Source organism: Mesorhizobium sp. WSM4850 (assembly GCF_055811735.1).
In genome coordinates, this window is record NZ_JBVVPV010000012.1 from 56421 (window position 1) to 144211 (window position 87791).

At 62.6% G+C, this 87791-nt stretch carries 92 protein-coding genes and 3 pseudogenes (1 of these 95 only partly in view); 42 read left to right on the top strand and 53 right to left on the bottom strand.

Annotation, left to right across the window (positions count from 1 at the left end; translation table 11 throughout):
• Together AC0L2Z_RS14370 and AC0L2Z_RS14375 are read right to left on the bottom strand one after the other, a co-directional pair.
• A protein-coding gene (locus tag AC0L2Z_RS14370; protein WP_287176508.1) for an arginase family protein crosses the window boundary here: on the bottom strand, window positions 1-594 show its 5' portion. It extends 318 nt beyond the left edge of the window; the window shows 594 of its 912 coding nt (coding positions 1-594); it begins with the start codon at window positions 592-594; the stop codon falls past the left edge of the window.
• A gap of 111 nt (window positions 595-705) precedes the next feature.
• Window positions 706-1128 (bottom strand): VOC family protein, encoded by a 423-nt coding sequence (locus AC0L2Z_RS14375; RefSeq protein ID WP_473628429.1) that lies wholly within the window; start codon window positions 1126-1128, stop codon window positions 706-708.
• Between the two features lie 67 nt (window positions 1129-1195).
• Between AC0L2Z_RS14375 and AC0L2Z_RS14380 the strand changes: the two genes are divergently transcribed.
• Complete coding sequence (locus AC0L2Z_RS14380; protein ID WP_473628430.1) at window positions 1196-1813, top strand: TetR/AcrR family transcriptional regulator; 618 nt, start codon at window positions 1196-1198, stop codon at window positions 1811-1813.
• Here the strand turns inward: AC0L2Z_RS14380 and AC0L2Z_RS14385 are convergent.
• Complete coding sequence (locus AC0L2Z_RS14385) at window positions 1755-2702, bottom strand: LysR family transcriptional regulator (protein ID WP_128170293.1); 948 nt, start codon at window positions 2700-2702, stop codon at window positions 1755-1757. The two genes, AC0L2Z_RS14380 and AC0L2Z_RS14385, sit on opposite strands and share 59 nt — an antisense overlap.
• A gap of 108 nt (window positions 2703-2810) precedes the next feature.
• Between AC0L2Z_RS14385 and AC0L2Z_RS14390 the strand changes: the two genes are divergently transcribed.
• Window positions 2811-3449 (top strand): FMN-dependent NADH-azoreductase, encoded by a 639-nt coding sequence (locus tag AC0L2Z_RS14390; RefSeq protein WP_473628431.1) that lies wholly within the window; start codon window positions 2811-2813, stop codon window positions 3447-3449.
• Window positions 3450-3542: 93 nt separating this feature from the next.
• Here the strand turns inward: AC0L2Z_RS14390 and AC0L2Z_RS14395 are convergent, their stop codons facing one another.
• From AC0L2Z_RS14395 to AC0L2Z_RS14430, 8 genes and pseudogenes are all read right to left on the bottom strand, one after another.
• On the bottom strand, window positions 3543-3833 hold the full coding sequence (locus tag AC0L2Z_RS14395; RefSeq protein ID WP_023799746.1) for an HlyU family transcriptional regulator: 291 nt from the start codon (window positions 3831-3833) through the stop codon (window positions 3543-3545).
• A gap of 106 nt (window positions 3834-3939) precedes the next feature.
• Window positions 3940-4611: a PadR family transcriptional regulator gene (locus tag AC0L2Z_RS14400; RefSeq protein WP_473628432.1), complete on the bottom strand. Its 672-nt coding sequence runs from the start codon at window positions 4609-4611 to the stop codon at window positions 3940-3942.
• A gap of 135 nt (window positions 4612-4746) precedes the next feature.
• A complete protein-coding gene (locus tag AC0L2Z_RS14405; RefSeq protein ID WP_473628434.1) occupies window positions 4747-5127 on the bottom strand; it encodes a thiol-disulfide oxidoreductase DCC family protein in 381 nt (126 codons plus the stop codon).
• Between the two features lie 168 nt (window positions 5128-5295).
• Window positions 5296-5589 carry a GYD domain-containing protein gene (locus AC0L2Z_RS14410; protein WP_023799749.1) on the bottom strand — a complete coding sequence of 98 codons (294 nt, stop codon included), beginning with the start codon at window positions 5587-5589 and terminating at the stop codon, window positions 5296-5298.
• 571 nt (window positions 5590-6160) lie between these two features.
• Window positions 6161-6313, bottom strand: a pseudogene (locus tag AC0L2Z_RS14415) (transposase); the annotation flags it as partial.
• Between the two features lie 248 nt (window positions 6314-6561).
• The gene (rpoD, locus tag AC0L2Z_RS14420; RefSeq protein ID WP_023799750.1) at window positions 6562-8583 is read right to left on the bottom strand and encodes an RNA polymerase sigma factor RpoD; all 2022 of its coding nucleotides are present in this window, start codon (window positions 8581-8583) and stop codon (window positions 6562-6564) included.
• A 385-nt stretch (window positions 8584-8968) separates the two neighbouring features.
• On the bottom strand, window positions 8969-10945 hold the full coding sequence (dnaG, locus tag AC0L2Z_RS14425) for a DNA primase (RefSeq protein ID WP_473628500.1): 1977 nt from the start codon (window positions 10943-10945) through the stop codon (window positions 8969-8971).
• A gap of 155 nt (window positions 10946-11100) precedes the next feature.
• Window positions 11101-11430 carry an RcnB family protein gene (locus AC0L2Z_RS14430; protein ID WP_473614405.1) on the bottom strand — a complete coding sequence of 110 codons (330 nt, stop codon included), beginning with the start codon at window positions 11428-11430 and terminating at the stop codon, window positions 11101-11103.
• A gap of 420 nt (window positions 11431-11850) precedes the next feature.
• On the opposite strand from AC0L2Z_RS14430, the gene AC0L2Z_RS14435 reads away from it, so the two are divergent.
• From AC0L2Z_RS14435 to AC0L2Z_RS14445, 3 genes are all read left to right on the top strand, one after another.
• Complete coding sequence (locus tag AC0L2Z_RS14435; RefSeq protein WP_287230915.1) at window positions 11851-13515, top strand: Na/Pi cotransporter family protein; 1665 nt, start codon at window positions 11851-11853, stop codon at window positions 13513-13515.
• 209 nt (window positions 13516-13724) lie between these two features.
• A complete protein-coding gene (locus tag AC0L2Z_RS14440) occupies window positions 13725-13913 on the top strand; it encodes a DUF2061 domain-containing protein (RefSeq protein ID WP_473628436.1) in 189 nt (62 codons plus the stop codon).
• A 150-nt stretch (window positions 13914-14063) separates the two neighbouring features.
• Window positions 14064-15245: an MFS transporter gene (locus AC0L2Z_RS14445; RefSeq protein WP_287230913.1), complete on the top strand. Its 1182-nt coding sequence runs from the start codon at window positions 14064-14066 to the stop codon at window positions 15243-15245.
• Between the two features lie 10 nt (window positions 15246-15255).
• Here the strand turns inward: AC0L2Z_RS14445 and AC0L2Z_RS14450 are convergent, their stop codons facing one another.
• On the bottom strand, window positions 15256-15813 hold the full coding sequence (locus tag AC0L2Z_RS14450; protein ID WP_287230912.1) for a GNAT family N-acetyltransferase: 558 nt from the start codon (window positions 15811-15813) through the stop codon (window positions 15256-15258).
• A 109-nt stretch (window positions 15814-15922) separates the two neighbouring features.
• Between AC0L2Z_RS14450 and AC0L2Z_RS14455 the strand changes: the two genes are divergently transcribed.
• Window positions 15923-16426, top strand: coding sequence for a DUF1801 domain-containing protein (locus AC0L2Z_RS14455; protein WP_473628438.1), 504 nt, complete (start codon window positions 15923-15925; stop codon window positions 16424-16426).
• Between the two features lie 13 nt (window positions 16427-16439).
• On the opposite strand, the gene AC0L2Z_RS14460 is transcribed toward AC0L2Z_RS14455, so the two are convergent.
• Window positions 16440-17330: an arginase family protein gene (locus AC0L2Z_RS14460; protein WP_473532775.1), complete on the bottom strand. Its 891-nt coding sequence runs from the start codon at window positions 17328-17330 to the stop codon at window positions 16440-16442.
• A 173-nt stretch (window positions 17331-17503) separates the two neighbouring features.
• On the opposite strand from AC0L2Z_RS14460, the gene AC0L2Z_RS14465 reads away from it, so the two are divergent.
• Window positions 17504-17968 carry a DUF1801 domain-containing protein gene (locus tag AC0L2Z_RS14465; protein ID WP_031255178.1) on the top strand — a complete coding sequence of 155 codons (465 nt, stop codon included), beginning with the start codon at window positions 17504-17506 and terminating at the stop codon, window positions 17966-17968.
• Between the two features lie 81 nt (window positions 17969-18049).
• Here AC0L2Z_RS14465 and AC0L2Z_RS14470 read toward each other — a convergent pair whose 3' ends face one another.
• Window positions 18050-18499, bottom strand: a complete 450-nt coding sequence (locus AC0L2Z_RS14470) for a GatB/YqeY domain-containing protein (RefSeq protein ID WP_031255180.1) — start codon at window positions 18497-18499, stop codon at window positions 18050-18052.
• A gap of 277 nt (window positions 18500-18776) precedes the next feature.
• On the opposite strand from AC0L2Z_RS14470, the gene carA reads away from it, so the two are divergent.
• Window positions 18777-19994, top strand: a complete 1218-nt coding sequence (carA, locus tag AC0L2Z_RS14475; RefSeq protein ID WP_128171088.1) for a glutamine-hydrolyzing carbamoyl-phosphate synthase small subunit — start codon at window positions 18777-18779, stop codon at window positions 19992-19994.
• 1 nt (window position 19995) lies between these two features.
• On the opposite strand, the gene AC0L2Z_RS14480 is transcribed toward carA, so the two are convergent.
• The 4 genes and pseudogenes from AC0L2Z_RS14480 to AC0L2Z_RS14495 all read right to left on the bottom strand — a co-directional run.
• Complete coding sequence (locus AC0L2Z_RS14480) at window positions 19996-21249, bottom strand: TCR/Tet family MFS transporter (protein ID WP_473628440.1); 1254 nt, start codon at window positions 21247-21249, stop codon at window positions 19996-19998.
• 179 nt (window positions 21250-21428) lie between these two features.
• Entirely contained in the window at window positions 21429-22361 is a 933-nt protein-coding gene (gene ypfJ, locus AC0L2Z_RS14485; protein WP_023799764.1) for a KPN_02809 family neutral zinc metallopeptidase, read from the bottom strand.
• Window positions 22362-22565: 204 nt separating this feature from the next.
• Window positions 22566-22754: a hypothetical protein gene (locus AC0L2Z_RS14490; RefSeq protein WP_023799765.1), complete on the bottom strand. Its 189-nt coding sequence runs from the start codon at window positions 22752-22754 to the stop codon at window positions 22566-22568.
• 81 nt (window positions 22755-22835) lie between these two features.
• Window positions 22836-22972 (bottom strand): annotated as a pseudogene (locus tag AC0L2Z_RS14495) (manganese-binding transcriptional regulator MntR); the annotation flags it as partial.
• Between the two features lie 93 nt (window positions 22973-23065).
• On the opposite strand from AC0L2Z_RS14495, the gene AC0L2Z_RS14500 reads away from it, so the two are divergent.
• Window positions 23066-23899 carry a protein-L-isoaspartate O-methyltransferase family protein gene (locus AC0L2Z_RS14500; RefSeq protein WP_473628502.1) on the top strand — a complete coding sequence of 278 codons (834 nt, stop codon included), beginning with the start codon at window positions 23066-23068 and terminating at the stop codon, window positions 23897-23899.
• 146 nt (window positions 23900-24045) lie between these two features.
• Window positions 24046-24699 carry a dihydrofolate reductase family protein gene (locus AC0L2Z_RS14505; protein WP_128247801.1) on the top strand — a complete coding sequence of 218 codons (654 nt, stop codon included), beginning with the start codon at window positions 24046-24048 and terminating at the stop codon, window positions 24697-24699.
• Window positions 24700-24814: 115 nt separating this feature from the next.
• On the opposite strand, the gene AC0L2Z_RS14510 is transcribed toward AC0L2Z_RS14505, so the two are convergent.
• Window positions 24815-25993, bottom strand: a complete 1179-nt coding sequence (locus tag AC0L2Z_RS14510) for an MFS transporter (RefSeq protein WP_473628442.1) — start codon at window positions 25991-25993, stop codon at window positions 24815-24817.
• A 192-nt stretch (window positions 25994-26185) separates the two neighbouring features.
• Here AC0L2Z_RS14510 and AC0L2Z_RS14515 point away from each other — a divergent pair, with 192 nt between their 5' ends.
• The 4 genes from AC0L2Z_RS14515 (at window position 26186) to carB (ending at window position 32546) form a co-directional block, all read left to right on the top strand.
• Window positions 26186-26542 carry an ArsR/SmtB family transcription factor gene (locus AC0L2Z_RS14515; protein WP_027151146.1) on the top strand — a complete coding sequence of 119 codons (357 nt, stop codon included), beginning with the start codon at window positions 26186-26188 and terminating at the stop codon, window positions 26540-26542.
• Window positions 26543-26822: 280 nt separating this feature from the next.
• Window positions 26823-27581, top strand: a complete 759-nt coding sequence (locus AC0L2Z_RS14520) for a metallophosphoesterase family protein (RefSeq protein ID WP_473628443.1) — start codon at window positions 26823-26825, stop codon at window positions 27579-27581.
• A gap of 211 nt (window positions 27582-27792) precedes the next feature.
• Window positions 27793-28749, top strand: a complete 957-nt coding sequence (locus tag AC0L2Z_RS14525) for an SH3 domain-containing protein (protein ID WP_473628444.1) — start codon at window positions 27793-27795, stop codon at window positions 28747-28749.
• A 299-nt stretch (window positions 28750-29048) separates the two neighbouring features.
• Window positions 29049-32546, top strand: coding sequence for a carbamoyl-phosphate synthase large subunit (gene carB, locus AC0L2Z_RS14530; RefSeq protein ID WP_473628445.1), 3498 nt, complete (start codon window positions 29049-29051; stop codon window positions 32544-32546).
• Window positions 32547-32628: 82 nt separating this feature from the next.
• On the opposite strand, the gene AC0L2Z_RS14535 is transcribed toward carB, so the two are convergent.
• The 4 genes from AC0L2Z_RS14535 to AC0L2Z_RS14550 all read right to left on the bottom strand — a co-directional run bounded on the left by AC0L2Z_RS14535 (window position 32629) and on the right by AC0L2Z_RS14550 (window position 35112).
• Window positions 32629-33165 (bottom strand): hypothetical protein, encoded by a 537-nt coding sequence (locus AC0L2Z_RS14535; RefSeq protein ID WP_473628446.1) that lies wholly within the window; start codon window positions 33163-33165, stop codon window positions 32629-32631.
• A 5-nt stretch (window positions 33166-33170) separates the two neighbouring features.
• Window positions 33171-33590 (bottom strand): hypothetical protein, encoded by a 420-nt coding sequence (locus AC0L2Z_RS14540; protein ID WP_473628447.1) that lies wholly within the window; start codon window positions 33588-33590, stop codon window positions 33171-33173.
• A 667-nt stretch (window positions 33591-34257) separates the two neighbouring features.
• Window positions 34258-34722: a DUF6644 family protein gene (locus AC0L2Z_RS14545; protein WP_473628448.1), complete on the bottom strand. Its 465-nt coding sequence runs from the start codon at window positions 34720-34722 to the stop codon at window positions 34258-34260.
• Window positions 34723-35112 (bottom strand): DUF6152 family protein, encoded by a 390-nt coding sequence (locus AC0L2Z_RS14550; RefSeq protein ID WP_023799775.1) that lies wholly within the window; start codon window positions 35110-35112, stop codon window positions 34723-34725.
• 372 nt (window positions 35113-35484) lie between these two features.
• Here AC0L2Z_RS14550 and AC0L2Z_RS14555 point away from each other — a divergent pair, with 372 nt between their 5' ends.
• Window positions 35485-35805 (top strand): DUF1476 domain-containing protein, encoded by a 321-nt coding sequence (locus tag AC0L2Z_RS14555; protein ID WP_128176348.1) that lies wholly within the window; start codon window positions 35485-35487, stop codon window positions 35803-35805.
• A 126-nt stretch (window positions 35806-35931) separates the two neighbouring features.
• Here AC0L2Z_RS14555 and AC0L2Z_RS14560 read toward each other — a convergent pair whose 3' ends face one another.
• From AC0L2Z_RS14560 to AC0L2Z_RS14580, 5 genes are all read right to left on the bottom strand, one after another.
• Window positions 35932-36483, bottom strand: coding sequence for a DUF4142 domain-containing protein (locus tag AC0L2Z_RS14560; protein ID WP_473628449.1), 552 nt, complete (start codon window positions 36481-36483; stop codon window positions 35932-35934).
• 271 nt (window positions 36484-36754) lie between these two features.
• A complete protein-coding gene (locus AC0L2Z_RS14565) occupies window positions 36755-37498 on the bottom strand; it encodes a DUF899 family protein (RefSeq protein WP_473628451.1) in 744 nt (247 codons plus the stop codon).
• 154 nt (window positions 37499-37652) lie between these two features.
• Window positions 37653-38084, bottom strand: coding sequence for a lysozyme inhibitor LprI family protein (locus tag AC0L2Z_RS14570; protein ID WP_473628452.1), 432 nt, complete (start codon window positions 38082-38084; stop codon window positions 37653-37655).
• 159 nt (window positions 38085-38243) lie between these two features.
• Window positions 38244-38732: a GNAT family N-acetyltransferase gene (locus AC0L2Z_RS14575; RefSeq protein ID WP_287185738.1), complete on the bottom strand. Its 489-nt coding sequence runs from the start codon at window positions 38730-38732 to the stop codon at window positions 38244-38246.
• 5 nt (window positions 38733-38737) lie between these two features.
• Entirely contained in the window at window positions 38738-39601 is an 864-nt protein-coding gene (locus AC0L2Z_RS14580) for a transglycosylase SLT domain-containing protein (protein WP_473628454.1), read from the bottom strand.
• Window positions 39602-39780: 179 nt separating this feature from the next.
• Here AC0L2Z_RS14580 and AC0L2Z_RS14585 point away from each other — a divergent pair, with 179 nt between their 5' ends.
• Window positions 39781-40350, top strand: a complete 570-nt coding sequence (locus AC0L2Z_RS14585) for a methylated-DNA--[protein]-cysteine S-methyltransferase (protein ID WP_473628455.1) — start codon at window positions 39781-39783, stop codon at window positions 40348-40350.
• 11 nt (window positions 40351-40361) lie between these two features.
• Here AC0L2Z_RS14585 and AC0L2Z_RS14590 read toward each other — a convergent pair whose 3' ends face one another.
• Window positions 40362-40688, bottom strand: a complete 327-nt coding sequence (locus AC0L2Z_RS14590; RefSeq protein WP_473628456.1) for a hypothetical protein — start codon at window positions 40686-40688, stop codon at window positions 40362-40364.
• A 330-nt stretch (window positions 40689-41018) separates the two neighbouring features.
• Here AC0L2Z_RS14590 and AC0L2Z_RS14595 point away from each other — a divergent pair, with 330 nt between their 5' ends.
• The 3 genes from AC0L2Z_RS14595 to AC0L2Z_RS14605 all read left to right on the top strand — a co-directional run bounded on the left by AC0L2Z_RS14595 (window position 41019) and on the right by AC0L2Z_RS14605 (window position 41943).
• On the top strand, window positions 41019-41231 hold the full coding sequence (locus tag AC0L2Z_RS14595) for a cold-shock protein (RefSeq protein WP_023678332.1): 213 nt from the start codon (window positions 41019-41021) through the stop codon (window positions 41229-41231).
• A 260-nt stretch (window positions 41232-41491) separates the two neighbouring features.
• Window positions 41492-41692, top strand: a complete 201-nt coding sequence (locus AC0L2Z_RS14600; RefSeq protein ID WP_023799785.1) for a hypothetical protein — start codon at window positions 41492-41494, stop codon at window positions 41690-41692.
• Window positions 41689-41943, top strand: a complete 255-nt coding sequence (locus AC0L2Z_RS14605; protein WP_023799786.1) for a type II toxin-antitoxin system RelE family toxin — start codon at window positions 41689-41691, stop codon at window positions 41941-41943. The genes AC0L2Z_RS14600 and AC0L2Z_RS14605 overlap by 4 nt, the downstream gene beginning before the upstream one ends.
• 14 nt (window positions 41944-41957) lie before the next feature.
• Here AC0L2Z_RS14605 and AC0L2Z_RS14610 read toward each other — a convergent pair whose 3' ends face one another.
• From AC0L2Z_RS14610 to AC0L2Z_RS14620, 3 genes are all read right to left on the bottom strand, one after another.
• Window positions 41958-42569, bottom strand: coding sequence for a glutathione S-transferase family protein (locus AC0L2Z_RS14610; protein ID WP_473628458.1), 612 nt, complete (start codon window positions 42567-42569; stop codon window positions 41958-41960).
• A 114-nt stretch (window positions 42570-42683) separates the two neighbouring features.
• The gene (locus AC0L2Z_RS14615; protein ID WP_023799788.1) at window positions 42684-43538 is read right to left on the bottom strand and encodes an EAL domain-containing protein; all 855 of its coding nucleotides are present in this window, start codon (window positions 43536-43538) and stop codon (window positions 42684-42686) included.
• Window positions 43535-44449 (bottom strand): EAL domain-containing protein, encoded by a 915-nt coding sequence (locus AC0L2Z_RS14620; RefSeq protein WP_473628459.1) that lies wholly within the window; start codon window positions 44447-44449, stop codon window positions 43535-43537. The genes AC0L2Z_RS14615 and AC0L2Z_RS14620 overlap by 4 nt, the downstream gene beginning before the upstream one ends.
• A gap of 205 nt (window positions 44450-44654) precedes the next feature.
• Between AC0L2Z_RS14620 and AC0L2Z_RS14625 the strand changes: the two genes are divergently transcribed.
• The gene (locus tag AC0L2Z_RS14625; protein WP_023799790.1) at window positions 44655-45857 is read left to right on the top strand and encodes a pyridoxal phosphate-dependent aminotransferase; all 1203 of its coding nucleotides are present in this window, start codon (window positions 44655-44657) and stop codon (window positions 45855-45857) included.
• A 62-nt stretch (window positions 45858-45919) separates the two neighbouring features.
• Here the strand turns inward: AC0L2Z_RS14625 and AC0L2Z_RS14630 are convergent, their stop codons facing one another.
• Window positions 45920-47443: an MFS transporter gene (locus tag AC0L2Z_RS14630; RefSeq protein ID WP_473628460.1), complete on the bottom strand. Its 1524-nt coding sequence runs from the start codon at window positions 47441-47443 to the stop codon at window positions 45920-45922.
• Window positions 47444-47513: 70 nt separating this feature from the next.
• On the bottom strand, window positions 47514-47921 hold the full coding sequence (locus AC0L2Z_RS14635; protein WP_027151128.1) for a (R)-mandelonitrile lyase: 408 nt from the start codon (window positions 47919-47921) through the stop codon (window positions 47514-47516).
• A 343-nt stretch (window positions 47922-48264) separates the two neighbouring features.
• On the opposite strand from AC0L2Z_RS14635, the gene AC0L2Z_RS14640 reads away from it, so the two are divergent.
• Together AC0L2Z_RS14640 and AC0L2Z_RS14645 are read left to right on the top strand one after the other, a co-directional pair.
• Window positions 48265-50316 (top strand): elongation factor G, encoded by a 2052-nt coding sequence (locus AC0L2Z_RS14640; protein WP_473628461.1) that lies wholly within the window; start codon window positions 48265-48267, stop codon window positions 50314-50316.
• Window positions 50317-51058: 742 nt separating this feature from the next.
• Window positions 51059-51577 (top strand): methyltransferase family protein, encoded by a 519-nt coding sequence (locus AC0L2Z_RS14645; protein WP_473628463.1) that lies wholly within the window; start codon window positions 51059-51061, stop codon window positions 51575-51577.
• Between the two features lie 24 nt (window positions 51578-51601).
• Here the strand turns inward: AC0L2Z_RS14645 and AC0L2Z_RS14650 are convergent, their stop codons facing one another.
• Entirely contained in the window at window positions 51602-52498 is an 897-nt protein-coding gene (locus AC0L2Z_RS14650) for a LysR family transcriptional regulator (RefSeq protein WP_023799796.1), read from the bottom strand.
• A gap of 72 nt (window positions 52499-52570) precedes the next feature.
• A complete protein-coding gene (trxB, locus tag AC0L2Z_RS14655; protein ID WP_473628465.1) occupies window positions 52571-53545 on the bottom strand; it encodes a thioredoxin-disulfide reductase in 975 nt (324 codons plus the stop codon).
• Window positions 53546-53802: 257 nt separating this feature from the next.
• Here trxB and AC0L2Z_RS14660 point away from each other — a divergent pair, with 257 nt between their 5' ends.
• Window positions 53803-54288: an Lrp/AsnC family transcriptional regulator gene (locus tag AC0L2Z_RS14660; protein ID WP_077379873.1), complete on the top strand. Its 486-nt coding sequence runs from the start codon at window positions 53803-53805 to the stop codon at window positions 54286-54288.
• Here AC0L2Z_RS14660 and AC0L2Z_RS14665 read toward each other — a convergent pair.
• From AC0L2Z_RS14665 to AC0L2Z_RS14680, 4 genes and pseudogenes are all read right to left on the bottom strand, one after another.
• Entirely contained in the window at window positions 54285-54950 is a 666-nt protein-coding gene (locus AC0L2Z_RS14665; protein ID WP_473628467.1) for a D-glycero-alpha-D-manno-heptose-1,7-bisphosphate 7-phosphatase, read from the bottom strand. The two genes, AC0L2Z_RS14660 and AC0L2Z_RS14665, sit on opposite strands and share 4 nt — an antisense overlap.
• Entirely contained in the window at window positions 54943-55515 is a 573-nt protein-coding gene (locus AC0L2Z_RS14670; RefSeq protein WP_473628469.1) for a D-sedoheptulose-7-phosphate isomerase, read from the bottom strand. The genes AC0L2Z_RS14665 and AC0L2Z_RS14670 overlap by 8 nt, the downstream gene beginning before the upstream one ends.
• A gap of 7 nt (window positions 55516-55522) precedes the next feature.
• The gene (rfaE1, locus tag AC0L2Z_RS14675; RefSeq protein ID WP_473628470.1) at window positions 55523-57013 is read right to left on the bottom strand and encodes a D-glycero-beta-D-manno-heptose-7-phosphate kinase; all 1491 of its coding nucleotides are present in this window, start codon (window positions 57011-57013) and stop codon (window positions 55523-55525) included.
• 151 nt (window positions 57014-57164) lie between these two features.
• Window positions 57165-57251, bottom strand: a pseudogene (locus AC0L2Z_RS14680) (LysE family translocator); the annotation flags it as partial.
• Window positions 57252-57347: 96 nt separating this feature from the next.
• Here AC0L2Z_RS14680 and rfaD point away from each other — a divergent pair.
• From rfaD to waaC, 3 genes are read left to right on the top strand one after another with little or no spacing between them, the layout of a single operon-like run.
• Entirely contained in the window at window positions 57348-58298 is a 951-nt protein-coding gene (gene rfaD / locus AC0L2Z_RS14685) for an ADP-glyceromanno-heptose 6-epimerase (RefSeq protein ID WP_473628471.1), read from the top strand.
• Window positions 58271-59278, top strand: coding sequence for a lipopolysaccharide heptosyltransferase II (waaF, locus tag AC0L2Z_RS14690; protein ID WP_473628473.1), 1008 nt, complete (start codon window positions 58271-58273; stop codon window positions 59276-59278). The genes rfaD and waaF overlap by 28 nt, the downstream gene beginning before the upstream one ends.
• Entirely contained in the window at window positions 59275-60264 is a 990-nt protein-coding gene (gene waaC / locus AC0L2Z_RS14695; RefSeq protein ID WP_473628474.1) for a lipopolysaccharide heptosyltransferase I, read from the top strand. The genes waaF and waaC overlap by 4 nt, the downstream gene beginning before the upstream one ends.
• 208 nt (window positions 60265-60472) lie before the next feature.
• Here waaC and greA read toward each other — a convergent pair whose 3' ends face one another.
• Together greA and AC0L2Z_RS14705 are read right to left on the bottom strand one after the other, a co-directional pair.
• Window positions 60473-60946, bottom strand: a complete 474-nt coding sequence (greA, locus tag AC0L2Z_RS14700) for a transcription elongation factor GreA (protein WP_023799806.1) — start codon at window positions 60944-60946, stop codon at window positions 60473-60475.
• 284 nt (window positions 60947-61230) lie between these two features.
• Entirely contained in the window at window positions 61231-61770 is a 540-nt protein-coding gene (locus tag AC0L2Z_RS14705) for a tetratricopeptide repeat protein (protein ID WP_091594986.1), read from the bottom strand.
• Window positions 61771-61967: 197 nt separating this feature from the next.
• Between AC0L2Z_RS14705 and AC0L2Z_RS14710 the strand changes: the two genes are divergently transcribed.
• The 6 genes from AC0L2Z_RS14710 to AC0L2Z_RS14735 all read left to right on the top strand — a co-directional run bounded on the left by AC0L2Z_RS14710 (window position 61968) and on the right by AC0L2Z_RS14735 (window position 67757).
• Window positions 61968-62393 carry a DUF3775 domain-containing protein gene (locus AC0L2Z_RS14710; RefSeq protein WP_473628476.1) on the top strand — a complete coding sequence of 142 codons (426 nt, stop codon included), beginning with the start codon at window positions 61968-61970 and terminating at the stop codon, window positions 62391-62393.
• A gap of 75 nt (window positions 62394-62468) precedes the next feature.
• Entirely contained in the window at window positions 62469-63452 is a 984-nt protein-coding gene (locus AC0L2Z_RS14715; protein WP_473628477.1) for an extensin-like domain-containing protein, read from the top strand.
• A gap of 192 nt (window positions 63453-63644) precedes the next feature.
• The gene (locus tag AC0L2Z_RS14720) at window positions 63645-64460 is read left to right on the top strand and encodes an extensin-like domain-containing protein (RefSeq protein ID WP_473628479.1); all 816 of its coding nucleotides are present in this window, start codon (window positions 63645-63647) and stop codon (window positions 64458-64460) included.
• An 89-nt stretch (window positions 64461-64549) separates the two neighbouring features.
• Window positions 64550-65257, top strand: a complete 708-nt coding sequence (locus AC0L2Z_RS14725) for an LssY C-terminal domain-containing protein (RefSeq protein ID WP_128169589.1) — start codon at window positions 64550-64552, stop codon at window positions 65255-65257.
• Between the two features lie 155 nt (window positions 65258-65412).
• Window positions 65413-66723 (top strand): hemolysin family protein, encoded by a 1311-nt coding sequence (locus AC0L2Z_RS14730; protein ID WP_473495489.1) that lies wholly within the window; start codon window positions 65413-65415, stop codon window positions 66721-66723.
• A 98-nt stretch (window positions 66724-66821) separates the two neighbouring features.
• Window positions 66822-67757 (top strand): methyltransferase, encoded by a 936-nt coding sequence (locus AC0L2Z_RS14735; RefSeq protein ID WP_473628480.1) that lies wholly within the window; start codon window positions 66822-66824, stop codon window positions 67755-67757.
• On the opposite strand, the gene AC0L2Z_RS14740 is transcribed toward AC0L2Z_RS14735, so the two are convergent.
• The 3 genes from AC0L2Z_RS14740 to AC0L2Z_RS14750 form a co-directional block, all read right to left on the bottom strand.
• Window positions 67747-68637, bottom strand: coding sequence for an alpha/beta fold hydrolase (locus tag AC0L2Z_RS14740; protein WP_473628482.1), 891 nt, complete (start codon window positions 68635-68637; stop codon window positions 67747-67749). The genes AC0L2Z_RS14735 and AC0L2Z_RS14740 overlap by 11 nt on opposite strands.
• Window positions 68634-69542, bottom strand: a complete 909-nt coding sequence (locus AC0L2Z_RS14745; protein WP_473628484.1) for an alpha/beta fold hydrolase — start codon at window positions 69540-69542, stop codon at window positions 68634-68636. Before AC0L2Z_RS14745 ends, AC0L2Z_RS14740 begins: the two co-directional genes overlap by 4 nt.
• A 140-nt stretch (window positions 69543-69682) precedes the next feature.
• Complete coding sequence (locus AC0L2Z_RS14750; protein WP_473628485.1) at window positions 69683-70555, bottom strand: NmrA family NAD(P)-binding protein; 873 nt, start codon at window positions 70553-70555, stop codon at window positions 69683-69685.
• A gap of 83 nt (window positions 70556-70638) precedes the next feature.
• On the opposite strand from AC0L2Z_RS14750, the gene AC0L2Z_RS14755 reads away from it, so the two are divergent.
• Window positions 70639-71571, top strand: a complete 933-nt coding sequence (locus AC0L2Z_RS14755; RefSeq protein ID WP_473628503.1) for a LysR family transcriptional regulator — start codon at window positions 70639-70641, stop codon at window positions 71569-71571.
• 117 nt (window positions 71572-71688) lie between these two features.
• Here the strand turns inward: AC0L2Z_RS14755 and AC0L2Z_RS14760 are convergent, their stop codons facing one another.
• The 4 genes from AC0L2Z_RS14760 to AC0L2Z_RS14775 form a co-directional block, all read right to left on the bottom strand.
• Window positions 71689-72066, bottom strand: a complete 378-nt coding sequence (locus tag AC0L2Z_RS14760; RefSeq protein ID WP_473508358.1) for a VOC family protein — start codon at window positions 72064-72066, stop codon at window positions 71689-71691.
• 258 nt (window positions 72067-72324) lie between these two features.
• Entirely contained in the window at window positions 72325-72471 is a 147-nt protein-coding gene (locus AC0L2Z_RS14765) for a hypothetical protein (protein WP_473628487.1), read from the bottom strand.
• 125 nt (window positions 72472-72596) lie between these two features.
• Complete coding sequence (locus tag AC0L2Z_RS14770; protein ID WP_473587291.1) at window positions 72597-73412, bottom strand: oxidoreductase; 816 nt, start codon at window positions 73410-73412, stop codon at window positions 72597-72599.
• 194 nt (window positions 73413-73606) lie between these two features.
• Entirely contained in the window at window positions 73607-74029 is a 423-nt protein-coding gene (locus AC0L2Z_RS14775; RefSeq protein ID WP_128176280.1) for a RidA family protein, read from the bottom strand.
• A 131-nt stretch (window positions 74030-74160) separates the two neighbouring features.
• On the opposite strand from AC0L2Z_RS14775, the gene AC0L2Z_RS14780 reads away from it, so the two are divergent.
• From AC0L2Z_RS14780 to AC0L2Z_RS14800, 5 genes are all read left to right on the top strand, one after another.
• Window positions 74161-75063, top strand: coding sequence for a LysR family transcriptional regulator (locus AC0L2Z_RS14780; RefSeq protein ID WP_473628489.1), 903 nt, complete (start codon window positions 74161-74163; stop codon window positions 75061-75063).
• Between the two features lie 569 nt (window positions 75064-75632).
• Complete coding sequence (locus AC0L2Z_RS14785; RefSeq protein ID WP_287260269.1) at window positions 75633-76625, top strand: AraC family transcriptional regulator; 993 nt, start codon at window positions 75633-75635, stop codon at window positions 76623-76625.
• A gap of 288 nt (window positions 76626-76913) precedes the next feature.
• Complete coding sequence (locus AC0L2Z_RS14790) at window positions 76914-77279, top strand: putative quinol monooxygenase (RefSeq protein ID WP_023799825.1); 366 nt, start codon at window positions 76914-76916, stop codon at window positions 77277-77279.
• Entirely contained in the window at window positions 77276-78019 is a 744-nt protein-coding gene (locus AC0L2Z_RS14795; protein WP_473628490.1) for an SDR family oxidoreductase, read from the top strand. The genes AC0L2Z_RS14790 and AC0L2Z_RS14795 overlap by 4 nt, the downstream gene beginning before the upstream one ends.
• A gap of 121 nt (window positions 78020-78140) precedes the next feature.
• Window positions 78141-78797: a DUF1579 family protein gene (locus AC0L2Z_RS14800; RefSeq protein WP_473615745.1), complete on the top strand. Its 657-nt coding sequence runs from the start codon at window positions 78141-78143 to the stop codon at window positions 78795-78797.
• A gap of 193 nt (window positions 78798-78990) precedes the next feature.
• Here the strand turns inward: AC0L2Z_RS14800 and AC0L2Z_RS14805 are convergent, their stop codons facing one another.
• Together AC0L2Z_RS14805 and AC0L2Z_RS14810 are read right to left on the bottom strand one after the other, a co-directional pair.
• On the bottom strand, window positions 78991-79503 hold the full coding sequence (locus AC0L2Z_RS14805) for an OmpA family protein (protein WP_027155108.1): 513 nt from the start codon (window positions 79501-79503) through the stop codon (window positions 78991-78993).
• Between the two features lie 10 nt (window positions 79504-79513).
• The gene (locus AC0L2Z_RS14810; RefSeq protein WP_473628492.1) at window positions 79514-80173 is read right to left on the bottom strand and encodes a L,D-transpeptidase; all 660 of its coding nucleotides are present in this window, start codon (window positions 80171-80173) and stop codon (window positions 79514-79516) included.
• A 195-nt stretch (window positions 80174-80368) separates the two neighbouring features.
• Here AC0L2Z_RS14810 and AC0L2Z_RS14815 point away from each other — a divergent pair, with 195 nt between their 5' ends.
• Both AC0L2Z_RS14815 and AC0L2Z_RS14820 read left to right on the top strand, forming a co-directional pair.
• Window positions 80369-80788, top strand: coding sequence for a helix-turn-helix domain-containing protein (locus AC0L2Z_RS14815; protein ID WP_473628494.1), 420 nt, complete (start codon window positions 80369-80371; stop codon window positions 80786-80788).
• Between the two features lie 96 nt (window positions 80789-80884).
• The gene (locus AC0L2Z_RS14820) at window positions 80885-81526 is read left to right on the top strand and encodes a hypothetical protein (RefSeq protein WP_473628496.1); all 642 of its coding nucleotides are present in this window, start codon (window positions 80885-80887) and stop codon (window positions 81524-81526) included.
• 197 nt (window positions 81527-81723) lie between these two features.
• On the opposite strand, the gene AC0L2Z_RS14825 is transcribed toward AC0L2Z_RS14820, so the two are convergent.
• Both AC0L2Z_RS14825 and AC0L2Z_RS14830 read right to left on the bottom strand, forming a co-directional pair.
• On the bottom strand, window positions 81724-82113 hold the full coding sequence (locus AC0L2Z_RS14825; protein WP_473628504.1) for a carboxymuconolactone decarboxylase family protein: 390 nt from the start codon (window positions 82111-82113) through the stop codon (window positions 81724-81726).
• Window positions 82114-83444: 1331 nt separating this feature from the next.
• Complete coding sequence (locus AC0L2Z_RS14830) at window positions 83445-84680, bottom strand: SAM-dependent methyltransferase (RefSeq protein ID WP_128176361.1); 1236 nt, start codon at window positions 84678-84680, stop codon at window positions 83445-83447.
• 882 nt (window positions 84681-85562) lie between these two features.
• Between AC0L2Z_RS14830 and AC0L2Z_RS14835 the strand changes: the two genes are divergently transcribed.
• Together AC0L2Z_RS14835 and AC0L2Z_RS14840 are read left to right on the top strand one after the other, a co-directional pair.
• Window positions 85563-87287 carry a hypothetical protein gene (locus AC0L2Z_RS14835; protein WP_473628497.1) on the top strand — a complete coding sequence of 575 codons (1725 nt, stop codon included), beginning with the start codon at window positions 85563-85565 and terminating at the stop codon, window positions 87285-87287.
• Window positions 87284-87568 (top strand): hypothetical protein, encoded by a 285-nt coding sequence (locus AC0L2Z_RS14840; RefSeq protein ID WP_128247240.1) that lies wholly within the window; start codon window positions 87284-87286, stop codon window positions 87566-87568. Before AC0L2Z_RS14835 ends, AC0L2Z_RS14840 begins: the two co-directional genes overlap by 4 nt.
• The last annotated feature ends 223 nt before the right edge of the window (window positions 87569-87791 follow it).

Below are 87791 nucleotides of genomic sequence, written 5' to 3' on the forward strand. Positions count from 1 at the left end.
CAGCGTCATCGCGGTCGAAGTGATGTCGGGCCAGGCGAAGTCGGGGTTGCGGTTCTCGCGTTCGCCGATCTGAACCACCTGTTCGTCCGCAACAAGTGGGCTCGCGATCTCAGGCCAGTCGGTCAGCAACGGCTCACCACGTCCGGTGGCGAGCGCAAGGTCCATGCCGGCGGCCGAGCCGAGCGAAGCATCGACGTCGTAGTTGCCCGGATGGCGGAAATCGCTATGGCCATCGACATGGACCAGTGCCAGCGGACCGGATCGCCGTGCACCAGCCAGCGCGCCAAGCAGGACCGCGCAGTCGCCGCCGACGACCAGCGGGAACTCGCCTCGTCTCAGCGCGCCGGCAACCACTTCGGCGAGTCCGAGATTGAAGCTGCGTATCGCATTGCCGTTGCGCAGCCGGGTGCCCGGCTGCGGCTCCGTGTTATAGGCGGGCCGATCAAGATCAACCACTTTGAGGGGCGAAAGCGTCTCGATCAGGCCGGCTTCGGTCAACGCCTGCGGCGCACGCCACGTGCCCGGAATATGACCTGGCCTCAGCGGACGCAGGCCAAGGTTGGAGGGTGCGCGGACAAGGCAGATTTCACGCATGGAATGGGCCCAGGCTGATGAGCTCAGCATAGACCGCAAAGACATGACCGGCCACGCGGCTGAAGGCTTCAGCTGATATCTACAGACAATTCCTGCCAGCCCCTGTCTCGCTCAGCCCGCCGCGCCTTCGACAAACTGCTCCAGAAACTCGGCGCTCGGCGGGATCGGCTTGATCACGTCGATCAGCACGCCATTGGGGTCTTTGGTGATGAAATGACGCTGGCCGAAGGCTTCGTCGCGGAGCGTTCGCAGGATCGGCAGGCCGGCGGCGATGACCCGCTCATAGATAGCATCCGGGTTCTTGACCTCGAAATTGATCAGCAGGCCGGAGGTCCGGCCGCGCCCTTCCTCAGGAATGGTTTCATGATCGCCGTGGACGATGCCGAGATTGACGCGGCGATCCTCGGTTGATTGCAGATGCACGTACCAGTCGCTCTCGAACAGCGGCTTGAAGCCGAAGTGCGCGACATAGAAAGGCTTCGTGCCGGCAACGTCGCCGGTCATCAGCACCGGGTAATAGCTTGTCGTCTTCATCTTTCCTTCTCCCGTCAAATAACATACAGTCTGCATGCAAATACGCATTAACATACAGGCTGAATGTATGCAACAAAGAACCGCGCGCCGCTCCAACCGCGATCGCACCGAAGCGACGCGCGCCGACCTGATCGCCGCGGCGCGAAAACTGTTCACCGAGAAGTCCTATGCGGAGACCGGCACGCCAGAGATCGTGGCTGCGGCCGGCGTCACGCGCGGCGCGCTCTATCATCACTTTGCCGACAAGCAGGCGCTGTTCGCCGCAGTGGTCGAGCAGGAGGCGGCGGCTGTGGCGGAAGAGATCGAGCGCGCCTCGCCGCCCTCGCTGTTTGCCCGCGATGCGCTGATCGCCGGCTCGGATGCCTATCTTGCCGCCATGCGCGCACCCGGCCGCACCCGGCTGCTGCTGCTCGACGGGCCGGCCGTGCTCGGCCGCGCCGCCATGGACGAGATCGACAACAGCCACGGCAACCGCTCGTTGCGCGAAGGCCTGGTTGCCGCGATGCGCTCGCAGTCCATGATGAGATTGCCGGTGGAAGCGCTGACCGCGCTGCTTGCCGCCGCCTTCGACCGCGCGGCGCTCGCCATCGAAGCAGGCGCTTCGACCGAGGACTACCGTGCCGTTCTCATGGCGCTGATTGATGGTCTGTCGCCCCAGGCCCCTGGTTCGGCTCGAACTCGTTGAAACAGCCAAGCTGGCGCTTGAACTGGTCGATCAGCCAGGCCGCAGCCGGCTTCGGGCTGCGGTCGGCGCGGTGCATGGCATAAAGCGGCGCGCGGACTTCGCGATACGGCTCCAGATCGAGTTCCACCAGCCGGCCGTTGGCCACATCGTCAGCAATCAACCATCGCGGCAGTCCGCCCCAGCCCAACCCTTCGCGCATCAGCGCATGCTTGGTTCGCATATCCGTAAGTCGCCAGGTGCGGTAGGCATAGACGCCGTAGTCGCGCCCTTTGGTGCGCTCGGACTGGTCGCTGACGACAAGTTGGATGTGTTCGCGCACCTCCTCCAGCGGCACCGGCTTGGGAAGCAGCGCCAGCGGATGGCTTGGCGCGGCCGCCGGCACCATCGACATGAAGCCAATGCGCACAAGATGCGCGTCGACCTCGCCCAGCAGGCCGCCAATACCGAGATCGGCATGTCCATTGACGACATGATCGGGGATCAGCCCGAGCGTGCCGATATGCAGGCGCAGCATCACGGTTGGAAATTGCGCCTCGAACGCCTTCAACACGCGCACCAGCACGGTGGAAGGCAGCGTCGCATCGACCGACAGCGCGACTTCAGCCTCCAGGCCCTGCTTGTGGCTGTCGACGCGAGAGCGGATGCGCTGCAATACGCCGACCATGCGCCGCGCATCTTCCAGCGTCGCCCGGCCGACATCGGTCAGATGCGGCTCGCGCGTGCCCTCGCGCTCGAACAGTTTCAGCCCAAGCTGCGCCTCGAGATTGGCGATGGCGTAGCTGATGACCGACTGCGCTCGGTTGAGCTTGCGGCCGGCGGCGGAGAAGCTGCCGGTGTCGGCGACGGTGACAAGGATCTGAAGCTGATCGAGCGTCGGGTTTGGCTGCATCGTTCTATCCACTATTTGGATGGAACATACATAAAATATACCGGTTTTTCAAATGGGTCAGCTCGCCCATATAGGTCGGGACAGTTCAGCCAACCCTGGAGACCCGCCATGTCCATCCTTCTCGTCACATCCAGTCCGCGCGGCAATGCCTCGCATTCGACCCGCATCGCCACTCAACTTGCGGAAAAGCTGCTCGCCGCCGATCCTTCGGCCAAGCTGGTCGCACGCGATCTCGTGGCAAACCCGCTGCCGCACATCGATCCGGACTATTCGACCGGCATCTATACGCCCGCCGAGGCCCGCACCCAGCGCCAGGCCGAGGTCGTCGGCGTTTCCGACGGCGTGCTCGATGAACTGTTTGCGGCCGACACCATCATCCTCGCCACCGGATTCATCAATTTCGGCATCTCGTCGACGCTGAAATCCTGGGTCGACCACGTCTCCCGCACCGGCAAGACTTTCTCTTATGGCGAGAATGGCCCGAAGGGCCTCGTCACCGGCAAGAAGGTCTACATCGTCCTCGCCTCGGGCGGCATCTATTCGGAAGGCGCTGCCGTGCAGATGGACCACGCCATCCCTTACCTGCGCAGCGTGCTTGGCTTCATCGGCATGACCGACGTCGAAGTCATCCGCATCGAAGGCGTCGGCATGGGGCCGGATGCGGTCACTGCCGCTCTGGCCAAGGCATCAGCCAAGGTGGATGCCTTGGTGACATCGACAGTAAGCAAACAGGCTGCGGCGGCGTAGGCCGCCAGCCGTCGGCAACTTGAAATCAAAGGCAGGCGCCTGACAGGGCGCTTGCCTTGTTCGTTTCAAGATGCGCCGGAGACCGATCGGGTCTCACCCGAACATCTTCTCGCCCTGTTCGTCGACCAGCTGAATGCCCTTTTTGATCGAGATGTCGACAGCGTCGTCGAGCCCGGCAAAACGATCGGCGCGGATGAATTTGTGCTCCTTCATCACGCCGTCGATCTCCTTGGAAACCACGCCGCAGGTCTGGTATTGGCCTTCCGCCTTGTACGGCGTGGCGCTGATCAAAAATCCCTTGTGCTCGATCTGCTTTGCCGGTGCAGCACTCTTTGGCTCGCCCGCGTCGCCGCCGCCGCCGAAAAGACGTTTCAGAAAAGACATGAGCGCGCCCTCCAACGGCAATCATTCTGTATCACATAGCGTGGTGCAGGATGATTTCACTAGCGGTCCTTAGGCAAACGGGCAAGGCCCGCATCCGGCCTGGAAGTCAGTCGCGCGACAGCGCTTCGAGGGCTTCGGCCGCCCCTTTCAATATCGCGATCGCCTCGGCCTGTTTTTCAGCGGGCGCGTCGACAATGTCGCCGAGGGCTGCGCGTAGCCGGTGGCGCACGGCGCGGAATTCGTCGCGCTTTTCCGAACCGCCGCGGCCGCGACGTCCGCTATCCTCGCCATCGTCGTTCCAGCCGAACCAGTCACGCGCCTTTGCCATCTTGCGGCCGAAACGCTCGAGATGATCGAGCACCTGCTCGATCATCTCGCGATTGTCATTGAGATGCGCCTGCCCTGCCTCGGTAATCGAAAACACCTTCTTGTTGCCTTCCGCCGACGAGACGGCATAGCCGGCCTCTTCCAGGAAGGTTAGCGTAGGATAGACCACGCCGGGGCTCGGGCTGTAGACGCCGCTGGTGCGTTCCTCCAGCGCCTTGATGATGTCATAGCCGTGGCGCGGCGCCTCGGCCAGCAGCGACAGCGTGATCAGCTTGAGATCGCCGTCGGCCAGCATACGCCCGGCGCGGAACATGTCGCCCGGCCCGCCGCGCCCGCCGCCCCTCATGCCGTGGCCGAATGGGCCGAAGCCGCCGCCACGACCGCCGAACTTGCCGGCCATATGCACGAAAACGCGCTCGGCATGCTCGCCGAAATGATGATGTCCGTGCATTGTCTGCTCCTTGAGTTATGTCTTACGATATATCTCAATTATGCGAATGAGGCCGTTGAGTCAAGATATATCTTACGATGTATCTGAGAACGGTGCCACCAGATTGAGTTCGTCACCGAGCTTGGCTAATATCGGTTACCAGCGGCCCTTGCGCCGGTTCCAGGCATAGAGAAGATCGGCGAAGCGATCATAGGCATAGCGCGTCAGCGGCAGCACGGCGCGATTGCCGAACAGCGCTGCCAGCCAGCCCTCGCCCGGCGTTCTCAGCCAGACGGCAATTGCGACGTCGGCGCCGACCAGCAGCCTGCCGTCCGCATCGGTTGCGTGCAGCCGGCGGCGGATGTCCTCCAGCGACACGCCGTATCCGGCCAGCGCCGCCGGTTCGGTATTGATGTCGCGAAACGCGATCCGCCCGGCCTTGATCGCCTCGACCAGCCGCCGCTTCTGCCTGACGATGCCGGCATCGCAAACCGGACAACGGGTATTGTACCAGACGGTCAGCAGATGCTTGGGCATGTGTCTCGATACGCGCGTTGAAGTGCTGCGCTGACTATCCGGGAAACACCTTCGCCCCGCAACATTTCGGGCAAGCCACTTCGGCCAGCCACCTTCGAGCCAGATTGGCCGGGCGCCGTCAAGCGGCGCCTGACCGGCAGCTTGCGCGGGTCTATAGCCGCGCACGCCTCAGCCGAGCGAGGCGATGATCTCGCGATACGCCAATTCCGGGAAGGCCTTGAGCGTCCGCGTCCTCACATTACCGCCTGTCGCCAGCATCAGCGAGAATCGAGCGAGCACCGCATCGTCGGGCGCTTCGACGACCGCCACCATATCGCATTCGCCCATGGTGAGATAAAACGCCTTGAACGAGCCGCCCATGTCTCCCAGCAGCTTCTTGGCGGCATCGAGCCGCTTCGGCGACTCGCGCACATTTCTGGCGCCCTGCTCGGTCCAGTTGATCAGCACGATATAGGTTGTCATGCACACCTCCCTCCGGAGGCCTCGGAGCGCGGCGTCACCGCCGGGGCGGGCATCCGGGTTTGTCGCCCAGAAAAAGCATCCGACACGCGATTATCCTCCCACAGCCGGTATGCTGCAAGAACAACCGCACCGTCCGGCGAGACAATCCCTGATCGGGTAGGAGGGAGCCTTGCGGCATCCCCCCTCCCACACCACCGTGCGTACGGTTCCGTACACGGCGGTTCGTGTCGCGCTCGGCTTGAGGTCCTCAATGCCCGCCGCCCTATTGGCGCCCAGCCTTATCTTGCGGGTTCCTCCCGCTACTTCCGGCTCAGGCCCTCTCGCGAGGTACCTGCCCAAGGCGCTCGGAAATGAAGTCCGACCTCCATCGACACGTTCAGCCCTTCACCGGTTGGTCCGGCTACTACGGCCTCTGCTGACTCCTGCCGACCCTTCCCGGCGCCTCTCGGCGGCGGTAGCACAGTTGTGTGCGTCAAGTTCTGCAAAATGGCGTGGCATTCAGCGGTGACGTTGGCGTGTCCGCCGCGCAGCCCCCGTGTTTAGCGGAGCGGCGGACATGGCGGGCCGCGTCTCAGGCGGCCAGTGCCCTCAAGTTCTCCTTCTTGTGCTCGCGCAGGTGATCCATGTTGAGGTAGCGGGTCGCCTCGAGCCAGTTCTCGTGGATCTCCACCGCCAGTGCCCGAACCAGCCGCAGACAGCTCTGCGGGTTGGGGAAGATGCGGACGCCTCATATGCGCTTCCTGTTCGTCAGGCCGGCACTTTGCTTGCAGCTTCCTTCAGACCCCGCCTCGCGACGACGCCCTTGCTGTTCGGCTAGCGGTTCCCATCACCAGGGTCCGCAGAGGACTTTCACCTCCAAGTCATCGACCGGATACCACCCCGGCCAAACGGTGCTTGCGCACCACGCGCCATGCCTGGCGCACAACAAAAAGGGCGCCGCAGCGCCCTTAAATTGTTATTCGTTGCCCGGCATCAGCTGTCGAGGAAGCTCCGCAGCTTGCGCGAGCGGCTCGGGTGCTTGAGCTTGCGCAGCGCCTTGGCTTCGATCTGGCGGATGCGCTCACGGGTGACCGAGAACTGCTGGCCGACTTCCTCCAGCGTGTGATCGGTGTTCATGCCGATGCCGAAGCGCATTCTGAGCACGCGCTCTTCACGCGGGGTGAGCGAAGCAAGCACCCGCGTCGTCGTCTCGCGCAGATTGGCCTGGATCGCCGCGTCGATCGGCAGGATCGCCATCTTGTCCTCGATGAAATCGCCGAGATGCGAATCCTCCTCGTCGCCGACCGGCGTTTCGAGCGAGATCGGTTCCTTGGCGATCTTCAGCACCTTGCGCACTTTTTCCAGCGGCATGGCGAGCTTTTCCGCCAGTTCCTCCGGCGTCGGCTCGCGGCCGATCTCGTGCAGCATCTGGCGCGAGGTGCGCACGATCTTGTTGATCGTCTCGATCATATGCACCGGAATGCGGATGGTGCGCGCCTGGTCGGCGATCGAGCGGGTGATCGCTTGCCGGATCCACCACGTCGCATAGGTCGAGAACTTGTAGCCGCGGCGATATTCGAATTTGTCGACCGCCTTCATCAGGCCGATATTGCCTTCCTGGATCAGATCGAGGAACTGCAGGCCGCGATTGGTGTATTTCTTGGCGATGGAAATGACGAGGCGCAGATTGGCCTCGACCATTTCCTTCTTGGCGATCGCGGCTTCGCGCTCGCCCTTCTGCACCTGGTTGACGATCCTGCGGAATTCCAGGATCGAGATCGCCGTTTCGGTGGCGAGGTTCTGGATCTCGGCGCGCAGGTCGCGGATCGCGTCCTTCTCGTTCTTGGTGAATTCCTTCCAGCCGCGCGAGGTCAGATTGCCGATCGAGCGCGTCCAGTTGGGATCGAGCTCCGAGCCCTGATACTCCTTCAGGAATTCCTCGCGGCGCACGCCATAGCTTTCGGCCAGCCGCAACAGCTTGCCTTCGTTCTGCACCAGGCGCTTGTTGATGTCGTAGAGTTGCTCGACCAATGCCTCGATGCGCGCCGTGTTCAGGGATAGCGACTTCACCGCCTTGATCAGCTGGTCCTTCAGCTCCTTCAGCCGGCGGTCCTGGCTGGGCGACAGCGTGCCGGCGGCAGCCAGCCGATTCTCGACCTGCTGGTCCTGCAGCTTGCGCAACTTCTTGTAGGTGTCGGCGATGACGTCGAGCGTCTCCATCACCTGCGGGCGCAGCTCCGCTTCCATCGCCGCCAGCGACAGGCTGGCTTCGTCCTCGTCTTCCTCGTCGTCATCAGTCAGACCGCGCGTGTCGCCGCCGACATTGGTGATGTCGTCCTCGTCCTCGCGCGAACGGCGCGGCTTGTCGTCGGTCTTGGCTTCCTCGATCCGCTCGACCACCGGCGCCTGCTTGGCCTCCGGTCCGGCATAGGTCGCTTCGAGGTCGATAATCTCGCGCAAGAGGATCTTCGATTCGTTGAGCTCGTCACGCCAGATGATGATGGCCTGGAAGGTCAGCGGGCTTTCGCACAGGCCCGCGATCATCGTCTCGCGGCCAGCCTCGATGCGCTTGGCAATCGCGATTTCGCCCTCGCGCGACAGAAGCTCGACCGAGCCCATCTCGCGCAGATACATGCGAACCGGATCGTCGGTACGATCGGTCGGCTCTTTCTTGGTGGTCGTCGCGGCAACGGCGGTGCCGGTCTGCTCGGCCAGTTCGTTGGCGTCTTCCTCGGCGTCGGCAGCCGCATCGGCGGCTTCGGGCTCCTCGCCCTGCTCGTCGTCCTCGACCACGTTGATGCCCATGTCGGAGAGCATGGCCATCGTGTCCTCGATCTGCTCGGAGGTGACTTCCTCCGAGGGCAGCACCGAATTCAGTTCGTCCATGGTGACATAGCCGCGCTTCTTGGCGGCCTTGATCATCTTCTTGACAGCATCGTCGGAAAGGTCGAGCAGAGGGCCATCGGTGGCGCCTTCACGTTCGGTCTCGACCTCTTCCTTTTCTTTTGTCGCCATTCTTTATTTTCTCCAAGCGGCCAGGTATCTAGCCGCATAAGTATCAAGCCGCGTAAGCTGCCGTACCGGTTTATCAGATGCGCTCGCGCTAGAACGCGTTTCCCCGGGCCAGTAACTGCATCTCTCGTTAAGTCCAGATTAACCCTGGTATCTGTGGCAGGCTGACTGCCTGTCCAGTGACCGGTACCTCACATCGCTGCATTTCCGTCGACGCCGGCGCGGGTTAACGTTTCGAATCGTCCTGATTCCGTCATTCTGCCAGAAGGTCAAGCGCCTCTCGCATGATTCGCATGAAAAAAGCGAATCAATTACCCGACTTAAAGCGCCGCGGCTGATTCGACGCGCAAGCACGGTTCTGCACTTTCACTCTTTCGTAAGCTTCGACCTACACCCGCCCGGCCCTGCCCGAAGACACGCCGAACCCTTCGATCAGCGCCTCCGTTGCCTGCACATCACGAAATTGCGCCTGGATCTCGACGAGATGCCGGTAATTTTCGTCCGTGGGATCGCTGGCGAGCGCCGCTTCTGCCTGTTTCAGCTCCTTATGTAATGTGCGCGCGCTGCGCTGCAAGTGGAGCGCCTGGCTGAAGGCGTCGCGGGCATCGTCAAGTCCGGCTGTTTCCAGCGCCGGCCATTGCCGCGCCCGTTTGATCAGCGCCACCACGCGCGCCCAGATCTCGCCGCAGCCGGCACGTTCGATCGTCGCGATCACCGCGTTGCGGTCGTTGGCCATGTTATGCGCCATCGCATCGAGGATCGCCGCGTGCAATCGCTTCAGATCGGTGTTGGCGAGGTCGAGGAACTCGACATGCGCGAAATTCTCGTCGATCAGCGCCGGATGATTGACAAGAGCTGCGATGATCGTCGCCTCGCGCACCGACATCCCCTCGCTGCCGCGCTTGACCAGCGCCGAGCGGCCAAGGCTTTCGGTGATCGCGGTGCGTCCACCGGCATTGCCGCCGCGTGCGAACTGCCCGCCAGCAGCTGAGCCCTTGCCCTGAAAGCGCCCGCCGGACCGCCCGTCTTGGCGCCCCCCTTGATAGGTTTGGCGCGCGCCGCGCTGGGCGCCGAAAAAGCTTAGCACTCGCTCGCGCATTTCCTGTTGGTAGTGATAGCGCAAGCTCTCGTCGCGGATGCGGCTGGTCAGTTCGCGCAGCGTTTTTTCCAGTTCCGCCCGTCGTTCCGGCGTGTCGAAGATGCCGCCGGCCGTTTCGCGCATCCACAAAAGGTCGGCGAGCGGCCGCGCCTCGGAAAGCACGGCGCCAAACGCGTCCGGCCCTTCGGCCTTGACCAGATCGTCGGGGTCCTTGCCTTCGGGCAGAAGCGCAAAACGCACCGAGCGGCCTGCCTGGACCGCCGGCAGCGCCATGTCGGCGGCACGCCATGCCGCCTTCAGTCCGGCCTGGTCGCCATCGAAGCACAGCACCGGCTCGCCGGCCATCCGCCACAGCAGTTCAAGCTGGTTTTCGGTCAGCGCGGTGCCGAGCGGCGCCACGACATTTTCGAAACCGGCCTGCGCCAGCGCGATCACGTCCATATAGCCCTCGACGGCAATCACCGTGCCGCCCTTGGCCAGCGCCCCCTTTCCCAGCGCTTGGCGGGCTCGGGCGAAATTATAGAGCACGTTGCCCTTGTGGAAGAGCTCGGTGTCGGGCGAATTCATGTATTTAGCGAGCGCATCGGCTGCCAGCGCCCGCCCGCCAAAGGCGATTATCTTGCCTCTGGAGTCCGGGATCGGGAACATGATGCGGTCGCGGAACCAATCGTAGGAAACCGGAACGTCGTCGCCATGGCGCACCAGCCCGCATGCCTCGATATCGGCCTTGGGCACGCCCTTGGCGGCAAGATGCTCCTTCAGCTCATTGCGACTGTCGGGCGCATAGCCGAGCCGGAACGACTGCTGCGTCGCCGGCGTCAGCCCGCGGTCGCGCAGATAGGCGCGGGCTTTTGCGCCTTCCGGTCCCTGCAGCCGCTCCTGGAAGAAGGCGGTCGCCATTTCCATGACTTCGGTCAGGCTGGCGCGTTCCTTTTCGCGCCGTTCCTCCTGGGCATCGCGCAACGGCATCGGCACCCCGGCCATGTCGGCGATCTTCTCGACCGCTTCGGGAAAGCTCATTCCGTCGAGTTCGGTGAGGAATTTGAAGTGGTCGCCCGAAACCGAGCAGCCGAAGCAATGATAGCGTCCCTTCTTGTCCTCGCAGTGAAAGGACGGGCTCTTCTCGCCATGGAAGGGACAGCACGCCCAATAATCGCCGCGCGGCGCGTTGGTCTTCTTCCTGTCCCACGCCACGCGCTGGCCGATCACCGAGGAAATCGGCACGCGGTCGCGTATCTCGTCGAGGAAGGCAGGTGGAAAGCGCATCGGGAACGGCTCGTTTGCCTCCATATAATCACGCCGGCGAAACCCGACGACTCCTAATGCGAACCATACCCGGTTTTCACAGGGCAAAAAGAAGGCGGCCGTTGCAAGCCGCCTTCCTTCCTATCCGGCATTGTGCCGGTCGACGTTTTTGACGGTCAGTGCGCGGCAATCGCGCCGAAGATGATGCCGGAGACGACGCTGACCAAGAGATAGTCGTTGCCGACGCGGATCCATTCCTGGCCACGGCCCGGGCGACGCAGGCCATAGTGGCGATAGTCGCGGACCGGCTGGTGGCGCCTCCAACTCGAATATCTCTGGCCGTTGCGCCAATGGTTCCTCTTGACGACGACTTTCTTCTTCACCACGACGCGCGTCTTGACGTGCCTGTCCGGCTTCTTCCAGTCGACCTGGCTGTAGGTCGACTGCGGTGCATTCGGCGCGTTCAGCGGCGCTGCCTGGCCCTGCAGGGACGTCGCAGCCAGCATCGATACGGCGACTGCGGAAAGAATGATACGTTCATGACGGGGTACTCCTTGGTTGTCGATGCCCAAGCAATAGAGCCCGAAAAATGAACCGAAACTGAACACACGGATTACATTTTTGTAATGATTTCAGATATTTATAATAGTAATTCAACACTCAGCTCAAACCTGATCTGAAGCGGTCGTCGGCACTTGAGCGCGCGACCATCAAGAAGCCGGCCGGCGATGCAACCATTTTGCGATCCATCCATTTCCGACACGCCCTGTCGCGCAACAGCCGGCCGAATTGGGCAAAATTTATTATCCGGCTAAAAGTAATCGGAGTAGTATCGACCTTTGCAATGTCCTTGATTCGCCCCCTCTTTTGCGCCTTTGCCATCACGGCTCCCATATTGCTGGTGGCTGTCGGAATGCGAGCCTGACATGAGCGGTTCGGTCGTTTTGCTGCATCTTGCCGGCGCGGTGGCGCTGATGCTGTTTGCCACCCGCTTGGTGAAGACAGGTGTCGAGCGCGCCTATGGCGATGTGCTGCGCCACAAGCTGCGCGCCACCATGCGCAATCCTTTCATGGCGGTTCTGGCCGGCTGCGGCCTGGCGATCGCCCTGCAAAGCTCCACCGCCGTCACCTTGCTGGTCGGGTCCTTCGCCGGCGCCGGCATCGTCAGCGGTATATCGGGCCAGCTTGCCGTGCGCGGCGCCGAGATCGGCTCGGCGCTGGTGGTCAAGCTGCTCACCTTCGACCTGTCGCTGCTGGTGCCGGTCTGTCTTGTCGCCGGCACCGTCATGTTCATGGCCACCGAGCGGCGCGACTGGCGCCAGTTCGGCCGCATCCTGGTCGGCATCGGCCTGCTGGTGTTGTCGCTGGAAATGATCGGCCAGGCCTCGGAGCCGCTGCGCCAGAGCACCCTGATGCCGGTCGTCGTCGATTACTTCTCCGGCGATCCGGTCACCGCCTATCTGCTGGCGGCGCTGGTCACCTGGCTGTTCCATTCCTCGATCGCCGCGGTCCTTTTGATGGTGACGCTCGCCGGCCGCGGCTTCATCCCGCCCGAACTCGGCATCGTGCTGGTGCTCGGCGTCAATCTGGGTTCGTCGATCATCGCGCCGCTACTCACCCGCAATGCGGAGCCGGGCGTGCGTGTCGTACCGATCGGCAATCTCCTGATGCGCGGCATGGGCTCGCTGGCCATGCTGATCCTGTTCCTGTGGTTGAAACCGTCGGTCGCCTTTCTCGGCGCCACCGTGCCCGACCAGATCGTCAACGCCCATATCCTCTTCAACATCCTGATCCTGGTTGCCGGCCTGCCGCTGGCCGGCCTCGTCTACCGCGTTTCGGAAAAGATCGTGGCGCTCGGCACCAAACCGGCGCCGGCAGAAGCGCTCGACGTCGTCGAGTTGTCCGCGCTCAACGACAGCGCCCTCGATGTGCCGAGCCAGGCGCTGGCCAACGCCACCCGTGAGGTGGTGCGGGTCTGCGAGACGGTCGAGATCATGCTGAAGCGCATCATCGAGCTCTATGAAAGCGCCGACGCCGACAAGATCAAGGCGCTGGCCGCGCTCGACGACCGCGTCGACAAGAAACATGCGTCGATAAAGCTCTATCTGGCCAAGGTCACCAGGAACCCGCTGACCGAGGACGAGGCGCTGCGTTGCCAGGAGTTGATCGGCGCCTGCGTCAAGCTCGAACAGGTCGGCGACATCATCGTGCGCAACATGCTGGTGCATGTCAGGAAGAAGCTTGAGCGCGGGCTGGAGTTCACGCCCGAGGGTTGGCGCGAGCTTAGCGGCTTCCACGCTTCGGTGCTCGCCAACGCGCGGCTTGCCTTCAACGTGCTGGTCTCGCGCGATCCGGAGACCGCCCGCCAGCTGGTGCTGGAAAAGGATCGGCTGCGCGATCGCGAGAAGGAGACCAGCGCCAGCCATTTCGTGCGGCTGCGCGACGGCACCGCCAAGAGCGTCGAGACCAGTTCCATCCATCTCGACACCATCCGCGACCTGAAGCAGATCAATTCGCTCCTTGCCTCGATAGCCTACCCCGTGCTCGAGGAACGCGGCCTGCTCACCGGCTCGCGGCTGAAGGCCGGATAGATTGGGCCCAGCGCGGGAATTGCCTGGAGCCGGCGCGCGAAAATTAGTCTTTGCTAACCCTTCCGTCTGTCGGCTAGAGCATTTTTCAGCCAACCGTCTTCGCTTGGCGTCGGACAACACGCGTCAAGCAAAGACCTGGAGCGCGGTTTTGGTTCCACCAGAACGCAAGGCGCTCTAAGGATCGCTTAAAATCCGCCGGGAGAAAGTCTATGGATACCCATTCGCGCAGTTTCGCCAAGGCGCTTTCCTGGCGCGTCACCGGCACGGTCGACACGATAATCATTTCGCTCATCGTGACGGGCAGCATCAAGCTCGCTGCGGCCATCGGCGTGACCGAGGTCATCACCAAATCGCTGCTCTACTATTTTCACGAGCGGGCGTGGTTGAAAATCCCCTAAAGAAGGAAGACGACGACCGTCTAGCCTTGTGCGGCCGGAGCTTGGCTGAACCGATGAAGAAAACCTAAAGCGGCGTCGAGAATTTCTGGATTGCCCGCCGCTCTCGTCCGTGATTTGAGCCATCTCGTTCAAGGATCGCCTTCCCGCGCCATGCTTCCCCTCATCGCCCTGTTCATCGCTGCGTTCGCATTCGGCACTACCGAGTTCGTCATCGCCGGCGTGCTGCCGCAGGTGGCGGACGGCCTTGGCGTCTCCATCCCAACCGCCGGCTATCTCGTCTCCGGCTACGCCGGCGGCATCGCGATCGGCGGACCGCTGTTGACGCTCGCCACCAAGACGCTTTCCCGCAAGGCGTTGCTGCTTGGCCTTGCCGCAGCCTTCACCATCGGCCAGGCCGCCTGCGCCCTTGCGCCCGACTTCGCCTCCATGTTGCTGTTGCGGATTGCAGTGGCCGTGGCGCACGGCGCCTACTTCGGCGTCGCGATGGTGGTTGCGGTCGGCCTGGTCCGCCAGGATCAGCGTGGAATGGCCGTGGCGCTCATTCTGTCGGGCCTCACGGTCTCCAATGTCATCGGCGTGCCGGCCGGCACGGCGATCGGCAATATTTGGGGGTGGCGCGCGACGTTCTGGGTGATGTGCGCGCTTGGTGTGGTTTCCATCGCCGCCATGGCCGCCCTCCTGCCGCGCCGGACGGGATCGTCGCGCCGGCCCGTCAGTTTCGGCAGCGAGGTCCGCGTGCTCGCACGCCAGCAGGTTTGGACGTCGCTAATCCTCATGCTGATGCTGATGATCGGCCAGTTCGGCCTGTTCACCTACATCACGCCGACGCTGCTTGAAGTCACCGGCCTCGGCGAGGGCCTGGTGCCCTGGGTGCTGTTGCTCAACGGTGTCGGCGCGACGATCGGCGTCTTTCTTGGCGGGCGGCTCGCCGACTGGAAACTGATGCCGTCGCTCATCACCATGCTTTTCATGCAGGCGGTGACACTTGCCGTCGTTTACACCGCCAGCCCGTACCCGGTGCCGATGGTCGTTGCGATCACTATCTGGGGTGGTCTCAGCTTTGCCATCGGCACCCCGATCCAGACCCGTATCCTGACCTGGACGGCGGACGCCTCCAATCTCGCCTCATCGCTTATCCCGGCCGGCTTCAATGTCGGCATCGCGCTGGCCGCCTCGCTCGGCGCCGCCATGCTCAATGCCGGTTATGGCTATCGCAGCCTGCCGGTGGTTGGCGCCATGGCCATGCTGGTCGCCGTGGCGGTCGCGCTCGCCTCACATATCTGGGAGTGGCGCCGAAACACGATGCCGCCGCTGCCGGCCGCTGCCGAATAGTCGGCAGGCGCTACAGGTCGATGCGATAGCGCAGGCTTTCGGCGCCGCCATAGGCAGCGTCCTCGAAGAATCGCCCGACGAGCCGTCCGCCATTGGCCAGGACCACCTTCTGCGAGGCGAGATTACCCGGCTTGGCGGTGATCTCGACGAAGGGCAGGCCGAGCGCCCTCGCCTCGCCGAGCATCAGCCTCACTGCCTCTGTCGCATGGCCGCGCCGCCGCTTCCATGGCACTACGGCATAGCCGATGTGGCCGAGCACATGTGGCGGCAGCTCGGCGGTGCCGCGCTGCCAGCGAAGGCCGATCGAGCCGGCGACTTCGCCGTCCCAGATCCAGCGCCGGAATCCCGGCAGGCGCGGCACGTTCGTCCCATCAAGCAAGGTGATCGGACCACCCTTGGCATCGGGGTCGTCGAGATCGGCGAGGAAGGCCGTTGGATTCTTTTCGATGGCCGCAAGCTGCTCGCGCGTCGCCTCCATTAGCCGCACATTGTCCGGCGACCAGCCGCGCTCAAGGGCGGCCTTGTACGACGGCAGATGTTCAAGCGCCGGTTTGACGAGTTCAACCATGACGTACGATCGCTCCGCTGCCGCCCTCGGATTCTGAAGTTGATCTTCAGGGGCGGCTTTCTAAAATCAAATGTCATCGATTGGGTCCACCTACTTTGGAGTGAACACAATGGCCGACCACAGGTCCGAGAAGTCGGCGAAGGCCGCCGCCGAGCGGGGCGCGGCAACCAAACCGCGCAAGGCGACGCCGAAGCCGCAGTCCGCGAAGGAAGCGAAGCCGGCACTCCTCGCAGGCGGCAACCCCCAGATCGCGAAGGCCGAAGGTGACGCCCCGGTGCAGGCCTACATCGCGGCCATGCCGGGCTGGAAAAGCGATGTCGGGCGCCGCCTCGACGCAATCATCGTGCGCACCGTCCCCGGCGTGCACAAGGCCGTCAAATGGAACTCGCCGTTTTACGGCATCGAAGGCCAGGGCTGGTTCCTGTCGTTTCATGTCTTCACCCGCTACGTCAAAGTGACCTTCTTCCGGGGCACGTCACTGCGTCCTGTTCCTCCCGGCGAGTCCAGGCACAAGGACGTGCGCTACCTCGACATTTATGAGGACCAGCTCGACGAAGCCCAGTTCGCCGCCTGGGTGAAGCAAGCCAGCCAATTGCCAGGCGGGCGACTGTGAGATGCATCACGAATTAGCCAAGGGCGTCTGCAAGCACCTCATTCAGGCGTGCAAACGCGGTGGGCTCGTCTGGCGCATGGGCCGGATTAACTTCTGTGACGGTCAGGCCGCGCCATTGCTGCAGGGCGGTCAACTGCTTTAGCACGAAGGCGGCTTGCTCCAGTTTGAGACCGTGGCAACGGCGCACATTCTCAGCAATCGGGAAATCGATAAAGGAGAGCACATCGGCATCGAAGTGAATAAGCACACAGTCAAAGCGCGCCGCCCATTCGGCCGCGCGCGCCGCCGCCGCCTCGATATCAATCAAAGCTTCCTCACGCGAAATGACCTTGATCGCGTGATCTCTGATCGCGGCGGCTTCAGGCGGAGTGATATTCTCGACGCCGAAATAGAGAAGTTGCTGAGGCACGAGCATCGGACGAGTTGGGCCGAGCCCCGCGAGCGAAGACTCGCATCCCGGGATGTTGAGCAGATGGGCGACACCAGTCCAGTCCAAGGCGCCGTCGCTCGTGTCAGGTGTGTTGAGATCGGCGTCAAAGTCCATGTAGACGAGTCCGATCCGCGCGCCGGCCGCGTTCGCCCCGGCGACCGTGCCCAACTCCACGGTACAATCGCCGCCCAAAACAAGCACGTCTTCCTGCGCCGAAATCGCCGTCGCCACGTGGCTTGCGACCAAGTCACAGGCCCCGCGCACGGCCTCCAGGTTCATGGCCTGCGGCCGCGAAGAGTCCGGTCGCCACCGGAACGATGCAACATCGCTATGATCCCTGATGGTTCTGCCTCGGCTCGCGAGCGCCTCTGCGAGCCCATGGCGCCGAAACACCGCGGGGGCTTGTTCCTGCCCTGGCGAATAGGCGCCGGCGCTGGTGGCAGCGCCGAAAATGTTCAGCAAACGCGCCGCCAAATCGAAGCTCCATTTTTCGTATGATCCTGGTTGCAAAACGGGTCTGGAGCGACGAAGGTTCCTCTTCGACGTCGAGAGTTTGTTGCTCGCGCCGGAACGGCAAACGGCTCGCCGCATCGATGCGTACGCCAGACGCCGGACGTCGAACGTTCACAAAGCCACTGGGACCAATCATGACCAAAGCGACAACAGCCATGAAGAAGGGCGGCTCGACGGAGGGAGCAGGAGGAGACACCCCCTCTCAATTGATAGATGCGAGAATCAAAGAGCTGAGCGATTGGCGGGGCGAGATGCTCGCTCGGATCCGAACCCTCATCAAGCAGGTCGATCCCGAAGTGGTCGAGGAGTGGAAGTGGAGAGGGGTTCCGGTGTGGGAACACGCCGGAATTATCTGCACCGGTGAGACCTACAAGAATGTCGTGAAAATGACTTTCGCCAGGGGCGCCACGCTGGAGGACCCATCTGGCCTCTTCAACTCCAGCCTCGAAGGCAACACCAGGCGCGCCATCGACATCCATGAGGGCGACAAGATCGATGAAGAGGCGTTGAAGGCGCTCATTCGCGCCGCCGTGGCACTGAACCTGTCGGTGCGAGCTGCCGCCCGCCCCGCCCGCTCTCAGAAACCGAAGAGCGCCTGAGAATCAATCATATGCGGCCAGGGCTGGCGCCTCGCTGTCGCCTCCTCCAATGCCTTACGAGCTCGCTGCAGCGGCAAAATCCTACTGCAGCAGTCCCTTGACGATCCCGCTCGCCTTGGAGAAATCCATCTGGCCGGCGTATTTCTCCTTGAGCACGGCCATAACCTTGCCCATGTCCTTGACGCTGCTGGCGCCGGTCTCGGCGATGGCGGCGCGGATCGCCGTTTCGGTCTCTGCCTGGCCCAGTTGCGTCGGCAGGAAATCGCGGATGATGGCCATCTCGTCGCGCTCCTGCGCGGCAAGCTCCGGCCGCTTGCCGTCGTCGAAAGCCTTGGCCGACTCTTCGCGCTGCTTCACCATCTTGGCCAGTATCTGCAGGATCTCGTCGTCGCTGGCCGGCTCCTTGCCGGCGCCGCGATTGGCGATGTCGCGGTCGTGAATGGCCGCCTGGATCAGCCGCAATGTCGGCAGCCGGCGCTTGTCCTGCGCCTTCATCGCGCTCTTCAGGGATTCAGCGATTTTGCCGCGCATGATGCTTTCTCCTTCGAATGAGACGGACAATAGCCGTGCCGAAAGCCCAAGGCAAATTCGACGCCGCCCGGCAAACCGCTGATATTGTTCGACGAAATAAATCGCGCCTGCGGGCGTAGCATCATTGACCGCTCTGGCGCCTTCCCCTATGTACTGGGCCTTGCATGAACTGAGTTTTTGTTGCGCGCGCTGGCTGCGAAATCGCCGCTGCGCGCGGTTTGCTGCGCAGAATGGTTCGCCGGACCGATTGAAGGGCGCAGCCTTTAGGAGTGCCGCCATGGCAACGATGACCGCCGCGTCGACCCCCACTTGGGCCACCGAGAAGCCGACCGCCCTGCTGGTGCTGGCCGACGGCACCGTCATCGAGGGCCGCGGCCTTGGCGCCACCGGCTCCGCCGTCGCCGAAGTCTGCTTCAACACCGCGCTGACAGGCTATCAGGAAATCCTCACCGACCCGTCCTATGCCGGCCAGATCGTCACCTTCACCTTTCCGCATATCGGCAATATCGGCACCAATGACGAGGACATCGAGGATCTCAACCCGGTTGCCCGCGCCGGCGCAGTCGGCGCCGTGTTCAAGGCCGACGTCACCAATCCGTCCAGCTATCGCGCCGCTTCTGGTCTTGACCAATGGCTGAAGAAACGCGGCATAGTGGCGCTTTCGGGCATCGACACCCGCGCGCTGACCGCGCTGATCCGCGAAAAGGGCATGCCCAACGCCGTCATCGCGCACGCGCCCGACGGCATCTTCGACATCGAGGAGCTGAAGCGCCGCGCCGCTGCCTGGTCCGGCCTGATCGGGCTTGACCTGGCCAAGGACGTCACTTCCGGCCAGTCCTCGGTCTGGCGCGAGACGCCGTGGGTCTGGGACGAGGGCTTTGGCGAACAGACCGATCCGTCCATGCATGTCGTCGCCATCGACTACGGCGTAAAACGCAACATATTGCGCCTGCTTGCCGGCCTGGGCGCCAAGGTCACCGTGGTGCCGGCCAACACCGGCGCCGAGGATATCCTCGCCATGCGGCCCGACGGCATCTTTCTCTCCAACGGTCCCGGCGACCCGGAAGCCACTGGCGACTATGCCGTTCCGGTCATCCAGGACTTGCTGAAGACCGACATCCCGGTCTTCGGCATCTGCCTCGGCCACCAGATGCTGGCGCTGGCGCTTGGCGGCAGGACCGCCAAAATGCATCAAGGCCATCACGGCGCCAATCATCCGGTCAAGGATCACACCACCGGCAAGGTTGAGATCGTCTCGATGAACCACGGCTTTGCCGTCGATGCCGGCTCGTTGCCCACGGGCGTCGAAGAAACCCATGTCTCGCTGTTCGACGGCTCGAACTGCGGCATCACCCTGACTGGCAGGCCGGTGTTTTCGGTCCAGCATCATCCCGAAGCCTCGCCGGGCCCGCAGGACTCGCATTATCTGTTCCGCCGCTTCGTCAATCTCATCCGCGAAAAGCGCGGCGAGCCGGCGCTGGCGGAGCGCGCCTGATTCAGGTTCGCACCGTCGCCGTCGTGACGTCCCTCACCGCGCTCGGCTTCTCGACCCTGAGCACAAACGCGATCAGCGACAAAGCAAGAAAGATACCGCCGAGCACAAAGGGCGCGCCGCCGAACGTCACCGGCGCGCTCGGCCCGGTGAACCAGGCGAAGATTCCCGTATAAAGCAGCGGCGTTATGATGCTGGTGATCGAAAACACGCTCGTCATCGCACCTTGCAGTTCGCCTTGCGCGGAGGGCGGCACCTTGGCCGCCGCCAGGCTCCGCAGCGGCGGATCGGCCAGCGCCTCGAGGCAGGTCGCCACGATCACCGCATAGATCATCCAGCCCTTCCACGCCGCGGCATAGCCGAAGGCGGCGAGCGCGGTAAAAGCAAGGCCGATGGCGGCGGTCCGCCATTCGCCGAGCCGTGGGATGACGCGCGGCAGGACAAAACCCATCACCAACGCCCCGCCAAGGCCGAAGACGCCGAGTGAGAAGCCGATCTGCTGTTCGCTCCAGCCGTAGCGGTAACTGCCGACGAACGACCACACGGCAGGGTACATCATGTGACCGAGCGTCATCAGGAAGAACACCAGGCCGATCCAGCCGATCCCCTTGTAATTGCGCATCTGCTTCAGGGCGCCGAGAGGATTGGCGCGGCGCCATTCGAAGCGGCGCCGGTGATGCTGCTCCAGCGTTTCCGGCAGGAAGAACCAGCCGACGATGAAGTTGATCAGAGCAAGCACCGCCGCGCCCCAGAACGGCACGCGCGGCCCGAATTCGCCGAGCAACCCGCCCAGCACCGGGCCGATGACGAAACCGACGCCGAAGGCGATGCCAAGCAGGCCGAAATTCTTCGCCCTGTTCTCGTCGGTGCTGACATCGGCGATGAAGGCGGAGGCGGTCGAATAGCTGGCGCCGCTGATGCCGGCCAGCACCCGGCCGACGAACAGGACCCAATAGGACCAGGCCACCGCGCAGATCAGATTGTCGACGGCGAAGGTCAGCACCGAGGCCAGCAGGATCGGACGACGGCCGAAGCGGTCGCTGAGATTGCCGACCAGCGGCGCGAACAGGAACTGCATGGCCGCATAGACGAAGAACAGCCAGCCGCCTTCGATCGCCGCTTCGCTGACCCCGACGCCGGTCAGTTCCTGCAGATAGGCCGGCAGCACCGGCATGATGATGCCGATGCCGGTGATGTCGAGCAGCAGCGTGGTGAAAACAAGCGCAAGGCCCCGCCCGGCGGTTTTGGCTTCGATCATGACGGTATCGACTCCTGGAGCCGCCTCGCAGCGAAGGTGGAAAGCTCGTTATAGGCGAGCAAGCCCCACAGAACAATAAGGGAACAGGCCAGGAATTTTCATCCTGACATCAACTGTCGACATGAGCGCGGCTGCACCGCCGCCCCTTTCAACGCCATTTCAACGAGAGCCCAAACACCTCAGATCGGGGTGTTGAACGTATCGCAGTCCGACAGCTTGCCGCTCTTGTAGCCGCGTGCCAGCCAGGTTTGACGCTGCTGCGAGGTGCCATGGTTGAAGCTTTCCGGCACGACATAGCCCTGCATCTTCTTCTGCATCGTGTCGTCGCCGATCTGCTGGGCGGCGTTCAGCGCCTCGTCCATGTCGCCCTGTTCCAGAATGCCTTTCTGCCCGGTGAAATGCGCCCAGACGCCGGCGAAGCAATCCGCCTGGAGCTCGACCTGCACCGACATGTGGTTGGCCTCGGCCTCGCCCATCTGCTGCCGCATCTGGTTGAACTTGGGCAGGATGCCGGTGAGGTTCTGGACATGGTGGCCGACCTCATGCGCGATCACATAGGCTTGGGCAAAATCGCCCGAAGCGCCGAATTGCTGGTCGAGCTGCTGGAAGAAGGTGGTGTCGAGATAGACCTTGCGGTCGCCGGGGCAGTAGAACGGGCCGGCCGCGGACGAGGCGAAGCCGCAAGCCGAACGGATCTGCCCGCTGAACAGGACCAGCTTGGGGTCCTCGTAGGTCAGGCCCTCGGCCCGGAAAATGCCGGTCCAGGTGTCCTCGGTCTCGGCCAGGACAGTCGAAACGAACTGCTTCATCTCGTCGGAGGCGGGTGCCCCGGTGCCACCGCCCTGTTCTCCGCTGTTGTCGGTGATCTGACCGCCGCCACCCGGCACCAAGCCGCCACCGGCCAGGATCTGAAGCGGGTCGATGCCGATGGCCTTCAGCCCGAAATAGAGGACCACGAGAATGATGATGGTCGACAGCGACATTCCGCCGCCGGAGCGGCCGCCGATCGGGATGCGGAGACGGCCGGGGCCGCCGCGCGGCAGGTTGAGCCCGCCGCCCTGGCCGCGTTGGTCCTCGACATTGTCACTTTGACGACGACCTTTCCAGAGCATGGCAACTCCCCGCGATGCACGTATCGGTACCTTGCCGATCTCATGGCCCGATCCGACCCAACAAACAATTATCCCAATGGTTGCGCCAAGTCACAGTATTTTTCGCATGACGGGCCCGCCGGCTCTGGGGTCAGTCCGTGCACGACACCCGCGGCTGAGAGCCCTGCCGGCGCTTTTTTTGGTCTTGGACTTGGTCAGTCACGCTCAGATCTTCTGCTTGGTGCCCGCGCTCTTGCCGTCCGAGCTTTTCGAGCGCTCCTCGAAGCGGGCCCCGCCCTTCTTGAGCGGGCGTCCAGTATCCGCTTCGGTCTTGCGTTCGTCCTTCGCCGCAGCCTGCTTCAATCCCTTGGCCGCTTGCTTGCCCTTCGCTGTCGGTGCCTGTTCAACGCCCATCGTATCCTCCTCGGTCTCGCGCCAATTGCTGGCACGATCTCAAACGCCGCGGCAGCGCGGCGGTTCCGGCAGGACTGTCGGCCGCGTCCGCATCTTGGCCACCGTCGGCTGGGCGACGCCGAGCCGCGCCGCGATGTCGACCGGGCCTCGTTGCCGTTCTCGATCAGGTCGGCGACAAGCTGCATATAATCTTTGAGCAGCGCACGGCGCCGCGCTTCGCCGCGTCGGCTGGGGGTTTTCTCGACCATGCATTGAGTGATCTCGTGGGGCTGCGCGACAATTCGGTCAATCGCGCTATCTTCTCACGCGACATGACCAGAATTGCCGAAGCCAGAAAACTCTACGCGCGACTGATGGCTGCCAATGCAGGTTCGGCCGATCCGCGTCTCGAGGACGTGTTCGCCGCGGTGCCGCGCGAAGCTTTTCTCGGGCCCGGGCCGTGGACGGTCGTCGCCGGCAACGGCAAGGTAGAAACGCCGAGCGCCGATCCTGTTCACATCTATCAGAACGTGCTGGTGTCGCTCGACGCCGAAAAGGGCATCAACAATGGCGAGCCGTTCCTGCATGCAATGTGGATCGGCAAGGTGGCGCCAAAACCCGGCGAGGCCGTCACTCATGTCGGCGCCGGCACCGGCTATTACACAGCTCTGCTGGCAAAACTGGTTTCGCCGGGCGGCGCAGTCACCGCTTTCGAACTGGATTCCAGTCTCGCCGAACGTGCGATCAAGAATCTCGAAGCCTACGGCAATGTGACCGCCATCCATGGCGATGCGGTCGTCGGCGGCCTGCCACCGTCCGACATCATCTATGTCAATGCCGGCGTTGCGGCACCCCCAGCCGAATGGCTGAAGGCGCTGAAGCCCGGCGGCCGCATGGTCTTTCCGTGGCGTCCGGCCGAGCGCATTGGCCTCGCGGTGATGGTGACACGCACGGATAAGGGGTTTGCCTGCGATCCGTTCATGCGATCATGGTTTATCCCTTGCATCGGCGCCTCGGCGGCCTCGACAAAAATCGACCGCGACAAGGCGGCACGCAGCCGAAAGATCTGGCTGACGGCCGACAAGGCACCGGACCGCACCGCCACCGCCGTCATCGGCGACGTCTGGTTCTCGTCGCAAAGTGTTGGCGGCAGGCGGTCGCAATGACGTCGCCGCGTCGAGGCGTCCCGTGCTTGCCGCTCGACATGCGCCGGAGCCCAGAAATTTTCCGGCCCTGTCGGGCAGGCGTCCGCTCGCACGTCCTTTGGCCGAAATCCGGCGGCAACGGCTCGGGTGATTAAAGGGAGAATCCAATGAGGAAGATCACCACTGCGACATTCGTCAGCCTCGACGGCGTCATGCAGGCGCCCGGTGGGCCGCAAGAAGACCCGGTCGGCGGCTTCGAATTCGGTGGCTGGACGTTCCATTACTGGGACGACGTCGGGGGCGCCTTTATTGGTGAGACCTTCGCAAAACCCTTCGCGCTGCTCCTCGGCCGCAAGACCTACGACATCTTCGCCGCGCATTGGCCATACCAGAAAGACGATCCGATCGCCGACCGTTTCAACGCCGTCACCAAATATGTGGCCACCCACCGGCCCGACACGCTGTCGTGGCAAAACAGCCAGTCGCTTGGCGACGACGTCGTGGCTACCCTGCGCCAGTTCAAGCAGGAGGACGGGCCGGACCTGCTCATCCAGGGATCGAGCGAACTCGTCCAGACCTTGCTCGCCAACGACCTGATCGACGAGATCAGCCTGCTGACCTTCCCGCTGGTACTGGGCAAGGGCAAGCGGCTGTTTGGCAGCGGCGCAATCCCGGCGGCTTTCAAGCTGAACCGCTCACAGGCATCGACCACCGGCGTCATCATAGCGAGCTATGAACGCGCCGGTGAGATCAAGACTGGATCCTTCGCCCAGCAACAGCCATCCAATGCCGAGATCGAGAGGCGCCGGACCTGGAAGTAGTGTGGGGTTACAGGACCCTGGGTTCCTTGCTGCGCTAGATGTGAGTGGGGGAGAGGAATCCAAATTCTGCCCGGCAGCGCGATGAGGACAGCGCCACGCTTTCCGCGATCTTCCTTTACTCCGCCGGCATGGCCACCCCCCGGGCGGCCCGGTGGCCGGCCAGCATGACGCCAAGACCCAGGATCGGGAACACCGCTGCGACCAGGCCGAGATCAGCCGGCGCGCCATAGCGCAGCACCACGCCGCCGACGACGGCGCCCAGCGCCACGCCGAGATAGAGCGCCGAAGCGTTGAGCGACAGCACGATGGGCGCTGCGTCGGGCGCCAACCTGATGATGCGGCTGGCCTGCGCCGGCGGGAAGGCCCAGCCGACGATGCCCCACGGCACCATCATGGCCATCAGCGCCGGCCCGGCGATGCTGTGCGGCAGGAAGGCCGGAATGACCGAAAGCATCACCAGCATGACCGCACTCAGCGCCAGCGACCAGCTGACGGTGCGCGTCGCGCCGAAGCGGTCGGCGGCCTGCCCGCCGGCGATGTTGCCGATGACGGCGCCGACACCGAACGCAAGCAGCATGCCGGGCAGCGCGATCGGGCTCAAGCCGCCGCCTTCGATGGCTAGCGGCGCGACAAAGGCAAAGACCGTGAAAGCGCCGGTGAGCGCCAGCAGCGTGGTCAGCAGGATCGACGGCACGCCGGGGCGAAGCGTTGCGGCCAGCCGCTGCCTGAGCGGCAGCTTGGTGCCGACGATGCCGCGCGGCAGCCGGTACCACAGGATTGCGCCGGCCAGTGCGCCGAGCCCGGCGATGGCAAAGAACGTGCCGCGCCAGCCGGCAAACGTCGCGACAAGCGCGCCGAGCGGCGCGCCGACCGCCACCGCCACCGTAGTGCCGCCGACAACGACGGCAATGGCGCGGGCGCGGTGATGATCATCGACAAGCGCCACGGCCGTACCCTGCGCCGTCGCCGCAAACAGGCCGGACGACAGCGCCATGACGATGCGCGCGATCAGCAGCAGTTCGAAGGAGGAGCTCAGCGCCGCCGCCAGATTGCCCAGAACGAAAAACACCAGCGTCCACAAGATGACGCGTCGCCTGTCCCATTCGCCGGTCAGCGTCGCCAGGATCGGCGCGCCGAGCGCATAGGCGAGCGCGAAGGCGGTGATCAGCGTCCCGGCGAGCGGGACCGAGATGGCGGCATCGGCCGCGATGTCGGGCAACAGGCTTGAAATGACGAAGCCTTCGGTCGCGATCGTGAATGATCCGAGCGCAAGCCAGAAGAGGCGCTTGTCCATGAACTCTTCCTTAGTTCAAAAGTTATTGAACAATTGTACATAATGGCACATGTTGTCAATGAGCCGCCCGAGAATAGCCGAACCCTGCTGACAGCTCCATGTCAGGACTAAGGTAGCGGGAGGTGGAAACTGGGGGCATCCACCAGGAGGAGAGGCGTTGAAATCGGCCCTGATTGCGCTTAGTTCTCCGGCATGACGCTGCCCCACCCCACCGCCGACCAGATCAGCCTGCCGAACGTGCTTGCCGTGCTCGGCGATCCCACCCGGCTGGCCATCGTGCGCTATCTCGCCAGCAAGGAGGGCGTGCCGCTGAATTGCAGCCAGTTCCTCGATCTCGGCTCAAAGACCAATCTCAGTTACCACCTGGCCAAATTGCGCGAGGCCGGCGTCACCCGCACCGAGGTCGTCGGCACCAGCCGGCTGATCACGCTGCGCCGCGACGATCTCAATGCCCGCTTTCCCGGCCTGCTCGATAGCGTCATTGCCGCAGCCGTCGACGACCCAGCTCTGCCCGCGGTCGGCGCCTCCGAGATCGAAGTCCGCGCCTAATACCACTCCGGGACCGCCAGTTAAGGAGCGGATTTCTCGGAACCTGGGTTCCTCGCCCCACAAAGTGGGGAGAGGTGTCTCGGCGAAGCCGAGACGGAGAGGGGCCTTGACGCTCTCCAATCGTTCAAAGAAGCTTCATTTTATCGACGCGGCTCTGCGAAGAGCCCCTCTCCGGCCGCGGAGCCTGTCCTCGGGCTTGCCAAAGGCAAGACCCGGGGGCGGTCAGTTCTCCCCCGCTTCGCGAGGGCGAGGAAACGCTGCCCTGCCAACGGAGCTTCCCATGCGCATTGCCGTTCTCGCCGATATCCACGGCAACATCCTCGCCCTGGACGCCGTGCTCGACGATCTGCGGCAGCGCGGTGGTGCCGATCTTACAGTCAATCTCGGCGATTGCGTCTCCGGCCCGCTCTGGCCGCGCGAAACCATGGAGCGGCTTGAAGCGCTCGCCCTGCCGACAGTGCGCGGCAACCACGACCGCCGCGTCGCCCGCGATACCGCGGATGAAGCCATGTGGCCGTCCGACCGCTATGCGCAGGAACGGCTGACATCGGTCCAGCGCGAGGCACTGTTGGCCTTGCCGCTCACGCTGGAGGTCGCCCCAACAGTGACCGCCTTTCATGCCAGACCCGACCATGACGAAAAATACCTGACCGATACGATGGCCGACGGCCGGCTGGTCCGCGCGCCGCTAGTCGCCATCAAGCGGCGGCTGGCCGCGCTCGATCCGGCTTGCCGCATCGTGCTGTGTGGCCACAGCCACCGCAGCGAACTGATCCGTATCCCCGACGGCCCGGTGGTCTTCAATCCGGGCAGCATCGGCTGCCCCGCTTATGGCGACGACACGCCACCGGCGCATGTCTCCGAGCAAGGCTCTCCGCATGCACGCTACGGCATCGTCGAATTGGGTGGGCCGAGCCGCTCCGACCGCTTCGAAGCCATCGCCGTCGACTATGACCATGAGGCGGCAGCGCGGCAGGCCGAACAGGCGGGACGGCCGGAATGGGCCTACGCGCTGCGCACCGGATTTATGTCCGGCTGAACGCGCAACGCGTTCATGTCCGGCTGAACGCGGGACGCGTTCATGCCGCACGCTGAGCTTGCTCATGCCGCGGACCGAACACCATTCCCCAGCCGCATTTTCCGGCTTACATAGCGCCATGTCGTCGCTTATAGAATCGTCCTGGAATGCGGTGGTGATTCCGTGCCTGGCCGCGCCTACGGAAATGCTTCTATCGCCCACGGCCAAAATGATGAGGCGCACAGTTACGCTCCGGACGACGCTGCTGATTGCCGCCCCTCTCCTGCTGACGGCGCTGCTGCCGGCCAGGGCCGAGGAAGCGCCGTTCGTCTCCATCGTGACCGACCTCGCTCCGGGCGATCTCCTGAACGTCCGCGCCATGGCATCGGCGATGGGCAAGATCAAGGCTCGGCTGCCGAATGGCACGAGCGTCAACAATCTCGGCTGCAACGACGTCAATGGCCACCGCTGGTGCAAGGTTGCAGAAATCGACAACCCGCAACTGGCGGGATGGGCTCCCGCGCGCTACCTGAACCCCGAGAATCCGGCGGCCGTTACGGATGCGGACATCGAAGCGACCGGCGAAAGCACGGCCGCGGCAGCCGGCGACTCGAACCCGGCAACTGCAGATCAGCCACCGCCGGACCTGACGGCGCGCCTGGATGCGACCGGTCACGAACCCACGATGACTGCCGTTGAGGCAATCGGCAGGGTGGCTATCGAGGATGCTTACCGCCTGGCGCTTTTTGCCAGCGAAAATCCTTCGGCCGGCGAGACGCAGGCGCCCGCGGCAGCGGACAAGCCCATCCGCAATCGCGCCGCCAATGCGGCGCCTCCGGCCAACGCGCAAACCGTTGCGCGGCTGCAGCCGCCAGGCAGGCCCGCGCCGGCGCTGGGTGCCCGCAACGAAATTCCTTGCGCGCGCCATGTCGGCCAGCCGATGACCAGCTGCAAGGCAGGCGTTGTCCACACGGGCGACAAAGCCGAGGTCACCGTGACCTGGCCCGATGGCGGCACCCGCGTCATCAGATTCCAGGCCGGTCGGCCCGCCGGCTCGAATGCATCAGGTGAATTCCGCTACACCCGCGAGGGCAGCCTGAACATCATCCGTGTCGGCGTTGCCGAGCGCTTCGAGATCACGGATCAGTTGGCGCTGGGGGATTGGTGGCTAAGGGGAATAAGGCAGTAGGGCAGTAGGGCAATATGTTTAAAGGGCGCTCGAGCCTCTGCCCTACTGCCCTACTGCCCTACTGCCCTACTGCCCTACTGCCCTACTGTCCTACTGCCCTACTGCCCTACTGCCCTACTGCCCTACTGCCCTACTGCCCTACTGCCCTACTGCCCTACTCTCCGCATTTTAGGGGGTTACATCCGGCAAAACTCTTCCCTATAAGGCCCTCCTAGCCTGATACCAGAATCGCGAGCACAACCGGCCGGGTCTTCCCGTCCGGTTTTTCGTGCAAGCCGCCTGCCGAACGGACCCTCGATATGCCAAGACGCACCGACATCAAGTCGATCCTGATCATCGGGGCCGGCCCCATTGTCATCGGTCAGGCCTGCGAATTCGACTATTCCGGCACCCAGGCCTGCAAGGCGCTCAAGGAAGAGGGTTTTCGCGTCATCCTGGTCAATTCCAACCCGGCCACCATCATGACCGACCCGGAACTGGCCGACGCCACCTATATCGAGCCGATCACGCCGGAAGTGGTGGCCAAGATCATCGCCAAGGAGCGGCCGGACGCGCTGCTGCCGACCATGGGCGGCCAGACCGCGCTCAACACCGCCCTGTCGCTGCGCCGCATGGGCGTGCTCGAGCGCTACAATGTCGAGATGATCGGTGCCGACGCCACGGCAATAGACAAGGCCGAGGACCGGGCGCTGTTTCGCGAGGCGATGAAGAAGATCGGCCTGGAAACGCCGAAATCGATGCTGGCCAACGCCACCGACGTCAAGAATGCCGACCGCAAGACGCACGAGGCTGAACGCGCCGCGCTGAAGGCCGAGAAGCCCGAAAACCTCGACGCCGCGCTCGACGCGCTCGAAACGCGCTGGAACCTCGGCGAGGGCGACCGCAAGCAGCGCTACATCAGCCATGGCATGGCGATCGCCGCACAGGCGCTCGACCATGTCGGCCTGCCCGCCATCATCCGCCCGTCCTTCACCATGGGCGGCACCGGCGGCGGCATCGCCTACAACCGCGCCGAATTCTACGAGATCGTCCAGTCCGGCCTCGACGCCTCGCCGACCACCGAAGTGCTGATCGAGGAAAGCGTGCTCGGCTGGAAGGAGTACGAGATGGAGGTTGTCCGCGACAAGGCTGACAACTGCATCATCGTCTGCTCGATCGAGAACATCGACCCGATGGGCGTGCACACCGGCGACTCGATCACCGTCGCCCCTGCCCTGACCTTGACCGACAAGGAGTACCAGATGATGCGCAACGCCTCGATCGCGGTGCTGCGCGAGATCGGCGTCGAGACCGGCGGTTCCAACGTGCAGTTCGCCGTCAACCCGGCCGACGGCCGCCTGGTGGTGATCGAGATGAACCCGCGCGTCTCGCGCTCGTCGGCTCTCGCCTCCAAGGCGACCGGCTTTCCGATCGCCAAGATCGCGGCAAAGCTCGCCGTCGGCTACACGCTGGACGAGCTGGAGAACGACATCACCGGCGGCGCAACGCCCGCCTCGTTCGAGCCGTCGATCGATTACGTCGTCACAAAAATCCCGCGCTTTGCCTTCGAGAAATTCCCCGGCGCCGAGCCGGTGCTGACCACCGCGATGAAGTCGGTCGGCGAGGTCATGGCCATCGGCCGCACTTTTCAGGAATCGCTGCAGAAGGCGCTGCGCGGACTGGAAACCGGCCTCACCGGCCTCGACGAGATCGAGATCCCCGGCATCGCGCACGGCGCAGCCAGCCACGCCGACGACCGCAACGCCATTCGCGCTGCCCTCGGCACGCCGACGCCCGACCGGCTGCGCATGGTGGCGCAAGCGATCCGCATGGGCACCTCGCTGGAAGACGTGCACGCCATGTGCAAGATCGACCCGTGGTTCCTCGAACAGATCGCCGGCATCCTCAACATGGAAGCCCGCATTCGCGAGCACGGCATTCCCGAAGACGCCGCCAATCTGCGCATGCTGAAGGCGATGGGTTTCTCCGATGCCCGCCTCGCGTCCCTGGTCAGGAAAGACGTCGAAGAGGTTCAAAAGATACGCGAAAAGCTCGACGTTCATCCGGTTTACAAGCGCATCGATACTTGCGCCGCCGAGTTCGCCTCGCCGACCGCCTACATGTACTCGACCTATGAGGTTCCCTTCGCCGGCGCGCTCGCCAACGAGGCGCAGGTCTCGTCGCGGAAAAAAGTCGTCATCCTCGGCGGCGGCCCGAACCGCATCGGCCAGGGCATCGAGTTCGACTATTGCTGCTGCCACGCCGCCTTTGCGCTGCGCGACGCCGGCTTCGAGGCGATCATGGTCAACTGCAACCCGGAGACCGTGTCGACCGACTACGACACCTCGGACCGGCTATATTTCGAGCCGCTGACGCCGGAGGACGTTTTGGAGATCCTGCGCGCCGAGCAGGCGTCGGGCGAACTGGTCGGCGTCATCGTCCAATTCGGTGGCCAGACGCCGCTGAAGCTGGCGGATGCGCTGGAGAAGGCCGGCATCCCGATCCTCGGCACTTCGCCCGACATGATCGATCTCGCCGAAGACCGCGACCGCTTCCAGAAGCTGTTGCACAAGCTCGGCCTCAGCCAGCCGAAGAACGGCATCGCCTATTCGGTCGAGCAGGCCCGCCTCGTCGCCGGCGAGCTCGGCTTCCCGCTGGTGGTGCGCCCGTCCTATGTGCTCGGCGGCCGCGCCATGCAGATCATCCACGACGAGAGCATGCTGCAATCCTACCTGCTCGACACCGTGCCCGGCCTGGTGCCGGAGGACATCAAGCAGAAATACCCCAACGACAAGACAGGCCAGATCAACACGCTCTTGGGCAAGAACCCGCTGCTGTTCGACACCTATCTCAGTGGCGCCATCGAGGTCGATGTCGACTGCCTGTGCGACGGCAAGTCGACCTTCGTCTCCGGCATCCTAGAGCACATCGAGGAGGCCGGTATCCATTCGGGCGACAGCGCCTGCTCGCTGCCGGTGCACTCGCTGCCGTCGGAGCTCGTCGACGAATTGGAGCGCCAGACAGCCGCACTTGCCCGCGCGCTCAATGTCGGCGGCCTGATGAACGTGCAGTACGCGATCAAGGACGGCACCGTTTACGTGCTCGAGGTCAACCCGCGCGCGTCGCGCACCGTGCCCTTCGTCGCCAAGACCATCGGCCGCCCCATCGCGAAAATTGCCGCCCGCATCATGGCCGGCGAGAGCCTGGAAGACGCCTTCGCCCATTACGGCGCCATGCCCGACCCCAGAAATCCCGGCCATATCGCGGTCAAGGAAGCGGTGTTCCCCTTTGCCCGTTTCCCCGGCGTCGACATCCTGCTCGGCCCGGAAATGCGGTCGACCGGCGAGGTCATGGGCCTCGACCGCGACTTCGCGCTGGCCTTCGCCAAGAGCCAGCTGGGAGCGGGTGTTGATCTCCCCCGCGCCGGCACGCTGTTCGTCTCGGTGCGCGACGAGGACAAGAAGGGCATCCTGCCGGCGGTCAAGCGCCTCGCCGGCCAGGGTTTTAAGGTAATGGCCACCTCGGGCACCGCCCGCTTCCTCGCCGAGAACGGCGTCGCTGCCGAGAAAATAAACAAGGTGCTGGAAGGCCGCCCGCACATCGAGGACGCCATCCGCAACCGCCAGGTGCAGATCGTCTTCAACACCACGGACGGCCAGAAGGCGGTGTCGGATTCAAAATCGCTGCGCCGCGCCACGCTGATGCAGAAGGTGCCGTATTACACGACGCTCTCGGGGGCTGCGGCAGTGGCGGAGGCGATCGCAGCGCTAAGGGCGGGGAGCTTGGAAGTGCGGCCGCTGCAGGAGTATTTTCCCTAGGTGATTAGCCAATCTCCCTCCTTGTGGGGGAGATGGCCATAGGGCGGCCCGCCCTCAAACGATTGCGCTGCCTGGATGATATTTAGCCGAAAGGATTCATAGCGGCATTAATGAATTTTGCGATCTTGGTCTTCCCATGAAATCTATTGACGTCGTATTTCCAAATAGACCACGGCACTAAAACGTCCTGTTCGCCGAGAACATGGGGAAGACCGGTATCAGTACCAAAATTGAATGTAATCCCCCTATCGTCAATATTGAAATTCTTGAGCATTGAGAGGGCCGTCCTGTACTCACTGTCAACAAACTGCGAAAGACTAAAGTCAAACTCGTCGGAATCATCTCCGATAGATTTTGAGTTTAACAGAAATATATCATCACATCTCTTTAAGATTTTCACTGCTTCGGCTTCAGAAACTTCGAACAGGTCTTCGAATTGTACGAGCCCACAATCCTCCCCACCGAAATTGAACGTCGTCAGTGAATGGTTAGGATGCGCAGCCCCGGACCAATAGTCACCATATGATTTTTGGAGGGATATTATTCCATTTCTACTAAAATGCTCACGCACATAAATGCTCAACTCCGACTTGCCAGAGCGCCCCTCCCAACCAGTCATCCCCCTCAAAAAATCGTAATAATCGCCAAAATGTTAGAGTTTACAAATCGAAAGTAGTTTGAAGAGTCTCTATATTGGACAAATTCGATATCGATATTATATCGTTTCTTTTTCTCAGATATCTTCTCAATAATTGTCGGATTATCTCCATCCAGTTTTCCAAGATATGCGTGAATATTATCTATTATATAATCTTCACCGAGTCTCTTGGCCACAGATTTCGCAGAATTACGTAACGTTTTTGCCCACCCACCTGAGCCATAGTCAAAATATTGAAGATGAGACAAGTCGCTTGGCAGTGACGGTTTTCCAACACGAATAGGCACTAGATAAGTTTGCCCAGGAGGCCTTCTGGTCGATTCATCAAGAATTATTCTTATCTCTCTTTGCAATTCTCCAGTCTTACTAGAAGTTTCTTTAGACACAAGAGTATGGTTAAATCAGATTTTTCAATGCCTTCTTTTAATATTTTCTTCCAGTCGTCTCCGGGTGAAAGTGACACCTTATCAAAAAAACGTCACTCCAACCTCTGACAAATGAAGAAAATCTCTTTCGCATTCTTCTCGCGTTCTCGTGCGTAACTAATAAAGGCTTTCACCGATTTTCTCGCTCTTCCGGGTTTCCGAAATTCCGGTTTAATCTTGCCTATTGTACCGCGGTGTCAATTAGAAGGATATGATTCAGGTTAGATATTTTAATCAAACCACAGTTCTCTGAGATAGCTGTTCGAGCCAATCCGACGGCATAGGGGACGAAACCCACCAAGTTCCAGATGATCCGGCGGGCGCCGATGGTCCGCTGGTCTTGAGGGTGGGAAAGTATCTTCATTACCTTAGCCCAGCCGTTCGCGAGGCCAATTGATGGAAAAGCCAAAAGGGATATTCCATTCCCGATACCGTTTCACGCCCCCGCGAACACTCGATCTCGATGTCAAACTCCATCGCCATGAGGCCACCGGCACGAAGCTGTGCGTCGGCAGGTCAACGCTTAAGTGCTTCGCATCTACCCACTTGATGGCATTGTGTAAGCCGGAATTGACGGCGTAGATGCGCACCATCTCGCGCTTCCGGAACGCCAGTGCCCCATCTCGCCTCAGTTCAGAAACCCAATAAACCGTCCGGCGAAAAGCACGGACGTCCACAGCACCAGCGAAAGCACAGCCAGGATGGTGACGGTCCCGCCGGCCGGCTCGTCGCCGCCTTTTGCGTGGCGCATGAAAATGAGAAAATTGGTGCCGGCGAGGAGTATGAGCGTCATCTTGGTGAGGAAAATCGGCATCGCCGCATATTCCCTCGCCCTGATTGAAAAGAGCAGCGACCCGGTGACAAGCGCGCCGGCGAACGCGGTAGATGCGGTGCGGCGCAGCAGCGCGATGAACGCCGCGTACGGCAGCGAGCGGAAGGCGCCCAAGATCCGGAGGTCGATGAGCCAGACGCTGGTCAGCAGCGCGCCGATCGACATGATGTGCAGCGCATTGACTATGGGGTAGGCGACGAAGGAGGCCTTCAGCCCCCTTACGATGGCGAGTTGCTCGATGCCGGCGAGGTACCAGTCCATTCACGCCGGCGGGACGCGGTCGGGATAGACGTCATAAGCCTTGCCGTTGACGATGACGCGGGCTGCTTTCATCCACTTCTCGGTCTCGTCGCGCGAGCGGTGGCCGATAGCGGTCACCTCGTCGCCGACTTTGGCGACCTCCTCGGTGAAGCCGGCGGCCATCGTGCGGGACGGCGGCGCCAAATCCACCCGCCAAGCCTCTCCGTCGGCGTCGACATCCAGCGTGGCGTGCGGATTGCCGATATAGATGGCTGTGATCTTGCCCCGGAGCTCAAAAAACCCATCCTGGGTCCACGACCAGCCGTGATGGGCGTAAGCTGCGGTGCCAGCGGCAAGGATCACTGCCGCTGCCAACGTGACGCTCCGAATCCCGTTGAAAGGTGACTGCATCGCTCGCCTCCTCGGCTCATCCCGCCAATCGAGAGTAGGTCACGGCGCGGCAACGTCAAATCACATCGGTGCGAAGGCTCTGGGCGAAGCTATCGGGTGTCGATATCGGCGCCGCCCCTCATCTGCCTGCCGGCATCTTCTCCCCGGCAAGAACGGGGAGAAGGGACCTAGCCACAACGCTGGCACCCCCTCTCCCATCCTTCACGGGGAGAGGGTGAGGGTGAGGGGCAGCGCCAACCAGAAGCGATTGCCCTGCGGAATGAACGGTCCGGTCTTGCTTATGACATCCATGCACGCCATGTTCGGGCCCTACCGCCGCTCTTCTTCTCCATCGGATGAAGGTCGGAGACTCACACCTGAACGAGGCAAATTATGAGCAGTATGAGAGACCGTCAGGAAGGCTTCGAAAAGAAGTTTGCGATGGACGAGGACACGAAGTTCAGGGCCATGGCGCGCCGCAACAAGCTGCTCGGCCTATGGGCCGCCGAAAAGCTCGGCAAGTCAGGTGAGGACGCCGACGCCTATGCGAAAGAGGTGGTGCGCGCAGACTTCGAAGAGGCCGGGGACGACGACGTGTTGCGCAAAATACGCGCCGATTTCGACGCGGCGGGCATCGCCCAGTCGGATGTTCAGATTCGCGGCGTCATGAACGACCTGCTGGCGACGGCGGTCGAGCAGATCAAAAACACCTGAGAGAGCGCCGACTTAAAGCGCGACGCGACGCGCTTTAAGCTCTCTTTTATGCGTTTCCCAAAACCGCTGCGCATCTCGGGTCAGGCCCAGAGTCAGGCCCGAGGGCATGCGTTTGGGTGACATGCCTTAGCTGTGAGCGGCCACCAGATCCTTAAGGCGCTCTTCGTGCGCCCGCAGCGTCGGTAGCGTCTTCTTGGCGAATTCCTTCAGCGCCGGATCTTCACCCGACTGCGCATAGGTTGAAAACAGCGCCAGCGCCTGCTTGTGCGCCTCGCTCTGCAGGAGGATGTATTTCGCCTGGAATTCATCGCCATCGAGGTTCTTGAGCTGGTCCAGCATCGCCTGGTGTTTCGGCAGCAAAGCCGGGCCGCTCGCTGTCACCGAGGCCGTGATCTGGCTCTGTTCGAGAGCTGCCTTGAAATCCTCGCCAGCCTTGGTGTGATCCCTGACCATCAGCGAGGCGAAATCCTTCACATCGGCGGCGACATTCTTTTGTTCGGCCAGCTTGCTGCTTTCAATCTCGAACCGGTTGGCGCTGGGGACGGTTCTGGAGAAGGTCTCGGTGTCGATCTTGGTTTGGCCGACAGCAGGTATATCGGCCGGCGTGGCGGATTGGGCGAAGGCCGCCGGCGCGCCGGCAAGCAAGGCGACCATGGCAAGCGTGAGATTTGTTTTCACAGGAAATCTCCGGGTTTGTGATCCTCGGAGAGTCCAACGCGACACCAGCGGCGAAGTTGCGCTCTTCCTTCTCCCCTTGTGGGAGAAGGTGGCCGAGCGAAGCTCGGTCGGATGAGGGGTGTTCCAGCTTGGCGGTGCGCTAGGTCGAGCCGCCCATCAGCGCAGAGACCGTGCACATTTGCCAACGCCTCATTTCTTCCAGCACCCCTCATCCGTCTCGGCGCTATGCGCCGATCCACCTTCTCCCACAAGGGGAGAAGGGACGGCCCACTCAGTGGCAGCAGGCGCCGGCATATTGCAGCTGTTCATTCCAGTCCGGCCGGCCCTCCGGTGTGAAATCCATCAGGTTCCACAAGGGCTCGCAAGTGCCGATGGCACGCGGGTCCTGACCGGGTTCGGACGGCGCGAAGCCAAGCTCCGAGCTCCAGAAATGCCGGATGCCATCGGCGTCGCGATGGAACACCGACAGCATCGGAAGTTGCGCGCCGTCGTCGGCCTCGGCGTGATAGTCGCGCTTGAAGCTGTTGCCGGGCGAGGAGAGCAGCCGCATGTTCGTCCAGCCGCGATCGCGGCCAAGCGTGATCAGGTTTTCAAGCGCGGTCTTGCCCACAACCGCGAAATTGAAGCCGGCGGCCTCGAGATGGCCGATGGCGCCGTCGAACTGGTCGAGCAGCGCCGTGCAGGACGGGCATGGCTGGTCGGCCCGCGCGAGCTTGGCCGTGCCGCCGCTTGTCGCCACGTCGCGCGTCTCCTGCGGATGGCGCGGAAACATCATCGAGTAGACGATCAGCGTGTCCTTACCAGGCGAAAACAGCTCCGACAGTTTTATGCGGGCCGGCTTGCCGTCGGCGCCAAGTCCGTCGAACACATAATCCTGTGGCACCAGCCCACCCGGCGGCAGTGCACGGCGGGCGACGGCCACATCCTCCATGGCGCGGCGCAGCTCGATTTCCTTTTGCAGCAGCGTTTCGCGGGCGGCGCGGTATTCAGCGGATTCGTTGGGAAAGGTGATCATCGTCATCTCCATCTGCCGTGCTTTTGGCGGCGCACGCCTTAAGCGGCAGCGCACCTTGCCTCCCAAGGACGCATCGCGAAGCAGGGTTCCGACATTTTGCACGCCCAACCCGGCGATAAGGCCTTAACGGCTCCGCCTTCGCCAGCGACAGAGGCTACTGCGGCGGCACCGGGCAGTTCGTGTCGCCCTCCTGGCAGTTGAGATAGCCCTGAAAATCCTTCAGCCTGATGTTGGTGAGGCTCTCCTTGCAGCCGGCGATAACCATCGGATAAATGCTGCCTGCCATATCGGGCGGGCCGCCCTGGAAAGCGCATTCGGCATCGCGAAAGGCGACCCAGGCGCGCTGCGCGCCGACCAGCAGCTTCTTCGTCGCAGCGTCGTCCTTCAGCCGACCCTCGATCTGCCTGTAGGCGTGGTTGAGCTTCTTGTCGGCTTCAGTGAACGACTTGCCGGCGCATTCGTTCATGGCCGCCTGGTCCTGTGCGTTGGCGCATTCGTCGGCACGCGCGACGCTCGCAAGAAGCGGAAGAGCGAGGATCACCAGACCGGTTTTGGCCAGACCGGTTTTGGAAAGTAAAAGCCGCATCGTGTTTTCTCCGGTTTCGGTCGAGACCCCGCCCCGCGGCACGGAAGCCGCAGGATCGCAGCTTAACTTCCGAACGGTTGCCGGCAAGATGCCGCCTGCCGCCTTGGTGGACACTTCGTTTCCGCACGATGCTCGCTGATCGGCTTCGCCAACCGCTCCTCACCCCGCCCAGTCGACTTCGAACATCCCCAGCCGCTCGTAGAGCCTGACCGCGGCAGCATTCTCAACCGTGTTGGTTTTGAGATCGACATGCGCAGCGCCGCGTGCGTGAAAGGCGGTGAAGACGTGCCACATCAGCGCTTCGGCGATGCCTCGGCCACGCGCCTCGGGGTGGACGGCAAGGTCTTTGACGAACGCCCTCGTCCAGCACAATGCCGCGCCTGCCAGCCGACCCTTGCTGTCGATGACCAGGAAACACAAGGCAGGGTCGAATTCCGCGTCGCTTGAAATACGCGGCCACCATTCGTCGAACGGCCCGTCGGCGCCATCGTCGAAGACGGTGGTCAGCAGCGTATGCAAAGCCAGCGCGTCGGCGGCCTCAAAACCGCGCATGACGAAACCTTCCGGCCAGCGCGGCGGGGCGAGCGTGTCGTCGAGGATCTTGCGCAGCCTTATGTCGTTCGGCGCCGGCGGACGCGGCTCAGGCATGGCGTTCAGGCGTCGGGCTGCAGGCGACGCCGACTGCGGTCGCGGCCCAGGCCGGTTTGTTCCAGCATGCCCTTGCGCTTGGCGTCGTAATAATAGCCGCTCTGGTAGAGCCGATCGGCGCGCTTGGCGTTGCCGCCGGCCACCAGCCAGGCGCCACGCAGATATTTCACCGCATATTTCAGATTGGTCTCGGCGTCGAACAACCCGCTCGCCGGCCCGTCATAGCCCATACCGCGCGCCGTCGCATGCTTGATTTGCATCAGCCCCCAATGGCCGCGATTGTAGGCCTTGGGATTGAAGGTGCTCTCGCGCTTGACGACGCGGCGCACCAGATCGGCCGGAACCTGATAGAGGACGGCATATTTCTCGATCAGCCGCTCGATCTCGCCGCGCGGTCCCGCGGAATACTGTTTGGCAGGGCTGGTCGAAAGCAGGGCGGACGGATTCTCAGGCAGGGTGTAGGCGACCTGCTGGACGCCTGGCATCGTCTTGCCTGTCTCGCCGGTGACCGGCATCGCAACGGCGGCGGTCGCATAGACAGGCGCTGTGCCGGCTGGCGCGGCATCGGCCGTCATGACTGAAGGTGCAGTTGCGGCCAACGGGGTCGGGCCGGCAAAGGCCGCTGGCTGGGCGGGGGTCGCGGCGGGGTCGACGGCCAGCGCCGCGGTCTGGACAGGCGTGACGCCGGACGATTCCGGCAGCACCGAAACCGTGTCGGGCAGCGCCAGCGCATAGCCGGCTTCGCTACCAGCTGCGGCGGTTTCAGTCAGGGAAGGCACGGCCTTGGTCTGCGCGGTCGAAGTGCAGCCGCTAAGACCGGCCGCAGCGAGCATCACGCCGATCGCGGGAAAGATGATTTTTGCTGGCAAGCCGCGCTCGGGTCCGGTTCGTCTGTTAAGAAGTCCTTACACCAGCGGCTTTCCCCCGGCAATCCGCAGCCAGTTGGGATTTCCAATGGTTTTCGGGTGGCAACAGACCCCTTGGAATGCGATACCTCGTTCTCGATATGTACTGGATTGCCGTTCGTTCGTTCGGAAAGGAGCACATCATGGAAGACACCTCTCAAGCCTTCGCCAACCACGCCGTCTTCGAAACCATGATCGGCTTCATCGGCATCGCCTGGAGCGAGGCCGGGCTGACGAGGCTTTGCCTGCCCCAGCGCAGCCGCGACGCGGTGGAACGGCGGTTGCTGCGCCATGCCGGCAACGCCGCTTCGAGCGCCCGACCGCAATGGGTTGCCGAACTGATCGCGTCGATAAAGGCCTATGCCGCCGGCGAAGATGTGGATTTCTCCGGTGTGCCGGTCGATCTCACCGGTGTCGACGATTTCCGCCTCGCCATCTACGACGCGGCGCGCAAGCTCGCCTATGGCGAGACCACCACCTATGGCGAACTGGCCAGGCGCGCCGGCCATGCCGGGCTGGCGCGAGAGACGGGCGCCGCGCTCGGCGCCAACCCGGTGCCGCTGGTCATCCCTTGCCACCGCATTCTTGCCGCCGGCGGCAAGATCGGCGGTTTTTCAGCGCCGGGCGGCTCGACCACCAAGGAGAAGATGCTGGCGATGGAAGGCGTGCGCGTCGGTCCGCCGCCGCCGGCGCAGGTCTCTTTTGGATTTTGAGGCCGGCATTGCTAGTCCGGAAAGATGCGCCGGCGGAAATGCCGGTCTGTTTCCACGCGCTTGCACTTGTAGACGATGCAGGAGTTGGTATCGGCGCTCGGCACCGAAGCGCGTGCCCTGACCTCGCCCATGTTGCAGAAACTCTGGCTCCGCACATAACGGTCGTAGAGCGGCAGCCCCGGCGTGCGCGTCGACTGATAACGCAGGATGACGGCGCCTTCCCGTGCGATTGTCGCGCGCACCGTGCCGCAGGTCATGCGGCCCGGGTCATAGCGCGAGATCGCCTGCGCCTGGGCGGCGACCAGCGTCAGGCAGGCGGCAAACAGGACAGTTTTCATGGTCCTCTCCCCAAACAGAACCGGACGCCCGGAGGCGGCACGATCCTTCCCCGCAGCGTGCGCGATAGGCCATTGGACCCGGCGCAACGCCCGACGTTCAACGCTTTCACGCGATTGGGGCGGCCATTGGGCAGCGCCGCATCAGCGCCTTTTTTCGTGCAGTCTTGTTTTTTGCGGAGAAGCGGACTATATGAGGTCCATTGATATTTCGGCCGATCGATCCGGGCCTCGCGATATTCGCGTTTGCTGACGTCTATCTCCAAAATCTCGATACAAACCGGCTGGACTTCGGTTCAGTCAAGCTAAAGCAAACGTATAAGGACTATCGAAATGGCAACAGGTACGGTCAAGTGGTTTAATTCCACCAAGGGTTTCGGCTTCATCCAGCCTGACAGCGGCGGCGCGGACGTTTTCGTCCACATCTCCGCCGTCGAGCGCGCTGGGCTGTCGACCCTGGTCGAAGGCCAGAAGATCAACTTCGAGATCGAGCAGGACCGCCGCACTGGCAAGTCGTCCGCTGGATCTCTGAGCAAGGCAGCCTGATTTTGCGAATGGCGCGCGCCGGGCGATAGCTCGGGGCGCGCGGCAAGTCACGGATGTACTGACGGTCGCGCGAGAAGCGCGCCGGAGCGGAAAGAACCCGACAAGCCGAAGCAGCAGATTGCTGCCGGCCCGGCCAAAGCGCTCCCGATCAGGCTACCATGCATGGGAAGGCGGGATTTTGTCCCGCCTTTTTGCTGTCCGGATTTCCGGATGAAACAGCTACCTTGGCCTTATTGTGCCAATCATGGTATTTTTAGCCGATGAGCAAGCTTGAACAGATTGAGAAATCCGTCGCCGAACTGAGCCCTGAGGAACTGAAGGCATTTGCCGCCTGGTTCGAGGCACTGAAAGCGGAGATGTGGGATCGGCAGATCGAAGCCGACGCCAAGGCTGGCAGGCTGGATAAACTTGCCGAGCAGGCCTTGGCCGACCATCGCGCCGGCCGGACCCGGTCTTTGTGAATCATGTCGCCACTCCCTTATTCTGGGAGGCTTATGCAAAACTGCCCTCGTCGATCAGAGCAAAGGCGGACAAACGTTTCGCCAAGCTGCGTTCTGATCCGTTTCACCCGTCGCTGCATTTCAAACAGGTCGGACGCTATTGGTCGGCGCGGGTTGATCTCAACTACCGCGCCGTAGCTGTCCGTGACCACGATGACGTTGTCTGGTTTTGGATCGGCACCCACTCCGAATATGACCGCCTCCTGAAGTAGCCGTAAGGACAGAACTACCCCAGCCACTCCATCGGCACATGCCCAGGATCAGTCTCGACCCGTTTCAGCCAGGCCGCCACCGCCGGGTAGGCGTCGAGCTGAAAACCGCCCATCTCGGCCGTATGCGTATAGGCGTAGAGCGCGATGTCGGCGACGCTCAAGGCCTCGCCGGCAAAGAACGCACTGCCCGCCAGATGCTTGTTCATCACGCCGAGCGCCTTGTTGCCGCGCTCCAGCGTCAGCGCCAGCCGTTCCGGTGTCGCGTCCTTGGCCCGTTCGGGAAAGGCCAGCAGCGCCTTGCGCACCGCGATATAGGGTTCGTGGCTGTATTGCTCGAAGAACAGCCATTGGTAGGCCAATGCCCGCTCGTATCTGTCGGCCGGCAGCAACCGCGTGCCTTCGGCGAGATAGAGCAGAATGGCGTTGGATTCGGCAAGCCGCCGGCCGTCGTCGAGCTCGAGCAGCGGCACCATGGCGTTCGGGTTCTTGGCGACATAGTCTGGCTTGCGCGTGTCGCCGGTGTGCGAGCTGACCTCGACATTGGTGAAAGCGATGCCGAGCTTGGCCATCAACAGGCGCGGCTTGTAGCAATTGCCGCTGTCGATCATTCCATAGAGTATGGTCATTCTTGCTCCCATCGCCGCTCCCCTCGGCGGAGCCGCCTTTACCGGCAATTATCCTGGCAGCGACGGCTTCATCCAGTGATTTGTTTTGGCGCAACCATCAGCGCCGGTGATAGATCACCCAAACAACGGCACGACGTTGTTGGCCATGCCAAGCAGCCTGTCGATGGGCAGCGGCTCCTCGTCGAAGACCGTGCCGGCCAGCGCCGGCCGGGCAAGGTAAAATCCTTGCATCAGGTCAACGCCGCCGTCCAGCGCGACGCGCAGATGCGTGGCTTGCTCGATGCCTTCGACCAGCACTTTGGCGCCGCGGTCATGCAGCGCGGAGACCAGCGGCCGGAAAAACCGTTCGGCGGCGGCATGGCGGCAGAATTCCGCGAACCAGGTGCCGTCGATCTTGACGATGTCGGGCTGGACAAGAGCGACCCGTTCTTCCGTCGAATGCCCGGTGCCGAAATCGTCGATGGCGATGCGGATGCCGTCACGCCGCATCTCGCGCGCCAGGCTGACGAGCACCTTGTCTTCAGCCGCCTGCTCGGTGATCTCGCAGACCAGCATGCCGGGGTGCAGGTCGAACTCGGCGAGACGCCTGGTCATCAGCCTGATTTCTGCCAGCGCTCGCCCGGGGTCATCGTTGATCAGCGGATTGTAGTTGAAGAACAGGTCGAGCCCGCCGACCCCGATGTTGCGGAAATTCCGCAGATGCAGTACCCGGCACATCGTCTCGACGAACAGGCGATCCGCCACGGGGATGCCCTCGAAGAATACGCGCGGCGCGACCGGCCTGCCGGCGCGGTGCGGCTCGATCAGGCCTTCGACGGCGACGGCCTTCAAAAACCTGCCGCGCGGCGCAAAGATCGGCTGGTAGGCGCTCCTCAGCCGGAACGCGCCATAGACGCCATATTCGATCCCGACTTCGTCGGCAAAGATTGCCTCGCCGACATTGCGCCGCCTGTCGGGCCGCCTGGTCATGGCACCACCTTGCGCCCGAAAGCCCGTTTCGGCCGCGGCCAAGGCGAGACGGTCGCAGGCGCCGCGCCGGCGTCAGGCGCCGTCACCGGCATCTGCCTTTCCTTGCCGAAGACTTGGCTTTCGTTGCCGAAGACGTGAAAGCTGGTCGGTGCAAGCTCCGGGCGCGCCAGCGCAAATCCCTGCACCATCGAGGCTCCCGATTTCTCGGCCAGTTCAAGCTGCCAGCCCTCCTCGATGCCCTCGAACACGGTGCGGATGCCTTGCTGTTCGAAACTTGCCACCATGGCGGTCAGCAGCGCGAAGCCGGCGCCGGACTCCATCAGTTGCATGATCCAGTTGGCGTCGAATTTGACGATGTCAGGCCTGAGCTCCTTGATCCGGTTGATGTCGGACTCTTCGGCGCCGTAGTCGTCGACCGCGATGCGAAACCCGTTGGCCCTGAGCGCCTCGACGAAATTGTAGAGCGTTTCCTGCGACGCCGACTTTTGCTCGGTCACCTCGCAGACGACGCGGTTCGCATCGATCCCGGCCTCATGCAGCACCAGCCGCATGTCGCGCAGCGCACTGTCGGCGATGCTGCGATCGGTGAACACCGACGGATCGAAGTTGATGAAAATGAATGCCTCCTGCGGCAGGCAGGCGCCGGCGTTCAAAAGGTGCAGCGTCCTTGTCAGCGCCTCGATATGCAGGCGGTCGACCGTCGGACAGGCGTTGAAAAAACTCACCGGCGTCTGCGGCTCGGCGTCGCGGAACGGCCGGATCAGGCCCTCGAATCCGGTGATGGACAATTTGCCGTTGCTGAAGGCAAAAATCGGCTGGAAGGCGCTTTGCAGCGTATAATTGCCCCAGACACCGCTGGCGGTGCCGTCATCGTGGCGGACGATATGGGCAAGCCCGATGCTGCGCGACACGGTTCCTCCCGTTGCGAGACTGGTGGAATGGGTCGTGATCCAGCCAACCGGAGTTTTACCGCGTGTAAGTGAATTTATTGTTGCCGGATTTGCCGGGGATTTGAGGTCTGGCTCATCCGACAATGCTTGCGCTTGGCGGGATGATGCGACATGAGAGACGCCGCGGTCGGATGGACCGCCTGGCCCTACAGGAGACAACGCCGTCATGGCCTTTCTTGCCGACGCCCTTTCCCGCGTAAAGCCTTCCGCGACCATCGCAGTGACGCAGAAAGCGCGCGAGCTGAAAAACGCCGGCCGTGACGTGATCGGGCTGGGTGCCGGCGAACCGGACTTCGACACGCCGGACAATATCAAGAACGCTGCGATCGAGGCCATCCGCCGCGGCGAAACGAAATATCCTCCAGTTTCCGGCATCGTGCCGCTGCGCGAGGCAATCGCCCAAAAATTCAAGCGAGAGAACAATCTCGATTACCGGCCGGAGCAGACCATCGTCGGCACCGGCGGCAAGCAGATCCTGTTCAATGCCTTCATGGCGACGCTGAACCCCGGCGACGAGGTCATCATTCCGAGGCCGTACTGGGTCAGCTATCCCGAGATGGTAGCGATCTGCGGCGGCACCCCGGCATTTGCCGACACCTCCATCGACAACGGCTTCAAGCTGACGGCGGCGGCGTTGCAAAAGGCGATCACGCCGCGCACCAAATGGTTGTTGATGAACTCACCGTCGAACCCGTCGGGCGCCGCCTACAGCGAGGCTGAGTTGCGCGCTCTGGCCGACGTGCTGCTCGAACACCCCAATGTCTGGGTGCTGACCGACGACATGTACGAGCATCTGATCTACGGCGATTTCGTCTTCACGACCATCGCCGAGGTCGAGCCGAAGCTTTATGAGCGCACCCTGACCATGAACGGCGTGTCGAAGGCCTATGCGATGACTGGCTGGCGCATCGGCTATGCGGCCGGGCCGGTGGCGCTGATCAAGGCGATGGACATGATCCAGGGCCAGCAGACCTCCGGCGCCTGCACCATTGCCCAGTGGGCATCGGTCGAGGCGCTGAACGGTCCGCAGGATTTCATTGCGAAAAACAAGGCGATTTTCCAGGCTCGGCGCGATCTCGTCGTGTCGATGCTCAATCAGGCGCGCGGCATCACATGTCCGTCTCCCGAAGGGGCTTTCTACGTCTATCCGTCCTGTTCCCAGTTGATCGGCAAGAAGACCAAAGCCGGCAAGCTGATCGACAGCGACGAAGCCTTCTGCTCGGAACTGCTCGAGGCCGAGGGCGTGGCGGTCGTGTTCGGTTCGGCATTCGGCCTCGGCCCGAACTTCCGCATCTCCTATGCCACGTCGGAGGCGTTGCTCGAAGAGGCCTGCGCCCGCATCCAGCGCTTCACCGCCTCGCTGACCTGATCAAGCGCATCTCGAACACCAAAACCCGGCTCGCAATCGGGTTTTGGCGGTCGGCGCCAGCCTCATCCCTGGCGACTGTGATTCGTTTCGCGCGCCGAACGAGCCTCGGCCGGCGCCAGAATGGCGGCCAGAAGCCCGGCCGTGACGAACGAAACGATGGCGGCCGTCAGCATCGCCGCATGGAAGCCCCCGGCATAAGCGGCTGCGAACAGATCGCGCAGGCCGTCCTTGCCCATCGCCGCATCGGCTGCGAAATCGTGCCTTGAAACCGCGGCGCGGGCCACCGCTCCGGCATTGGCGACACCGGCGTTTTCAAGATGCGCCGTCAGCAGGGCTGTTGCCCGCATCCTCATCAAGGCGCCGAGCAGGGCGATGCCGATGGCGGTGCCGCTCTGGCGGGTTGCGTTGATCACCGCCGACACCATGCCCGAACGCTCGCGCGGCGCAAACGACATCGCGGCAGCGCTGCCGGTCGGGATGGACAGCGCATTGCCGAGGCCGCCGACGGCAAACAGCAGGCCGATCGTCACATAGGGTGCCGAGGGTCCAACCCAGCACATGCCCAGCATGGAAAGACCGCTCGCAAGATAACCCGATGTCATCAGCGCCGAGTGTCCGTAGCGCTGACTGAGCCTGCCGATCGCCGGCGACACGACCATTTGGACAAGGAACAGCGGTGCCATGCGCAGGCCGGTCTGTGTCGGCCACCAGCCCTGTGCCTGCTGCAGGAACATCGAATAGAGGAAGACGCTGGTGTAGGAGGTGAGGCCGAGCGCGAACGAGGCGACATTGGCGACGGCGAAGCAAACGTCGCGGAACAGGCCAAGCGGCAGCATCGGCCGCGGCGTGCGTGCCTCGAAGACAAGGAATGCCACTAGGCCGGCGAAGCCGACGACAAGGGCGATAACAGCCTCTCGATCGCCCCAACCTTTTTCGCCTGCCGATATCAGGCCGAAGGTCAAGGCGCCCAGCCACAGAATGCTGAGCGCCAGGCCGACAAGGTCGAGATGGGCATGCTCGGGGTGTGAAGTCTCTACGATCGAAGCCGCACCGAGCGCGATCGTGGCCAAGCCGAGCGGCAGGTTGATCAGGAAAATGCTCTGCCATCCGGCGGTTTCGACCAGGATGCCGCCGACGACCAGGCCGGTGAGCAGCGAGACAGCTGCGAACGACGCCCAGCCTCCGATAACGCCGGCACGCTCGCGACCGTCGGGAAATGCCTGCGTCAGAATCGACAGCGCACCCGGAATGATCAGCGATCCGGCTATCCCTTGCACCACCCGGCCCACCAGCAGCACCGGCAGGTTACGCGCGATTGCACATATGGCAGAACCAGCCACGAAGATGCCGATGCCTGCCAGCCAGGAGCGCTTGCGCCCGTAGCGGTCGCCGATCAGGCCTGCCGACAGCATGAAGGCCGACAGGCAAAGCGTGTAGGCGTCGATCACCCATTGCAACCCGGCGAAATCGATGCCGAGCGCAATCTGGATCGTCGGCAGGGCGACGTTGACGATGCTGATGTCGAGCAGTGCGACGAATGTGCCGAGATAGACGGCGGCAACAAGAGGCAAGCGACGGTTCGACATGAAACCCAAACCTGAGCGTGGAAATCACCTACAATGATCAGACGCGACCAATGATCAGACGCGACGGCTTTTAGGTCCGATCAACGCCGCCATACTGCTCGTCGGTCACCGTCTCCAGCCAGTCGGCATGGACGCCGTCGAGCGCCTCCTGCATGGCGATATGGGCCATCGCCGATTTTGGACCGGCGCCATGCCAATGCTTTTCGTCAGGCGCAAACGAGATGACGTCGCCGGCCCTGATTGCCTGTATCGGCTCGCCCCAGCTTTGCGCCAGGCCGGCGCCTGACACGACATAGAGCGTCTGGCCCAGCGGATGCGTATGCCAGTGGGTACGCGCGCCGGGCTCGAAACCGACCATGACGGCGCGTAGCCGCGCCGGCGCTTCCTTCTCGATGATCGGCGTCTGCCACACGCGGCCGGTGAAGTACTTTTCCGGCGCAATGACGGTCGGTACGCTGCCGCAAGCAATGATCTTCATCGTCGCAAAGTCCTCAAGCTGATGGCGGATCGGTCGGCGACGATCCGCTCCTTTTTGTCGCAGAAAGCGGCACTTTCATCCGATAACCATCATGGCGCAACCGCTTTTGCGGCTGTTCGGCGACGGACCCTGTCACGGCATTGACGGAAAGCCCAGGCCCGCATTCGACGGCTTCGCCGATCATGGCTCAACATCAGGCGATCCTCCGATCTCAAATCACTTGCCCTCCCGCCTAACCCGTGGGACGATGCCTTTGGGTAGGCGGCAAACTGAAAAAGCCCCGCCCGCGACGGTCGACAGGCCGGCCGCCGCTCCCAGGGAAACGCCTGAGTGGAGGTCAGTCATGGGAACTCGCGCCGGAGGACGACGCACGGGACCGAAATGCATTGCCATAGTCGGTCCCTTTGCAAGCGGTAAGACGACACTTCTCGAAGCCATATTGGCCCGCACGGGCGCCATCCCCCGCCAGAATCCGGTCTCCTCGGGAAACACAGTTTCCGATCATTCGCCCGAGGCACGCGCCCACGCCATGAGCGTTGAGGCGACGTTTGCCACCACCGACTTCATGGGGGAGCAACTCACCTTCGTCGATTGTCCCGGCTCCATAGAATTCTCCTTCGAAGCCGAACCGGTTCTGGCCGCCTGCGACCTCGCCGTGGTCGTCGCCGAAGCCGACGAGAAGAAGATCCCTGCCCTGCAACTGATCATGCGCAAGCTCGACGATCTCGGCGTGCCGCGCATCATGTTCCTCAATAAGGTCGACAAGGCGATATCAGGCGTGCGAGACACGCTGAAGATGTTGCAGCCGGCGAGCTCGGTGCCTTTGCTGCTGCGCCAGATTCCCCTGCGCAAGGACGGCGTGGTGATCGGCTCGATCGATCTGGCGCTGGAGCGCGCCTACATCTATCGCGAATATGCCGAAAGCGAAGTCGCCCAGATTCCCAGCGACGACAAGGCGCGCGAGCTTGAAGCGCGCTTTTCCATGCTGGAGACGCTCGCCGACCATGATGATCAACTGATGGAGCAGCTGCTCGACGAAATCGAGCCGCCCAAGGACGCCATCTTCGACGACCTGGCCGCCGACTTGCGCGATGGTGCCGTGACGCCGGTGCTGATCGGCTCCGCCGAGAAGGGCAATGGTGTGCTGCGGCTGCTAAAAACGATCCGCCACGACGCGCCTGATGGTGAAGCAACACGCAAGCGCCTCGACGCACCTGACGGCAATGCGACCGTGGTCCAGGTGATGAAGACCATCCACACCGCGCATGGCGGCAAGCTGTCGATCTCGCGCATCCTGTCCGGCCAGCTTGCCGACGCCTCCGAGCTCTTCCTTTCGAACGGCGCGACGGCAAAGGTCTCCGGCATCTACAGAATGCTCGGCAAGGACCAGACCAAGCTCACCTCGGCCCCGGCCGGCGACACGGTCGCGCTCGGCAAGATGGACGAGGTCACGACCGGTCAGACCTTGAGCTCGGCCAAGGGCGGCATCAAGCCCTTGGTCACGCTGACGCCGCCGCAACCGGTCTTTGCCTTTGCGTTGCGACCGAAGGAACGCAAGGACGAGGTCAAGATGTCGGCCGCCATCCAGCGCCTTGCCGAAGAAGATCCCTCGCTCAGCGTGCGCCACAATCAGGATTCGGCTGAAACCGTGCTGTCGGGCCATGGCGAAATGCATCTGCGTGTCGTGCGCGAGCGGCTGGAGGGCAAGAACCAGATTCCGGTCGAAGGCCATCCGCCGGCTGTGCCTTACCGCGAGACGATCCGCAAAGCGGCGCAGCAGCGTGGCCGTCACAAGAAGCAGTCGGGCGGCCATGGCCAGTTCGGCGACGTGGTGATCGAGATCAAGCCGCTGCCTCGCGGCTCCGGTTTCCAGTTCACCGACACCATCACCGGCGGCGCCGTGCCGAAAACCTATATCCAGTCGGTCGAGGCCGGCGTACGCGATTATCTGAAATCGGGCCCGCTCGGCTTTCCTGTGGTCGACGTCGCCGTCAACCTGTCCGACGGCTCCTATCATTCCGTCGATTCGTCGGACATGGCCTTCCAGATGGCGGCAAAGCTGGCGATGAAGGAAGGCATGGCCGCCTGCTCGCCGGTGCTGCTTGAACCGATCATGAAGGTGGAAATCGTCACGCCGTCCGACGCAACATCGAGAATCATCGCCCTGATCCCGCAGCGGCGCGGCCAAATCCTCGGCTATGATGCGCGGCCCGGCTGGCCGGGATGGGATGTCGTCGAGGCGACCATGCCGCAGGCCGAGATCGGCGATCTGATCATCGAGCTGCGTTCGGCCACCGCGGGCGTGGCCAGCTATCGTGCCAGCTTCGACCATATGGCCGAACTCACCGGCCGCCTGGCCGACGAGGCGTTGAACGCCAATGGCAAGGCCGCCTGACACTGGAACTTGGCGACAGTCAGGCTGCAGAACACAAGGAAACGGCGTCCGGACATGATCCGGACGCCGTTCTCATGCGGACCGTCTTCGTGGGAGGCGAAATGGCAGGTCCGCCGCACATGCCGCCAACGCTTGACAGCCTCAGCGGAAGAATAGTTCGGACGCGGTAGCCGCCTGAGCCCGGATCGTCCGAGTGATGCCCCCATCTCCCGCACGAACCACACCGCGTCCTATGATCTGCTTAGTCGATGCTGCGCGCCTGCGACATGTTACCTGAGGTTACATGTCACTGTTACATGACATTTCGGTCGGCTTTGCGTCAGCGCCGGCAGGGATCGGGATACAAAAAAGCCGGATCAACGAAGATCCGGCTGAGTTTGATTGGAAGTGCCTGTTAAGGCTAACCTCCAGAGGGGAACACTCGAGGGCGCTAATGGGAGGAGAACGCGCCCAAGAGATGATCCATATATGTGCTCATCATGCCCAAGAAACAAGCATCTATTTTGCAACACTCGCATGCAAAATGACACAGGCTGTGGTCTAAGCCGTTGCTTGGCCTCGTAGGACCAGAAGAATCGCGAAATGTGGTGCGCAGCCAGTCAAGTATCATTGCGAAATGGCGAAACAGCGCCGATTTTCGGTCCAGAACGCCGAAAACAACGAATGATGGCGAATCAGGCAGTGCGCGTTTATTTTCGCGGCAGCCATGCATCGGCCCGAAAATCGCGCCGAAGGAGCCCCCATGAAGACCCGTCAGGCGATCGCCGGCAGCGCGCTGTTCTTCATCGCAGCGCCCGGTGTGGTCGCGGGATTGCTGCCTTGGCTGTTGACCGATCGCTATCATCTGCCGTGGTCGACCCTGCCCGGCTTGGTCCCGGTCGGCTGGGTCCTGATTGGCGTCGCAACCGCCTTGCTGCTTCATGCCTTTGCCCGTTTTGCTCTCGAGGGCCTCGGCACGCCCGCTCCGGGCGCGCCAACCGATCGACTGGTTGTCGGCGGCATCTACCGCCATGTCCGCAACCCGATGTATGTGGCCGTGCTGGCGATCATCCTTGGCCAGGCGCTGCTGTTTTCGAGCGCGGCTCTCGTCGCCTATGCCGCTATCGCCGCCGTCGCCATGGTCTCGTTCGTGAAGTTCCATGAGGAACCGACGCTTGCCCGCCGCTATGGCGCCGAGTACGAGGCCTACCGCCATGCCGTTCCAGGCTGGCTCCCCCGCCTGACGCCATGTCGGCCAATAAGGGATGATCGTCCGCGATGATAGCGCACTCGATTTGCAGAAGGTTTAGAACGACCAGCTTCGGGCCTTGGCGATGATGAAATCGCGGAAGACGTGCAGCTTCGCCTGGTTCTTCATCGCATCGGGATAGGCGAAATAGGTGTCGAAGGACGGCACTTCGGTCTCCGGCAGCAACTGCACCAGCCCTGAATCCTTGCTGACCACATAGTCGGGCAGCATGGCGATGCCGGCGCCGCCCTGGACCGCGCGTTTTATCGACAATATGTCGTTGATCTGCAGCGTCGGCACCCTCTGCCCGCCTTCGAAATCGCCGACCGTTTCCAGCCAGTTCAATTCCGACAGATGCGCCGGCACCGGCACGCCGAAGGTGACGATGCGATGGCTCTTCAGCTCTGCGATCGACGCCGGCTTGCCGTACTTGTTGACGTAGGAAGGGGCGGCGTAGAGATGGAAATGCACGGTGAACAGACGGCGCTGGATGAGATCGGGCTGCTGCGGCTGGCGCAGCCGGATCGCGCAGTCCGCCCGCCGCATGGTCAGGTCGAGTTCCTCGTTCGCCAGGATCAGCTGCAGGCTGATCTCGGGATAGAGCTCGATGAATTCCTGCACGCGCTCGGTCAGCCAGCCGGCGCCGAGCCCCACCGTGGTCGTCACCCTGAGCACGCCGGAAGGCCGATCCTTGGCCTCGGTCAGCCGCGACTTGATCGTCTCCAGCTTCATAAGCACGTCATGCGCCGTGCGGAACAGCATCTCACCCTGCTCGGTCAGCACCAGGCCGCGAGCATGGCGATTGAACAGCGGCACGCCGACATCATGTTCGAGCGCGCTGACCTGCCGCGAGATCGCCGATTGCGACAGATGCAGTGTCTCGGCGGCGTGGGTGAACGACCCAGCTTCCGCAGCAGCGTGAAACACGCGTAGCTTGTCCCAGTCCAACGCCATGATGCCCCCATTCTGTTTTCTGGCGTCTGAATGAAAAATCAGGCTTTTGCGCGGCTTTTCTCGGCCGCTTGTTTACTCCGCCGCTTCGCGGCGAACTTCGATCCCGGCGAGGTACTTTTCCGCCTCGAGCGCGGCCATGCAGCCGAGCCCCGCCGCCGTCACCGCCTGGCGGTAGATGTCGTCGGTCACGTCGCCGGCGGCGAACACGCCCGGCACGTCGGTGCAGGTCGAATCCGGCGCCGTCCACAGATAGCCGTTCGGCTTCTGCTTCAGCTTGCCGGCGAACAGCTCGACCGCCGGCGCATGGCCGATCGCCACGAACACGCCGTCGACCGTCAGATGCATCTCCTGGCCGGTCACCAGATTGCGCAGCTTCAGTCCTTCCACCGACGGCGGCAGCGGCATCTTGCCGGACTGGCCGGTGATCTCGTCGACGACGGTGTCCCAGATGACGCGGACATTGTCCTTCTTGAACAGCCGCTCGCTGAGGATGCGCTCGGCGCGGAAGTCGCTGCGCCGGTGGATGACCGTCACGCTCTTGGCCAGGTTGGAAAGGTAAAGCGCCTCCTCCACCGCCGAATTGCCGCCGCCGATCACCGCGACATCCTTGCCGCGATAGAAGAAGCCGTCGCAGGTGGCGCAGGCCGATACGCCGAAGCCCATGAAGGTCTGTTCGCTCGGGATGCCCAGCCATTTCGCCTGCGCACCGGTGGCGATAATCAGCGCGTCGGCGGTATAGGTGGCGCCGGAATCGCCCTTGGCACGAAACGGCCGCACGTTGAGGTCGACCTCGGTGATGATGTCGTTGATGACGTCGGTGCCGACATGCTCGGCCTGTTTCAGCATTTGCTCCATCAGCCACGGACCCTGAATCGGATCGGCGAAGCCCGGATAGTTTTCGACATCGGTGGTGATCATCAACTGGCCGCCCTGTTGCAGGCCGGCGACCAGCATCGGCTTCAGCATGGCGCGGGCGGCGTAGATTGCCGCCGTATAGCCGGCGGGACCGGAACCGATGATGAGAACGGGTGCGTGCTTGGACGTCATATCAGGGCTTTCACAACAACCGGACGCGAATGAAGCGTCCGGCACAGGGATCGATTTCGGCCCTAATCTAGGTGTTGCAGGCGACGCCAGCAAGACGACCCGGCCTTCGTCCCCGGAAAGCTTCCGCACAAACAGACGATCCATGAACATCCTGGCGGCGACTGTTCGAAAATCAGTGACTGAAGGGATGGAATGGACACCAAAGTCGTTTAATTACAAGATCACGAATGATTCTTGCGTGAAGCGCCAAGGTATCCATGCCGCTCAAAGCCGATCTCGATGCCATCGACTGGAAGATCCTGCGCGAGCTTCAGCACGATGGGCGCATGACCAATGTCGAATTGTCCGGCCGCGTCGGCATTTCTGCGCCGCCATGCCTGCGTCGCGTCAGGCGGCTGGAAGAGACCGGCATCATCCGCGGCTATCGCGCCTTGCTCAATGCGCCGGCGCTCGGCCTGGATGTCGTCGCCTTTTGCCTCATCGGCCTGCATCACCAGGCCGACGCGGAGCTGAAAACCTTCGCCGAACGCACCCGCGGCTGGCCGATCGTTCGCGACGCCTGGATGGTGTCGGGCGAATCCGACTTTTTGCTGCATTGCGTGGCGAGCGACCTCGGCGCCTTTCAGACCTTCGTCATCGAGGAACTGGCCTCGGCGCCGAATGTCGACACGGTGCGGACGGCACTGACCATCCGTCGCGTCAAGGACGAGGGCCTGGTGGCTTTCAGCGAAGCGAGACCTTAATCCCGGCCGAGCTCGGCGATGGCGTCGCAGAGTTTGCTGTGATCGTTATCGGTCGTCAGGTTGCGCGTCCTGAACATGCCTTGGCCGGAAGTCCGATCGGATCGGCCGTTCACCAGCCAACCCTCGCAGAGCCCGGCTCGCCGCCCGGCTTCCATGTCATCGGCCTTGTCGCCGACGATGATCGATCGGCTGATATCCACGCCCAGCAGATCGCGGGCGCGCAGAAGCATGCCCGGATTGGGCTTGCGCATCGGATGATCACCTGCTGCCAGCTCGCCCGTCCCGCTCGAATGGTAGGCGCAGGCGAGCACCAGATCGATCCGGCAATTCTGCGCTTCGAGAAGCGCCAGCAACCGGGCACTGACCGCGGCGAACTCCGGCCAGCCGAAATAGCCGCGGGCTATGCCTGATTGATTGGAGACCACCATTGCCGGAAGGCCGGCGATGTTGGCCGTTCGGATCACCGGCAGCATCTGCGGCCGAAGCACGATGTCAGCCGGATCGCTGGGGTAGCCGCTATCGACATTGATGGTGCCGTCGCGGTCGAGGAACAACGCCGGCATGCCAGCTGGATAAGCCGACGTACCGATCCGCTCGACCCACAGGCCCGGCGCTTCGAGCGGGTAATGATCGGATCTCACGACCGGGCCGATGTCAGCCATCACAGAGGCGCGCTTCGACCATTTCGCACAGATGATGATAGAGGCACAGATGCCCCTGCTGGATGATCGGCGTCGAGGTCGAGGGCACGTTGAGCAGGATATCGGAGAGCGGCTTGAGCTTGCCGCCGCTGTCGCCGGTCAGGCTGATCACTGTCATGTCCATCATGCGCGCCTGCTCGGCGGCGGCGAGGATGCTGGGCGAGTTGCCGCTGGTCGAGATGGCGAGCAGCGCGGCGCCCGCGGCGCCATGCGCCTCGACCTGGCGTGAAAACACCGTGTCGAAGCCGTAATCATTGCCCCAGGCGGTCAGCACCGCCGCATTGGCCGGCAGCGCGATGACGTTGTAGGCCTTGCGCTCCCTCAGGAAGCGGCCGACCAGTTCGCCGGCGATGTGAATGGCGTCGCTGGCCGAGCCGCCATTGCCGCAGATCAGCAGCGCCTTGCCCTGCGAAAGCGCGGCGACGACGGCGGTAACCGCCCGCTCCATCTCGCCGGTGAGGTCGCGCTCGACCATCGCGGTGATCGCGGCCGCCGAGCGGACCAGATAGTCGTTCAGTTCGGACATGAAAACCTCAGTTTGTGCTTCCGGCGCGCAACTTGCCGATGGTGCCGGTGGTGCTCTTGCCGGCGACGAGATCGACCAGCACGACGCGGCCGCCCGCCTTTTGCACGATTTCGGCGCCGACCACCTGATCGATCGTATAATCGGCGCCCTTGACCAGTATGTCCGGCTTCAGCGCCTCAATCAGCGCGAGCGGCGTGTCTTCCTCGAAGACGACGACGGCATCGACCGAGGCAAGCGCCGCCAGCACGCAGGCGCGGTCATGCTCGTCGTTGACCGGGCGCCCCGGCCCTTTCAGCCGGCGCACCGAGGCATCGCTGTTGAGGCCGAGAACCAGCCGGTCGCACTGGCTGCGCGCCGCATGCAAAAGGCTGACATGGCCGGCATGAAGGATATCGAAGCAGCCATTGGTGAAGCCGACGCTCAGGCCTTCGTCCTTCCACGTCGCCACCAGCCGTGCGGCGGCGGTGGCATCGAGAATTGCATCCTTGTGGGCAACCGGTCCATGCGAGCGAAACAGCGCCCCGGTGAGTTCCTCGACCGTCAGCCGTGCGGTGCCGCGTTTTCCCACCACCACGCCAGCCGCCGCGTTGGCGATGGCCGCGGCAATGACGCGGTCGGCGCCCGCAGCCAGGGCCAACGCAAACGTAGCGATGACAGTGTCGCCGGCGCCGGAAACGTCGAACACCTCCCGCGCCTGCGTGGAAATGTGGCGGGCATCGTCGGCATCGACGACGCTCATGCCTTTTTCGCTGCGCGTCGCGACGACGAAATCGAAGCCATGTGCCGAGATCAGCTCACGCGCCGCGGCGACGATCTCGTCATCGGCAAACACCGCGCGTCCGACCGCCTCGCCAAGTTCCTTGCGATTGGGGGTGATCGCCGACGCCCCGGAGTAGTAAGCATAGTCGCGGCCCTTGGGATCGACCAGCACCGGCTTTCCCGCCTCGCGGCAGATCGAGATCAGCTCGCCGGCGACGCCGTCGAGCAACATGCCCTTGCCGTAGTCGGACAGGATGACGATGTCGGCTTGCGCGAGCCCGGCGCGGAAAAACCGGATCAGCGTCGCCCGCTCGGCGTCGCGTAGCGGCTTGATTTCCTCTTCGTCGAAGCGCAGCACCTGCTGGTTGAGCGCGCTGAAACGGCTTTTCGACGAGGTCATCCGGTTGGCGTCCTGTGCGAGACCGCCGGTGTCGACGCCAAGCTCGGTAAGCATGCGCATGAGATTGTCGCCGGCCGGATCGGCGCCGATCACCGAAACCGGTATCGCGGCAGCGCCGAGCGAGACGATGTTGGCGACGACATTCCCGGCGCCACCCATCGCCGAGGTTTCGCCACGCCCGCGCAGCACCGGAATAGGCGCTTCAGGCGAAATCCGCTCGATGACGCCGTTGAGGAAACGGTCGAGGATGAAGTCGCCGACCACCAGCACGGTGACGTTGCCGAACCGCGAGATGGCGCGGTGAAGCGGTTCAGGAGAAGGCAGGTATTGCTCGCTCATGTCATCTTCGACGTGCAATGAGAGCCGGTCCCGATGCTGTGAAAACGCTGGACTGGCAGGGCTGGTCGTTCATGGCGAAGCCGATATACCGCAATTCGGCTCAGCGCAACGGCAGGCTCCGAACCGACCACAGCCAACGCCGGTTGGCCGATCAACTTTTCTGCAAAGCGACATGAACACCCAATCCGACCAGCACCGCGCCGCCCGCACGCCGCATCAGGCATTGCCCGCCGTTTGACGCCCACCCAACCGCCGGTTTGCGACCTGCTTTATCGACAGCCCGGCAAGCCTCCCCTATAAGGGCCGGAATCGGCACAAGATACCAGAGGCTTTCATGATCATCGTCACGGGCGGCGCCGGCATGATCGGCTCAAACATCGTCGCCGCGCTCAATGCCGAAGGGATCAGCGACATTCTCGTCGTTGACGACCTGACCGACGGCCACAGAATCGCCAATCTCGCCGACCTGCAGATCGCCGATTATCTCGACAAGGACGATTTCCTGCCGCGGATGGAGGCCGGGGACCTCGGCCGCATCGAGGCCGTCTTCCACCAGGGCGCCTGCTCGACCACCACCGAGTGGAACGGCAAGTTCATGATGGAGGTGAACTACGCCTATTCGAAGCGGCTGCTGCATGCCTGCCTGGCGCTGCGGCTGCCTTTCCTCTATGCCTCCTCGGCTTCGGTCTATGGCGGCGGCGCCGAGTTTCGCGAGGAGCCGGAATGCGAACGCCCGCTCAATGTCTATGCCTATTCAAAGAAGCTGTTCGACGACTATGTCCGCCGCACCGTCTTCGAAACCGACCATTCGCCGGTGGCAGGCCTGCGCTACTTCAACGTCTATGGCCCACGCGAGGCGCACAAGGGCGCCATGGCCTCGGTCGCCTACCACCTGTTCAACCAGGTCGAGCAAGGCCACAACCCAAAGCTGTTCGGCGCCTATGACGGTTTCGGACCTGGCGAGCAGAGCCGCGACTTCATCCATGTCGGCGACGTTGCCGATATCAATCTGTGGTTGTGGAAACGCGGATCGAGCGGCATCTTCAACTGCGGCACCGGCCGTGCCCAGCCGTTCCGCGCCATTGCCGAAACTGTGATCGGCGCGCTAGGCAAAGGCGAGATCGAGTTCATCGACTTCCCCGATCACCTCAAGGGCAGCTACCAGAGTTTTACGCAAGCTGACATGTCCCGGTTGCGCGCCGCCGGTTACAATGGTCAGTTTCGCACAGTGGAAACCGGCGTCAGAGACTATGTCGAATGGCTGAAAGCCCAACGATCCTCGTGATCGGCCCACGCTGGGTGGGCGACATGGTGATGGCGCAGTGCCTGTTCTCGGCGCTGGGAGAGCTTCACCCGAACGCCGCGATCGACGTGCTGGCGCCGGCATGGGCGGCGCCACTGGTCAAGCGGATGCCCGAAATACGCCGGCAGGTCGATCTGCCGCTGAAATCCGGAGCCCTGGAATTCCGCATGCGAAGGCGCATCGGCCGCCTGCTGCGCGGCCACTACGACATCGCCTATGTCATGCCTGGAAGCTGGAAGTCGGCGCTGGTCCCGTTCTTTGCCCGCATTCCGCGCCGTGTCGGCTACCTCAAGGAAATGCGCTACGGGCTGCTGACCGATATCGTAGCCTTGTCCGACGATGTGAAACGGCGCACGGCGCAGGCCTATTTCGGCCTCGCGCAAGGCGGTACGTTCCATGCCCCCAAGCTCGCCGTCGACACGAAAAACCAGGCGACATTGCTGGGCCGCTTCGGGCTGGAGGCGAATAAATTCGTCGCGCTGATGCCCGGCGCCGAGTTCGGGCCGGCCAAACGCTGGCCGAGCGACCGCTATGCCGGCCTTGCCCGCGACATGATGGAAAAAGGTTTTGCGGTCGCGCTGTTCGGGTCGAAGAACGACGCCGACGTAACGGCGGAAATCGCCACGCTTGCCCCAGGCGCTGTCGACCTCGCCGGCCAGACGCGGCTCGAGGACGCCATCGACCTGATCGCCGCGGCCAGGATTGCGGTGTCGAACGACAGTGGACTGATGCATGTCGCCGCCGCGGTCGGCACGCCGATCGTAGCCGTCTACGGATCGACCTCGCCGCACAATACGCCGCCGCTCGCCGAGCAGCGCGAACTGGTCTGGCTCGGCCTGTCCTGTTCGCCCTGCCACCGGAAAATCTGCCCGCTCGGCCACCTCAACTGCCTGAACACGCTTGAGGTGGCACAGGTCGCGGCAGCGGTGGAACGGCTATTGGAAATGCCGGCCGCCGCATGAGGGTGCTGATCGTCAAGACATCTTCGATGGGTGACGTCATCCACAGCTTTCCGGCCGTCGAGGATGCGCGCCGCAAGCGGCCGGGCGTGTCGTTCGACTGGTGTGTGGAAGAGGCTTTTGCCGGCATCGTGGCGTTGCATCCGGCGATCGCAACCATCCACACCGTGGCAATCCGGCGCTGGCGCACAAGCCCGCTCGGCCGCGGCACATGGCGCGAGGCAGCGGGGTTGCGCCGCGCCTTGCGGGATTGCCGCTACGATCTCGTCATCGATGGGCAAGGATTGCTGAAGTCGGCCGTGGTGGCGAAACAGGCCGCAGCGCCGATCGCCGGCTTCGACCGGTCGAGCGCTCGCGAGCCTTCGGCGACCGTGTTCTACGACCGCCGCTATGCTGTGCCGCGCGATCTGCACGCCATCGAACGCACAAGGCGGCTGTTCGGGCTGGCGCTCGGCTATGAACCGGATTTTTCCGGGCTCGAGTCCGGCATCGTGCCGCCAGCCGTCGAGGCGACTTTTGTCGGCGGAAACACCGCCTTCCTGCTGCACGGCACCAGCCGCGAGGACAAGAAATGGCCGGTCGGCAACTGGATCGAGACGGCCCGGCTTCTCGTGGAAAGAGGAATGACGCCGGTCACCACCTGGTCGAACGACAGGGAAAAGGCGGTTGCCGAGGCGATTGCCCAGGCTGTTCCACAGACAGTGCTGGTGCCGAAATCACCGCTTGCCGAGATCGCCGCGATCATCGGCCGGTCGGTGCTGGTCATCGGCGCCGATACCGGCCTTACCCACCTCGCCAGTGCCTTCGGCCTGCCGACGGTGGCGGTGTTTGTGGCGACAGAACCCGGCTTGACCGGCCCGCGCGGGCCATTCTCGTCAACGCTGCTGGCCGCGCCCGGCGCTCGTGTCGCGCCTGAGGAGGTGTTGGCTGAGGCAGAGAAGTTGCTGGAGCGTCAAGCGCTTGGTCGGGCCGGCGCCGGCAAGAATTGATTTGTGCAAATCAATTCAATCGGAAAGGTCGGCGCCGCCCTCTTCCCTTCTCCCCTTGTGGGAGAAGGTGGATTGGCGCGCAGCGCCAAGACGGTTGAGGGGTGCTGGCCGGAGTGCTGTTGGTGCCAAGCTGGAACACCCCTCATCCGACCTCGCTTCGCGAGGCCACCTTCTCCCACAAGGGGAGAAGGCAGAGCAGCGCCAATTCTTAAATGAACTGCACCTGGACGATCTCGTAGCCCCGCGCGCCGCCTGGCGCGTTGACCTCGATGGCATCGCCGACTTCCTTGCCGATCAGCGCCCGCGCGATCGGCGAGGAGATCGAAATGCGGCCGGACTTCACGTCCGCTTCCTGGTCGCCGACGATCTGGTAGGTCTTCTTCTCTTCCGTGTCCTCGTCGACCAGCACCACGGTCGCGCCGAACTTGACCTTTTCGCCGCTGAGCTTGGTGATGTCGATCACTTCGGCGCGGGCGATAAAATCCTCGAGCTCGTTGACGCGGCCCTCATTGAGACTCTGCGCCTCTTTCGCCGCATGGTATTCCGCGTTTTCAGAGAGATCGCCGTGCGAGCGCGCTTCGGAGATTGCTTCGATGATGCGCGGCCGCTCTTCCTGCTGGCGCCAGCGCAGTTCTTCCTTCAATGACGCGAACCCCTCGCCTGTCATCGGGACCTTGTTCATAATGCCTGACCTTTCCTGCCGCCGCCCCCGCATTCCGGGAGCGACCTTGTCGATGGGTACAAAAAGAAAACGGTCCGGCAGCCTCGGGCTAACGGAACCGTGTCACCGCAATTTCCTCCAATATAGCAATCTTCGCGGGTTTTTCACGCCAAAAAATCGGTTTTGAAAAATTCGCCCGCCATTTGTGGAAATGCCGTCATGGCAGCCCGGCTGGCCGGGCGAGCGGCAATAAAAACCGGCTGCGATTGCTCACAGCCGGTGGTGAGGAAAAGTTCGGCTTCTATTCAGCTCTTCATGAAACGGTCTATCTGCTCGGACAGCATGCCGTATTCACGAGATCCCTTGCCGATGCGTTTCTCGATCTCGCGGAGCTGTTCCCGGGCGCCGGCGAGATCGCCGATCTGCAGATGCGCCTCGCCGAGATATTCGCGTACCAGCGTGTAATCGGGATCGATGCGCAGCGCTTCCTCATAATAGCCGAGACCGACGGTGACGCGTCCGGAATGGCGGTGCGAGTAGCCGAGGTAGTTGAGGATGCGAGGGTCTTTCTTGTCCGCAGCCAGGCTGAGCACGGCGATCGCCTCGTCATAACGTCCTGCCATCGCCAGCGCGTGGCCGGCTTCATAGATGTTGTCGTCGTCCAGCATGCCGTGCTTGGGCGCGACGCACTTCTTCAGTTTCTTGTCCCAGACCTTGCCTTTCTTGCACTGTGTCGTCTGGCTGCCATCGCCACCGCCTCCACCTTCACCGGCCGAAAACGCCGGAACAGCAAACAGCGGCAGGGCGGCAACCGCCAGAACCTGGATCAGCAATCGTCTGCGCATCGAACTCTCCTTGAAGCATGACAATGCAAGACTAACGCCGGGCAAAAGCGGTTTCATCCCGGAAAAAAGCCACGGTCAGTGAAAGCCTTTTCAACGGCCCGCGCCAGTCGGAAAATGGAAGCGCCGAACAAAACGTGACGAGCGCTGCAAATCCGCTATCATCCAGCAAACGCCAACGGAGTATGCGGAGACGGCCAGTGCAGCGGCGCCTTGAAAAAGAATGGGAGCTTTCGATCGGTCCCGACACGGTGCGCCTGTTCATCCTCAAGGCGAAGGCGTTGAGCGCCGCCGTCAACGAAGACTATGCCGATGGTGCCGAGCACGAGGTAGAACTCGATAGCGAGACGCATGACAACCATCATCATGACGGTCTCGTCGAGGAACGTTCCGAGGACCTCACCGAAGAAGAGCTGCGCGAACTGATCAACGACCTCAATGTCGATGAGGCGGCCGAACTCGTCGCCCTCGCCTGGGTTGGACGCGGCGACTATGACGCCTCGGAATGGGCGGACGCGCTGACGGCCGCGCGCGAGCGCGCCAACAAGCGCACGGCGAAATATCTGCTCGGCATGCCGCTGTTGGCCGACTGGCTGGAGGAAGGGCTGGAAGCGATCGGTGCGTAACAACGCGGTCACCGTTTGTGATCGGCCAAAACTGTCGTTCAGGCAACTTCCGTATCCGCCCGCCGTTAAGGGCGAATGGCGGCGCTGACCCCTCCCACATCGATCAGATTGGCCGGATTGATCAGATTGGCGCTGCCTTTGGCGGCGGCGATGCTGTCCGCAGGAGCGGCCTTGGCCCAAGCTCCGGAACTGCCCGATAACGTACCCGTCCCGGAGCTCAATCAATCGCAATCAGCGCAAGAAGCTGCACCTGCCGACGTGCCGATCCCCGAGCCACGCCCTGCGGATGCGCCAGAGCCTGATCAACCCGCGACCGACAAAATGGACCAGCAGAAGTCGGACCAGCATCAGCAAGCCCGGCCGCAGCCGCCGGCAGTCGCTCCGACGCCGACCGAAAAGCCCGCCGAGGCAGAACCACCGGCCGCCGCGCCAAAACCACCGGAGATACCGGCGCAGGCGCCGGAGAAAAAAATCCCTCCCGACCCGCGCTCGGCCGCTGTGCCGCAGGAGAAAATGCCGGACGAGGAACTGGCCTGCCGCCGGCGGCTGAAGTCGATGGGCGTCGACTTCGAGGAACGCAAAGCCGAGCACGATGCGGCGGTCGGCTGCTCTATCCCCTATCCGATCGCACTGAAGACGCTTGGCAAGTCATTGGATATCAACCCCGAATCCGAGTTGAATTGCCAGATGGCCGAGGCCGCCGCGCGCTTCGCCGCCGATATCGTCCAGCCGGCGGCCAAGGCCGAGCTCGGCGCCGAACTCAAGTCGGTCGGCCAGGCATCCGCCTTCGTCTGCCGCCACCGCAATGGCGGCGGGAAATTGTCGGAGCACGCCTTCGGCAACGCGCTCGACATCGCCAGCTTCACGCTTTCGGACGGCAGGAGGATCGACATCCGCCCGGCGCCGCCGGAAAAGGACGCGAAATTCCTGAACGCAATACGCAAGGCAGCCTGCGGACCGTTCAAGACCGTGCTTGGCCCGGGCAGCGATGCCGATCATTCGCTGCATCTCCATCTCGATCTTGCACCGCGCCGCAACGGCGGCACCTTCTGCCAGTGATATGGTTGCGGACCGACGCGCCGCAATTTGGCCGCAGCCGTAAACGCAGCCGCTGATTTTTCCTTTACTGTTGGCGGGTAAGCTCCGTTTCATCTGATCATGACCCCGAAAAGTGGGATCCGGTTTTCGGAGAAAGATCATGATCAAACGATGACATGGAGCCTGATCGGCTCGGAGACCGGGAACCTGCCAATGGCCGGGATATTTCGCGCCGCGTCTGTCGCCGTCCGGCAAGTGAGACGCGCGCGCATGATTGCCGGCGGGCTTGCCATCGCAGCGATCTCGGCCTGCACCACCGGCAGCGTGCTCTCGCTGAAACCGGCCGTTGATGTCGGCAGCCAGACATCAGCTGTCCCAGAATACGCTGGCCAGAAATACGCTGGAATGCAGCGCCTCGTCCCATCCAACCCTTACATGACCGCCGCCTATCCGCGCATGGACGAGCCGATGGCGCCGACCGAACAGATGCCGGCCAGCGAGGTCGAGTGCCGCAAGGATTTGAAGCGCCTGGGCGTCGTCTACACCGACCTTGCGCCGATCCGCGAAGGCCAGTGCGGCATCGACTATCCGGTCAAGATCTCGGCCATCGGCCGCATCGCGATGAAGCCGGCCGCGACGCTGACCTGCGACATGGCCGCCACCTTCGCCGGCTGGGCCAGGAATGAACTGGTCCCGTCCGCCCGCTGGCGTTATTTCTCCGGCGTCAGGACCATTCGCCAGGGCTCGAGCTATTCCTGCCGCAGGATCGCCGGCGAAGGCACGCTGTCGGAGCATGGCAAGGGCAACGCGCTCGACGTCATGAGCATCGAGCTTAGCAATGGCAAGGAGATCGACGTGCGCAAGCCCGGCCTGTTCGCCTTCCGCACCCGCGGCTTCCTCAACACTGTGCGCGCCGACGGCTGCCAGTATTTCACCACCGTGCTCGGCCCCGGCTACAATTACGACCACCGCAACCATTTCCATTTCGACATCAAGAACCGCAAGAACGGCTACCGCGCCTGCCGCTGAGCCCGATCGCGTGCCCACTGCCCAAGGTGTGCGCCGCCGCGTAGAATGACGTCACATAAGGTGAGGTCATATCACCACGGTGGTGTCGCATGAGCCGACGAAGCCTTCGACGACGCGCAACGATCTGGCTGGTGGCGTTCTGTGCCGGCTACCTCGTGCTCGCCTATTTCGCCGCGCCGGAATTCTGGACCCTGCGCGACCGCAACTTCCGCACACAGCGCTTCGAGATGGTGACGCACACGCCGCAAGGCATCGCCGGCGATCCGATCAATGTCGGCCTCGTCGGCACCAAAAAAGAGCTGGTCCACGCCTTCGCCGTCGCCGGATGGGACACGGCCGACGCTCTCACGCTGGAGACGGCGATCGAGATCGGCGAAAGCGTGCTGTTCGATCGGCCCTATCCAGACGCGCCGGTCAGCCGGCTGCTGTTCGAAGGCCGTGCACAGGATCTGGCCTTCGAGAAGCCGGTCGGCGACAGTGCCGACCGGCGTCATCACGTCCGCTTCTGGCAGACCGATGCGACCGGAGACGATGGCCGGCCGCTCTGGCTGGGTGCGGCAAGCTTCGATCGCGGCGTCGGCCTCAGCCACGAAACCGGCCAGGTCACCCACCATATCGGTCCCGACATCGACGCCGAGCGCGACCTCCTGATCCGCGACCTGTCTGCCGCAGGCATGCTGATCTCAACCAGCGAGATATCAGGCATCGGTGCGACAAGGACCGGGCGCAATGGCGGCGGCGATCCCTATTTCACCGACGGCAAGGCGGTAGTGGGCGTGCTGAGGCAGCTGCCGTAGGCGCAGGACCAACGGCCGGCGGCCGGCTCATCGACGCCCTGATCGAGCATTTTCGTCGCCGCCATGGGATGCCGCATGAGATGGTTGCGCCCGCCGGCATGAAAAATGACGCCCGTCTATTTTCGAAGACCGCGCCGCAATGCTATTGACCTCGCATGCTCTATGCTGAAATCGCCATCGTGGTCGTCCTCATCTGCGTGAACGGCCTTCTGGCAATGTCCGAACTTGCCATTGTCTCGTCACGGCCGGCCCGTCTCAAGGCGATGATCGACCGCGGCGTCAAGGGCGCCGGCCGCGCCTTGGCGCTCGGCGCCAATCCAGGCAAATTCCTGTCGTCGGTGCAGATCGGCATCACCCTGGTCGGCGTTCTGTCCGGCGCTTTTTCCGGCGCCACGCTCGGCGAGCGGCTGTCCGTGTTCCTGGCATCGACCGGCCTCCGCGAAAGCCTTGCCGACCCGATCGGCGTCGGCATCGTCGTCGCCCTCATCACCTATTTCTCGCTGATCATCGGCGAACTGGTGCCCAAGCAGATCGCGCTGCGCGATCCCGAACGCGTCGCCGCCAGGGTTGCTCCGGCGATGACCATCCTCGCCACCGTCTCGGCGCCGCTGGTTTTTCTGCTCGACATTTCCGGCCGCGCCATGCTGTGGCTGCTTGGCCAGCGCGGTGAAAGCGAGGAGAAGGTCACCGACGAGGAGATCAAGATGCTGGTCGCCGAGGCCGAGCATCACGGCACCATCGAATCCGACGAGCGGCGCATGATCGCCGGCGTCATGCGGCTCGGCGACCGCGCCGTCCGCGCGGTGATGACGCCGCGCACCGAGGTCGACTGGATCAACCTGCAGTCCGATGACGCGGCAATCCGGAAGCTCCTGATGGAGACCCAGCATTCGCGCCTGCCGGCCGGCGATGGCAGCGTCGACGCCATGATCGGCGTCGTCCAGACCCGCGACGTGCTGGCCGCGATGCTCGGAGGTCGCGCGCTCGACCCGCGCCGGCATGTGCGCACCGCTCCCATCGTCCATGACCAGGCCGACGCGCTGGATGTCCTTTCGACACTCAAGGAATCCAACGTGCCGATGGCGCTGGTCCATGACGAATACGGCCATTTCGAAGGCATCGTCACCCCGGCCGACATACTGGAAGCCATCACCGGCGTCTTCCGGGCGGACCTCGACGCCGGCGACGAAGAAAACGCCGTCAAACGTGACGACGGCTCATGGTTGCTCGCCGGCTACATGCAGGCCGACGAGATGGCCGACGTTCTCGGCATCGACCTGCCCGAGAACCGCGACTACGAGACTGTCGCCGGTTACGTGCTGGCGCATCTGCACCATCTGCCGACGACCGGCGAATGCGTCGATGCGCAGGGCTGGCGCTTCGAGGTCGTCGACCTCGACGGCCGCCGCATCGACAAGCTCATCGCCACCCGCCTGCCCGGCGGCCATCGCGAAATCGTGCGGTAGCAGTCAACGCGATGGGTAGGCAAGCCGGTCCTGGATCGCGGAAGGACATGGTGGATTCTGATCGGATCGACAAGCTGATCGCAGCGGTGCCGCCCGCCTTGGCGCTTCGCGCCGGGCTGGACCTTGGCATCTTCACCCGGCTCGGTAGCAGCGCGGTGACTGCCGACAGCCTTGGAGCCGAGCTCAAAGTCGAGCCCGATCGTCTGTCGCGGCTCCTCTACGCGCTCGCCAGCATCGGTCTCCTCGAAGTCAAGGATGGTCGATTTCGCAACGGCGCCGAAGCGGCGGCCTTCCTCGACGCGTCCAAGCCGACCTATCGCGGCGGCGATCATGCGCTCCTGCGCGAGCTCTGGGGAGCCGACCTGCTGACCGCAGAGTCGCTGCGACAGAACCGGCCGGCTGCGCTGCACGACTTTTCCGAAGCCGGGCCCGAGGCAGCGGCGGCCTTCAGCCGCATGCTCGCACCGGGCGGGGTAATTTTCGGCCGCCATCTGGCCCGGGAGATGGACCTCTCGGCGATCGGCTCGGTCATCGACATCGGCGGCGGCCCCGGGACCATTCTCGTCGGACTTCGCGAGCGGCGGCCGCAGATTGCGGCGACGCTGATGGAACTCCCAACGGTCGCAGCGGTCGCGAAAGATATCCTGTCAGAATACGGTGCCGACGACGTGGTTGTCGAAGAGGGTGACATAACTGTCGCGCCGTCGATCGGTCGGCACGATCTGGCGATCCTGAAGGCCGTCGTCCAGGTCCTGCCGCCCGACCAGGCGCGCAGTTCGATCCTGAACGCGGCGCGTTGCCTCACACCCGGCGGCGAGATCGCAATTGCGGGGTGGGGTGTCGTCGATGACGACCGCCTCGGCCCGCCTGAGGGTGTGTTTCTGAATCTCACCTTCCTGAACCTCTATCGCCACGGCGAATCGTACACTGAAGGTCAGTATCGCGCGTGGATGACCGAGGCTGGATTCCGGGATATCTCCAGGTCGCGCCTGACGGACGGCTCCACCTTGTTTCGTGCGCGCCTCACGGGCTGATCGTGGCTGAATGGCCAAGCGCAATCTGCGTTCGCTCAATAAAGCCGATCATCAACGCGGCTGCCGCCTCGGCGTGGGTTTCGAGCAGGAAGTGGCCGCCGTCGAAGATGTGCGCTTCCATACGTGGAAGGTCTTGCATCCACGACAGTGTTTCGGCGATGTCGAAGAACGGGTCGTGGCGGCCCCACAGCATGAGCGCCGGCGGTTGCCACGTTTCGATATAGTCGGCGATGAGACTGAACCGCGCGACATGGTTGGCGTAGTCGACGAGGAGCGCGCGTTGTGTTTCCATGCCGCCAGGCTGATTCATCACCCTCCAGTCCTCGATCCAGGGTTCGCCTTTGATCTGGGCAGCGACATCCTCCGGCAAGCCGCCCAAATATTGCTCGCGGGTGCCTTCTAAGGTCAAAAACGCGGTAGCCTCCCTTTCGTTCTCTTCCGTCGGGTTTGACCAGAATTCGAACGTGGCTTGCCATTGCGGTCCGAACCCTGTGCGGTGTGCGTTGGCGCTCTGAATGATGAGGCCTGAGACGAGGTCGGGGGATTGCATGGCGACCTGGAGACTCACAGGCGCGCCCCAATCGTGCAGGTAGATGAAGCGCCGATCGATCGCGAGATGAGTTAAGAGCTCCTGGATTGCGCCGCTGAACGTTTCGAACGACGGCGCGGGCAACGGCGCCGATTGGCCGTAGCCAGGCAAGTCGGGGGCGATGACGAAGGCGACCCGCGAAAGGCCGGGAATGATGCCCTGGAAGGTGCGCGACGAACTCGGGAATCCGTGCAGGAGCAGCAGCGCGGGATTGGACGCATCTCCCGCGGTGATGAAGGAAAGCTCGGTCCCGCCGGACAGGTGCAGCCGCTGTTGCGTGGGGGATGTCATGCCTGCACTCCTCGCACTGCTCCGGGATGGGCTCGATCAGGGTGCATCTCCTGTGTTCGCTTGATGAACTCGATCATCAGGGAGAGTGCTGGCTCGGCGTGCGTCTCAAGCAGGAAGTGCCCGCCGTCGAAAACATGCGCTTCCATACGCGGCAGATCCTGCATCCAGGACAGCGTTTCGGCGATATCGAAATATGGGTCGTGACGGCCCCAAAGCATGAGCGCCGGCGGTTGCCATCTCTTCAAATAGGCGGCGATCGTATCGAAACGCCCGGCATGGCTTTTGTAGTCGCCGATAAGCGCGCGGTGGGTCTGCATGCGGCCGGGAAGATTCATCACCCTCCAGTCCTCGACCCAAGGGTCGCCCCTGATCGTGGCGGCGACATCCTCTGGCAGGCCGCCCAAATATTGCTCGCGCGTGAATTCGAAGGTCAGGTCGGGGGTCGCGGCCGCTTCGTTCTCTTTTGTCGGTTCTGACCAGAATTTCAACACGGCGTCCCAGACGGGACCGAAGCCGGTTCGATGCGCGTTTGCGTTCTGGATGATGAGACCCGAAACCAGCTCGGGCGCTTGCATTGCAATCTGCAGACCCACGGCGGCGCCCCAGTCATGAATGTGGATGAAGCGGCGCCCGATCGCGAGGTGGGTAAGCAATTCGGAAATCGCCTTGCTGATCGCGTCGTAGGAGGGTGTCGGCGGGACATCGGACTGGCCATGGCCCGGGAGGTCGGGCGCGATCACATAGGCTGCGCCCGCCAATCCGGGAATCACATCGCGGAATGCATTTGCGGAGCTGGGAAACCCATGCAGGAGGAGCAAAGCCGGGTTGGATGGATCGCCCGCAGTGACGTAGGCAAGCTCGGTTCCGCCGGAGAGACGCATTTGGCGTGGGGCAGGCAGTCTCATATCAGGATTCCTTTTTTGCCGTCCGGAAATGGAGTTAAGTCCAAACCAGTGGCGCGAGTTCCGCATGTCGCCGACAGCGTTGGCCGGCGAGACGCGGGGGTAGTGCGGCTCCTGTTTCGGATTCACTACTCGGCCGAGGATCAGCGGCCGGCTGGTGTTGCGACAACGCGCTCTATCGCCGTCGCCAGGAAGGTCGTGCCGCGCCGGTGCTCGCTGCTGTCCTGGCGCATGAACAGGCCGTTGGCGATTCCCTCATACATACCGAGCAATGCATCTGCCACCTCGCCCGGCACGCCTTCCTCGGCAAGCAGCGCGGCACGCTCCTCCGGCGCAACAAGCACAGGCGTCACCGGCCGGCCGAGAACGTCCGCGAAGGCCGATGCCACGTCGCCGGCGCTCCAGTCTTCCGGTCCGCCCAGCTCCACGACCCGCTTTCCGGTCCACTCCTCGCACAGCACGGTCGCTGCCGCGCGCCCGACATCGATCGTGCTCACCATCGGGATTTTCTGCGGCGGCTCGATAAAGGTCGGCAGTATGCTTTGCGACAGGACCGCTTGCGCCACCTCGTTCCAGGTTTCGACAAAATACCCCGACCGCAGGAAGGCGGTGGCCGGCGCCACGCCGTCGAGCAGCGCCTCGAAGCGGTTGAGGGTGGCGATGACGCCGGTGCCGGAGGCATGCTGCGCGCCGATGGACGACAGGACGACGGCCTTTGGCAGACCCGCACGCCGTGCCGCATCGGCAAGCGCGGCGCCGATTTCTTCCGTGCGCTGATAGGGATCACCGCTCACCGGCGGCGGGTTGAGCAGGAACGCGGCCCGCGCGCCGGTCAGGGCAGCGGCCATGGCGCCGACGTCCTCCATGCTTGCGACGGCTACCTCCGCACCGAGGGCTGTCCATTTTTCGCCCTGATCCTTGCGACGCACGACGACGCGCACGGCTTCGCCGCCTGCGATCAGGGCGCGCGCGACTTCGCCGCCGGCCCGTCCGTTTGCTCCAAGCACGACATGCATCACTTCTTCTCCTCATCTCGATTGACGGGGGAACGATAGGCGCAGGCTTCCAATGCGTCCAATGCATGGTGTATATAGTCGCCATGCACGAAGTGGATTTACGCCGGATCGATCTGAACCTGCTGGTGGCGCTCGAAGCGCTGCTGGACGAGAAGAACGTCACCCGTGCCGCAAGCCGGCTCGGCATGAGCCAGCCCGCCGCGAGCCGAGCGCTCGGCCGATTGCGCGCGCTGTTTTCGGATGCGCTGCTGGTCGATGGACCGGGCGGCTACGTCCTTAGCGCCCGTGCGGAAGAAGTGCGCCCGGTGCTGCGCGGCATCTTGGCGGGTGTGCGAGAGATGGTCGAGGCCAACGTGTTCGATCCCGCCACCGCCACCGGCCGGATCCGGCTGCTGATGCCCGATCTCCAGGCCGCCGTGCTGGCGCCGCACCTGCTCGCCCGCCTTGGACGCGAGGCGCCGTCCCTTGATCTCGATATCGTCGCGCCGGGCACGGACGCGGTCGAAGCGCTGGAGCAGGGTATCGCCGATGCGATGGTGGCGCTGGTCGACGAAGCCCCGGCCGGCATCCGCCGGCGCGGTCTCTATGACGAGAAGCTCGTGACGCTGATGCGGGCGGAGCACCCGGCGCTCGCCCGAAAGCTGACGCTCGAACGTTTCCTGGCGCTTGAGCATATCGTGGTGAGCGTCACCGGCGTCGGGCCTGCGCCTGTCGACGAGGTGCTTGCCCGCATCGGGCGAACGCGGCGGGTGAAGCTGCGCGTGCCGAACTTCTTCGCGGCGGTCGAGATCGCCGCTCGCTCCGACCTGATCATGACCCTGCCTTCGAGCCTGGCGCGAGCGGCCGCCAACATGAAGCGCTTCGTGTCGTTGCCGCCGCCCCTCGATCTTGGCAGCTTCACGATGAGCCTCGTCTGGCACGCGCGCCAGCAGGACGCGCCCAGGCACATATGGTTGAGACGTGCCATTGTCACGGCGGCGGCGGATATGTCATCGGCGATCGACGTTGGAAACTGAGGCCGCAAAGCGGCTCCCTGGAGCACAACGCCTCGAGCCGACCCGCGTTCAGGAAAGATGCTCTAGAACGGTCTCAACCGAAGCCCAGGTTCGGCGCTTGCGTTTCCGCCTGCGCCTTCAATCACGGTCGGCCCCCTCCGCCTGCCAGAGCTGGATCGGGTTGCCCTCCGGATCGGCAAGCCGGGCGAACCAGCCATTAGGGTAATGTTCGGTGTCGACCTCGACCGCAATTCCGGCTGCCGTGAGCTGTGCGACCATGGCCTGGAGGTCGCGCACCCGGAAATTGATCATCCACTGCTGATCGACCCGACCGAAGTAATCACTAGTCGCGGCAAAGGGAGCAAAGACGGTGGCGCCCTGCTGCTGCTCCCACGAGCGGTCATCATAGCTTTCTGGCGGCAGCGCAACGCCGAGATGGCCGGCATACCATCGAGCGAGCGCATCGGGCTCCTTCGCTCGGAAGAAGAAGCCACCGATGCCGAGCACCTTTTCCATTTTATCTCCTTACTGACACGATCGCGGTGATGACCACCCCAATCCATACGCGTAGTGCCAGGCGCTACATGGCTTCTTGGTTAAAAACCTGACAATGCCGCTGCACTGTGCAACAGCTCGTGTTTGTTGGCGAACTGTTCTGGAGGTCGCGGTGCGGACCAGGCAGACATCAGCTCGGCGCGGAATTTAGCTGTCTCCAGTGGTGATTTGACCCACGTTCGACTGTAGCGGAGATGACCGCCGTTGGAAGGTCAGCAATCACACCAATGGCAGGAAGATGTCGGTGATGGCTTCGTGCTCGGCAACCATCGGAACAAAACTCCCGCTGACAGTAGAGGGGAAAATCCCGAAGGGCCTCAACACCCGTTTCATACGCGTGTGGTAGGGATCTTGCCGCATCGTCATCTTGCTCTCCTGTGGTGAGAGCAATCTGCCAGCTTGCGAGACAACGCGCTCGACTGTTCTTGCTGAACACAGGCGCCGTTCGCTTCGATGCGGAGCCGTTGGCGGTGGAGCACTGCTAACCGGGTTCAGACCGGCAGGCGGAACTGTTTGCGCAAGCTCTTGTCGAACATCTCTGCGGGGGCAAAGCGGCGCAGAATGCTGACCTGGCGCGCTGCCTTGCCGGCGGTATAGCGACGCCGCGGGCGGGCATCGGTCGCCGCCTTGACCACGACAGCCGCCACCACTTCCGGCGGATCGGCCTTGGGCATCACATCGCCCAGCAGCGCCTTGAGCCCGGCGCGCGCCCGATCATATTCCTGCAACACCGAATCCGGCTCGATCCCGTTCTGGTCGAAGACGGTACGCACGAATGCCGGCTCGATGACCGAGACGCGAATACCAAAAGCACGAACCTCGTGATCGAGCGATTCCGAATAGCCCTCAAGCGCGTGCTTGACCGCAGAGTAATGGGCTGAGTATGGCGCCGGCACCAATCCCAGAATCGAGCCGATATTGATGATGTGCCCTGCGCCGCGCTGCCGCATTGACGGCAACACCGCATTGATCATGCGGATGACGCCGAACAGATTGACGTCGAACAGGGCCTGCACCTGTGCGACCGAGGATTCCTCGGCACCGCCAAGCAGACCGACGCCGGCATTGTTGACCAGGAGGTCGATCCGCCCGGTCTGCGCCAGCACGGTCGAAACGAGGGCGCCGACAGAAGCGTCATCGGTCACGTCGCAAACCAGCATGGTCACTCCCTCCGGGCCGTTGCCGACAGGGCGGCGACTTGTCCCGAAGACGGTGAATCCTGCCCGCGCAAGCGCCTCGGCGCTGGCGTGGCCGATGCCCGAGGAGGCTCCGGTCACAACAGCGGTTTTTTCGGAATTCGCATTCATTTCGTGCTCCAAATCGTCAGGGCCAGACTTCTCTCGCCGGTTGAATTATGGTCATAATAACATATTACGATCATAATGCAATACCAGAAGGGAAAGGCAGTCACGTGCTACGAAAAGGGCTGAAAGAACGCGTCACGGCCGGATCATGGGAGTTGCTGACCCATCCTGCGTCAGGACGATGTGAGGGCAAACGATCAACGCTTGTCCGCCGGCTGGCCGCTGGTCGTCGAAGGGATGCGGGCGATGACCTTGATCTCGAAATCGAAGCCGGCAAGCCAATTGACGCCCACTGCCGTCCAGTTCGGATAGGGAGGTCCGCCGATCTCCTCCGCCCGGACGGCCAGCACCGTTTCGATCTGTTGGTCCGGGTTGGTGTGGAAGGTGGTGACGTCCACAACGTCGTCGAAGCTGCACCCGGCGGCGGCCAGGACCGCGCGCAGATTGGCAAATGCCCGCCGAACCTGATCCTCAAATGCGGGCTCGGGCGAACCGTCCTCACGGCTGCCGACCTGCCCCGAGACGAAGAGAAGATCGCCGGAGCGAATGGCCGCGGAATATCGATGAATATCGTATAACGCGTGGCGTTTGGCCGGATAGATGGCGTCACGTGCAGGCATTTCGTGTTCCTTTCTGTCTTGAAAACGGCAGCGCGCCGGAGGCGCCGAGTTGATACAGGCAGGAGATAGGGCAATCGCATTACGCGCATAAGCCGTTGAAATCGGCATGAGGTGATGCAAAATTACCATCAATGCCCCGCCCGTCCCTCAACGATCTCACCGCCTTCTTGGCCGTTGCCACGCACCGCAGCTTCCGCCGCGCAGCGGACGAGATCGGCACGGCACCTTCCACATTGAGCCACACCATGCGCGCGCTCGAGGAGCGCATGGGCGTGCGCCTTCTCAACCGCACCACACGCAGCGTCTCGCCGACGGAAGCCGGTTTCCAGTTGCTCGATCGCCTTCAGCCGGCGCTCGCGTCGCTGGACGAGGCGCTCGACAGCGTCGCCGGGTTCAGGGGCAATGTCGCGGGCACCGTCCGCATCAACGCACCGCGACTGGTGGCCGGGCTTCTCGTTCGCGGGGTTCTTCCGCGGATGGCGGAGCGCCATCCGGACGTGATCGTGGACATCGTCGTCGAGGGGCGGCTGATCGACATCGTGTCCAGCGGCTTCGACGCCGGCGTGCGCCTCCTCGGATCGGTCCCCAAGGACATGATCGCCGTGCCGCTTGCACGCCGGTTGAGGTTCATCTGTGTCGCGTCGCCCGCCTACCTCGATCGCTTCGGCGACCCGGGAACCCCCGAGGAATTGCAACGCCACCATTGCATCGGCCACCGCATGCCCAGCGGCAAGCTTTACCGATGGGAGTTCGAACGCGCCGGCCAGGAACTCGTGATCGAGGCAAACGGCCCCGTCGTCCTCGACGACGAAGAACTGATGGTCGAAGCCGCAATTGAGGATCTGGGAGTCGCCTACGTGGCCGATTGGGCCGCCGAAGCGGCCTTGTCCGACGGCCGGCTGCGCAAGGTCCTGACCGCGTGGATGCCCGCTGCGGAAGAAGTTGCGGTTTACTACCCCGGACATCGAGCCGTACCGCCCGCACTGCGGGCCTTTCTCGATGTCGTCAAAGACCTGCGGAACAAAGAACCTTAGCGACGAGCAGCCGCGCCATGACCGGTCGTTGGGCCGGAGGATTCGGAGTGCTCAGTTCGATCCTATTGCCCCAACGCACCAGTGTTCTGCCTCAGTGCGGACGAATCCTGCATTGGGCCGATGACCAGTTCGATCGGTCGGGCTGAAGCAGGCGATGACGCAAGTGGGGCCGAGGGCGGACCGGCAGCTTGTAGTTTGATATGTAGGTGAGCAGACATACAGCTCGGCGCAGGAATCCCCCATCTTTTGCTATCAGATAGCCGACATTCGCGACAACCTGCGCTGATGTTCCGTTGCGGACTTCCCATATCGCACGAAAGAGCCGGACTTGATTGGAACTCTATCGTCGAGCAGATCAGCCACACGACATAGTCTGCCAAACACCGACATTGCGCCTTCGCCTCGGTATGGGAACGCGCGAGCCGAGAAAATTCGGTAGTCGCGCAGCCGCCATCATGCAGACCTATTAGATTTAGCACCTAGCGGATCGATCCGTAGCATATTCTGCCCACCAAGAGATAACGGGATGGATAAAGAGTATGCAAAGGTTCGAGGCAAAGGAATGCATTATGGACGATCCGCTTAGATCCATGAATCGGCCCGGTCTTGGACGTGCAACGATGGGCTACCAGCCGGCCGAGAATGATTTGTTGAGCGAGGTGCTGCGCGACCTGCGCCTTGCCCATGCGAGATATGGCCGCAGCGAATTAACGGCGCCCTGGGGCATCGCCGTGCCGTTCAGGGAGGGCGTACGATTTCATGCGATGCTCGAGGGTCAGTGCTGGATACAAGCCAAGAGCTTGCCACCGCTGCTGCTGGAATGTGGCGATGTGCTTCTTCTTCCCCACGGAACAGAGCACACCATGTCCGACCGGCCCAAAGGGAGAGCCTTGCCACTGGACGATATCAAACCGGCGTTGATCGGGAATGGAACCTACGAATTGAAGTCTGGCGGCGGCGGTCCGCGATCGCTGATCGCATGCTGTACGATCGGCTTTGAGGGGCCGACGGCAAATCCGCTCCTGGAACTGCTGCCTCCGGTGATGCATATCCGCTATGCAGAGCACAGCGATACTGTCCTGCCAAACCTCCTTTCTATGATGGCGCGGGAGGCTGATGGGCAAAGAATCGGATCGGCAACGGTAATGGCGCGCCTTGCTGATATTGTCATGACGCAAGTAATCAGATCCTGGGTCGAGACGTGTTCCGACAATCTGACTGGTTGGCTGGCGGCCGTGCGGGATCCGCAAATCGGGTCTGCGCTTGCAAGAATCCATCGCTCCCCCGGCGAAGACTGGCCAGTCGATCGCCTGGCGGCATTGTCTGGGCTGTCGCGATCGAGGTTTTCGCAGCGATTCAAGGGTCTGTTGTCGGTATCTCCCGCCCGCTATCTCCTGCAATGGAGGCTTAGGCTGGCCGAATCCTGGTTGCGGAACGGATATATGTCGCTGTCACAGGTCGCGTCTGAGTTGGGATATGAGTCCGATGCATCCTTCAGCAGGGCATTCAAACGCTTCATAGGCGTCTCGCCAGGCGCGGTCCGAGATTCCGGGCGCGGGTGAGCAAAACAGAGACGGGATCGGTCCTGCATATCGCCTGATGCGATCCACGGCTAATGTAATCAGTGCGACAAACGGTCAGACATTCAAGCGTTTCTGCCATAGCGGCGCCGCGCCAGGATCTGCAAATTCTCAAATGCCGTAACCACTTCGACCGATTCGCGAGTCAAAGCAGCGACTGCATCGCGGCGGATTATCGAAGGAGCAATAGCCGGGATTTCGCATGCGCCATGAACGCATGACGTGTGAATGCAGAATACCTCCTAGGTCCGCTACCAGAAGGAGACTCATATGGCGTTGGTGTTGCCTGATCTTCCCCCACCAGCCACTGGCGAACACACGCCCTATTGCATTATCGCCAAGCATCGCGCCGCTCCTGGTCAAGGCGAAGCGCTCGTTACCCGGATGCTTGAGGATCTCGAAGCGACGAGATCAGAAACGGGCTGTCTACAATTCCACATCCATCGTGATCGATCCGACCCCGATCTCATCGTCATCTACGAAGTCTGGCGCAGTGTCGATGCAGTCAAGAGCCACTTCAGCGAAGCCTATGTCCAGAGGTTCGTCGTAGATGGTGGTGAGCTCGAACCGGGCGACATGGAGACGCAGTGGCTTGAGATGCTGAGCCCATATGCCAGCGGCAGAGATCCGCGATGACCGGTGACGAGCAGTCTCTTCTGAATCAGCGAGTCGTGATCGTTGGCGGGACAAGCGGCATGGGCATGGGGGCGGCTCTTGCGGCCTCGCGCGCAGGCGCCGAGGTCATCGCGCTCGGGCGGCGGCCACCGGCGAAATTGGCTGCAGAACAAAGCGCCCACGGTTCAATCACCTTCCAGTCGCTGGACATGACCGACGATGCGGCGGTCGAGCAAGTATTCGAAACGCTGGGGGCGCTCGACCACCTTCTCATCACCGCAACTCCACCAAATCCTGGAGGAACCTTCCTCTCCCAAACGCTGGCCGACGCGCAGCCCGTTCTGTATGGCAAGCTCCTGGGCAGTTGGTCTTGCGCGCGGCACGCGGCGCCCAAGATGCGGAAAGGCGGTTCGATCACATTCACTACTGGAGGCTTGGTGACCAAGCCTCGCATGGGCGCTTCGATGATGATGGTCGCGTTCGCTGGTCTGGAGGCGCTGACACGAGCCCTTGCGCTCGAACTCGGTCCGATCCGCGTCAACACAATCCGTCCAGGCGTCATAGACAGCGAAATGTGGGCCGGCATGCCGCAAACCAAGCGGGAGGCGTTTTTCGCGCTGGTGCGCGAGAGCTTCCCAGCAGGTCGCGTTGGAAAAGTCGACGATATCGGCAAGGCCGCACTTTTCCTGATGACTAATGATTTCGTGACCGGCGCTATTCTAGAAGTTTCAGGAGGTGAAACGCTGGTCAGCATCGAATGATCTAACAGATAGAGCCTCAAGGGTTAAGAGATCAGTATCGATCCGGTTCACGCGGAAAGTTCACAACGGTGAGCCTCAACCAAGCGCGTTACAGCAATTTCCAATAAACAATGGACCGCAGATGAGAAGAATCATTGAGGCACTACACGTTGCCCTAATTGTCGTTGCGTTCGCCCTCCCCGTTCCTTCCGGCGCATTGGCTCAAGATGGCTCGGCCGCGGCCGCGCCCCCGACGCAGTCCGAGTTACCCAAATGGCTTAGTCGCGGCTTGCCGGGTCAGGCGCATGAGGTTCTGGCGCCACTAGTTGGCACCTGGCGGGTCCAGTTGAGCTTCTACGGCACGCTCGGCCGCAGCCCCGATCAGCCGCCGCTCGTGACGGACGACCTCATTAGCCGTCGGCAGTGGTTGGCAGGCGGCCGTTACATCGAAGACACGATGGAGGGGACGCTGGATGGAGCGCCAATCTGGCGCAAAGGCTGGCTCGGCTATAGTATCATGGACGACCGATACGAGTGGATTACGATCGATCCTGTCAACACAACCATGATGTACTACGAAGGCATCCCTGGATCCGGAAATCAAAGGCCCATCAGCATGTCCGGGGCCTTCACCGACCAGGGTGTGGCTGGCGAAGACACGGTCGGCAAGTCGATCGGCATGCGCACAGTAATCAAAATCGAGAACAACGATCGCCATGTCTTTGAGCTCTATTTCACGCGTCCCGGACAGCAAGAGACGTTGGCCACACGCGGCCTCTATACACGGCTGAAAGAGTGAGCGTCCGCTCGAGGACGGCCCGGCGTCTCATTAGCTCGCTCGGTGCTTGGCAATGGCGCAACCGCGACCTCCAGCACTGTCTACTTTCAGGAGGCCGCAAAGCTGATCTTTACGGCCGACATGAGGCGCAAAGCAGCCCTGCCGCCGTCGCGTGTGAGACTCTGCTTCGGGTCACAAGCAGAACAGCGGCCCCCTACGGCTCGTCCCTCTCATCGCGCAAATTAGACACAACGCGGCGGTTCTGCGACCTGCAGGCGGTGTCGGGGCAGTCGCGGACGAGCCTGTCCTTGCCGTAGCCCTTGGCCCACATGCGGTTGCGGTCTATGCCGCCGGCGGCGAGGTAGTCCATCACCGCATCGGCGCGCTGCTGCGACAGCGCCGTTTCACTTGCGCCGGGATCGTCGGCGAAACCCTGCAGCTTGAGCAGCCAGCGCGGATGCTTTGCTAACCAGGCGATCTGGGTGTCGAGGGTGGCCTTGGCGACAGAATCGAGCGCGGCCGAACCTTGCGTGAAATAGGTGCGGCGGCCGACATTGAGGATAAAATCCTCCTCGCTGCCCGGCTGCACGTTCTGGAAGCCGGCAACCTCGGTGTTGGTGATGTCGGGCGTGGAAGGGGCCAGCGTGTTGCTGGTCGAGCAGGATGCGGCCAGCACCAGCAGGCCGGCAGCGAGCAGCCGGCGCGTGTTCTCAATCATGCGGTTCATGAGGCGCCAATCATTCGACAGTGGTGGAAGCGGGCGCCTGGTCGGCGATGTGCGGCAGGACCTGCACCGCGGTGCCGATCGGGCAGCGCTGGTAGAGGTCGATGATGTCTTCCGGGAACATGCGGATGCAGCCGCTGGAAGCGTCGGTGCCGATGCTCCATGGCTCCAGCGTGCCATGCAGGCGGTAGCCGGTGTCGGCGCCGTTGCGGTGCAGATAGAGCGCGCGCGGCCCGAGCGGATTGTTGGACGCGCCGCCTGCGACCATGTGCGGTAGGTCCGGCTTGCGCTTACGCATTTCGGGGGGCGGGACCCATTGCGGCCACAGCGCGCGGCGGTCGATCGTCGCGCGGCCGTACCATTTGAAGCCGTCCTTGCCGACGCCGACGCCGTAGCGGATGGCGGTTTTGTTTTCCATGATGACGTAGAGGAAGTGGTGGCGGGTATCGACCACGACGGTGCCGACCGGCTCGCTGCTGAAATACTTGACGATCTGGCGATGCCATCTCTTGTCGATCTTGGCGAAGTTGGTCTTGCGATAGACAAAATTGTTGTCGCTGGCGGTACCGGCGAAAAAGGATTTTGCCGCCGCGGCTTGAGCAATATTGCTGGTTACACCCACCGCGACCAGCGCCAGGCCGCCGAGCACGACACCCCTGCGTGATAAAACCATCGGCAATATCCCCCCCCCATGCCAAAAGCTTGGCGGACCATAGTTGAGAATTACTTTGCCTCAAAGTGGAAAATTCTGCGTTGCTTCAGTCCGCCGTGTCCGGACATTCGGCAATTTGGCGGCGAGTGACCGAATTGTGACAATCTTGCCGAGGACGAACGTCTAACCTAAACCCCATCCAGGACCTTAACCAAATTGGCGCGACTGTTTGGGACCGAGCGTAGTTGCGACATTGCCCTATCCGGACGTGTGAGCAATGCCCACCAGCAGATTCAAAATGTTGCGGAAGCCGTGCGCCTCATAGATGCCGATCCAAACCAGGGCGTTGCTACTGCCGCGGCCGCGCTGGGGCTGTCCTATTCTTCGCTCTATCGACTGTTCCGAAACCTCGTGGGCCTTTCACCAAAACGATACGCGGGCGTCATGCGCTATTATCGACTAGTTGGGGCTCTGCTGGCCGACGCGCCCGCCGGCGGACTGGCGCAATTGGCCGCCATGCAAGGCTATTTCGATCAAGCCCATGCGAGCCGCGATTTCCGGCGTTATACAGGCATCGGGCAAGCCGAATTCCGGCGCCATTTAAACGGAATTGCCAAGTTGATGAACACTCTTTGAACATCTGCACAATCGCGTAGGCGCATGCAGCCTGTGTCGACGGCTCTGTCGCTCAGGATGCGCCAGCGGCGGCATGCTCACCACAGGAGATATAAAATGGCCGACATGACAACACCCGACACCGCGCTTCTCGCGGCCCTCACGACAGAGCATTTCGTGCAGCAATCGGCGATCAGCGCAACCATCAGCGAAATGGCGTCGCGAACGACCATCTACATCATGTCTCTATCGAGCGCTCTAGTGGCGACGGGCTTTGTCGCGCAGTCGCCTGAATTCCTTCAGCCGTTTCTCCTAGCCGTGCTGCCATCGCTCTTTTTGCTGGGTAGCTTCACCGTCTTAAGGTTGATCGATATAGCCGCCGAGAACATGCAGGCCCATATCGGCATCGCCCGGATCAGGGCCTACTACCGAACGCTGGGGGAGGATGCTGCTTTTCAGTTTTCCGAAGAGTTCGGCCGTTGGCCAGAAAACGACGCCGAACCGTCGCTGCGTGCCGGGCCGCTCCTGGCGCATCTGACCACAGCCGCGACGATGATCGCTTTCGTAAATGCCATTGTCGCGGCGGCGGGCGTGACCCTTCTAGCACTATATGTCGGATCAGCGTTGGCGCCTGCACTGTGCCTTGGTGCCGGCACAACAACCGGCTTGATGATACTATTCTATTGGTACCAACGCCTTCGAACGAAAGGCATGGTCCGTCTCGCCAAAGCTTATGGCCCTGAAAAGAGCGTTCTTTGAGCGGGAGGTCAATGCAGTCGGGGTGATACAGCGCATCCGGGCTTTGTCGCCTATCGCAGGCCACTTCAACTGGCCGGCAACACAATGACCGCTTTGAAAGCCGGGCCCGTCTATTGGCGAAGCGATATGGTTGGTAGAGCCGACGGATAGTCGCCGGCTTCACATCACGTCTTTTGGCAAGAACGCCTAGCCCGAATTCATGTCGGGACGAACGCGTACACGTAACTCCTAGCGCCAGCTTTCGGTTGGCGAGCGCCCAGGCAGTGGTTTTCCAACAGCGCGACCGCGATGAAAAACGAGACTTGACCGATGGCAACAGCGAGCGTGGCGAGCGCTTTGTCGTCGTAGAGGCTGGAAGCTCGGGCGTACAGCGCATCCGCAACGCGTTCGTTGCCGGCATCCGGGACGAAAATGGCCTCGACAAGGGCCAGTGCAACCCGTTCCGCTTCGCTGAAGCAGGTCGCCGCCTTCCACTGCGCTATTGCGGCGATGCGTTCGTCCGTATCCTGCGTTTTTCGCAGGTTGGACTTGTGCAACGCCGTGAGATACTCGCTGCCCACAATCTGACGTGCCCGAAGTTGGACCAGGTCTTGGGAGGAATGGTTCCGGTTGCGGTGGCTTTCGCTTGACCGGGGCGGTACTCGGGCGCGGGCGGAGCCTTAGAAATGACTCGCCACCAGCTGCAAGCCCCACAAAGGTCTCGCGCGGGATCAAGGCCCGTCGAGAGTAGTCGAGTGTAGAAAGGTCTCAATCGGTCCATACGGAGGGCAGCATACAGGACAATCCATCTGCCCTTGCGCCGGGTGTGGCAAACAAGGCGTCAGCCAAGCTAGACACTTACTGGGCGCCGCTATCTATGCGGCATTGGCTTTCGAGGTGGCAGGGGAGGAAGGGCAGGCGTCGCAGTGGACGGTGTGTTGCAGCAGGCTACCACCAGGACCGCGCCCCAAGAAGTCTCTTTTGCATCATTTCCCACCGCAGCCCCGCGGCACTACGCGGCTAAGCCAACTCTTTCATGACCTAGACAGGAGGTTACGGCTGGTTTGTGAAGGCTGAGCGCAGAACGTCGACTGTCCGCAATCCCACGCGGATTGAATAGGCAGCTCTCAGGGTCAGGTTGCGGGCACATAGGCGCAAAGCCAAAGGGGCCGGGCAGTGGGAGCTGCCAGCTTCTGGACAAGGTGGCGCTCACACGCCCGCACCGAGTCTCCGATCGGCGGCAGAACCCCGCAATACGACAGAATGTAAGTTGCGTACCGTAGGCCGCGCGCGACCCTCGGACGACCTTTGGTTAGCAACCTCAAGAAGGGCTACTCATGAGCGACATCACCTTAATCGGACTTGGACCCATGGGGTCTGCGCTTGGCTCCGCACTCCTTTCCCAGGCCATACCCTAACTGTTTGGAATCGGACTGCAAGTAAGGCCGATGCCCTGGTGGAGGCGGGAGCGCTTCGCGCAGAGACCCTCGCCAGCGCGGTTGGTGCCAGTCCGCGGATCCTGGTGTGCGTTTCTGGATATGGGGCCGCGCCTGACAGAAGACGCCATAAGAGAAGGTCACGGAGCCGACAACCTCGCCAGGCTTATCGAAGTCATAAGAAAAAGGACTGAGAAAGCGGATGTGGAGCGTTCACGGGAACGCAGCGCTCCTTTCGGGGCGAACGAGTGGGCGGACACCTCCCAATCACGGAGGAGCGGCGATCTGAGCGGACCGGCAGCTTTTGTGCACTGGCGAGAGATTGCTCAACGGCCGGAGTTAGGTGCAAAGCTGTCATTCGTGGCCGACCGCTTTGATCTTCGGACTTGTCGATTGGTTGCACTGGCGCTTCCGTCGGACGAAGATTGACGGCGGGATGATGTCATCCGAGTCCTGCAGGGCGAGCTAACCAGCGGACCGGGCCCACGGTGTAGATAGCGAAACTACGCATTCGTCTGCATCGAGCTCAGTAGGCGTCGCTCTTCTTCGACAATATAATCGCGGATGATTGGGACATCGTCACGGCGAGCCGAGATCAGAATCTGGAAGACAAAATTTGAACCGTTTAGGAAGCCGAGTTCGGCCGACGCCAGATAGAAATCCCACATACGGCAGAAGCGTTCGCCCATCATGGCGACTGCCTCCTCGCGCCTGGCCTCATAACCGAGACGCCAATCGTGGATCGTCCAGTAATAGTGCAGCCGCAAATTTTCGCAGTCGGCGCACCAGATCCCCGTGCGCTCCAACGAGGCAAACACCTCTGACAAAGCCGGCACATACCCACCTGGAAAGATATACTTGCGGATGAACGGCGCCGTCGTACCAGGCGGTGACATGCGTCCGATCGCATGAACCAATGCGAAGCCGCCCTCCTTCAACAATCTACTGATGATTGTGAAATAGCTGTCGAAATGAACGACGCCCACGTGCTCCATCATTCCGATCGAGACAACACGGTCGAACTGTCCGCTGACCTCGCGATAGTCGACCTCGCGAAAATCGATCTGATGAGCGACCCCGGCCTCGATCGCTCGAAGCCGAGACGCCGCCAATTGCTCCGTCGAAACGTTGATCGCCGTGACCTTCACGTCGCAATACTTGGCGAGATAGATGGCGAGAGTGCCCCAGCCTGAGCCGATTTCTATCACATGCATGCCCGGCTCTAGCTTGAGCTTCGCGGCAATGTGGCGATGCTTGTCCATCTGCGCTTGCAGCAGATTGTTGTCCGGTGCCGTATAATAGGCGCACGAATAGGTCATTGTCTCGTCGAGCCATAGCTCATAAAATTTCGTCGGGATGTCGTAGTGATGCTGAACGTTTTTTGCGGCGAGACCCAGCTTGTTGTTCTGCTGGCGTCGGCGCAACGCACGCCAGACTTTCCGCAACGCCTTCTGAACGGGGTGGGCTGCCAACCCAGTGCGGTTGACAGAAAAAAGTGACAAGAGGTCAAATGCTTTGCCACCGTTCTCGATCACCAAGCGGCCATCCATGTAGGCTTCGGCCGCCTTCAGTTCCGGATTGAAGAAGATCTCGCGTTCGACCGCTTTGTCGGTTAGGCGGATCGTCACGTCGGGCCCATCCTGTCCACTGCCGAAGGCTTGCCTGAAACCGTCCTCGAATATGACAGTCAGGCGCCCATTTTTTACAAAACGGGAGAGCAGATTTGGCAGCAGACGCATTGTGGCTCGTTTCTCGTGACTTACCCCGTAAGTATGACTGCCCGGTGTCGGTACATCAATACCGATCTGGGGCGGAGAGGGATCGGACTTCAGAAGTCTCCTCCCAATGCCGAAGTAGCGACCCATCCGGGGCCGCCTGCCCCGCGATCGGAAATGTCTGCCCTGGCGCAATAAGATGTCCAAGGTGGTCGCCGGCAGCGTCTGCTATCCGGCAATCGCAAAGATCGCCTCAAGGGCGGACATGCGGCGCAAAGCAGCCATGCCGCCGTCGCGTGTGAGACTCTGCTTCGGGTCGGAGAACGAACCCGCTACGCGGGAGGGCGCCTGCGGTTGAGGTAGAGATCAGGGACCGGTCGTCGCGCCCGCATTGAGCGTCATTCGGCGGCAGAGCATGACGGGCTTCTTCAACAAGGAGCCTGACCATGACCCATCCCGCTCTCGATGCACACCCATCAGCCCTTTGCGCCAGTGGTTGATCGGCGACATGAACATGTGGCGTTTCTCACGGGAGACGCAGCGCAACTATCTCCGACCCATTCGGATTTGCGTAGCGGCGCGAGCCAGGCGGCGAAGGTGTCAGCCTAGTGCAAGGCCGGCCAGGTCACGGAAGAAGGCCAGATCGCCTGATCGATGCTTGGGAGGTTTTCCAACGCGGGCCGATGTCTGCGTTTTGCGCGCCCGCATCGAAAAACCTTCACCGAGTCGGTCATCTGATGGAGGCGCCAGAGCCTCCAAAGGCGGACGATCGACAGCTTTTTGAGGTGAGCGTAACGAGATTCGTCAACGGGCGGATCCCCAAAACGGCACCGACCCGAGAACAGTGGCTTTATCATTTTTTGAGTCCTGCGCGGTAAGGTTCCGCGCATGTGGTTGAAGACTTACTTGATCATCACCGGCGTCGGCGCGTTTGTGGCGCTGACAATGCCATGGCTGGTCATCATCGGCAGTTTCCTGATTGTCCCGGGGCTCATCCTCGCGTCGATGCCAACGGCCTTCATGTATGGCGTCGCCTTCGCGCTCTTCCGCTTGCTGCTCGGAAGTTTCGTTTCAGGCGTTCCTCTGAACGTCATATCGGGCGCCGCGACGCTGGCATTGTTCTGGACCATCCCCCAGCCAGGCCTCACCTGGGCGAGAGGCATGCTGGCCAGCCTGGAGGAGCCGGACATTCAGTCGAGCGCACCGATTGCGCTCAAGGGCGACATTCTCCTCGCCCGCCCGTTCGAGGGCCGTTGCGATGCATTGTGCGCGGCCTTGCTCAAGACCCCGGGCGTCAATTCGGTCCGCGTCCAGACCCTTCGCGGTCATTCCAATACTTATCGCGTCGTGCCGGACTCGACGCCCGGCAAACGAAGCACCGTTATCGGGCATGGCCTGCTGGAAGAGCGGCGCTACGATGCCTCCGATCCACTCGCCCCTCAGCGCGCGCTGGAAGCCGAATGGAACCTGATGATGTCAGAGGGCAAGGCGCTGCTGCAAAACGACGACTCCCCCGAACCCGGCTTCACCATCGCGATCGAGGACGGCCCTGCCGTGCCCGATTCCAAGCCCCGGTCGGGACGGGTGGATTGGTCGCTCGAACCCTCCGCACCCCACCGCAAGGCGCTCACCATCACCGACGCCGGTGAACAGGTGCTGCTGCGGCAGTCAATCCTGTCGATCTTTGCCCCGGCGGCGCCGTTGCTGATCGGGACTTCGGGCGGGATCGAGAACTTCCGGTTCGGCTGGGCGCGTCGGCGGCTCGGTGACGGAAGGATGTACGCCGAGGTTCCGGTCAACCGGCTGCTACTCGACCACACCAGCGTTTCGCGCGGCGTGGATATCGAAGCGGCGAAAACGAGAACGCGCGAGGAACTTGCCAGAGCGCTCGACGATCCGCTTAAGCCGGTGAGCGATCCCGCGTTCGCGCTCGCCAATCAGTGGATGGACTCGTTCCGCGCGAACGACCAGCCGCTCGGCGAGAGCGACCGGCGTCTGCTGGTTCGCATCTTGGAGGACCCGCGGGTGCGATCCTCAGACGGGCTGTGGGCGATCATCAAACAGGTCGATGGCGACTCCGCCGATCTGCGGCGGCTCGCCGCCAGCCGCTACCTCGCGGCCACCGACAAGAAGGAGGCGCGCCACTGGATCAATGCCCTGGCCGGCCTCCCTGTAGGTGCATACGCCGATCCTCTGCCGGAAGAGCGCGCGATTCTCGCAGATCCGGCGGTCAGCCGCTTTGCCACCGGCCTGATCAAGCGCCAGGGCGACCGCGGCGTCGATGCCGTCCCCGACCTGTTGCGGCTGCTGCGCGAGTACTCCGTCTACGATCCGGGCAAGTATGGCTTCAGCGACCTGACCGCGGCTACCGATGCCGTGCGAAGCGGCTTTCGCCGCATTGGCCCTGCGGCCTCTTTCGTGCGGCCTGAGATCGAGCAGCTCCTGGCTTCGCCGGGTCTGGAGTACCGCTACAAGACGCTCGGCCCGGAAGAATGGGACGCGCTGCTGGTCGTCCTTGGGACGCCTGTCGAAACGCTTACCAAGCCGGAAAACCGAAGTGGAACCGACGCGCGGTACCGCGAGCGCGTCGCTAAACGAGCCGCCAGGCCTTACGATCCGCGCCGGGATTGATCGCCGAAACGGGACGAGAACCTCGCCAATTTATTGCATGCGGATTCCGCTATTTCGGCCTAATCGTTCAAGCGATTGATCGTGCTTCGAAACATCCTGCTTTTTGGAAGAGTGTGCCGCCGCTCAGAGGCAGAATCTCAGCGCAGAGTAACGTCAATGGTTTGATTCAGCCCTTGTCCGCGATGGCGGGATCGTTGGTTACTGGCGCAACCATGATCTCCAGCGTGGTCGTTGGCTATGTCTGCTTTCAGGAAACGGCAAAACTGATCTCAACGACCTGAATGAGGCGCAGGGCCGACCGACACAAGGTGTAGGGTCTTGTCGGAGGCTTGTGAGAACGCTGATCGGTGGTCTCGAACGCTTTCTGAGGTGCTAACTGCAACGATTGCGGGTAGCATGCGCCGCGGTGATAGGTTCGGCAGCCGCTTGCGACGAGGGGGCTCATATGTCCGACTTGCTATTGAAGCAACTCGCCTCGATCGGGTGTCGCGGACCTGTGATCAC

Bases quoted from the DNA above. Each gene is read 5' to 3' on its own strand.
- AC0L2Z_RS14380 (WP_473628430.1), top strand. From the start codon at position 1,196: ATGCAACAAAGAACCGCGCGCCGCTCCAACCGCGATCGCACCGAAGCG.
- AC0L2Z_RS14525 (WP_473628444.1), top strand. From the start codon at position 27,793: ATGAGGCGCACAGTTACGCTCCGGACGACGCTGCTGATTGCCGCCCCT.
- AC0L2Z_RS14625 (WP_023799790.1), top strand. From the start codon at position 44,655: ATGGCCTTTCTTGCCGACGCCCTTTCCCGCGTAAAGCCTTCCGCGACC.
- AC0L2Z_RS14765 (WP_473628487.1), bottom strand. From the start codon at position 72,471: ATGACGATGCGGCAAGATCCCTACCACACGCGTATGAAACGGGTGTTG.
- AC0L2Z_RS14615 (WP_023799788.1), bottom strand. From the start codon at position 43,538: ATGACCAGGCGGCCCGACAGGCGGCGCAATGTCGGCGAGGCAATCTTT.
- AC0L2Z_RS14740 (WP_473628482.1), bottom strand. From the start codon at position 68,637: ATGACATCCCCCACGCAACAGCGGCTGCACCTGTCCGGCGGGACCGAG.
- AC0L2Z_RS14400 (WP_473628432.1), bottom strand. From the start codon at position 4,611: ATGCACGGACATCATCATTTCGGCGAGCATGCCGAGCGCGTTTTCGTG.
- AC0L2Z_RS14660 (WP_077379873.1), top strand. From the start codon at position 53,803: ATGCCGCTCAAAGCCGATCTCGATGCCATCGACTGGAAGATCCTGCGC.
- AC0L2Z_RS14725 (WP_128169589.1), top strand. From the start codon at position 64,550: ATGAGCCGACGAAGCCTTCGACGACGCGCAACGATCTGGCTGGTGGCG.
- AC0L2Z_RS14410 (WP_023799749.1), bottom strand. From the start codon at position 5,589: ATGACAACCTATATCGTGCTGATCAACTGGACCGAGCAGGGCGCCAGA.
- AC0L2Z_RS14775 (WP_128176280.1), bottom strand. From the start codon at position 74,029: ATGCCTGCACGTGACGCCATCTATCCGGCCAAACGCCACGCGTTATAC.
- AC0L2Z_RS14435 (WP_287230915.1), top strand. From the start codon at position 11,851: ATGAGCGGTTCGGTCGTTTTGCTGCATCTTGCCGGCGCGGTGGCGCTG.
- AC0L2Z_RS14445 (WP_287230913.1), top strand. From the start codon at position 14,064: ATGCTTCCCCTCATCGCCCTGTTCATCGCTGCGTTCGCATTCGGCACT.
- AC0L2Z_RS14515 (WP_027151146.1), top strand. From the start codon at position 26,186: ATGACGCTGCCCCACCCCACCGCCGACCAGATCAGCCTGCCGAACGTG.
- AC0L2Z_RS14450 (WP_287230912.1), bottom strand. From the start codon at position 15,813: ATGGTTGAACTCGTCAAACCGGCGCTTGAACATCTGCCGTCGTACAAG.
- AC0L2Z_RS14440 (WP_473628436.1), top strand. From the start codon at position 13,725: ATGGATACCCATTCGCGCAGTTTCGCCAAGGCGCTTTCCTGGCGCGTC.
- AC0L2Z_RS14730 (WP_473495489.1), top strand. From the start codon at position 65,413: ATGCTCTATGCTGAAATCGCCATCGTGGTCGTCCTCATCTGCGTGAAC.
- AC0L2Z_RS14505 (WP_128247801.1), top strand. From the start codon at position 24,046: ATGAGGAAGATCACCACTGCGACATTCGTCAGCCTCGACGGCGTCATG.
- AC0L2Z_RS14760 (WP_473508358.1), bottom strand. From the start codon at position 72,066: ATGGAAAAGGTGCTCGGCATCGGTGGCTTCTTCTTCCGAGCGAAGGAG.
- AC0L2Z_RS14470 (WP_031255180.1), bottom strand. From the start codon at position 18,499: ATGCGCGGCAAAATCGCTGAATCCCTGAAGAGCGCGATGAAGGCGCAG.
- AC0L2Z_RS14385 (WP_128170293.1), bottom strand. From the start codon at position 2,702: ATGCAGCCAAACCCGACGCTCGATCAGCTTCAGATCCTTGTCACCGTC.
- AC0L2Z_RS14390 (WP_473628431.1), top strand. From the start codon at position 2,811: ATGTCCATCCTTCTCGTCACATCCAGTCCGCGCGGCAATGCCTCGCAT.
- rfaD (WP_473628471.1), top strand. From the start codon at position 57,348: ATGATCATCGTCACGGGCGGCGCCGGCATGATCGGCTCAAACATCGTC.
- AC0L2Z_RS14375 (WP_473628429.1), bottom strand. From the start codon at position 1,128: ATGAAGACGACAAGCTATTACCCGGTGCTGATGACCGGCGACGTTGCC.
- rfaE1 (WP_473628470.1), bottom strand. From the start codon at position 57,013: ATGAGCGAGCAATACCTGCCTTCTCCTGAACCGCTTCACCGCGCCATC.
- AC0L2Z_RS14545 (WP_473628448.1), bottom strand. From the start codon at position 34,722: ATGGACTGGTACCTCGCCGGCATCGAGCAACTCGCCATCGTAAGGGGG.
- AC0L2Z_RS14670 (WP_473628469.1), bottom strand. From the start codon at position 55,515: ATGTCCGAACTGAACGACTATCTGGTCCGCTCGGCGGCCGCGATCACC.
- AC0L2Z_RS14585 (WP_473628455.1), top strand. From the start codon at position 39,781: ATGGAAGACACCTCTCAAGCCTTCGCCAACCACGCCGTCTTCGAAACC.
- AC0L2Z_RS14785 (WP_287260269.1), top strand. From the start codon at position 75,633: ATGGACGATCCGCTTAGATCCATGAATCGGCCCGGTCTTGGACGTGCA.
- AC0L2Z_RS14720 (WP_473628479.1), top strand. From the start codon at position 63,645: ATGGCCGGGATATTTCGCGCCGCGTCTGTCGCCGTCCGGCAAGTGAGA.
- AC0L2Z_RS14790 (WP_023799825.1), top strand. From the start codon at position 76,914: ATGGCGTTGGTGTTGCCTGATCTTCCCCCACCAGCCACTGGCGAACAC.
- AC0L2Z_RS14510 (WP_473628442.1), bottom strand. From the start codon at position 25,993: ATGGACAAGCGCCTCTTCTGGCTTGCGCTCGGATCATTCACGATCGCG.
- AC0L2Z_RS14405 (WP_473628434.1), bottom strand. From the start codon at position 5,127: ATGCCCAAGCATCTGCTGACCGTCTGGTACAATACCCGTTGTCCGGTT.
- AC0L2Z_RS14535 (WP_473628446.1), bottom strand. From the start codon at position 33,165: ATGACTGGTTGGGAGGGGCGCTCTGGCAAGTCGGAGTTGAGCATTTAT.
- AC0L2Z_RS14805 (WP_027155108.1), bottom strand. From the start codon at position 79,503: ATGAACCGCATGATTGAGAACACGCGCCGGCTGCTCGCTGCCGGCCTG.
- AC0L2Z_RS14665 (WP_473628467.1), bottom strand. From the start codon at position 54,950: ATGGCTGACATCGGCCCGGTCGTGAGATCCGATCATTACCCGCTCGAA.
- waaC (WP_473628474.1), top strand. From the start codon at position 59,275: ATGAGGGTGCTGATCGTCAAGACATCTTCGATGGGTGACGTCATCCAC.
- AC0L2Z_RS14745 (WP_473628484.1), bottom strand. From the start codon at position 69,542: ATGAGACTGCCTGCCCCACGCCAAATGCGTCTCTCCGGCGGAACCGAG.
- waaF (WP_473628473.1), top strand. From the start codon at position 58,271: ATGGCTGAAAGCCCAACGATCCTCGTGATCGGCCCACGCTGGGTGGGC.
- AC0L2Z_RS14800 (WP_473615745.1), top strand. From the start codon at position 78,141: ATGAGAAGAATCATTGAGGCACTACACGTTGCCCTAATTGTCGTTGCG.
- AC0L2Z_RS14600 (WP_023799785.1), top strand. From the start codon at position 41,492: ATGAGCAAGCTTGAACAGATTGAGAAATCCGTCGCCGAACTGAGCCCT.
- AC0L2Z_RS14645 (WP_473628463.1), top strand. From the start codon at position 51,059: ATGAAGACCCGTCAGGCGATCGCCGGCAGCGCGCTGTTCTTCATCGCA.
- AC0L2Z_RS14550 (WP_023799775.1), bottom strand. From the start codon at position 35,112: ATGCAGTCACCTTTCAACGGGATTCGGAGCGTCACGTTGGCAGCGGCA.
- dnaG (WP_473628500.1), bottom strand. From the start codon at position 10,945: ATGCGCTTTCCACCTGCCTTCCTCGACGAGATACGCGACCGCGTGCCG.
- carA (WP_128171088.1), top strand. From the start codon at position 18,777: ATGGCAACGATGACCGCCGCGTCGACCCCCACTTGGGCCACCGAGAAG.
- ypfJ (WP_023799764.1), bottom strand. From the start codon at position 22,361: ATGCTCTGGAAAGGTCGTCGTCAAAGTGACAATGTCGAGGACCAACGC.
- AC0L2Z_RS14565 (WP_473628451.1), bottom strand. From the start codon at position 37,498: ATGATCACCTTTCCCAACGAATCCGCTGAATACCGCGCCGCCCGCGAA.
- rpoD (WP_023799750.1), bottom strand. From the start codon at position 8,583: ATGGCGACAAAAGAAAAGGAAGAGGTCGAGACCGAACGTGAAGGCGCC.
- AC0L2Z_RS14780 (WP_473628489.1), top strand. From the start codon at position 74,161: ATGCCCCGCCCGTCCCTCAACGATCTCACCGCCTTCTTGGCCGTTGCC.
- AC0L2Z_RS14490 (WP_023799765.1), bottom strand. From the start codon at position 22,754: ATGGGCGTTGAACAGGCACCGACAGCGAAGGGCAAGCAAGCGGCCAAG.
- AC0L2Z_RS14575 (WP_287185738.1), bottom strand. From the start codon at position 38,732: ATGCCTGAGCCGCGTCCGCCGGCGCCGAACGACATAAGGCTGCGCAAG.
- AC0L2Z_RS14590 (WP_473628456.1), bottom strand. From the start codon at position 40,688: ATGAAAACTGTCCTGTTTGCCGCCTGCCTGACGCTGGTCGCCGCCCAG.
- AC0L2Z_RS14480 (WP_473628440.1), bottom strand. From the start codon at position 21,249: ATGATCGAAGCCAAAACCGCCGGGCGGGGCCTTGCGCTTGTTTTCACC.
- AC0L2Z_RS14750 (WP_473628485.1), bottom strand. From the start codon at position 70,555: ATGCATGTCGTGCTTGGAGCAAACGGACGGGCCGGCGGCGAAGTCGCG.
- AC0L2Z_RS14715 (WP_473628477.1), top strand. From the start codon at position 62,469: ATGGCGGCGCTGACCCCTCCCACATCGATCAGATTGGCCGGATTGATC.
- AC0L2Z_RS14650 (WP_023799796.1), bottom strand. From the start codon at position 52,498: ATGGCGTTGGACTGGGACAAGCTACGCGTGTTTCACGCTGCTGCGGAA.
- AC0L2Z_RS14630 (WP_473628460.1), bottom strand. From the start codon at position 47,443: ATGTCGAACCGTCGCTTGCCTCTTGTTGCCGCCGTCTATCTCGGCACA.
- AC0L2Z_RS14595 (WP_023678332.1), top strand. From the start codon at position 41,019: ATGGCAACAGGTACGGTCAAGTGGTTTAATTCCACCAAGGGTTTCGGC.
- AC0L2Z_RS14635 (WP_027151128.1), bottom strand. From the start codon at position 47,921: ATGAAGATCATTGCTTGCGGCAGCGTACCGACCGTCATTGCGCCGGAA.
- greA (WP_023799806.1), bottom strand. From the start codon at position 60,946: ATGAACAAGGTCCCGATGACAGGCGAGGGGTTCGCGTCATTGAAGGAA.
- AC0L2Z_RS14755 (WP_473628503.1), top strand. From the start codon at position 70,639: ATGCACGAAGTGGATTTACGCCGGATCGATCTGAACCTGCTGGTGGCG.
- AC0L2Z_RS14520 (WP_473628443.1), top strand. From the start codon at position 26,823: ATGCGCATTGCCGTTCTCGCCGATATCCACGGCAACATCCTCGCCCTG.
- AC0L2Z_RS14455 (WP_473628438.1), top strand. From the start codon at position 15,923: ATGGCCGACCACAGGTCCGAGAAGTCGGCGAAGGCCGCCGCCGAGCGG.
- AC0L2Z_RS14795 (WP_473628490.1), top strand. From the start codon at position 77,276: ATGACCGGTGACGAGCAGTCTCTTCTGAATCAGCGAGTCGTGATCGTT.
- AC0L2Z_RS14640 (WP_473628461.1), top strand. From the start codon at position 48,265: ATGGGAACTCGCGCCGGAGGACGACGCACGGGACCGAAATGCATTGCC.
- AC0L2Z_RS14830 (WP_128176361.1), bottom strand. From the start codon at position 84,680: ATGCGTCTGCTGCCAAATCTGCTCTCCCGTTTTGTAAAAAATGGGCGC.
- AC0L2Z_RS14610 (WP_473628458.1), bottom strand. From the start codon at position 42,569: ATGACCATACTCTATGGAATGATCGACAGCGGCAATTGCTACAAGCCG.
- AC0L2Z_RS14820 (WP_473628496.1), top strand. From the start codon at position 80,885: ATGGCCGACATGACAACACCCGACACCGCGCTTCTCGCGGCCCTCACG.
- AC0L2Z_RS14430 (WP_473614405.1), bottom strand. From the start codon at position 11,430: ATGCTGGCTGCGACGTCCCTGCAGGGCCAGGCAGCGCCGCTGAACGCG.
- AC0L2Z_RS14465 (WP_031255178.1), top strand. From the start codon at position 17,504: ATGACCAAAGCGACAACAGCCATGAAGAAGGGCGGCTCGACGGAGGGA.
- AC0L2Z_RS14500 (WP_473628502.1), top strand. From the start codon at position 23,066: ATGACCAGAATTGCCGAAGCCAGAAAACTCTACGCGCGACTGATGGCT.
- AC0L2Z_RS14770 (WP_473587291.1), bottom strand. From the start codon at position 73,412: ATGAATGCGAATTCCGAAAAAACCGCTGTTGTGACCGGAGCCTCCTCG.
- AC0L2Z_RS14810 (WP_473628492.1), bottom strand. From the start codon at position 80,173: ATGGTTTTATCACGCAGGGGTGTCGTGCTCGGCGGCCTGGCGCTGGTC.
- AC0L2Z_RS14395 (WP_023799746.1), bottom strand. From the start codon at position 3,833: ATGTCTTTTCTGAAACGTCTTTTCGGCGGCGGCGGCGACGCGGGCGAG.
- AC0L2Z_RS14570 (WP_473628452.1), bottom strand. From the start codon at position 38,084: ATGCGGCTTTTACTTTCCAAAACCGGTCTGGCCAAAACCGGTCTGGTG.
- trxB (WP_473628465.1), bottom strand. From the start codon at position 53,545: ATGACGTCCAAGCACGCACCCGTTCTCATCATCGGTTCCGGTCCCGCC.
- carB (WP_473628445.1), top strand. From the start codon at position 29,049: ATGCCAAGACGCACCGACATCAAGTCGATCCTGATCATCGGGGCCGGC.
- AC0L2Z_RS14555 (WP_128176348.1), top strand. From the start codon at position 35,485: ATGAGCAGTATGAGAGACCGTCAGGAAGGCTTCGAAAAGAAGTTTGCG.
- AC0L2Z_RS14705 (WP_091594986.1), bottom strand. From the start codon at position 61,770: ATGCGCAGACGATTGCTGATCCAGGTTCTGGCGGTTGCCGCCCTGCCG.